Origin of the sequence: Azospirillum sp. (assembly GCF_035628975.1) — a bacterium.
GTDB lineage: Bacteria > Pseudomonadota > Alphaproteobacteria > Azospirillales > Azospirillaceae > Azospirillum.
Window position 1 is genome coordinate 1 of sequence record NZ_DASPIS010000122.1, and the last position, 111,538, is coordinate 111,538.

At 67.4% G+C, this 111,538-nt stretch carries 111 protein-coding genes and 1 pseudogene (1 of these 112 cut by a window edge); 68 read left to right on the plus strand and 44 right to left on the minus strand.

The genetic code is table 11. From position 1 onward, the window contains the following. Positions 1–191 precede the first annotated feature (191 nt). Both VD964_RS25660 and VD964_RS25665 read left to right on the plus strand, forming a co-directional pair. Positions 192–602, plus strand: coding sequence for an HIT family protein (locus tag VD964_RS25660; protein WP_324871313.1), 411 nt, complete (start codon positions 192–194; stop codon positions 600–602). 57 nt (positions 603–659) lie between these two features. Beyond that, positions 660–857: a hypothetical protein gene (locus VD964_RS25665; RefSeq protein WP_324871314.1), complete on the plus strand. Its 198-nt coding sequence runs from the start codon at positions 660–662 to the stop codon at positions 855–857. A gap of 152 nt (positions 858–1,009) precedes the next feature. Here VD964_RS25665 and VD964_RS25670 read toward each other — a convergent pair whose 3' ends face one another. The 3 genes from VD964_RS25670 to VD964_RS25680 are packed head-to-tail and all read right to left on the minus strand — an operon-like array spanning position 1,010 to position 5,970. After that, the gene (locus VD964_RS25670) at positions 1,010–1,963 is read right to left on the minus strand and encodes an ACT domain-containing protein (RefSeq protein ID WP_324871315.1); all 954 of its coding nucleotides are present in this window, start codon (positions 1,961–1,963) and stop codon (positions 1,010–1,012) included. 1 nt (position 1,964) lies between these two features. Further along, on the minus strand, positions 1,965–5,606 hold the full coding sequence (gene mfd, locus VD964_RS25675; RefSeq protein WP_324871316.1) for a transcription-repair coupling factor: 3,642 nt from the start codon (positions 5,604–5,606) through the stop codon (positions 1,965–1,967). A gap of 40 nt (positions 5,607–5,646) precedes the next feature. Further along, positions 5,647–5,970 carry a succinate dehydrogenase assembly factor 2 gene (locus VD964_RS25680; RefSeq protein ID WP_324871317.1) on the minus strand — a complete coding sequence of 108 codons (324 nt, stop codon included), beginning with the start codon at positions 5,968–5,970 and terminating at the stop codon, positions 5,647–5,649. A 253-nt stretch (positions 5,971–6,223) separates the two neighbouring features. Here VD964_RS25680 and sugE point away from each other — a divergent pair, with 253 nt between their 5' ends. Continuing rightward, positions 6,224–6,541, plus strand: a complete 318-nt coding sequence (gene sugE, locus VD964_RS25685) for a quaternary ammonium compound efflux SMR transporter SugE (protein WP_324871318.1) — start codon at positions 6,224–6,226, stop codon at positions 6,539–6,541. Between the two features lie 36 nt (positions 6,542–6,577). Here sugE and VD964_RS25690 read toward each other — a convergent pair whose 3' ends face one another. The 4 genes from VD964_RS25690 to tldD form a co-directional block, all read right to left on the minus strand. Next, on the minus strand, positions 6,578–7,117 hold the full coding sequence (locus VD964_RS25690) for a glycine cleavage system protein R (protein ID WP_324871319.1): 540 nt from the start codon (positions 7,115–7,117) through the stop codon (positions 6,578–6,580). Between the two features lie 106 nt (positions 7,118–7,223). After that, the gene (locus VD964_RS25695) at positions 7,224–7,511 is read right to left on the minus strand and encodes an immunity protein Tsi6 family protein (RefSeq protein WP_324871320.1); all 288 of its coding nucleotides are present in this window, start codon (positions 7,509–7,511) and stop codon (positions 7,224–7,226) included. A gap of 90 nt (positions 7,512–7,601) precedes the next feature. Next, a complete protein-coding gene (locus VD964_RS25700; protein ID WP_324871321.1) occupies positions 7,602–8,174 on the minus strand; it encodes a polymorphic toxin type 46 domain-containing protein in 573 nt (190 codons plus the stop codon). Between the two features lie 144 nt (positions 8,175–8,318). After that, positions 8,319–9,752 carry a metalloprotease TldD gene (tldD, locus tag VD964_RS25705; protein ID WP_324871322.1) on the minus strand — a complete coding sequence of 478 codons (1,434 nt, stop codon included), beginning with the start codon at positions 9,750–9,752 and terminating at the stop codon, positions 8,319–8,321. A gap of 227 nt (positions 9,753–9,979) precedes the next feature. Here tldD and VD964_RS25710 point away from each other — a divergent pair, with 227 nt between their 5' ends. From VD964_RS25710 to VD964_RS25755, 10 genes are all read left to right on the plus strand, one after another. Continuing rightward, the gene (locus tag VD964_RS25710) at positions 9,980–11,350 is read left to right on the plus strand and encodes a DUF3422 domain-containing protein (protein WP_324871323.1); all 1,371 of its coding nucleotides are present in this window, start codon (positions 9,980–9,982) and stop codon (positions 11,348–11,350) included. A gap of 630 nt (positions 11,351–11,980) precedes the next feature. Continuing rightward, positions 11,981–12,838 carry a cytochrome c oxidase subunit II gene (gene coxB, locus VD964_RS25715; RefSeq protein WP_324871324.1) on the plus strand — a complete coding sequence of 286 codons (858 nt, stop codon included), beginning with the start codon at positions 11,981–11,983 and terminating at the stop codon, positions 12,836–12,838. Positions 12,839–12,978: 140 nt separating this feature from the next. Beyond that, positions 12,979–14,607: a cytochrome c oxidase subunit I gene (gene ctaD, locus VD964_RS25720; RefSeq protein WP_324871325.1), complete on the plus strand. Its 1,629-nt coding sequence runs from the start codon at positions 12,979–12,981 to the stop codon at positions 14,605–14,607. 138 nt (positions 14,608–14,745) lie between these two features. Then, on the plus strand, positions 14,746–15,657 hold the full coding sequence (gene cyoE, locus VD964_RS25725; protein WP_324871326.1) for a heme o synthase: 912 nt from the start codon (positions 14,746–14,748) through the stop codon (positions 15,655–15,657). Continuing rightward, on the plus strand, positions 15,654–15,839 hold the full coding sequence (locus VD964_RS25730) for a hypothetical protein (protein WP_149223429.1): 186 nt from the start codon (positions 15,654–15,656) through the stop codon (positions 15,837–15,839). Before cyoE ends, VD964_RS25730 begins: the two co-directional genes overlap by 4 nt. After that, positions 15,839–16,501, plus strand: coding sequence for a cytochrome c oxidase assembly protein (locus VD964_RS25735; RefSeq protein WP_324871327.1), 663 nt, complete (start codon positions 15,839–15,841; stop codon positions 16,499–16,501). The genes VD964_RS25730 and VD964_RS25735 overlap by 1 nt, the downstream gene beginning before the upstream one ends. A gap of 21 nt (positions 16,502–16,522) precedes the next feature. Continuing rightward, a complete protein-coding gene (locus VD964_RS25740) occupies positions 16,523–17,398 on the plus strand; it encodes a cytochrome c oxidase subunit 3 (RefSeq protein WP_324871328.1) in 876 nt (291 codons plus the stop codon). A 100-nt stretch (positions 17,399–17,498) separates the two neighbouring features. After that, complete coding sequence (locus VD964_RS25745) at positions 17,499–17,840, plus strand: DUF983 domain-containing protein (protein ID WP_324871330.1); 342 nt, start codon at positions 17,499–17,501, stop codon at positions 17,838–17,840. After that, entirely contained in the window at positions 17,837–18,679 is an 843-nt protein-coding gene (locus VD964_RS25750) for an SURF1 family protein (RefSeq protein ID WP_324871331.1), read from the plus strand. Before VD964_RS25745 ends, VD964_RS25750 begins: the two co-directional genes overlap by 4 nt. Beyond that, positions 18,657–20,144: a carboxypeptidase M32 gene (locus VD964_RS25755; RefSeq protein WP_324871332.1), complete on the plus strand. Its 1,488-nt coding sequence runs from the start codon at positions 18,657–18,659 to the stop codon at positions 20,142–20,144. Before VD964_RS25750 ends, VD964_RS25755 begins: the two co-directional genes overlap by 23 nt. 54 nt (positions 20,145–20,198) lie before the next feature. Here VD964_RS25755 and VD964_RS25760 read toward each other — a convergent pair whose 3' ends face one another. Next, entirely contained in the window at positions 20,199–20,591 is a 393-nt protein-coding gene (locus tag VD964_RS25760) for a hypothetical protein (protein WP_324871333.1), read from the minus strand. 330 nt (positions 20,592–20,921) lie between these two features. On the opposite strand from VD964_RS25760, the gene VD964_RS25765 reads away from it, so the two are divergent. Together VD964_RS25765 and VD964_RS25770 are read left to right on the plus strand one after the other, a co-directional pair. Then, positions 20,922–22,892, plus strand: coding sequence for a PAS-domain containing protein (locus VD964_RS25765; RefSeq protein ID WP_324871334.1), 1,971 nt, complete (start codon positions 20,922–20,924; stop codon positions 22,890–22,892). 221 nt (positions 22,893–23,113) lie between these two features. Continuing rightward, positions 23,114–23,326 carry a hypothetical protein gene (locus VD964_RS25770; RefSeq protein ID WP_324871335.1) on the plus strand — a complete coding sequence of 71 codons (213 nt, stop codon included), beginning with the start codon at positions 23,114–23,116 and terminating at the stop codon, positions 23,324–23,326. 77 nt (positions 23,327–23,403) lie between these two features. On the opposite strand, the gene VD964_RS25775 is transcribed toward VD964_RS25770, so the two are convergent. Next, entirely contained in the window at positions 23,404–26,919 is a 3,516-nt protein-coding gene (locus VD964_RS25775; protein ID WP_324871336.1) for an indolepyruvate ferredoxin oxidoreductase family protein, read from the minus strand. Between the two features lie 258 nt (positions 26,920–27,177). Next, entirely contained in the window at positions 27,178–28,191 is a 1,014-nt protein-coding gene (locus VD964_RS25780; protein ID WP_324871337.1) for a response regulator, read from the minus strand. Between the two features lie 365 nt (positions 28,192–28,556). Between VD964_RS25780 and VD964_RS25785 the strand changes: the two genes are divergently transcribed. Next, positions 28,557–29,117 carry a hypothetical protein gene (locus VD964_RS25785; protein WP_324871338.1) on the plus strand — a complete coding sequence of 187 codons (561 nt, stop codon included), beginning with the start codon at positions 28,557–28,559 and terminating at the stop codon, positions 29,115–29,117. Between the two features lie 34 nt (positions 29,118–29,151). Here the strand turns inward: VD964_RS25785 and VD964_RS25790 are convergent, their stop codons facing one another. Then, a complete protein-coding gene (locus VD964_RS25790) occupies positions 29,152–30,435 on the minus strand; it encodes a lytic murein transglycosylase (RefSeq protein WP_324871339.1) in 1,284 nt (427 codons plus the stop codon). A 341-nt stretch (positions 30,436–30,776) separates the two neighbouring features. Here VD964_RS25790 and VD964_RS25795 point away from each other — a divergent pair, with 341 nt between their 5' ends. After that, on the plus strand, positions 30,777–31,844 hold the full coding sequence (locus VD964_RS25795) for a glycosyltransferase family protein (RefSeq protein ID WP_324871340.1): 1,068 nt from the start codon (positions 30,777–30,779) through the stop codon (positions 31,842–31,844). 61 nt (positions 31,845–31,905) lie between these two features. Continuing rightward, positions 31,906–32,445 carry a GNAT family N-acetyltransferase gene (locus VD964_RS25800; protein ID WP_324871341.1) on the plus strand — a complete coding sequence of 180 codons (540 nt, stop codon included), beginning with the start codon at positions 31,906–31,908 and terminating at the stop codon, positions 32,443–32,445. Between the two features lie 38 nt (positions 32,446–32,483). Here the strand turns inward: VD964_RS25800 and VD964_RS25805 are convergent, their stop codons facing one another. From VD964_RS25805 to VD964_RS25815, 3 genes are all read right to left on the minus strand, one after another. Beyond that, positions 32,484–32,699, minus strand: coding sequence for a hypothetical protein (locus VD964_RS25805; protein WP_149223443.1), 216 nt, complete (start codon positions 32,697–32,699; stop codon positions 32,484–32,486). A gap of 507 nt (positions 32,700–33,206) precedes the next feature. After that, on the minus strand, positions 33,207–33,455 hold the full coding sequence (locus VD964_RS25810) for a hypothetical protein (RefSeq protein WP_324871342.1): 249 nt from the start codon (positions 33,453–33,455) through the stop codon (positions 33,207–33,209). Between the two features lie 48 nt (positions 33,456–33,503). Continuing rightward, complete coding sequence (locus tag VD964_RS25815; RefSeq protein WP_324871343.1) at positions 33,504–33,716, minus strand: hypothetical protein; 213 nt, start codon at positions 33,714–33,716, stop codon at positions 33,504–33,506. Here VD964_RS25815 and fumC point away from each other — a divergent pair. From fumC to VD964_RS25835, 4 genes are all read left to right on the plus strand, one after another. Continuing rightward, entirely contained in the window at positions 33,715–35,106 is a 1,392-nt protein-coding gene (gene fumC, locus VD964_RS25820; protein ID WP_324871344.1) for a class II fumarate hydratase, read from the plus strand. The genes VD964_RS25815 and fumC overlap by 2 nt on opposite strands. Positions 35,107–35,193: 87 nt before the next feature. Continuing rightward, positions 35,194–35,409, plus strand: coding sequence for a ribbon-helix-helix domain-containing protein (locus tag VD964_RS25825; protein WP_149223447.1), 216 nt, complete (start codon positions 35,194–35,196; stop codon positions 35,407–35,409). Positions 35,410–35,506: 97 nt separating this feature from the next. Beyond that, entirely contained in the window at positions 35,507–36,223 is a 717-nt protein-coding gene (locus VD964_RS25830; protein ID WP_149223448.1) for a DUF599 domain-containing protein, read from the plus strand. A gap of 146 nt (positions 36,224–36,369) precedes the next feature. Continuing rightward, positions 36,370–36,591, plus strand: coding sequence for a hypothetical protein (locus tag VD964_RS25835; RefSeq protein ID WP_324871345.1), 222 nt, complete (start codon positions 36,370–36,372; stop codon positions 36,589–36,591). Between the two features lie 70 nt (positions 36,592–36,661). On the opposite strand, the gene VD964_RS25840 is transcribed toward VD964_RS25835, so the two are convergent. The 3 genes from VD964_RS25840 to purE form a co-directional block, all read right to left on the minus strand. After that, positions 36,662–38,410, minus strand: coding sequence for a sensor domain-containing phosphodiesterase (locus VD964_RS25840; protein ID WP_324871346.1), 1,749 nt, complete (start codon positions 38,408–38,410; stop codon positions 36,662–36,664). A 333-nt stretch (positions 38,411–38,743) separates the two neighbouring features. Further along, positions 38,744–39,868 carry a 5-(carboxyamino)imidazole ribonucleotide synthase gene (locus VD964_RS25845; protein ID WP_324871347.1) on the minus strand — a complete coding sequence of 375 codons (1,125 nt, stop codon included), beginning with the start codon at positions 39,866–39,868 and terminating at the stop codon, positions 38,744–38,746. Positions 39,869–39,889: 21 nt separating this feature from the next. Further along, positions 39,890–40,441, minus strand: coding sequence for a 5-(carboxyamino)imidazole ribonucleotide mutase (gene purE, locus VD964_RS25850; protein ID WP_324871348.1), 552 nt, complete (start codon positions 40,439–40,441; stop codon positions 39,890–39,892). A gap of 213 nt (positions 40,442–40,654) precedes the next feature. Between purE and VD964_RS25855 the strand changes: the two genes are divergently transcribed. Further along, positions 40,655–41,107 carry a group III truncated hemoglobin gene (locus VD964_RS25855; protein WP_324871349.1) on the plus strand — a complete coding sequence of 151 codons (453 nt, stop codon included), beginning with the start codon at positions 40,655–40,657 and terminating at the stop codon, positions 41,105–41,107. A gap of 42 nt (positions 41,108–41,149) precedes the next feature. Here the strand turns inward: VD964_RS25855 and VD964_RS25860 are convergent, their stop codons facing one another. Further along, entirely contained in the window at positions 41,150–41,350 is a 201-nt protein-coding gene (locus VD964_RS25860) for a YdcH family protein (RefSeq protein ID WP_012974357.1), read from the minus strand. A gap of 268 nt (positions 41,351–41,618) precedes the next feature. Here VD964_RS25860 and VD964_RS25865 point away from each other — a divergent pair, with 268 nt between their 5' ends. Next, positions 41,619–42,713 (plus strand): ATP-dependent 6-phosphofructokinase, encoded by a 1,095-nt coding sequence (locus VD964_RS25865; RefSeq protein WP_194915168.1) that lies wholly within the window; start codon positions 41,619–41,621, stop codon positions 42,711–42,713. Between the two features lie 8 nt (positions 42,714–42,721). Further along, entirely contained in the window at positions 42,722–43,165 is a 444-nt protein-coding gene (locus VD964_RS25870) for a TIGR02444 family protein (RefSeq protein WP_324871350.1), read from the plus strand. A gap of 17 nt (positions 43,166–43,182) precedes the next feature. Here the strand turns inward: VD964_RS25870 and VD964_RS25875 are convergent, their stop codons facing one another. Next, entirely contained in the window at positions 43,183–43,611 is a 429-nt protein-coding gene (locus VD964_RS25875; protein WP_324871351.1) for a hypothetical protein, read from the minus strand. A gap of 181 nt (positions 43,612–43,792) precedes the next feature. Between VD964_RS25875 and VD964_RS25880 the strand changes: the two genes are divergently transcribed. Continuing rightward, a complete protein-coding gene (locus VD964_RS25880) occupies positions 43,793–45,568 on the plus strand; it encodes a tetratricopeptide repeat protein (RefSeq protein ID WP_324871352.1) in 1,776 nt (591 codons plus the stop codon). On the opposite strand, the gene VD964_RS25885 is transcribed toward VD964_RS25880, so the two are convergent. The 5 genes from VD964_RS25885 to VD964_RS25905 form a co-directional block, all read right to left on the minus strand. Further along, complete coding sequence (locus VD964_RS25885) at positions 45,544–45,813, minus strand: hypothetical protein (RefSeq protein ID WP_324871353.1); 270 nt, start codon at positions 45,811–45,813, stop codon at positions 45,544–45,546. The genes VD964_RS25880 and VD964_RS25885 overlap by 25 nt on opposite strands. A gap of 114 nt (positions 45,814–45,927) precedes the next feature. Next, complete coding sequence (locus VD964_RS25890) at positions 45,928–46,608, minus strand: carbonic anhydrase (protein WP_324871354.1); 681 nt, start codon at positions 46,606–46,608, stop codon at positions 45,928–45,930. 124 nt (positions 46,609–46,732) lie between these two features. Then, the gene (locus VD964_RS25895; protein WP_324871355.1) at positions 46,733–47,326 is read right to left on the minus strand and encodes a UbiX family flavin prenyltransferase; all 594 of its coding nucleotides are present in this window, start codon (positions 47,324–47,326) and stop codon (positions 46,733–46,735) included. A 48-nt stretch (positions 47,327–47,374) separates the two neighbouring features. Next, complete coding sequence (locus tag VD964_RS25900) at positions 47,375–47,989, minus strand: DUF1013 domain-containing protein (RefSeq protein WP_310113951.1); 615 nt, start codon at positions 47,987–47,989, stop codon at positions 47,375–47,377. A 309-nt stretch (positions 47,990–48,298) separates the two neighbouring features. After that, the gene (locus tag VD964_RS25905; protein ID WP_324871356.1) at positions 48,299–49,315 is read right to left on the minus strand and encodes an NAD(P)H-quinone oxidoreductase; all 1,017 of its coding nucleotides are present in this window, start codon (positions 49,313–49,315) and stop codon (positions 48,299–48,301) included. 141 nt (positions 49,316–49,456) lie between these two features. Here VD964_RS25905 and VD964_RS25910 point away from each other — a divergent pair, with 141 nt between their 5' ends. Continuing rightward, positions 49,457–49,654, plus strand: a complete 198-nt coding sequence (locus tag VD964_RS25910) for a DUF1192 family protein (protein ID WP_014247741.1) — start codon at positions 49,457–49,459, stop codon at positions 49,652–49,654. A 56-nt stretch (positions 49,655–49,710) separates the two neighbouring features. On the opposite strand, the gene VD964_RS25915 is transcribed toward VD964_RS25910, so the two are convergent. Then, positions 49,711–50,535, minus strand: a complete 825-nt coding sequence (locus VD964_RS25915; protein ID WP_324871357.1) for a DUF2189 domain-containing protein — start codon at positions 50,533–50,535, stop codon at positions 49,711–49,713. Between the two features lie 177 nt (positions 50,536–50,712). Next, on the minus strand, positions 50,713–50,895 hold the full coding sequence (locus tag VD964_RS25920) for a DUF4169 family protein (RefSeq protein WP_324871358.1): 183 nt from the start codon (positions 50,893–50,895) through the stop codon (positions 50,713–50,715). Positions 50,896–51,248: 353 nt separating this feature from the next. On the opposite strand from VD964_RS25920, the gene VD964_RS25925 reads away from it, so the two are divergent. The 12 genes and pseudogenes from VD964_RS25925 to VD964_RS25980 all read left to right on the plus strand — a co-directional run bounded on the left by VD964_RS25925 (position 51,249) and on the right by VD964_RS25980 (position 63,054). Then, positions 51,249–54,488: an AsmA family protein gene (locus tag VD964_RS25925; RefSeq protein ID WP_324871359.1), complete on the plus strand. Its 3,240-nt coding sequence runs from the start codon at positions 51,249–51,251 to the stop codon at positions 54,486–54,488. 114 nt (positions 54,489–54,602) lie between these two features. Then, complete coding sequence (locus VD964_RS25930; RefSeq protein WP_324871360.1) at positions 54,603–54,998, plus strand: accessory factor UbiK family protein; 396 nt, start codon at positions 54,603–54,605, stop codon at positions 54,996–54,998. Between the two features lie 272 nt (positions 54,999–55,270). Continuing rightward, positions 55,271–55,774, plus strand: coding sequence for a YbjN domain-containing protein (locus VD964_RS25935; RefSeq protein WP_149223467.1), 504 nt, complete (start codon positions 55,271–55,273; stop codon positions 55,772–55,774). A gap of 38 nt (positions 55,775–55,812) precedes the next feature. Then, the gene (proC, locus tag VD964_RS25940; protein WP_324871361.1) at positions 55,813–56,634 is read left to right on the plus strand and encodes a pyrroline-5-carboxylate reductase; all 822 of its coding nucleotides are present in this window, start codon (positions 55,813–55,815) and stop codon (positions 56,632–56,634) included. Between the two features lie 171 nt (positions 56,635–56,805). Next, positions 56,806–57,666 (plus strand): hypothetical protein, encoded by an 861-nt coding sequence (locus VD964_RS25945; protein ID WP_324871362.1) that lies wholly within the window; start codon positions 56,806–56,808, stop codon positions 57,664–57,666. 186 nt (positions 57,667–57,852) lie between these two features. Continuing rightward, positions 57,853–58,077: pseudogene (locus VD964_RS25950) on the plus strand (calcium-binding protein); the annotation flags it as partial. A gap of 3 nt (positions 58,078–58,080) precedes the next feature. Beyond that, on the plus strand, positions 58,081–58,458 hold the full coding sequence (locus VD964_RS25955; protein ID WP_324871462.1) for a hypothetical protein: 378 nt from the start codon (positions 58,081–58,083) through the stop codon (positions 58,456–58,458). 33 nt (positions 58,459–58,491) lie between these two features. Continuing rightward, positions 58,492–58,974 (plus strand): YbaK/EbsC family protein, encoded by a 483-nt coding sequence (locus tag VD964_RS25960; protein ID WP_324871363.1) that lies wholly within the window; start codon positions 58,492–58,494, stop codon positions 58,972–58,974. Between the two features lie 78 nt (positions 58,975–59,052). Next, positions 59,053–59,739 carry a TetR family transcriptional regulator gene (locus VD964_RS25965; protein WP_324871364.1) on the plus strand — a complete coding sequence of 229 codons (687 nt, stop codon included), beginning with the start codon at positions 59,053–59,055 and terminating at the stop codon, positions 59,737–59,739. A gap of 181 nt (positions 59,740–59,920) precedes the next feature. After that, the gene (locus tag VD964_RS25970) at positions 59,921–60,355 is read left to right on the plus strand and encodes a phasin family protein (RefSeq protein WP_149223471.1); all 435 of its coding nucleotides are present in this window, start codon (positions 59,921–59,923) and stop codon (positions 60,353–60,355) included. Between the two features lie 172 nt (positions 60,356–60,527). Beyond that, positions 60,528–60,863 (plus strand): tRNA-binding protein, encoded by a 336-nt coding sequence (locus tag VD964_RS25975; protein ID WP_324871365.1) that lies wholly within the window; start codon positions 60,528–60,530, stop codon positions 60,861–60,863. A gap of 190 nt (positions 60,864–61,053) precedes the next feature. After that, positions 61,054–63,054 (plus strand): methyl-accepting chemotaxis protein, encoded by a 2,001-nt coding sequence (locus VD964_RS25980; protein ID WP_324871366.1) that lies wholly within the window; start codon positions 61,054–61,056, stop codon positions 63,052–63,054. Between the two features lie 79 nt (positions 63,055–63,133). Here VD964_RS25980 and VD964_RS25985 read toward each other — a convergent pair whose 3' ends face one another. Next, positions 63,134–63,874, minus strand: a complete 741-nt coding sequence (locus tag VD964_RS25985; RefSeq protein ID WP_324871367.1) for a response regulator transcription factor — start codon at positions 63,872–63,874, stop codon at positions 63,134–63,136. Positions 63,875–64,815: 941 nt separating this feature from the next. Here VD964_RS25985 and VD964_RS25990 point away from each other — a divergent pair. The 4 genes from VD964_RS25990 to der all read left to right on the plus strand — a co-directional run bounded on the left by VD964_RS25990 (position 64,816) and on the right by der (position 69,225). After that, entirely contained in the window at positions 64,816–65,457 is a 642-nt protein-coding gene (locus VD964_RS25990; RefSeq protein ID WP_324871368.1) for a response regulator transcription factor, read from the plus strand. 295 nt (positions 65,458–65,752) lie between these two features. Further along, the gene (locus tag VD964_RS25995) at positions 65,753–66,397 is read left to right on the plus strand and encodes a tetratricopeptide repeat protein (RefSeq protein WP_324871369.1); all 645 of its coding nucleotides are present in this window, start codon (positions 65,753–65,755) and stop codon (positions 66,395–66,397) included. Positions 66,398–66,406: 9 nt separating this feature from the next. Then, positions 66,407–67,789 (plus strand): PQQ-binding-like beta-propeller repeat protein, encoded by a 1,383-nt coding sequence (locus VD964_RS26000; protein ID WP_324871370.1) that lies wholly within the window; start codon positions 66,407–66,409, stop codon positions 67,787–67,789. A 41-nt stretch (positions 67,790–67,830) separates the two neighbouring features. Beyond that, entirely contained in the window at positions 67,831–69,225 is a 1,395-nt protein-coding gene (der, locus tag VD964_RS26005) for a ribosome biogenesis GTPase Der (RefSeq protein WP_324871371.1), read from the plus strand. Between the two features lie 153 nt (positions 69,226–69,378). Here der and VD964_RS26010 read toward each other — a convergent pair whose 3' ends face one another. From VD964_RS26010 to map, 4 genes are read right to left on the minus strand one after another with little or no spacing between them, the layout of a single operon-like run. Continuing rightward, on the minus strand, positions 69,379–69,828 hold the full coding sequence (locus VD964_RS26010) for a cupin domain-containing protein (RefSeq protein WP_324871372.1): 450 nt from the start codon (positions 69,826–69,828) through the stop codon (positions 69,379–69,381). Then, on the minus strand, positions 69,821–70,414 hold the full coding sequence (locus VD964_RS26015) for a Uma2 family endonuclease (protein ID WP_324871373.1): 594 nt from the start codon (positions 70,412–70,414) through the stop codon (positions 69,821–69,823). The genes VD964_RS26010 and VD964_RS26015 overlap by 8 nt, the downstream gene beginning before the upstream one ends. Positions 70,415–70,452: 38 nt before the next feature. Further along, a complete protein-coding gene (locus tag VD964_RS26020; protein WP_324871374.1) occupies positions 70,453–71,043 on the minus strand; it encodes an NUDIX hydrolase in 591 nt (196 codons plus the stop codon). Then, complete coding sequence (map, locus tag VD964_RS26025) at positions 71,040–71,849, minus strand: type I methionyl aminopeptidase (protein ID WP_324871375.1); 810 nt, start codon at positions 71,847–71,849, stop codon at positions 71,040–71,042. Before map ends, VD964_RS26020 begins: the two co-directional genes overlap by 4 nt. Before the next feature lie 188 nt (positions 71,850–72,037). Here map and radA point away from each other — a divergent pair, with 188 nt between their 5' ends. From radA to VD964_RS26045, 4 genes are all read left to right on the plus strand, one after another. After that, positions 72,038–73,486 carry a DNA repair protein RadA gene (gene radA, locus VD964_RS26030; protein ID WP_324871376.1) on the plus strand — a complete coding sequence of 483 codons (1,449 nt, stop codon included), beginning with the start codon at positions 72,038–72,040 and terminating at the stop codon, positions 73,484–73,486. Between the two features lie 41 nt (positions 73,487–73,527). After that, positions 73,528–74,217 carry a CvpA family protein gene (locus VD964_RS26035; RefSeq protein WP_324871377.1) on the plus strand — a complete coding sequence of 230 codons (690 nt, stop codon included), beginning with the start codon at positions 73,528–73,530 and terminating at the stop codon, positions 74,215–74,217. Between the two features lie 103 nt (positions 74,218–74,320). Further along, positions 74,321–75,769 carry an amidophosphoribosyltransferase gene (purF, locus tag VD964_RS26040; protein WP_324871378.1) on the plus strand — a complete coding sequence of 483 codons (1,449 nt, stop codon included), beginning with the start codon at positions 74,321–74,323 and terminating at the stop codon, positions 75,767–75,769. An 80-nt stretch (positions 75,770–75,849) separates the two neighbouring features. Next, on the plus strand, positions 75,850–76,557 hold the full coding sequence (locus tag VD964_RS26045; RefSeq protein WP_324871379.1) for an SDR family NAD(P)-dependent oxidoreductase: 708 nt from the start codon (positions 75,850–75,852) through the stop codon (positions 76,555–76,557). A 111-nt stretch (positions 76,558–76,668) separates the two neighbouring features. On the opposite strand, the gene VD964_RS26050 is transcribed toward VD964_RS26045, so the two are convergent. The 3 genes from VD964_RS26050 to purM form a co-directional block, all read right to left on the minus strand. Continuing rightward, entirely contained in the window at positions 76,669–76,812 is a 144-nt protein-coding gene (locus VD964_RS26050; protein WP_324871380.1) for a hypothetical protein, read from the minus strand. Between the two features lie 124 nt (positions 76,813–76,936). Next, on the minus strand, positions 76,937–77,590 hold the full coding sequence (gene purN / locus VD964_RS26055) for a phosphoribosylglycinamide formyltransferase (RefSeq protein ID WP_324871381.1): 654 nt from the start codon (positions 77,588–77,590) through the stop codon (positions 76,937–76,939). Positions 77,591–77,612: 22 nt separating this feature from the next. Next, on the minus strand, positions 77,613–78,674 hold the full coding sequence (purM, locus tag VD964_RS26060) for a phosphoribosylformylglycinamidine cyclo-ligase (RefSeq protein ID WP_324871382.1): 1,062 nt from the start codon (positions 78,672–78,674) through the stop codon (positions 77,613–77,615). A gap of 97 nt (positions 78,675–78,771) precedes the next feature. Here purM and VD964_RS26065 point away from each other — a divergent pair, with 97 nt between their 5' ends. The 7 genes from VD964_RS26065 to VD964_RS26095 all read left to right on the plus strand — a co-directional run bounded on the left by VD964_RS26065 (position 78,772) and on the right by VD964_RS26095 (position 86,179). Continuing rightward, complete coding sequence (locus VD964_RS26065) at positions 78,772–80,157, plus strand: DUF2066 domain-containing protein (protein ID WP_324871383.1); 1,386 nt, start codon at positions 78,772–78,774, stop codon at positions 80,155–80,157. Then, positions 80,154–80,714: a CDP-alcohol phosphatidyltransferase family protein gene (locus tag VD964_RS26070; protein WP_324871384.1), complete on the plus strand. Its 561-nt coding sequence runs from the start codon at positions 80,154–80,156 to the stop codon at positions 80,712–80,714. Before VD964_RS26065 ends, VD964_RS26070 begins: the two co-directional genes overlap by 4 nt. Further along, entirely contained in the window at positions 80,711–81,778 is a 1,068-nt protein-coding gene (locus tag VD964_RS26075) for an AI-2E family transporter (protein WP_324871385.1), read from the plus strand. The genes VD964_RS26070 and VD964_RS26075 overlap by 4 nt, the downstream gene beginning before the upstream one ends. Positions 81,779–81,792: 14 nt before the next feature. Continuing rightward, on the plus strand, positions 81,793–82,515 hold the full coding sequence (locus tag VD964_RS26080) for an HdaA/DnaA family protein (RefSeq protein ID WP_324871386.1): 723 nt from the start codon (positions 81,793–81,795) through the stop codon (positions 82,513–82,515). A 21-nt stretch (positions 82,516–82,536) separates the two neighbouring features. Continuing rightward, positions 82,537–83,325: an SDR family oxidoreductase gene (locus VD964_RS26085; protein ID WP_324871387.1), complete on the plus strand. Its 789-nt coding sequence runs from the start codon at positions 82,537–82,539 to the stop codon at positions 83,323–83,325. Between the two features lie 207 nt (positions 83,326–83,532). Continuing rightward, positions 83,533–84,015, plus strand: a complete 483-nt coding sequence (locus VD964_RS26090) for a MarR family winged helix-turn-helix transcriptional regulator (RefSeq protein ID WP_324871388.1) — start codon at positions 83,533–83,535, stop codon at positions 84,013–84,015. A 799-nt stretch (positions 84,016–84,814) separates the two neighbouring features. Beyond that, on the plus strand, positions 84,815–86,179 hold the full coding sequence (locus VD964_RS26095) for an ATP-binding protein (RefSeq protein ID WP_324871389.1): 1,365 nt from the start codon (positions 84,815–84,817) through the stop codon (positions 86,177–86,179). Positions 86,180–86,250: 71 nt separating this feature from the next. Here the strand turns inward: VD964_RS26095 and hutG are convergent, their stop codons facing one another. Further along, positions 86,251–87,075, minus strand: a complete 825-nt coding sequence (gene hutG, locus VD964_RS26100; RefSeq protein WP_324871390.1) for an N-formylglutamate deformylase — start codon at positions 87,073–87,075, stop codon at positions 86,251–86,253. A gap of 383 nt (positions 87,076–87,458) precedes the next feature. On the opposite strand from hutG, the gene VD964_RS26105 reads away from it, so the two are divergent. The 5 genes from VD964_RS26105 (at position 87,459) to VD964_RS26125 (ending at position 92,455) form a co-directional block, all read left to right on the plus strand. Beyond that, on the plus strand, positions 87,459–87,962 hold the full coding sequence (locus tag VD964_RS26105; protein WP_324871391.1) for a hypothetical protein: 504 nt from the start codon (positions 87,459–87,461) through the stop codon (positions 87,960–87,962). A gap of 31 nt (positions 87,963–87,993) precedes the next feature. Then, positions 87,994–89,217 carry a hypothetical protein gene (locus VD964_RS26110; protein ID WP_324871392.1) on the plus strand — a complete coding sequence of 408 codons (1,224 nt, stop codon included), beginning with the start codon at positions 87,994–87,996 and terminating at the stop codon, positions 89,215–89,217. Between the two features lie 73 nt (positions 89,218–89,290). After that, entirely contained in the window at positions 89,291–90,502 is a 1,212-nt protein-coding gene (locus VD964_RS26115; RefSeq protein ID WP_324871463.1) for a glycosyltransferase family 4 protein, read from the plus strand. Next, a complete protein-coding gene (locus VD964_RS26120; RefSeq protein ID WP_324871393.1) occupies positions 90,495–91,475 on the plus strand; it encodes a hypothetical protein in 981 nt (326 codons plus the stop codon). The genes VD964_RS26115 and VD964_RS26120 overlap by 8 nt, the downstream gene beginning before the upstream one ends. Continuing rightward, a complete protein-coding gene (locus VD964_RS26125) occupies positions 91,472–92,455 on the plus strand; it encodes a glycosyltransferase family 2 protein (protein ID WP_324871394.1) in 984 nt (327 codons plus the stop codon). Before VD964_RS26120 ends, VD964_RS26125 begins: the two co-directional genes overlap by 4 nt. On the opposite strand, the gene VD964_RS26130 is transcribed toward VD964_RS26125, so the two are convergent. From VD964_RS26130 to VD964_RS26140, 3 genes are all read right to left on the minus strand, one after another. Next, positions 92,365–92,832, minus strand: coding sequence for a helix-turn-helix transcriptional regulator (locus VD964_RS26130; protein WP_324871395.1), 468 nt, complete (start codon positions 92,830–92,832; stop codon positions 92,365–92,367). The two genes, VD964_RS26125 and VD964_RS26130, sit on opposite strands and share 91 nt — an antisense overlap. A gap of 134 nt (positions 92,833–92,966) precedes the next feature. Continuing rightward, positions 92,967–93,761, minus strand: coding sequence for a glycosyltransferase (locus VD964_RS26135; RefSeq protein ID WP_324871396.1), 795 nt, complete (start codon positions 93,759–93,761; stop codon positions 92,967–92,969). Continuing rightward, positions 93,758–96,589, minus strand: coding sequence for an SLBB domain-containing protein (locus VD964_RS26140; protein ID WP_324871397.1), 2,832 nt, complete (start codon positions 96,587–96,589; stop codon positions 93,758–93,760). The genes VD964_RS26135 and VD964_RS26140 overlap by 4 nt, the downstream gene beginning before the upstream one ends. A 344-nt stretch (positions 96,590–96,933) precedes the next feature. Here VD964_RS26140 and VD964_RS26145 point away from each other — a divergent pair, with 344 nt between their 5' ends. Then, positions 96,934–97,968, plus strand: a complete 1,035-nt coding sequence (locus tag VD964_RS26145; protein WP_324871398.1) for a histone deacetylase family protein — start codon at positions 96,934–96,936, stop codon at positions 97,966–97,968. 88 nt (positions 97,969–98,056) lie between these two features. Then, positions 98,057–98,641, plus strand: a complete 585-nt coding sequence (locus VD964_RS26150; RefSeq protein WP_324871464.1) for a putative metalloprotease CJM1_0395 family protein — start codon at positions 98,057–98,059, stop codon at positions 98,639–98,641. A gap of 44 nt (positions 98,642–98,685) precedes the next feature. Here the strand turns inward: VD964_RS26150 and aguB are convergent, their stop codons facing one another. Continuing rightward, entirely contained in the window at positions 98,686–99,594 is a 909-nt protein-coding gene (aguB, locus tag VD964_RS26155; protein WP_324871399.1) for an N-carbamoylputrescine amidase, read from the minus strand. A gap of 546 nt (positions 99,595–100,140) precedes the next feature. Between aguB and VD964_RS26160 the strand changes: the two genes are divergently transcribed. Beyond that, complete coding sequence (locus VD964_RS26160; protein ID WP_324871400.1) at positions 100,141–100,656, plus strand: MarR family winged helix-turn-helix transcriptional regulator; 516 nt, start codon at positions 100,141–100,143, stop codon at positions 100,654–100,656. 90 nt (positions 100,657–100,746) lie between these two features. On the opposite strand, the gene VD964_RS26165 is transcribed toward VD964_RS26160, so the two are convergent. Continuing rightward, a complete protein-coding gene (locus tag VD964_RS26165) occupies positions 100,747–102,063 on the minus strand; it encodes a pentapeptide repeat-containing protein (protein ID WP_324871401.1) in 1,317 nt (438 codons plus the stop codon). A gap of 188 nt (positions 102,064–102,251) precedes the next feature. On the opposite strand from VD964_RS26165, the gene phoU reads away from it, so the two are divergent. Together phoU and VD964_RS26175 are read left to right on the plus strand one after the other, a co-directional pair. Further along, a complete protein-coding gene (phoU, locus tag VD964_RS26170) occupies positions 102,252–102,971 on the plus strand; it encodes a phosphate signaling complex protein PhoU (RefSeq protein ID WP_149223506.1) in 720 nt (239 codons plus the stop codon). A 274-nt stretch (positions 102,972–103,245) separates the two neighbouring features. Next, positions 103,246–105,507, plus strand: a complete 2,262-nt coding sequence (locus VD964_RS26175; RefSeq protein WP_324871402.1) for an anthranilate synthase — start codon at positions 103,246–103,248, stop codon at positions 105,505–105,507. 55 nt (positions 105,508–105,562) lie between these two features. On the opposite strand, the gene VD964_RS26180 is transcribed toward VD964_RS26175, so the two are convergent. Together VD964_RS26180 and VD964_RS26185 are read right to left on the minus strand one after the other, a co-directional pair. Next, positions 105,563–106,939 carry an ATP-binding protein gene (locus VD964_RS26180; protein WP_324871403.1) on the minus strand — a complete coding sequence of 459 codons (1,377 nt, stop codon included), beginning with the start codon at positions 106,937–106,939 and terminating at the stop codon, positions 105,563–105,565. After that, positions 106,936–107,637, minus strand: a complete 702-nt coding sequence (locus tag VD964_RS26185; RefSeq protein ID WP_310113881.1) for a response regulator — start codon at positions 107,635–107,637, stop codon at positions 106,936–106,938. Before VD964_RS26185 ends, VD964_RS26180 begins: the two co-directional genes overlap by 4 nt. A gap of 168 nt (positions 107,638–107,805) precedes the next feature. On the opposite strand from VD964_RS26185, the gene VD964_RS26190 reads away from it, so the two are divergent. Beyond that, on the plus strand, positions 107,806–108,084 hold the full coding sequence (locus VD964_RS26190; protein ID WP_324871404.1) for a hypothetical protein: 279 nt from the start codon (positions 107,806–107,808) through the stop codon (positions 108,082–108,084). 21 nt (positions 108,085–108,105) lie between these two features. On the opposite strand, the gene VD964_RS26195 is transcribed toward VD964_RS26190, so the two are convergent. Continuing rightward, a complete protein-coding gene (locus VD964_RS26195) occupies positions 108,106–108,618 on the minus strand; it encodes a MarR family winged helix-turn-helix transcriptional regulator (protein WP_014247562.1) in 513 nt (170 codons plus the stop codon). 113 nt (positions 108,619–108,731) lie between these two features. Next, a complete protein-coding gene (gene mbfA, locus VD964_RS26200; RefSeq protein ID WP_324871405.1) occupies positions 108,732–109,688 on the minus strand; it encodes an iron exporter MbfA in 957 nt (318 codons plus the stop codon). Positions 109,689–109,962: 274 nt separating this feature from the next. On the opposite strand from mbfA, the gene tpiA reads away from it, so the two are divergent. From tpiA to VD964_RS26215, 3 genes are all read left to right on the plus strand, one after another. After that, positions 109,963–110,718 (plus strand): triose-phosphate isomerase, encoded by a 756-nt coding sequence (gene tpiA, locus VD964_RS26205; RefSeq protein WP_324871406.1) that lies wholly within the window; start codon positions 109,963–109,965, stop codon positions 110,716–110,718. A 187-nt stretch (positions 110,719–110,905) separates the two neighbouring features. Continuing rightward, positions 110,906–111,247, plus strand: coding sequence for a preprotein translocase subunit SecG (gene secG, locus VD964_RS26210; RefSeq protein ID WP_324871407.1), 342 nt, complete (start codon positions 110,906–110,908; stop codon positions 111,245–111,247). A 281-nt stretch (positions 111,248–111,528) separates the two neighbouring features. Then, on the plus strand, positions 111,529–111,538 hold the start of the coding sequence (locus VD964_RS26215; RefSeq protein ID WP_310113871.1) for a CTP synthase. It continues 1,622 nt past the right edge of the window; 10 of the gene's 1,632 nt are visible here — the first part of the coding sequence; the start codon lies at positions 111,529–111,531; its stop codon lies beyond the right edge, outside the window.

Sequence of the window (111,538 nt, forward strand, 5' to 3'; positions counted from 1 at the left end):
ACTGGTGCCGCCCCGACCATGACCCGGACCGAACTCGAACATCGTCCAACGAATGCCGCTGCGCCGTATGGCCGGCGCGCACGGCCTTCTATACAAGCTTCGCGGTTGCCCCGCCACTGCCGGCTATAACAGAGCAGCGTCCGGTTTATTCCCGGGTGCCGCCTCTGCCGAACGCCAGGAAGGAGTGAAGCATGTTTTCCCTTAACGAACGGCTACAGGCCGACACCCGTCACGTGACCGATCTTGGGCTTTGCCGGGTGTTGCTGATGAACAACGCCTTGTGGCCCTGGCTGATCCTGGTGCCGATGCGCGGGAACGCGGTCGAGATCCACCGGCTTGACGAGGCGGACCAGACGGCCCTGATGCGGGAAATCGTGCTCGCCTCCCGCGTGGTGGAGCGGCTGTTCGCGCCGGACAAGATGAATGTCGGGGCGCTGGGCAACATGGTGCCGCAACTGCACGTCCATGTGATCGGACGCAAGTGTGGCGATCCGGCGTGGCCCGGCCCGGTCTGGGGCTCCGGCCATGCCCGGCCCTACGAACCCGCGGAGGCCGCGGCGCTGGTCGACCGGCTGGCGGAGGCATTGCGGAAAGACGCGTGAACTTTGCCGTGTCGGAGGTGTTGGTGTGGTCAACCAACTTTACGGGAGACCGCCGCCATGGCCGACCAGGACCGCTCGAAATCCGTGACCTCCGACGCGCCGTCGGACGCCGCCCAGCGAATCGAGGACAAGTTGGTCGACAAGACCGGCAAGGCCTCCGGCGATCCCGACAAGCCCGTTCAGAAGAAATGGGAGGAGATGGGCGAGCGCGAGGAGATCATCGAACAGAGCCAGCGCGAGGGGGGCGGGGGCTGAGGAGCGAACTGTTGCCCCCTCCCTAACCCTCCCCCGCTTCGCGGGAGAGGGAACTCCGCTGCCCAGCGTTCAGGTGCACTGACAAGACTCCTGCCCCCTCTCCCACCGAAGGTGGGGGAGGGATGGGGAGGGGGCAAGCGGCGCCGGCAACCCTACCGCTTTACCGTGCAGCTCAGCGCCAGCACGTCTGCCGCCTTGTCCAGGTCGTCGGCGCGGACCAGCACATAGTCGGTGTTGTAGGTGGAGATCGCGAAAATCGGCACATGGGCCTGGGCCAGCGGGACGGCGATGCGGGCCAGGATGCCGAACAGCGAGAAATCGACCACTCCCTCCACCCGGAAGGCGCGCCAGCCGCGTTCGGCCTTCACGCCGTCGGGAACGCGGTCCTCGCGGCAGAGGATCGACAGTTCCTCGCCCGTACGGGTGGCGCCGACCAGCGGGTCGGTCCAGTCGAGCCAGTCGGGCAGGCCGCTGCCGGGCGGCAACTGCGCCACCGCCAAGCGGTCGGGCAGCACGGACAGGGTTAGGCCGGTCTGCTCCCGCACCAGGGCCGCGGTCAGCGTCGCCTCGTCCACCTCGAAGGGCTTCAGGATGCGGCGCGCGCGGGCGGCCAGCGACGGCACGCCGGAGCGCATGGCGCGACCCAGCATCTCCGCCGAGGTCGCGCGCAGGTCGGGATCCGATTCGGCCAGATCGACGACGGCCTGCAGCGCGCTGGTCTGAACGATGCGGCTCGGGCTGTTCTCGAACCAGTCGGCCAACAGGACGGCGGCGCGGTGGCGCTGCTCCTCAGTCATTGTCAGGCGCGGCACGATCTGGGCGATGTGCCAGCGCACCTCCGCCTGCTCGATGGCGACGGCGTCGGTCAGCAGATGGTCGACGTAAGCGTCGAGCCAGCCGGGATTGCCGCGCGACACCCGTTCCAGTGCGTCGGCGGCGCGCATGCGGACGCTCGCATCCTGGTCGAACAGGCAGCCGACCAGTTCCGCCAGCTTGCCGCGGTCGGCGGAGACCTCGTCGGCGACTGACGGGGCGTCGCCCACCGTCCGCCGGTCGCCGCGCGCCAGCCGGCGGGCGAGCGACGCGCCGCGGGTCACGTCGTCCATCTCAGCGCCGCCCGGTCGGACGGCCGAAGCGCGACGGCGTACCAAAGCGCGACGCCACCTTGGCGCCGGTCGGCTTGGGCGGCGGCGGGGGAGGGGGCGGCGGCGGAGTTTCGCCGCGCGGCACGCCGCCGCCGGACGCCATTTCCGCCAGATCCTTCACCAGCTTCTGCACGCTGCGCACGCGGGCCTGCGGATCGGACCATTCGCGGATATAGACCAGCTTGTGGTCGGGGCGCAGCTTCATCAATGTCAGGTGCTGGGCGATGTAGGTCAGCAGCTTGGCCGGTTCGGCATAGAAATTGTCGTGGAAGGCCAGGACCAGCCCCTTCGGGCCGGCATCGACCCGGTCGATGTTGGCCTGTTTGCACCAGCGCTTGATGGTGACGACGTCCAGCAGGTTCACCACCTCCTCCGGCAGCTTGCCGAAGCGGTCGATCAGTTCGGCGGCGAAGCCGTCCACCTCCGCCCGGTCAACCAGATCTGCGATGCGGCGGTAGAGCGACAGGCGCACGGTCAGGTCGGGGACGTAGCTTTCCGGGATCAGCACCGGCGTGCCCAGGTTGATCTGCGGCACCCAATCCTGCGCTGCTGCGGCGGCGACGGCACCCTCCTGCATGGATGCCCGGGCGTTCGCGACGGCCTCCTCCAGCATCTGCTGGTAAAGCTCGACGCCGACCTCGCGCACCTGACCCGACTGCTCCTCGCCCAGCAGATTGCCGGCGCCGCGGATGTCCATGTCGTGGCTGGCAAGCTGGAAGCCGGCACCCAGGCTGTCCAAGGTCTCGATGACGTGCAGGCGCTGCTGGGCGGTGCTGCTCAGCGGCTTGTTGGGGGCATAGGTCAGATAGGCGTAGCCGCGCTTCTTCGACCGGCCGACACGGCCGCGGATCTGGTAGAGCTGGGCCAGCCCGAACAGGTCGGCGCGGTGGACGATCAGCGTGTTGGCGTTGGGGATGTCCAGGCCGCTTTCGATGATGTTGGTGGCGAGCAGCACCTCGAACTTGCCCTCGTCGAAGGCGGTCATCACGTCTTCCAGCTCGCTGGCCGCCATCTGGCCATGGGCGGTGACGATCTTGACCTCCGGCACCAGTTCGCGCACCCGTTCGGCCACCTTTGCCAAATCCTCCACGCGCGGGCAGACGTAGAAGCTCTGGCCGCCGCGGTAATGCTCGCGCAGGATCGCTTCGCGGATCACCACCGGGTCGTAGGGCAGCACGAAGGTGCGCACCGCCAGACGGTCGACCGGCGGGGTGGCGATCAGCGACAGCTCCCGCACGCCGGACAGCGCCATCTGCAGGGTGCGCGGGATCGGCGTGGCGGTCAGCGTCAGGACGTGGATGTCGGCGCGCAGTTCCTTCAGCCGCTCCTTCTGCTTCACGCCGAAATGCTGCTCCTCATCGACGATGACCATGCCCAGGCGCTTGAAGTCGAGGCCTTTGGCGAGCAGCGCATGGGTACCGACGACGATATCGGCCGTGCCCTCCGCCAGTTCCTTCTTCACCAGAGTCTGTTCGCGGGCGGTGACCATGCGCGACAGCTGGACGACACGCACCGGCAGCCCATTGAACCGGGTGGAGAAGGTCTTGAAATGCTGACGGGCGAGCAGGGTGGTGGGCACGACGACGGCGACCTGCTTGCCGCTCATCGCCACCATGAAGGCGGCCCGCAGGGCCACTTCGGTCTTGCCGAAGCCGACGTCGCCGCAAACCAGGCGGTCCATCGGCCGGCCGCTGCCGAGGTCGGTGAAGATGTCCTCGATCGCCTTCAACTGGTCGTCGGTCTCGGGATAGGGGAAGCGGGCGGCGAATTCCTGATAGACGCCTTCCGGGGTCAGCACCGGATCGGCCTTCTTCAGCATCCGCTCCGCAGCGATCTTCAGCAGGGCTTCGGCCATGTCCTTCAGGCGCTTCTTGACCCGCGCCTTGCGGCCCTGCCAGCCGACGCCGCCCAGCTTGTCGAGTTGGACATTGGCGTCCTCCGAGCCGTAGCGCGACAGCACCTCGATGTTCTCGACGGGGACGTAGAGCTTGTCGCCGCCCTCGTAGATCAGGCGCAGGCAGTCGTGCGGGGCGCCCGTGACCTCCAGCGTCTCCAGCCCGTCATAGCGGCCGATGCCGTGGTCCATATGGACGACGATGTCGCCTTCATGCAGGGCAGAATGCTCGGCGATGAAGTTGGCGGCCTTGCGCTTCTTCTTGGCCGGGCGGACCAGACGGTCGCCCAGGATATCCTGTTCGGTGATGACGGCGAGGTCGGCGGAGATGAAGCCATGCTCCATCCCCAGCACGATGGTGCCGATGATGCCGCGGTCGAAACGGCGGACATCCTCGATGCTCTCCGCCGGCTCCAGCCCTGGGATGCCATGGTCGGCCAGCACGTTGGACAGGCGGTCGCGCGATCCGGCGGAATAACCGGCGATCAGAACGCGGCGCCCGTCGGCACGGAGCGCCCGGATATGGTCCTTCACCGCGTCGAAGACGTTCACGTCGGGGCGGTTGCGCTCCTCCGCGAAGTCGTGGCCGCGCTTGCCGCCGGCGTCCACCGTCCCCTTGATGCCGGGGGGCGTGGAGAAGATCTGCAACTGCGCCACCGCGCGCTCCGCCATCAGCGCGTCCCATCCGGTGGTGTCGATGAACATCGAGGCGACCGGCACCGGCTTGTAGACCGGCGATCCTGTCCGCTTCTCGATGGTCATCATCGAATCGCGCGAGGCATGGAAATCGACCACCTGCGCCATGCGGGCGTCACGCGCCTCCGCCGCCTGGTGGTCCAGGCTGACGATGCCGCGCGGCAGGTAATCCAGCACCGTGTCCATGCTCTCGTGGAACAGCGGCAGCCAATGCTCCATCCCGCCATAGCTGCGGCCGGCGGAGATCGCTTCGTAAAGCGGATCGTCGTCGGTCACCGCGCCGAACAGCTCGCGGTAGCCGGAGCGGAAGCGGGCGATCCCCGCCTCGTCCAGGAAAACCTCCGACATCGGCTTCAGTTCGACGCTGTCGCGCTTGTCGGTGGTGCGCTGGGTCATGGGATCGAAGGCGCGCACCCCCTCCAGCTCGTCGCCGAACAGGTCGAGGCGGAGAGGCTCCTCCGTACCGGGCGGGAACAGGTCGACGATGCCGCCGCGCACCGCGAACTCGCCGGGCTCCCGCACGGTCTGGGCGCGGGTGTAGCCGTTGCCGGCAAGGTAGCGCTGCAGCTTTTCCAGGTCGATGCGGTCGCGAAGCTTGGCCGAGAACACCGCGTTCTTGAAGGCGCTGCGCGGGGGCACCTTCTGCACCACGGCGTTGACGGTGGTCAGCACGATCAGCGGAGCCAGCCCGTCGCGGTTGGCCGCCGCCTCGCGCCGGGCGATCAGCCGGGTCAGCGTGTCGATGCGGCGGGCGACGATGCCGCCGTTCGGCGACACGCGGTCGTAGGGCAGGCAGTCCCAGGCCGGGAAGGTCAGCACTTCCAGCTTTGGTGCGAAGAAGGCCAGCGCCTCCGCCAGCAACGCGCAGCGTGTGTCGTCCAACGCCACATGCAGCAGGCCATAGGCCCCGGCCTTCTGCGCAAGCTCCGCCAGGATGCGGGCATCATGACCCTCGGGCGCGCCGCCGATCAGGAGACGGCCGGCGCGGCCGGGCTGGAGATCGTAACTGACCAAAGGAGGATGCCTCGGGAATACGGGGGACAGGCTGAGAACGTCAGGAGCCTTGACGTGGTGTGTAACGGAACGCCGTCAACAGGCGCATCACGTCGCTGTCATGTTCGGCGGGAACCGGCTCCCGACCCGACATCCAGTCGTAGAGGTCGGGATCTCCAAGCTCCAGCAGCGCTTCGAACCGGTCGAGCATGGCATGGTCGAACTCGCCGACATGGGCGTCGGCGAAGCTGCCCATCAGCAGGTCCATTTCGCGCGTGCCGCGATGCCAGGAGCGGAAGCGCAGCCGCTTGCGCCGGTTCTCAAGCGATTCGGCCTTCTCGGGAGCCGGCGTTTCGGAAGCCGGGGGGGTGCCGTTTTCGGTCATTGCTGTCCAACGTCGAAAACCCCCAGCGCCACCAGCGGCGAAGGGGGAACCATTCAGGAACCCCATCCTGCACGGGCGGGCGCCGCGATGCAACCTCGGCCGCCTGCCTTGATCCCGGTCATCTTGACTGCCGGCGTCTTGACCATAGCGGGTGTATGTCCTATCTGCCCACTGGCCCGCGGGGACGACCCCGCCAATGAGAGAGGGTTACCGGGTGGGGACGACCCCGCCATTCCAAGACGGAGGTACCGTCATGGCGTGGGTCACGCTGTTCTTCGCCGGTCTTTTCGAAATCGGTTGGGCTGTCGGCCTGAAATACACCGAAGGCTTCACCCGTCTGGTCCCAAGCGTGCTGACTGCTGCGGCGATGCTGGCGAGCATCCTGCTGCTGGGGGCCGCGTTGAAGACGCTGCCGCTGGGCACGGCTTATGCGGTGTGGACGGGGATCGGCACGGTCGGCACCGCGGTGCTGGGCATGTGGCTGTTCGGCGAACCCGCCGGGGCGCTGCGGCTGCTGTGCATCGCGGCGATCGTCGGGGGGATCGTGGGGCTGAAGGTTCTGCATGGGTGAGTGGGAAAGGAAAGTGATTGGCCCCCTCCCCATCCCTCACACCTCCTCCGTCCGGCAAATCAGCCCCAAGGTCTCCGCGGTGTTCGCCACCGCCGACAGGCAAATCTCCGCCCGCTCCGCCGGGATCGACACCGAGAAGCGCAGGACATAGCGCTCGCCGGCACGGTCTGGCAGGGTCTGCGCGTCCAGGCGCACGATGTTGGCGTCGAATTGGGTGAAGATCTCCGACAGGCGCGCCACGAGGCCCGGCTGGTCGCCGCCCGATACCTCGACGCGGTGGGTGACCATGGCTTGCGGCCCCGGCTGGGGATCGAAGGCGAAAGGTGTGACCTTCACCTCGGCGCCGGACAGCACGGGCAGGGACGACAGGCTGGCCTGAACCTCCGCAACCGTCAGACCGGCCGGCAGCTCGCAGACGGCGGAGAACTCGGCACCGGTGCCGAGCGAGGCGAAGGTGGCGTCGCGCAGGTTGATGCCCTGTTCGAACAGGTGGCTGGTGATGCCGGATACCAGCCCGACCCGGTCGGGGCAAAAGGTGGAAACCAGGGCAAGTCCGGTAGTCGATTCCGTCGCCATCGCACATCTCCCGTGTCGGTTTTCTTCGCGGGCACGGGTTCGGCCGTGCCGTCCGGATGGGCGATCATCGAAGCGGGGTGCCTGGAACGCCAGCACAAAATGGCGTTCAGCTGCCGAACAGGCGGCGGGTGGCGGCGCTGATGGCGTGAAGCTCCGCCGCCAGCGCCGGGTCGACGTCGTCGACATAGTGGGAGGCGAGCAGTCCGAAATTCAGATCCTCGGCACGGTCCAGCCGTTTGGCGCCATCCCGTGCCGCACCGTCCACATAGTCGAGCTGGCGCTGGATGCTGGTCAGCCAGCTGTTGTCCGGCTCCCGTCCAACCAGTGCCGCAACTCCGGCGGAGGCGTGTGCGATGCGCTCGCGCAACTCGTCGGTGGTGGTGATGTCGGACATGGCGGGCTTCTCCAGTGGACGGCGACGACGGCCAGTCTGACTGCCCGCCGCCAGCCGGAGAACAGGGAATAGGAGCGGAAGGTCGCGGAGTTATGGGGCGAGGCCGCCGCTGGTCACGCCGGCCTTGACGCTGTTCGGCACAACCACCTGGGCACAGCCGCCTTTGGTCTGCACGCTGGTGCCGGGCGTGGTCCAGTTGTCGACGATGGGAGCGGCGACCGACTGCAAGCCCTGACCGGACGGCAGCACCGCCTTGTACTCCGCCCGGCCGGTGCCGGAAATGCCCAGGCAATCGGGTGTCGCGGTGACGACGGGAGAGAAGAAGTTCCCGAATCGGACCGTGTCGTACCCGGTGCGGACATACTGGAACCAGGTGGTGCCGGCCGGGATGGCGATCACCTCCAGCGGCTTGGAGAAATCGATCCCCTTGGAGTCATCGCCATAGCGGGACGAGGTCAGGTCGGTCGATGCGTAGAAATAGCTCGCCACCACCACGCGGGCGTTCAACTGGTCGGCGCTGGAGCCGGCAGCCTTGGCGACAGCCACCTGCTCCGCCGTCGGGGCGGTCTGGGCCTGCCCCGGAACCGCGGCAGCCAGGGTCAAGCCCACGGTCAGGGAAAGTGCGAGTGCCGCCTGCCGAGCGATGTTGGAAAAAGAGCGCATCGGTTGTCGTCCAATCCGGAAAATTGAAAAACTCCGGAACAACGATACCCATGCAATCGACCGGTCCAAGCCCCGAATGCGAAAGGGGTCGGACCATGCCATGGTCCGGCCCCCTCATCGCATGCCGTGTAACGTGGTGCGCCGTCAGGCGGCGGTGCCGCCGACCGTCAGTCCTTCCAGCTTCAGAGTCGGCTGGCCGACGCCGACCGGCACGCCCTGGCCGTCCTTGCCGCAGGTGCCGACGCCGGGGTCGAGACGGCTGTCGTTGCCGATCATCGACACCTTGGTCAGGCTGTCCGGGCCGTTGCCGATCAGGGTGGCGCCCTTGACGGCGGGACCGAGCTTGCCGTCCTCGATCAGGTAGGCCTCGCTGGCGGAGAAGACGAACTTGCCGTTGGTGATGTCCACCTGGCCGCCGCCGAAGTTCTTGGCGTAGATGCCCTTCTTGACCGAAGCGATGATTTCGTCCGGCGTGTGGTTGCCGTTGCGCATCACCGTGTTGGTCATGCGCGGCATCGGGTTGTAGGCGAAGCTCTGGCGCCGGCCGTTGCCGGTCGGGCGCATGCCCATCAGGCGGGCGTTCATGCGGTCCTGCATGAAGCCGACCAGGATGCCGTCCTCGATCAGCGTGGTGCACTGGCCGGGCGTGCCCTCGTCGTCGACGCTGATGGAGCCGCGCGAGTTCTCGATGGTGCCGTCATCGACGATGGTGACGCCGGGAGCGGCGATGCGCTGGCCCAACAGCCCGGAGAAGGCGGAGGTCTTCTTGCGGTTGAAGTCACCCTCCAACCCGTGGCCGATGGCCTCGTGCAGCAGGATGCCGGGCCAGCCGCTGCCGAGCACCACCGTCATCTCGCCGGCCGGGGCGGGGACGGAGGAGAGGTTGACCAGCGCCTGCCGCAGCGCCTCGTCGACGAAGCCGCGCCAGGTTTCCGGCTGGATGTAATGTTCGTAGGTGACGCGGCCGCCGCCGCCGTAGCCGCCGGTCTCCATCCGGTCGCCCTCGGCCACCACGACGGAGACGTTCAGGCGCACCAGCGGGCGCAGGTCGGCGACGCGGACGCCGTCGGCGCGCATGATCTGCACCGCCTGCCATTCGCCGCTGATCGAGCAGCTGACCTGCCGCACCCGCTCGTCCTTGGCGCGGGCATAGGCGTCGATGTCGGCCAGCAGCTTCACCTTCTCCTCGAAGGGGACGAGGTGCAGGGGATTGTCGGGGATGTAGAGGGCGCGGTTGGTGCCGGCCGGCGGCTCCGCCAGGGTGCCGCTGTGGCCGGCCTGCACGGCGCGCACGGTGGATGCTGCGCGGCGGATGGCCTCTTCCGACAGGTTGCTGGCATGGGCGTAGCCGGTCGCCTCGCCGGCGATTGCGCGCAGGCCGAAGCCCTGGGTCGTGTCGAAGCTGGCGGACTTCAGCTTCCCATCGTCCCAGCCCAGCGACTCGCTCTGAGCGTATTCGAGGTAAAGCTCCCCATCGTCGGCACTGTGCAGGGCGTCCTGCACGACGCCTTCCACGCGGGCGCGGTCCATGCCGGCGCGGTTGAAGAAGAGATCGTCGGTGACGGCAAGCGCGCTCATGAAAACTCCGAACCTGTGATGGGGCGGAACCCGGTCTGCCCGGCCTGATGGCTTGTGCCGGCCTCGTTCCATGGTAGGACACAGTGTCATAGCGGGCGTTGTCGCGCCGCGCCGTACGATGTGTTCTAACGGACAGACTATAGTGTGGCGACGCGCGGGCCATCCGGCAAGGTTTGGCGATGCCGGGGGCATGCCGGGCCGGGTGCCGCGCAGGAGAGGGGGGCTTCATGACCGAGAACGCGGTGCGGGCGACCATGGACACGCTCAATCGCGACGGTGCGGCCGGCGCCATGGTCGGCCCGCGCCCCTTGCGCGACCACCCGCTGCGTCAGGTCCTGACCAACGAGGTCCATGCCCGTCCGCCGGAATCCGTGGCGGCGCCGGTGCGCGCGACGATGCTGGCGATGCTGTCGGGGGAGGGGGCTACCGAGGCCGACCGCCGCCATCTGGAGGCGCTGTGCGACTGGGCCGGCGTCGTCCGGCCGCCGCAGGGCGCCACACACCACAGCGCGTCCTTCGGCAGCTTTCATCTGAAGTGGGAGCGGCATACCGAATTCTCGACCTGGACCGTCTTCCGCCCGAGCGCCATGCCGGCGGGCGCCCTGGTCGATCCCTTCCTGGAGCCGGCGCTGCATGCCCTGCCGCGGGACTGGCTGGCCGGCCTGCCGGGCGAACTGCTGGTCGGCATCCATGTCGCCGTGCTCGACGCCGATACGCCGGAGCCGTCGCCCTCCATGATGGCGGCGATGTTCGGATCGGAGAGCTATGTCGGTTCACGCATCGCCGGCCGGTCGGCAACGGCCTGGACCGATTTCCGCATCCATGGCGACGGCTTCTCCCGCATGCTGGTCGCCGACCATTCGATGACGCCGCGCCAGACCGGGCGGGTGTTGCAGCGCCTGCTGGAGATCGAGACCTACCGGGTGCTGGCCTTGCTGGCGCTGCCGATGGCGCGCGGCGTGCTGCCCCGCATCGGTCCGATCGAAGCCGGAGTGGCCGAAGTCACCAACCGGATCGCCAGCCTGCGCGGCCTGCAGGATGAGCGCGACCTGCTCGACCGGCTGACACTGCTGGCGGCGCAGACCGAGCAGATCTCGGCCGAGACCGCCTACCGGTTCGGCGCCGCCCGCGCCTATTATGAACTGGTGGAGCGGCGAATCGAGGAACTGCGCGAGGTCCGGATCGAGGGGCTGCAGACCGTCCAGGAGTTCATGGACCGCCGCCTGACCCCCGCCATCCGCACCTGCGAGGCGGTGGAGCAGCGGCTCGAGTCGCTGTCGCAGCGGGTGGCGCGGGCCAGCACCTTGCTGCGCACCCGCGTGGAGATCGCGGTGGAGGGCCAGAACGCCGAACTCCTCCAGTCGATGGACCGCCGCGCCCAGCTGCAGCTGCGCCTGCAGGAGACGGTGGAAGGGCTGTCTGTGGTGGCGATCAGCTATTACCTCGTCGGCATCGTCGGCTATGCGGCGAAGGGGCTGAAGGGATTCGGGCTCAAGGTCGATCCCGACATGCTGGTGGGCGTGATGATCCCCATCGTCATCGCCTTCGTCTGGTCCGGTGTGCGGCGGATTCGCAAGGTGCTGGTCGGGGGGCATTGAGTCTTTTCTCTTTGGCGGTGCTTGCCCCCTCCCCATCCCTCCCCCGCTTCGCGGGAGAGGGGGTAGGATGCTTGGAGCATGATGTAACTACGAAGCGGCGGCAGTCCCCTCTCCCGCGAAGCGGGGGAGGGTTAGGGAGGGGGGCGACGCCTATCACCTTCGCGCATCTGGCCCGAAGCCCACACCTCACCCATCCTTAGTTCCTGAGTCGCACCCAGGCGCCGCAACAATCCTGCGCGCCTATCCGCGTGACTCCTCACATCCTTTCCTGCACCCATTCCCACAAAAATCCGCTCCGCCAACGGACTGCGACGGAATGTCGCATGGATTGACCCCTGCATGCGCTCAACCTTTGTACCCATGGCGCAGCTGAATGTGAGGAAAAGTCTATGCAATCGGTGGGAGAGAGGAAAGGCTTGTAACCCAGCGTGGCGGGGGGATAAGCTCCGGATGCGGGTATATGTCGCGCTAAGATGGCGTGATCCCTGCATAAACTGGCGTTCGCTGATAAGCCCAATTATGGACCGAACGAACGGATGGCGGTCCAACGGACAAGAGGGCGGAGGGGGCGTCGGCGGGAAGAGACGACCGCGTGCCATGACGAGCGTCGCGGCTAAGAAGGGGTTGGGGATGAGAAGGCAAAGCCTGTACACCGCCGGCCTGGCGGCGGTCCTGTCGATGGTCGGGCCGACGATGATGGGGTGGGGTGCCGCCCTGGCGAACGAGCCGAAGCCGTGGGAGATGGGCATGCAGCCCTCCGCCTCCCCGGTCAAGCACCTGATGACCTCGTTCAACGACCTGCTGACCATCATCATCACGCTGATCGTCATTTTCGTCGCGGCGCTGATGGCTTATTGCGTCGTCCGCTTCGATGCGAAGAAGAACCCGGTTCCCTCCAAGACCTCGCACCACACGGTGCTTGAGGTCGCATGGACCGTCGTGCCGGTGATCATCCTGATCGTGATCGCGGTGCCGTCCTTCAAGCTGCTATACGCCGCGGAACGCATTCCCGAGGCCGAGATGACCGTCAAGGTCACCGGCCGCCAGTGGTACTGGGACTATGAATATCCCGACCACGGCAACATCGCCTTCTCCAGCTACATGGTCCCGGAATCGGAGATCAAGCCCGGCCAGCGCCGCCTGCTGGAGGTCGACAACCGGGTCGTCGTTCCGGTCAACACCACCGTCCGGCTGATGGTGACCGCCGGCGACGTCATCCATTCCTGGGCGATGCCGGCTTTCGGCATCAAGCGCGACGGCGTTCCCGGCCGCATCAACGAGTCCTGGTTCAAGGCCGAACGCGAAGGCGTCTATTACGGCCAGTGCTCGGAAATCTGCGGCACCAACCACGCCTACATGCCGATCGCGGTCGAGGTGGTTTCCCGCGAGGCGTTCGACGCCTGGGTCGCCAAGGCCAAGACGGCCTTCGCGCCGAAGGACCCGGCGCGGGACGTGGCGGCACGTCCGACCGGAACGCTGGTCGAATGAGGATGCCGGCGCGCCCCGCGGACTTCGCACAGCCCGGCACAGGGGCGACGCGATAAGAAGAACAGAACATACCCAGCCGCCGCCGGCCCGCGGAAGAACGGGCGGTGCGGCGGCCAGGGACAGCGACGAAGGGTAGAGACATGGCAAACGCCACACCGGGACAGGATCACGCCCACGGACAGGATCACGGGCATGGTCACGGGCATGACGACCATCACATGCCCGGCTTCGTGCAGCGCTGGTTCTATTCGACCAACCACAAGGACATCGGCACGCTCTATCTGATCTTCTCGGTGATCGCCGGGCTGATCGGCGGCCTGTTCTCCGTCATCATGCGTGCGGAGCTTCAGTCGCCGGGCCTGCAGTTCGTCTCCGACGGCCAGATGTGGAACGTGCTGATCACGGCTCACGGCCTGATCATGGTGTTCTTCGTGGTGATGCCGGCGCTGATCGGCGGCTTCGGCAACTGGTTCGTGCCGCTCATGATCGGCGCGCCCGACATGGCCTTCCCGCGCATGAACAACATCAGCTTCTGGCTGATCGTGCCGGCCTTCCTGCTGCTGCTGGGCTCGGCCTTCGTCGGCACCGGCGCCGGCACCGGCTGGACCATCTATCCGCCGCTGTCGGCACAGCTGGGACACAGCGGGCCGTCGGTCGACATGGCGATCTTCGCCCTGCATCTGGCCGGCGCCAGTTCCATCCTCGGTGCGGTGAACTTCATCACCACCATCTTCAACATGCGCGCCCCCGGCATGACGCTGCACAAGATGCCGCTGTTCGTCTGGGCGATGCTGGTGACGGCCTTCCTGCTGCTGCTGGCGGTGCCGGTGCTGGGCGGCGCCATCACCATGCTGCTGACCGACCGCAACTTCGGCACCACCTTCTTCAACCCGGAAGGCGGCGGCGACCCGATCCTGTTCCAGCATCTGTTCTGGTTCTTCGGCCACCCCGAAGTCTACATCATGATCCTGCCGGCCTTCGGCATCATCAGCCACATCGTGTCGACCTTCTCCAAGAAGCCGGTGTTCGGCTATCTCGGCATGGCCTACGCCATGGTCGCCATCGGCGTGGTCGGCTTCGTCGTGTGGGCGCACCACATGTATACGGTCGGCCTCGACGTCGACACCAAGGCCTACTTCACCGCCGCGACCATGATCATCGCCGTGCCGACGGGCGTGAAGATCTTCTCCTGGATCGCCACCATGTGGGGCGGGTCGATCGAGTTCCGGGTGCCGATGCTGTGGGCGCTGGGCTTCATCTTCCTGTTCACCGTCGGCGGCGTGACCGGCGTGGTGCTGGCGAACGGCGGTCTCGACAACTATATGCACGACACCTACTACGTCGTGGCGCACTTCCACTATGTGCTGTCGCTGGGTGCGGTGTTCTCGATCTTCGCCGGCTGGTATTACTGGATCGGCAAGATGTCGGGACGCCAGTATCCGGAATTCTGGGGCAAGGTCCATTTCTACACCACCTTCGTCGGCGTCAACCTGGTGTTCTTCCCGCAGCACTTCCTGGGCCTGTCGGGCATGCCGCGCCGCATCCCCGACTATCCGGACGCCTTCTGGGGCTGGAACATGATCTCCTCGCTGGGCGCCTATCTGTCCTTCGCCTCCACGCTGCTGTTCGTGTGGATCGCCTGGAAGACGCTGCGCAGCGGCGAGCGGGTGCCGGGCGCCTATTGGGGTCCGCAGGCCGGCACGCTGGAATGGTCGGTCAGCTCGCCGCCTCCGTTCCACGCGTTCGAGACGTTGCCCCAGGTGAAGTAAGCATGCTAACGGGCGGGCGTTGCCGCACTGCAGCGCCCGCCACTGCGAAAGCTATCGCCGGTAAGCCCGAACAATGGGCATCGGCAGGACGGGCGCCGGGGCGACGGACCCGGGGTTAGAAGACGACAAGGACATGACATGACGGACGTGACGAACGAACTGACGCTCAATCAGACCGGAGGGGCGTCGGCCGGTGACTTCATCGAGTTGCTGAAACCGCGGGTCATGTCGCTTGTGGTCTTCACCGGACTGGCCGGCATCGTCCTGGCCCCCGGCCATATCCATCCCTTCCTGGCCGTGGTCGCCGTGCTGTGCATCGCCGTCGGAGCCGGTGCGTCGGGCGCCATCAACATGTGGTACGACCGCGACATCGACGCGGTGATGGCCCGCACGATCAAGCGGCCAATCCCGTCGGGCCGGGTGGAACCGTCGGAGGCGCTGGGCTTCGGCGTCACCCTGTCGGTGCTGTCCGTCGTGGTGATGGGGCTGGCGGTGAACTGGGCGGCGGCCTCGCTACTGGCGCTGACCATCGGCTTCTACGTCTTCGTCTACACCATGTGGCTGAAGCGCCGGACCCCGCAGAACATCGTGATCGGCGGGGCCGCTGGCGCGTTCCCGCCGATGATCGGCTGGGCCGCGGTGACCGGCAGCGTCGATCTGCTGTCGATCCTGCTGTTCCTGTTGATCTTCCTGTGGACGCCGCCGCACTTCTGGGCGCTGGCCCTGTTCCGCAACGGCGACTACACCCGCGCCGGTGTGCCGATGATGCCGGTGGTGGCGGGAGAGGGGCCGACCAAGCGCCAGATGCTGGCCTATACGCTGATCCTGCTGCCGGTGGCCGCGGCGCCGTCCTTCGTCGGGATCGCCGGGCCGGCCTATCTGGCGGTGTCGGCCATCCTCGGCCTGATGTTCGTCGGCCATGCAGTGCGCGTCCTGCGCGCGACGGACGACAAGCCGGCCAAGAAGATGTTCGGTTTCTCGATCCTGTACCTGTTCCTGCTGTTCGCCGTGTTGATGGCGGAGCGGCTGATCCTTGGAGGGTGGGCATGACGGTTATGGAACACGATACCCCGATCGATACCCGCGCCTCGGTGGAAGAGCAGAAGCGGCAGGAGGCCGCCCTGCGGGCCCGGAAGCTGCGCGGCCGCAATCTGGCCGTTCTGGCGGCGCTGCTGACGCTGGTCGTCCTGTTCTATGCCATCACCGTCGTGCGGATGGGCGGGGCGCACTGATGGCCAAGAGCGGCGAGATGACCAAGCGCGACGACAGGCTGCGCCGCCGAAACCGGCTCGTCCTGGGCTCCCTGTTCGGGCTGGTGGCGGGAATGATCGGGCTGACCTACGCGTCTGTCCCGCTCTACAACCTGTTCTGCGCCGTCACCGGCTTCGGCGGCACGACCCAGCGGGCCGAGCAGGCCGCGAACCGGGTCGTCGACCGCAAGGTCACCATCCGCTTCAACGCCGACACCAACAACGCGCTGCCCTGGTCCTTCAAACCGGAGCAGAAGGAACTGGCGCTGAAGCTGGGAGAGACCGGGTTCGCCGCCTACCGCGCGGAAAACCGCGGGGTCAAGCCCACCGTCGGCACCGCGGTCTACAACGTCACGCCGGACAAGGCGGGCGCCTATTTCAACAAGATGCAGTGCTTCTGCTTCACCGAGCAGATCCTGGAGCCCGGCCAGGCCGTGGACATGCCGGTGACCTTCTTCGTCGACCCGTCGATGGCCGACGACCCGAACATGGACGACGTGACGACCATCACGCTGTCCTACACCTTCTTCCGCGCCAAGGACAGCGAGGCCCGGCTTGCCCAGCATGCCGCGCCACCCGCCCCGTCCGGTGGAGCGGAGACAAGCAAACAAAAGGCGGAGCCGGGGGCGACCGCCACAAACTGAACAATATGGGGTAGTGAGACGATGGCCGACATCACCCACGGGCAAATGCCGCACGCCGAACCGTCAGCCCATGAACCGGGCGCCGGCATCCCGCATCCCTACCATCTGCTGAAGCCCAGCCCCTGGCCGCTGATCGGCGCCTTCTCCGGGGGGCTTCTGGCGACCGGTCTGGTCGTCTACATGCATGACGGCGGCTCCTTCCTGATGATCCTGGGGGTGCTGGCCATTCTGGTGACGATGTTCGGCTGGTGGCGCTCCGTGATCCGGGAATCGGTGGTGGAGCATGCCCACACTCCCGTGGTGAAGATCGGCCTGCGCTATGGCATGGCGCTGTTCATCGCGTCGGAGGTGATGTTCTTCTCCGCCTTCTTCTGGGCTTTCTTCCACGCCGCCCTGGACCCGAAGGCTTCGCCCATCAATCCCGACGCCATCTGGCCGCCGCCCAACGTGCATGTCATCGACCCGTTCGACATGCCGCTGATGATGACGATTACCCTGCTGCTGTCGGGCGTCACCGTCACCTGGGCCCACCATGCGATCCTGGAGGGGCGCAACCGCGAGGCGGCGAAGGCGCTGGGCCTGACCGTGCTGCTGGGCGTGCTGTTCAGCTTCTTCCAGGTCTATGAGTATGTCCACGCCGCGTTCAAGTTCACCGACGGCATCTTCCCGTCCACCTTCTACATGGCGACAGGCTTCCACGGCTTCCATGTGCTGGTCGGCACGATCTTCCTGGCGGTCTGCTGGGTCCGCACGGTGAAGGGCCATTTCACCCCCGACAGCCATTTCGGCTTCGAAGCGGCGGCCTGGTATTGGCACTTCGTCGACGTCGTCTGGTTGTTCCTGTTCGTATCGGTCTACTGGTGGGGTGGCTATGGCGGCGTGATCGCCAGCCACTGACGCCACCTGCGCCGAGCCGTTCCGGCATCCTTCACCCTTTGCCGGAGCGGCCCGAACGGGAGGTTTCAGCGTGAACGACCAATACCCCAGAGTTCCTCCGATGTCCGCGGGCATGCGCTGCGTCTGCCCGCGCTGCGGGCAGGGGCGGCTGTTCGCCGGCTTTCTGACGGTGGCGGAACGTTGCGACGTCTGCGGCCTCGACTTGTCCCAGGTGGACAGCGGCGACGGCCCTGCCGTCTTCCTGATCTTCATCCTGGGATTCCTGGTGGTCCCGGTGGCGCTGTGGGTGTCGATGACCGTCGAATGGCCGCTGTGGCTGCACGCCATCGTCTGGAGCATCGTGGTGCTGGCCTTGACGCTTGGCATGCTGCGGCCGGCCAAGGCCTATGTCATCGCCTTGCAGTACCGCTACCGCCGCAGCGAGGTCGAGAAGGGATCATGAAGGCCGCAACCACCGGAACAGGGGCGGCGGGAGACGGCGCCGGATCGCGGGAGCGCCGGCGATTCCGTCCGTCGCTCGGCGCCACACTGGTTACGGTCCTCGGGCTTGCGGTGGCCATCGGCCTCGGCACCTGGCAGTTGGAGCGGCTGCAGTGGAAGACCGATCTGGTCGCCCGGATCGCCAGCCGGATGGCCGAGCCGCCGGTGCCGTTGCCTTCCCGCATCGACGATCCCGCAGCCTGGGAGTTCCGGCCCGTCACCCTCTCCGGCAGTTTCCTCAACGACAGGGAAATTCTGCTGATCGCCCGTCCGCACCAGGGGCGGGTCGGTTACGAGCTTCTTGTTCCGTTCCAGCGCGCGGACGGGGCCGGCATCGTGCTGGTCAACCGCGGTTTCGTACCCATGGACCTGCGCGATCCCGCTTCCCGCCCCGCCGGTCAGGTGAAGGGGGAGGTCAGCGTCAAGGGCATCGTCCGCCTGCCGCCGCAGGCCGGCCTGTTCCAGCCCGGCAACGGCACGCCGCAGCCGGGGACCGCCTGGATGCGGCCCGATCCGCCCGCCATGGCGGCGGCGCTGTCGCTGGACCGCGTGGCGCCCGTGGTGGTGGAGATGGTGCCCGGCCAAACCTTTAGCCCCCCGAACGCCGGCTTGACCGGTGCGCCGTCTGGCACCCTGGCGGGAATCGAACCGCGCGTGGACCTGCCGAACAACCATCTGCAGTATGCCTTGACCTGGTATGGGCTTGCGGTAACGCTCGCCGGGATCTACGTGCTGTCGCAGCGCAAGCGCGCCGACACCGGAACCGACGGACGATCCGATGACCGCATATCAGGAGCTTGAACGCCGCCATGCCCGCATCGCCGCCATCGGCGACGCGCTGGGCATTCTCGGCTGGGACACCCAGACGATCATGCCGGAGGGCGCCAACGACGGCCGGGCGGAGCAGACCGCCACCCTGTCGGTGATCGCGCACGAATTGGCGACCGATCCCCGCATGGCCGACCTGCTGGCCGAGGCGGAGACCGACACCGGCCTCGATCCCTGGCAGCGCGCCAACCTGCGCGAGATGCGCCGCCACCACATCCAGTCCACCGCCATCCCCGCCGATCTGGTGGAGGCGACCAGCAAGGCCGTGTCGGTCTGCGAGATGACATGGCGCGCCGCGCGGGCCGAAAGCGACTTCGCCAAGCTGCTGCCCTCGCTGACCGAGGTGCTGGCCCGTGTGCGCGAAGGGGCCGAGGCGATGGGCTCCGTCATGGGCATCAGCGCCTATGACGCGCTGCTCGACAGCCACGACCCCGGTGCGCGGGCGGAGCGGATCGACGCGCTGTTCGCCGACCTCTCTACCTTTCTGCCCGACTTGATCGGCCGCGTGCTCGACCGTCAGGCCGCCGTGCCGGCAGCGGTCGATCCGCAGGGGCCGTTCCCGGTTGAGAAGCAGCGCGAACTGGGCGTGCGGATGATGGAGCGGCTCGGCTTCGATTTCAGCCGCGGCCGGCTCGACGTGTCGCTCCATCCCTTCTGCGGCGGGGCGACCGGCGACGTGCGCATCACCACCCGCTATGACGAGGCGAACTTCACCGATGCGCTGATGGGCATCCTGCACGAGACCGGCCATGCCCTGTACGAGCAGAACCGTCCGCGCGCGTGGCTGGGCCAGCCGGTGGGCCAATCGCGCGGCATGGCTGTGCATGAGAGCCAGTCTCTGCTGATGGAGATGCAGGCCTGCCGTTCGCCGGAGTTCATCACATGGCTGGCTCCGGTGGTGCGCGAGACCTTCGGCGGGGAGGGGCCGGCCTGGGAGGCCGACAATCTGCGCCGGCTCTACAGCCGGGTCGAGCGCGGCTTCATCCGCGTCAATGCCGACGAGGTCACCTATCCGGCCCACATCATCCTGCGCTATCGCCTGGAAAAGGCATTGATCGCCGGCGACCTGACCTTGCCGGACCTGCCGGGCGCCTGGAACGACGGCATGGCGGAACTGGTGGGCGTCGTCCCGCCGAACGACCGGCTGGGCTGTCTGCAGGACATCCACTGGCCGGGCGGCGGCTGGGGCTATTTCCCAAGCTACACGCTGGGTGCCATGACCGCGGCCCAGCTGTTCGACGCCGCGCGCACCGCCGATCCGGAGATCGTGCCCGCCCTGTCACGCGGCGAGTTCGCGCCGCTGGTCGCTTGGTTGCGGGTGAATGTGCACGAGACCGGCTGCTTCCATGCCTCGGGCGACGAATTGCTGACGGCGGCGACCGGGCGGCCGCTCGACTCGTCGGTGTTCAAGCGGCATCTGGAACAGCGTTATCTCTGAGTCCGTGACCGCGGCCGGCCTTTCGGCGGGAGGGGCCGGCCCGGATTCCTATCCCTATACCGCGATCTGCGTGATCAGCGGCGTGTTCACCCCGGCGTCGGCGCGGCGATAGGCTTCGATGGCATCGGACCAGGGTTCGATGGTCAGTCCGCTGCCCATCGCTTCCTGGTGGATGCTTTGGGCGACATAGCCGGCGTTGGGAAGGGCGGTCAGCGGAACGGGACCGCCGCTGACCGGGCTGGAGTCGTCGGCGGTGGAACCGATCGTGAAGCCGCCTGCCGATCCGCCGGCACCCCGCGTGCGGGTGGCCGTCGAGTCGCCATCGGCACGGCCGCTTCCCTGCAGCGCATCGCCGGTGGCCTCGGTCCCTTCCTTGTTCCGCTTCCGCTCCTCCTCGCCGGGAATCCGGCGGATCGGCTGAACGGCCGAGGCATCGCTTGCCAGCATCTGACGCAGCTTCGCAACGCCGGAAGTGGGCATCGCGCTGGTCGGTGCGGGGAGGGCGGCCAGTCCGGACAAGTGGTCGAAACCTCAGGGTGGTGGGAAGGCGGGCGGCGGCATGGTCACGGCGGCCATGCGGCCGTTTCGATCTTGCACAAACCACACGTGATTCGAAACAGGGTAGTGGGACAAATGTTCCGAAATGCTTAAAATGTCCATTAAATGTCTCGAGGTTGCGACACCCTGACATCGACGAATGCTCGGCAGGACGGGAGTCGGCTGTTACAGTGGCTCGTTCGATTTCGGACCCGCGTAACGACGGATGGCGCGCCGACCTTGCCAGCCCAGATCCCCGATCTTCCGACGAACCTCTCCGTCACCGCCCGGACCATCGGGACGGATCCGTCCATCGGCGACGATCTGTCGGCGCTTGCGCTGGAGCAGATGGATCAGGGCGTGATCCTGGTCGATGCCGACCTCACCGTGAAGGTGATCAACGGCCCGCTCTATGAACTGTTCGGCCTGCCGCGGGGATTTATGCCGGGGGCCGACTATGCGCAAATGGTCCAGTTCCTGGCGCGCAACGGCGAATATGGTCCGGGTGATCCCGAGGCCATCGCTGCCCGCCAGCTGGAACGGGCACTGTGCGCCGATCCTCCCTTATACGAACATCGCCGACCCGACGGCGGGGTGCTGGAGGTTCGGACGCGGCGGACCACCGGCGGAGGTTTCATCCGCACCTATACCGACGTCACCGAGCGGCGCCGGGCGGAGGACGATCTTGCGAAGCAACGCCACCTGCTTCGCCTGACCCTGGAGAATATGGGTCAGGGCATCGTCCTGCTGGACCGCGACCTGCGCTACATCGCCTGGAACGGCCTTGCGCTCGACATACTGGGTGTGTCGGAGGAGGACATGCGCGGCAGGCCGCGTCTGCAGGACGTGATGCGCCACCAGATCGCCGGGCGGCTGGTGCATATGCCGGCCGGCTCCCCCGATTTCGGCGACGATCTTGAGGCCAAGACGGCCTATCTCATGGAGCGGATCGGCCAACCGGCGCGCGAATTCGTTTATGCCCGGCCTCAGGGCGATGGCCGCTTCATCGAAGTGCGGGTGGTGCCGCTTCCCGACGGCGGGCAGGTTCGCACCTTCACCGACATCACCGGCCGGGTCATCGCCGACGAGGCCGTGCGCCAGAGCCGGGAGATCCTGACCGGCGTCATCGACGCTATTCCCGCGCTGATCGACGTGAAGGACCGCGACGGCACCGTCCGGCTGACCAACCGCTTCTACCGCGAGACCTATGGTCCGGCCGAAGTCCCGCCTCCCGGTCCGCCTGCCGACCGTGCCGCCGCGCTGGACCGGCTGGTGGTGGAGAGCGGCCAGGGCGTGCCCTTTCACGAGGACCGTGCGCCCGACGGCGACGGGAGCTTGCGCGACTGGCTGACCACCAAGATGCCGCTGACCGACGAGGGGGGCGAAGTGACCCACATCGTCACCGTGGCGCTGGACATCACCGCCCGCAAGCGCGCCGAGGCCGAGCTGCGCGACGCCCAGGCCAGCCTGATCCAGGCGGAAAAGCTGGCTTCCCTGGCCCAGCTGGTCGCCGGCGTGGCGCATGAGGTGAACACCCCGATCGGCGTCACCCTGACCGCCATCTCCCACCTTGGCGAAGAGGTCGGCCGCATCCGCACCCTGTTCGAGGAGAACCGCATCCGACGCAGCGATTTCCAGGAATTCCTGGACGTTGCATGGGAATCGACGCGGATGATCCTGTCGAACGTGGAGCGCGCCACCGGCCTGATCCAGAGCTTCAAGCAGGTCGCCTCCGACCAGGCGAGCGGCGAGCGCCGTCCCTTCGACCTCGCCACCTACGTCGACGAGGTGCTGCTGAGCCTGCGCCCCCGCCTGCGCCGGACCCGCGTGACGGTGGAATTGGATATCCCTACCGGCCTGATCGTCGACGGCTATCCCGGCGCCTTCGCGCAGGTGCTGTCGAACCTGATCATCAACGCCCTGGTCCATGCCTATGACGAGGGCGAGACGGGCCGCATCCTGCTGTCCGCCCGCGAGCAGCCCGCCGGTTGGATCGAGATGCATTATGCCGACGACGGCAAGGGCATTCCTGCCGACATCCGGTCGCGCATCTTCGAACCCTTCTTCACCACCAAGCGCGGGATGGGCGCCAGCGGCCTCGGCCTCAGCATCTGCGCCAACATCATGACCGGCACCATGCGCGGCAGCATCGCGCTGGAGGACGGCGAGGGGAAGGGGACGCGCTTCGTGCTGCGGTTTCCGGTGGCGTAGGGAAAGCAGTCGGTCGGAGACCGGTATGGCGCCCGCTCGGTCTCTCTCCCCCCGTCAAGGCCACCGGGGCAGGGAACTTCCGAAGAGACTTAAAAGCGAATTGTCAGGTCCCCACCAATTCCTTGCGAATTCGCAATGCCACCCGCCGGTCATCATATTAGCATGTGCTCATATTCGAGGCCCGCTGCCGCTCACGGCGGCACCGCAATGGAGCACACACCATGGCGACCCACACCGACCTGAACGCCCCGGTCTATGAGCAGTTCAACCTCGGCATCTTCCTGATCGGGCTGCTCGCGGCGGCGTTGATGCTGCTGATCCTGCCCATCGGCTTCATCTTCCACCCCACCGTCATCCTTTATGCCGCGTTGCTCGGCACCGCGGTGTATTTCGGCGCGATCTGGATGATGACCGCCGGGGCCAAGCGAGGCTGATATGAAAGACGCCCTCCCCGCGGTTAAACGGGGAGGGCGTCTTCGCCTCACGTCATCTCACCGATCAGTCCGAGCCTTCACTCCGCCGCCAGCGGCTGCGGGGCGGCGACCGGGGCGCGGTAGGCCTCCAGAAGCTGGGCTTCCTTCGCCTTCGCCACTGACACGTTGCGGGCCTTCACCGGGCCGTAGCCGCGCATCTCCATCGGCAGCTTGGCGATCTCCACCGCCAGATCCAGCTTCTCGCGGGTCAGGCTGTGCAGGACCTCGCCCATCACCGCTTCATACTCGGCGATCAGCTGGCGTTCCTGGCGGCGCTCGGCGGTGCGGCCGAACGGGTCGAACCGGGTGCCGCGCAGGCGCTTGCCCTTGGCCAGCAGGCGCAGGGCGTGCAGCATCCACGGGCCGAAGGTCTTCTTCTTCGGCTCGCCCCCATCCTCCCCGGTCTCGCCCATCACCGGCGGGGCCATGTGGAAGGTCAGCTTCCAGTCGCCTTCGAACATGCGCGCCACATTCTCGACGAAGCCGGTGTCGGTGTAGAGCCGCGCCACCTCATACTCGTCCTTGTAGGCCATCAGCTTGAAGTGGGACCGGGCGACCGCCTCGGTCAGCACGGTGGAGCCGGGGACCTTCTGCTGCTCGATCCGGCGGGTCCAATCGACCAGCGCGTGATAGCGGGCGGCGTAGGCCGCGTCCTGGTAATCGACCAGGAAGCGGTGGCGGCGGTCGATCACCTCCTCCAGGCTGCCGGACTGGCGGCGCTGGTCGAGCAGCAGCGATTGCGCGGCCTGCACCGGCTCCTGGGGCTTTGCGGCGGCCTCGACGGATGCCAGATCGACGGCGGCGCGGCGGCCCCACTGGAAGGCGTCGAGGTTCAGCTTCACCGACACGCCGTTCAGTTCGATGGCCTTCAGGATCGAGTCCTCGCTCAGCGGGATCAGGCCCTTCTGCCAGGCATAGCCCATCAGGAACGGGTTGGCGTAGATGCTGTCGCCCAAGAGAGCGGTGGCGAGCTTCGTCGCATCGAAGGCATCGACATTGGCTTCGCCGCAGGCCTTGCGGATGTCGCCGACGAGATCGCGCACCGGGATCACCATGTCCGGCTTCTTGATGAAGTCGGCGGTGATGCTGTCATGGGTGTTGATCACGGCGCGGGTGCGGCCGGCGGTCATCTTCGACAGGCCGTCGCCCGCCGCCGCGACGATCAGGTCGCAGCCCAGCACCGCGTCGGCCCCGCCGGCGGCGATGCGGACGGAGTGGATGTCCTCCGGCGTGTTGGCGATGCGGATATGGCTGGTGACGGCGCCGCCCTTCTGCGCCAGCCCGGTCATGTCGAGAACGCCGACGCCCTTGCCCTCGATATGGGCGGCCATGCCCAGCAACGCGCCGATGGTGACGACGCCGGTGCCGCCGACGCCGGTGACGTAGAGGCCCCACGTCTTATCAAAGGTGGGAAGAGCGGGGGCGGGCAGGGCGGTGGCATCGGCCGATTTCGCGGCGGCCGGCTTCGGCTTGCGCAAGCTTCCGCCTTCCACCGTCACGAAGCTGGGGCAGAAGCCCTTGGTGCAGGAATAGTCCTTGTTGCAGCTGGACTGGTCGATCTGGCGCTTGCGGCCGAACTCGGTCTCCTGCGGGATCACCGAGACGCAGGACGACTTGGCGGAGCAGTCGCCGCAGCCTTCGCAGACCAGTTCGTTGATGACGACGCGCTTTGCCGGGTCCACCATCTTGCCGCGCTTGCGGCGGCGGCGCTTCTCGGTGGCGCAGGTCTGGTCATAGATCAGGACGCTGACGCCGGGGACCTCGCGCATCTCCTTCTGCACGCGGTCGAGGTCGTCGCGGTGCTCGACGTTGCTGTATTGCGGCAGGCCGTTGTTGATGCCGTATTTCTCCGGCTCGTCGGAGACGACCGTGATGCGCTGCACGCCCTCCGCCCGCAGGACACTGGCGATGGACTGCACCGTCAGCGTGCCGTCGAAGGGCTGGCCGCCGGTCATGGCGACCGCGTCGTTGAACAGGATCTTGTAGGTGATGTTCACCTTGGCGGCGATGGCCTGACGGATCGCCAGGATGCCGGAATGGAAATAGGTGCCGTCGCCGAGGTTGGCGAAGATGTGCTTCTCCTCGGTGAAGGCGGCCTGACCGACCCACGGCACGCCTTCGCCGCCCATCTGGGTGAAGGTGTCGGTCGAACGGTCCAGCCACGTCGCCATATAGTGGCAGCCGATGCCGCCGAGCGCGCGGCTGCCCTCCGGCACGACGGTGGAGGTGTTGTGCGGGCAGCCGGAGCAGAAGGTCGGCTTGCGCACCACGCGCGCCACATGGGCCTTCTGCTTCTCCTGCGCGTCGAGGAAGGCGATGCGACGGACGAGGTTCTCGTTGTCGATGAAGCGCTGCAGTCGGCGGCCGATCACCACGGCGATCTGGGCGGGGGTCAGCTCGCCGGCGCTGGGCAGGATCCACTCGCCCTGCTCGTCGAACTTGCCGACAACCTTCGGCCGGACGTCGGGATTCCAGTTGTACAGCTGTTCCTTCAACTGGTTCTCGATGACCGCGCGCTTCTCCTCCACCACGATGATCTCTTCCAGACCCTCGGCGAAGTGGCGGACGCCGTCGCGCTCCAGCGGCCAGGGCATGCCGACCTTGTAGACGGTGATGCCCCAGTCGGCAGCCATCTCCTCGGTGATGCCAAGCTCGTCGAAGGCCTGTCGGACGTCGAGATAGCTCTTGCCGGTGGTGACGATGCCGAAGCGCGGACGCGGGCTTTCCATCACCACCCGGTCCAGCTTGTTGGCACGCGCGAACGCCAGGGCGGCGTACAGCTTGTGCTTCATCAGCCGATATTCCTGCTCCAGCGGCGGGTCGGGCCAGCGGATGTTCAGCCCGCCGGCCGGCATCTCGAATTCGGTGGGGATGACGGGGAAGACACGGTGCGGATCGATGTAAACCGACGCCGAGGTGTCCACCGTCTCCGCAATCGTCTTCATGGCGATCCAGCAACCGGAATAGCGGCTCATCTGCCAGCCGATCAGGCCGTAATCCAGGATCTCCTGCACCCCCGAGGGGTTCAGCACCGGGATCATGGAGTGCATGTAGGCGTGTTCGGACTGATGCGGGAAGGTGGAGGATTTGCAGTTGTGGTCGTCGCCGGTCAGCACCAGCACGCCGCCATGCTTCGACGTGCCGGCGGCATTGGCATGCTTGAACACGTCGCCGGACCGGTCGACGCCGGGGCCCTTGCCGTACCACATGGCGAAGACGCCGTCATATTTGGCGCCCTTGAACATGCCGACCTGCTGGCTGCCCCAGACGGCGGTGGCGCCCAGTTCCTCGTTCACGCCGGGCTGGAACTGGATGTGGTTCTTTTCCAGGAACTTGCGGGCATTCCACAGATTCTGGTCGAAGCCGCCCAACGGCGAACCGCGATAGCCGGAGATGAAGCAGCCGGTGTTCAGCCCGGCAGCAAGGTCGCGCTGGCGCTGCATCATCGGCAGGCGCACCAGCGCCTGGGTGCCGGTGAGATAAACGCGGCCCTGTTCGAGCGCGTACTTGTCTTCGAGCGAGACAGTTGCCAGCGGTACGGTTGAGGCCGCCATTCTTCATTCCCTCCCATCGGTCGGCAGCCTGGCAAAATCCGGTGCGGAGTGCTGGGTCGCCGATTTGTTCGCTGGGCAAAAAGGTAATGAAGGCTGTCTTATATCGCAACGCCTGCTGCCGGCCGTCCTGCAAAAAGCAAGGAACGGCGCGGCAACCGGCGGTATTCCGTAACGGAGCGTATGGAAAGCCCTGCCTTGTGGAATTTCCTGCTCCGCTCCCTCTCGCCCAGACCCTCTCCAGACGATATGGGGGCGGACTCAGCGTCCCGTCAGGGGGGATTTGCCCGGAGGCGTCGGGCTGCCGCCCTCCGGCCAATTGCCGAAGTCGGTCTGGCCGCGGGCGGCCAGGGTGCGGACGCTGGCGCGCAGCGTGCGGATCAGGCACAGCGCCACCGCCATCGACTGCGTGCTGCCGTCGGAGCCCACCAGCCAGCGCAATGCCGCGGCATGAGCCTGCAGGGCGTCGACATAGCCCTCCACGTCCGGTTCCACCCAGGTGACGCAGGTGGACAGCGACGCGACGATCGACGACGCGGCGGAATCGCCGGCCGCAGCCAGCTGCAGGTCGGACAGCGCGTGACGCAGCCGGCTGCCGATGGGGTCGGGGCGGTCGATCGCCGCCTCCAGCTTGTCGATCGCCAGCATCAGCCGGACCCGCTTGGGATCGCTGCTGCGCAATGTTGCGGCACCCACGTCCGGCGGCGTTGCCGCGGGGGGTAGGGGCGTCGGAAGCGGCGGCGGCAATTGCGCCGCTCCCCCCGACGCCGGTCGCAGGGCGGCGGGCTGGGGGGCGGGCGGGGCGGAGCCGTCGGTGCGGCCTTCGTTGCGCGTTTCCGCTCCGCCGGTGCTGCCGCTGTTGCTGCGCGGTGCCGTTTCGCGGCGGTTCAGCACCGCGTCGATGCGACGGGCCAGCGTGGCGGCCGGCACCGGTTTCGCCAGAACGGAATCCGCTCCGGCATCCCAGGCGCTGCGCACGGTGGCGAGGTCGGCATTCGCCGTCAGCACGATGATCGGCATGGCGGGGCGCATGCTGTTTGCGGACTGGCGCACCCACTGGATCAGTTGGGCGCCGCCCACCGGTTCCATGACCCAATCCGTCACCATCAGGTCGAAGACCTCGCGGCGCAGCGCGTCCTTGGCCTCCTGGCCGTTGGCGACCGCGGTGATCTGGCCCACTCCCCAAAGCCCCAGCATGTCCTTCAACGCCCGCTGAAGCAGCGGATTGTCGTCGACAATCAGGATTTTGATGGGAGAGGCGGGGCGCTTCGTCATGGAGCGGTTCCAATGATGCGGCTGTGTCTTCCCCATATCCGCCTCGCCGGACCCGATTTCATGGAGGGGGACGGGTAACCGACCAATGAGACGTCGCCTGCACCCTTCGGCAGCCGGGGTTATCCCTGCCGTCCTTCGAAAGGGTTGGGTCACTGTGCGGGCACCCCTTTCGATGCCGGTCTCTCCCGGTCGTCATTTATATGAGAATACTCTGATGGGAATGGACGGGCCGCCGAACCGCTCCTATGATCCGGGTTCCTGGTCGTTTGTGAAAGGGCGGTACGATGGACGGCGGATGCTGTGGCGGTTCCTGTGGCGGCGGATCTCCCCGGCCGACAGGCGGGGCGGGCGACCTGAAGCACACCATGCGGATGTCGATGGTGGTGCATGGGCTGCTCGGCGCCCTGCTGCTTGCCACCGCCGATGCGACGCAGGCGGTTTCCCTGTGGGCGGCGGGACTGCTGGTGCTGAACCATGCGGCGACCAATGGGGTGGCGCTGGCCGGCATGGGCCATGCGCCGGAATGGCGTGCACGGCTGTCGGCCGTGCAGGGAGCGGCGTTGGCGGCTGCCGCGGTGGCGCTGGTGGTCGTGGCCGGACGCAGCATCGCCGGCATGGCGTTGCCCGACGTACCGCTCGCCAGCCTTGCCCTGCTGTTTGCCATCGGCGTGACGGTGACGGCCGCGACCCTGCTGTTCGCCGGCCGGAGCGGCACGCTGACCCTGCGGGCGATCTGGCTGTGTGCGCGCAAGGATGTAATGCCGTTGGCCGCCGGGCTGGTGGGGCTGGCGGCGAGTTGGCTTCTGCTGGACGGTGCGCCCGACGCGCTGGTCGGCGCCGGCGTGGCGGCGATGCTGCTGCCGACGGCGTGGGGACTGGTGCGTGGCGGGATGGTGGGTGCGGGTGGTTCCGTCCGGATGCGTTAGACCCCCACCCACCGCCCCCACCCACCGCCCCCACTCAAGACCGCTGCCGCAACCGCTCCAGCAGGGCCTTGGTCGCGAAGCCGTCCGGGATCTCCCCGATCGACGCCTGGAAGCGGCGCACCGCGTTGCGCGTGTTCGCTCCCACGATGCCGTCCGCCGCGCCCGGTTCCATGCCCAGCGACGCCAGCCGCTGTTGCAGGTCGATGCGCTCGTCCCGGCTCAGCGCCTGTTCCTCGCGCGGCCAGCCGCCCTGGACGCCGGGCTTGCCGGTCATGCGGTCGGCCAACAGGGCGACGGCCAGCGAATAGCTGGTCGACGGGTTATAGCGCATGATCGCGCGGAAATTGTCGCGCACCAGGAAGGCCGGGCCGCGATGGCCGGCCAGCACCAGGATCGCCGCCGGAGCGTCGCCCGCCAACTCGGTGCCGTCCAGCGGCACCACGCCCAGCCGGCGCCATTCCGACAGCGGCTTGGTGATGCTCAACTCGGCCTGGTCGTAAGGGAAGCCGTCCGGAAGCCGCACCTCCTGGCCCCAGGACTCGCCCTGCTTCCAGCCATTGGCGAGAACGAATTTGGCGGTGGAGGCCAGCACGTCCGGCATGCTTCCCCAGATGTCGCGGTGACCGTCGCCGTCCTCGTCCACCGCGTTGCGCAGGAAGACGGTCGGCATGAACTGGGTCTGGCCCATGGCCCCGGCCCAGGAGCCGGTCATCCGCTCCGGCGCGATGTCGCCGGAATCGAGGATGCGCAACGCCGCAAGCAGTTCCGAACGGAAATAGGCGGCGCGGCGGCCTTCGAAGGCCAGCGTCGTCAGCGCGTCGATGACGGAGAAGTTGCCGGTCGACTTGCCGAAATCGGACTCCACGCCCCAGAAGGCGACCAGGATTTCCCCCGGAACGCCGGTGCGGCGGGTGATGCGGGAAAGCAACGCCGCATGCTCCTGCAACCTCCGTCGGCCGTCCTGGACGCGCTTTTCATTCACGGCGCTGTCCAGATACTGCCACACTTGCCGGGTGAATTCGGGCTGGGACGAATCGAGCTCCACGACGCGGTCGGACAGCTTCACACGCTGGAAGGCGCGGTCGAAGGTCTGCGGACGAATGCCTTGCGACAGCGCTTCGGCGCGCAACGCCGCCAGCCATTCGGCGAAGGAGACGGACTGCTGGACGGTGGCCTGCGCCTGGACGGCGGAGGGTGCCGAGGCTCCGGTGGCGGCCGGGCCGCCCGCAACCGGGGCGGTGGCGCCGGTGCTCTGGCATCCGGCCATCAGCAGGGTGGCGAGAAGGAGGCGGGCGGGATGACGGAACGGAAGTCGCATGCGCTCGACCGTGATCGGAAGGGAAAGGCGGAGCGTGACCCTAGGACGGCCGGCCCCGCCGCTCAACCGCCAATTCACCGTCACCAGGGACGATGCCGCGGTTTGCATCCCAGCCGGTCCGCGGGCGTGCTTGCACGGGGAGCGGCGCGGTCCATATCTCTTTTCGTACCCATAGCTTCGCGGCCCTCGCCCGGCGGGTCTTCGTCCTTAGGGACCGCTTTCGCGTTGGGAAGCGGTACCCGGAGCACATGCCGGAACCCGCCCCGATCAGTCGCGTTGATTAGCTGCCGCTTCAATGAAGGGGCCGCCTTCTGCCACGGAACGCCAAAGGTGCCGACGCCATGAAAATCGTGATCTTCGGCTTGACCAACGGGTATCGCCACGACGGCGGCCACATGGTGCGGTGGCGAGCGCTGATCCAGGCGCTGGCGATCCGCGGCCATCGCGTGGTCGCGGTCGAACGCGCCGGCCCCGACGCGGCGACGACCTGGACCATCCCCGGCGGCGACGTCCTGTCCTATGCCGATTGGGATGCCGTGGCGGTGGACGCGGCGGCGCAGGCCGACGATGCCGGCGTGGCGCTGGTGGTGGCGCACGGGCCGGATGCCCGCGCCGCGGCCAACCTCGTCCGCAACTCGAAGGCCGTGCGCCGTGCGCTCTACGATCCGGAGGCTCCGGTCAGCCTGACGGCGCTGGAGGCTGGGGAGACCGTGGACCATCTGCCGGCGGACGGGCTGGGCGGCTTCGACATGGTCCTCGCCTCCTGCGGCGGGCCGGCGCTGGAGCGTTATCGGGCCAAGGCGGGTGCGGAGGCGGTGGCGCCGCTCTATCCCTGGATCGTGCCGGAGGCGGACAAGCCCGGCGACTTCAAGCGGGAATATCTGGGCGACCTCTGCTGCATCGTCGCCGGTCCCGACGGCATTCGCGAGGGGCTGGGGAACTTCTTCATCGATCCGGCGCAACGGCTGACCCGGCGCCGCTTCGTGCTGGTGGGCACCGATCTGCCGGATGGGGTGCCGCGCGCCTCCAACGTCTTGACCTTTCCGGACCTCGACCCGGCCGAGCACGCCGATGTCCTGGCTTCCGCCAGCCTGGCGCTGACGCTGGCACGCGATGACGAGCGCAGGATCGGCTGGTGCCCGTCCGACCGGCTGTTCCTGGCCGCTGCCTGCGGTGCCGCGATCGTCGCCGACCAGTGGGAGGGGCTGGACAGCTTTTTCGAGCCCGGCCGGGAGATCCTGGTCGCCGCCCAGACCGACGACGTGACCACGGCGATGATGCTGCCGCGCAACCACCTGACCGACCTGGGCCGGCGGGCACGCAAGCGGGTGCTGGCCGAACACAGCGCCGAACGGCGGGTGCAGGAACTGCGCAGCATACTGGACCTGAAGGGCGGCGGCGACGACTGACCTGCCCGGCCGCGGCCACGGAGCAGCAGCTATGAGGATGCGGAAAGACGGGGAGCGGGCTATGGTCCGCTCCCTTTCTTTCTGCCAACCGGAGAACCTGCCGCCGATGCCGACCGTCACCATCCGCCCCGCCGTCGAGGCCGATTGCGCCACCATCCTGCGGTTCGTCCGTGAACTGGCCGAGTTCGAGCGCGAGGCCGACGCGGTCAAGGCCACGGAGGAGGATTTCCGCCGGGACGGCTGGGGAGAACAGCCGGTGTTCGAGGCGCTGATCGCCGAACTGGACGGTGCGCCGGTCGGGTTTGCCCTGACCTTCCGGAATTTCTCCACCTGGGAAGGGCGGCCCGGCCTGTATGTCGAGGACCTCTACGTCACGCCGGATGCCCGCCGCTATGGCGTCGGCCGCAAGCTGTTGGCCGCGGTGGCCCAACGCGCGGTGGAGCGCGGCTACCGTCGTGTGGATCTGAGTGTCCTGGACTGGAACCCGGCGCGTGGCTTCTACGACCGGGTGGGCTTCCGCCAGATGAAGGAATGGCTTCCCTACCGGCTGACCGGCGACGCGCTGTCGGCGCTGGCGGCAGAAGGGGACGCTGAGGCCTGACCGTCCAGACGGGACGGGCCGTCCGGAATGACCAGGGATCAGGCGGCGCGGTTCAGTGCGGACGCGCCGATGATCTCGGCATAGTCGGCGCGTTCATTGCGCAGGTTGGACAGAAGATCGACAAGACTGTCGCGGACGAACGCATCGTCCTGTTCCACGATGGTGTCTTGGGTCAACCGAATGAACTGGTCGAGAAGCGCGATGTGAGCCGCAGAGGATGCGTTGATCTTCTTCGAGTTGACGGCGCCGATCATGTAAATCTCCCTTGGCCTGAGCGTTCCCGATGGACTTATTAAGCCGTCGGGCCGGTTAAGGACTTCCTAACAGGGCTATGCTGCAGGTCGTATCTTCGGGGGTACTTCCGATCTTTGGTAATGGTACTATGACCACTCCAATGAGGTACCCCATAAGCCTAATGCGATGGCCCGAAACCTGCGGCTTTGTATCCCTATCGGATGTCCCGGCGCGTGCCGTGTTCCATGACAACACGCAACGCTATGTCCAGTTTCTCAGAGCGCCCGGGGAATTGGTGGGAGAGACTACCGAAGGGTGCATTCCTTGCAACCCATTGGGTTAGGTACAAACCCCTGAAAATGTTGACGCTTCTTCCGGCGGCGACATCATTGGACGGTCGTGACCCGGTCGTGCACAGGTTGGCCGAGCCATTTTCCGACTGCGGACGGTTCCAATATTCCGCAGTCGGATCAATGGGTAAGCAGGCTTTTTCTAGCGGCGGAACTGCTGTCGGGAAACGACCGGCCTCAGGCGGCGCGCCGTGCATCCATCCGGTCGCGGGCGTCGGCGCGCTCCAGCGCACGGGCGACAAGATCGTCGAACAATCCGCCGATCGGCGCGTCGAGCACCGCCGTCCGGCTGGCGAGCATCGGTCCTTCCATCAGGATCGATCCTTCCTCCCCCGGGCCGAGAACGCGCCAGCCGCGGCTCTTCATCTCCGCAACGCGCGTCCGGGCAATGAACGCGCGGACATGGTCCGGTGCAAGATCGTCCATTCCGTCCCCCATTCGCTTTGATGGCCGACGTCACGCCGGCCTCTCGGTTCACCAGGAAAGCGTACGGAAGAAACGCGAACGCAACAAGAACAAATTCGGGGAAATAGCGAGGATTTCTGCCGAGTCGCTCACGCTCATGCTTGCTATGCCCTCGGCGTCCCTTGCCGTCGGGGCCATCGCCTCAAAGATCAGGCGGGGCGGCGGCGATTGCAACCCGTCCCACCCGTGACCAAAAGCGGCGATCAGGAAAGGTCCAGCCATGAGCGGCGTCCGCACCGAAACCGACAGCTTCGGCCCCATCGAAGTTCCGGCCGACCGTTACTGGGGCGCGCAGACCCAGCGCTCCCTCCAGAATTTCCGCATCGGCGGGGAGCGCATGCCGGCCCCGCTGGTCCGCGCGCTGGGCATCCAGAAGCGTGCCGCGGCGGCGGCCAACATGAAGCTGGGCGTTCTCGACCCGAATCTGGGTGCGGCCATCATGGCCGCGGCCGACGAGGTGATCGACGGCCGGCTGGCCGATCACTTCCCGCTGGTGGTCTGGCAGACCGGCTCCGGCACCCAGACCAACATGAACGCCAACGAGGTGATCGCCAATCGCGCCATCGAGCAACTCGGCGGCACCATGGGGTCGAAGACGCCGATCCACCCCAACGATCACGTCAACATGGGGCAGTCGTCCAACGACAGCTTCCCCACCGCCATGCACATCGCAGCCGCCGACGAGATCGTCCGCAGCCTGATCCCGGCACTGGAGCATCTGCGCACCGCGCTGGACGCCAAGGCCGACGCCTTCCAGGATATCGTCAAGATCGGCCGCACCCATCTGCAGGATGCCACCCCGCTGACGCTGGGGCAGGAATTCTCCGGCTATGCGGCGCAGGTGTCCTACGGCATCGGCCGGGTGAAGGGATCGCTGCCGCAGCTCTACCGGCTGGCCCAGGGCGGTACGGCGGTCGGCACCGGGCTGAACGCCAAGCCGGGCTTCGCCGAGGCCTTCGCGGAGGAGGTCGCGGCCTTCACCGGCCTTCCCTTCGTCACGGCGGAAAACAAGTTCGAGGCACTGGCGACGCATGACTCGCTGGTCGACGTTCACGGACACCTGAACACGCTGGCCGTGTCGCTGATGAAGATCGCCAACGACATCCGGTTGCTTGGCTCCGGCCCGCGGTCGGGCATCGGCGAGCTTTCCCTGCCGGAGAACGAGCCTGGCTCCTCCATCATGCCCGGCAAGGTCAACCCGACCCAGTCGGAAGCGATGACCATGGTCTGCGCCCAGGTGATGGGCAACCACACCACGGTCACCGTGGCCGGCGCCACCGGCCATTTCGAGCTGAACGTGTTCAAGCCGGTGATCGCCTACAACGTCCTGCAATCGATCCGCCTGCTGACCGACGCGGCGATGAGCTTCACCGACAACTGCGTCATCGGGATCGAAGCAAACCGCGACCGGATCGCCAAGCTGGTGTCCGACAGCCTGATGCTGGTGACTGCGCTGAACCCGCATATCGGCTATGACGCCGCGGCGAAGATCGCCAAGAAGGCCCACAAGGAAGGGACAAGCCTAAAGGAGGCCGGACGGGAACTCGGACTCCTGACGGATGAGCAATTCGATCAATGGGTTCGCCCCGAACGGATGGTTGGTCCCGGCTAAGCTTGGGGTTAGGGTGGGGGTGTCCATCCCGGCCGTTCCGGCCTTCCTCTGACCACCCCCATCCTGCAAACCGATGCGTGCGTGACCATGAAGAAGCGTTCGGTACTGATTGCCGGCCATCCCACAAGCGTTTCCCTCGAAGAAGAATTTTGGGACGCCCTGAAGTCGGTGGCGCAGGCGCGCGGCCTGTCGGTGAATGCCCTGATCGAGGAAATCGACCAGACGCGCACCGGCAACCTGTCCAGCGCCATCCGCGTCCATGTGTTGAAAGCGGTGCAGGGGCGTGGGCCGGGGGAGGGATGACGCAGGCGCCAAGATGCCCTGCATCCTCCAATGGACACCCGCCCGCGGCGGGCGTACACGGTGCGGGCTTTCCGCCACCTGACGCGATGCCGCCACCATGCCGCCCGATGCCTCCACGCTCGACATCATCGCCTTCGTCTGGTTCGTCGGCTCCTGGGTCGGCTTCACCGTCATCCAGGATCATCTGCTGTCCGGCCGAAACGTGGTCAACCAGCATCTGAAGATCGTGCGCCGTCACTGGATCGAGCGGATGCTGGAACGCGAGAATCGCATCATGGATTCGCAGCTGGTCGGCCACACCATGCACAGCTGCACCTTCTTCGCCTCCACCAACATGCTGGTGCTGGCCGGCCTGATCGGGTCCTTCGGTGCGGCGGAGCGGGCGCAGCAGCTGGTGTCCAACCTGTCCTTCACCGTCCAGACCTCGCATCAGCTGTTCGAGATCAAGATGCTGCTGATGGTGGTGATCTTCACCTTCGGCTTCTTCAAGTTCACCTGGGCGCTGCGCCAGTACAATTACTGCTGTGCCCTGATCGGTTCGGCCCCGATGCCGCCGGTTCGCCCCGAGGACCGCAAGGCCATTGCCGAGACCATCGGCGAGGCGCTGACCCTGGCCATCACCGCGCTGAACGGCGGCATGCGCGCCTATTACTTCGCGCTGGCGGCGCTCGCCTGGATCATCGGTCCGATTCCCCTGATCGCGGCCAGCAGCGGCGTCATTCTGGTTCTTACCCGCCGTCAGGCATTTTCCGCCACGGAGAAGGTGATCCGCATCCAAACCGACTGGTTGAAGAGAAATGATTCAATCAATTAAGAATAACAAATAAAATGCTATTCTGTTTTATCGTCGTGCGACCAAATATCCTCTACCTGATGGCGAGTTGCGGTGGTTAGTGTTACCGCCATGTGACGGATCGCGCCGCGAATGCCGGGGCGGTAAAGAGGAAGATGAGGGCGACGATGGACGCCAACACCGCGATGAGCATCATGGAATCGCTGGACCAGGCGGAGGATCTGCTGCGCCGCATGCGGCTGCGCGATGGCTATGCCGGCAACGATATGCTCGCCCGCAACCGTGAACTTCTGGACGCCGCCCGCCGCCGTCTCGAACAGGTCCACAGCATCGCGGGAATGGACGCCCTGGACAATTGCCCCAACTGTCGGGTTCCGCTGCCTGCCTGAGAGGCCGCTTGGCCAGCCGGCGCAGCCAGCGGAGGACACCACCGGCGGTCATCGTCAGCGACTGCTGGTGTCACCCTTTCAGCAGAATCTTTCCGCCGCTGCGCACCCGGGACCAATCCTTGGCAAAATAAGCGAAGTCGCGGGATGGCCGGCTGAACAGAAAACCCTGGGCCAGCGACACGCCGAGGTCGGTCAGCAAGCCTGCATGCACCGGTTCCTCCACCTGCTCGCCGATCAGTTCCAATCCCAGTTGGCGGCAGACGTCCACCATGGAGCGCAGCATCGCCATGTCGCGCGGGCTGTTGACCGCGCCGCGGACGAACTTGCCGTCGATCTTGGCATAGTCGGCCTGGATGCCGTAGAGCGACTGGAAGCTGGTCGATCCCGCCCCGACATCGTCCAGGCAGATGCGGAACCCAACCTGGCGCAACTTCTGCAAAACGTCGTTGAGCTTGGCGATGTCGGTGACGACCACGGTTTCCGTAACCTCGATCAGCAGTTTGGCGGCCAGATCGCCATAAGGGGCGACGACCGACTGGAACTGCTTGAGGAAGATCGGGCTCATCAGCGTCTTGGCCGACAGGTTGATCGCCACGTCCGGCAGCTTCGGTTCCTTGCGGAACTCCTTCAGCGTGTCGAGCACCGTCTGGGTCAGCAGCAGGTCGAAATCATAGATCAGCCCGACATCCTCGGCGAAGGTGATGAAGTCGGCCGGAGAACTCGTTCCCTCCACGCGGGTCAGCGCCTCCAGGTGGTGAACGGCGCCGGTGGCGATATCGACGATGGGCTGATAGACGACGATGAAATCGCGGTTGTCGATGGTGGCGCGCAGTTGTCCGATCCGTTCCACCGCACCCGCCATCAGGCGGTTGGCCCCGTCCTCCAAGCTGGAGATGGTGAACTCCCCGCCCTGGGCGGAGGCGAAGGCCTGGACGGTATAGACCAGGGCGCGGGCGGCATCGGCGGGGTCCAGCCGGTCGTCGGCCATGTCCAGGGTCCAGGACCGGATGCCGCCGGGCAGGGCACCCCCCGCCGCCTCGATGAGCTGGGCGATGTGTCCCTGCACCTCGTGCCCGTCGATGTCCGCGGCATGGACGATGCCATAGCGGTCGCTGCCCAATTGGCCTGCGCTGTCCCCATCGGCGGAAATGCCGCGCAGATAGGCGTCGATGCCGTCGCGCACCTCGGCCGCCGCCCCTTCCGGCATGGCGTCGACCATCGCCTGCAGCCCTTCGACCAGCAGCAGCGTCAGTCCCTGGTCCACCCCCTTCTCGCGGGCTGCGAGGAGCCGCTCCTCGAGGATGCCGGCGAAGCCGGTCTGGTCGAGCAGTTCACCCTGCACCGGAGGTCCTGCGGAGCCGGTTCGCGGCGGTACGGTCAGCAGTATGGTCAGGAACAGCGACCCCGGACAGGAATCGAGCCGGCAGCCGCCCAGGAGGGCCGGAAACTGCTGCCCGTCGAAGGCCTGGAACAGAACGCGCGACGGCTTGATCCGCGCCTTGTCCCGGATGCGCTCGAACAGGACATGGACGTATTTGCGGTCGCCAGGGGCCACAACCTCCATCAGGTTGGAGCCCACCAGCCCACCAACCTCACCCTTGGTCAGGCGGCAGCGGGCGCCGGCGGAAAACAGGATGTTGCCTTGAGCATCCGTCTCGATCAGCAGATCGGCGGCGGCGAAGGCAAAGCCGACGAAACGGTCCCGGTCGCGGCTGGACTGAGTCCGGCGCGGTCCAAGCGGACCGGCCACCGGGGTCACGACCGGGCCGATCACCGGAGTGGAGCGTCGTGCATTGTCCTGCGCCAGGGGCATCGTCATGCGGCTACAAACTATATCAAAGTTTAGAGAGTTTCGGCGGGAATGTGACGTAGAGTAACCAATGTTGACATAGGTTAAAAGCCCGCCGGTGGCGGATGACCTTCGGCACATGGATACGCGACAATTTGTGACAGCTCTGCCGCGATCATGAGTAAACCGGTATGGCCACTCACCCTTCATTTAAAAGGGGGAGTTGTCTCCTGCGCAGATGCGGGCATTCATTCCGGCCATGCAACAAACGGGCGGGGGAGGCGGAGGAACGCCGCAGGGCAAAAGAAAAAGCCCCGCACGCCATGGAGTTGCGGGGCTTTGCTCAATCCGGTGAAAGGAACGTCAGCGGCGCGGGAACAGCCGGTTGACATGGCCCATCTTGCGGCCGGGCCGCGCTTCCGCCTTGCCGTACAGGTGCAGGCGGGCGCCGGGTTCGGCCAGCAGTTCCGGCCAGCGCAGCACGTCGTCGCCGATCAGGTTGGTCATCTCGGCATCGGCGACGCGCTCCACCGACCCCAGCGGCAGGCCACAGACCGCGCGCACCAACTGCTCGAACTGGCAGGCGGCGCAGGCATCCATGGTCCAGTGGCCGGAATTGTGCGGGCGCGGCGCCATTTCGTTGACCAGGACGCCACCGTCCGCGGTGACGAACATCTCCACCGCCAGGACGCCGACGAGATCCAGTGCTTCGGCGATGCGCCGGGCTATGCGGTCCGTTTCCGCCGCCGTCGCCGCAGAAACCTTGTCGGATGAGGCGGGGGCGATGGTGACGTCGAGAATGCCGTCCTTGTGCCGGTTCTCCACTGCCGGATAAGCGACCATCGCGCCGTCGGCACCGCGGGCGACGATCACCGACACCTCGCAGGCGAAGGTGACGAAGCCCTCGACGATGCCCTCGACGCCGGGCTTTCCGCCGCCGATGGCGTTCCAGGCTGCTGCCGGGTCGCTGCCGGCTTCGAGCCGCGCCTGCCCCTTCCCGTCATAACCGAGGCGGGTGGATTTCAGGACGCAACGCGGGCCGATCTCCGCCACCGCACGGGCGACCTCGTCGGCGCCGTTCGCGGCGCGCCAGGGCGCCGTCGCGATGCCCAGCCGGTTGACGAAGCTCTTCTCCGCGATGCGGTCCTGCGCCACCGACAGCACGTTGGGGCCGGGATGCAGGTTGGTGAAGCGGCGCAGATGCTCCGCCGTCGCCACCGGGACGTTCTCCCACTCCAGCGTCACCACGTCGACGGAGCGGGCAAAGCGTTCCAGCGCGTCCAGGTCGTCCCAATCGGCGACGGTCGCCGCGGCGCTGACCTGCGCCGCCGGGCTTTCCGCCGCATCGGGGGCATAGACATGGGTCTTGTAGCCCAGCCGGGCCGCGGCCAACGCCGTCATCCGGCCGAGCTGCCCGGCACCCAGCATGCCGATGGTGGAACCGGGGGCGAGACGGGGCAGGGCGGTGCCCTTCGGATTGCCGGTCATGGCGGTAGGGCCTTCTCGCTGTCAGGTCGGGTCGTCGACGGGCGCGTCGGCCACCGCCGCGGTCTGGCGCGCGCGCCAGCCGTCAAGCGCCTCGGCCACCGCCGGATCCATCAGGGCGATGACCGAGCCGGCCAGCAGGGCGGCGTTGATGGCGCCGGCCTTGCCGATGGCCAGCGTGCCGACCGGGACGCCGCCCGGCATCTGGACGATGGACAGCAGGCTGTCCATGCCCTTCAGCGCGTGGCTTTCCACCGGAACGCCGAAGACCGGCAGCGGCGTCATCGACGCGGCCATGCCCGGCAGGTGGGCGGCGCCGCCGGCCCCGGCGATCACCACCTTCAGCCCGCGCATCTTGGCGGTGGTGGCGTACTCGACCAGCCGATGGGGCGTGCGGTGGGCGGAAACGATGCGGACCTCGTGCGGGATCCCCAGCGCGGCGAGGGTGTCGGCGGCGTGTTTCATGGTGGTCCAGTCCGACTGGCTGCCCATGATGATGCCGACCAGCGGCTGAACGCCTTCGGCCGCGATGTCGTTGGCCGGAACGGCGCTGTTCGGGGAGTGTTCGGCGGACACGGCGTTGCGCTTTCCTCAAGGTCCGGAAAGCGGCGCATTATAGGTGGAGTCGGGCCGCTGTCCAGAGCCGGCGCCGGCCCGCGGCCGGTCGCGTGGCGAATCCATCCCCTCCGCTGCGACATCCCGGCCCTTCCGGTGGAACATGGTTCCACTTATGGTGCCGTCCTATATGAACTGGATAGACCCTAGGCAATTCCGGACCGGACCCATCGCATGACCGACACCGTTCCCAGCGAAGACCAGCGCAACGAGCACCGCGACATCCGCACCGCCATGGCGGAGGAACGGATGGCCACCGTCGGCATCAATGAGGCGTCGATCGAAACGCTGGTGCGGACCTTCTACGGCAAGATCATGAAGGATGACGTGCTGGGGCCCATCTTCGGCCGGGCCATCACCGATTGGGAACCGCACCTGCGCAAGATGATGGATTTCTGGTCGTCCATTGCCCTGCTGACCCAGCGCTACGACGGGCGGCCGATGCCGGTCCACATCTCGCTGGGGCTGGAGCCGCAGCATTTCGAACGCTGGTTGGGCCTGTTCCGCGAGACCGCCCACGAACTCTTCCCGCCCGACGGCGCCGCCTTCCTGATCGGCAAGGCGGAGAACATCGCCCGCAGCTTCCAGATGGGCATCCAGTTCTTCACGGTGCCGAAGAAGGGATGAGGGCGAATTTGATGCCCTCTTCCACAGTGGGGGAGGGCATGCCTACGCGATGATATCCGGCAGGAGCCGGCTTTCCAGGACCATGATCTGGTCCTTCAGCATCAGCTTGCGCTTCTTCAGCCGCTGCATCTGCAGCTGGTCGTAGGGCGCGCGTTCGGCGAGCCGGGCGATGACGTCGTCCAGGTCGCGGTGCTCGCTGCGCAAGCTCGCCAGCTTTTCCTTCAAAATCTCTTGCTCGTTCATCGCGCCCGTAGGAAGTGGCCGTTGCCCCGGATGGGTCGGGGGTGCTCTTGCGGGTGGCCCTTTGGCTGGGCGGGCCGCACTATACCAGATTTCCGGCGGGACGGCACCGTCAAACCACCGGTTTCGTCCTTTGGCCATGAGGAGCGCGGCGATCGTCCGGCGGGGGCATTCCACCTTTGCGGATGCGGGCAACGATTGCGGGAAATGCCTGTTCCGGTAACATGGTGGTTGATTTCAACAAACAGGCGAACGGGACGGGAACCCCTCAATGACTGCCCCAAAGAAAGCCGGCAAGCGCATCGGCATCCTGACCAGCGGCGGCGACTGCGCCGGGCTGAACGCCGTCATCCGTGCGGTGGTCCACCGGGCCACCGGCTATGGCTGGCAGGTGCTGGGCATCAAGGAAGGCACCCAGGGCCTGCTGCAGCGCCCGGTGCAGTACCAGACGCTCGACCTCGGTTCCGTCGACGGCCACATGATGCGTCAGGGCGGCACCATCCTGGGCACGACCAACCGCGGTGATCCCTTCGCCTATCCGATGCCCGACGGCACGCTGAAGGACCGGTCGGACGAGATCATCGGCGGCTACCGCGAACTCGGCCTGGACGCCCTGATCGGCATCGGCGGCGACGGCAGCTTCGCCATCCTGCACAAGCTGGCGCAGAAGGGCGGCTTCCCGATGGTGGGCGTGCCCAAGACCATCGACAACGACCTGGGCAAGACCGAGGTGTCGGTCGGCTACGACACCGCCGTCGCCGTGGCGGTGGAGGCGCTCGACCGCCTGCAGCCGACCGCGGCCAGCCACCACCGCGTCATGGTGCTGGAGGTGATGGGCCGCGACGCCGGCCACATCGCGCTGGCGGCCGGAATCGCCGGCGGAGCCGACGTGATCCTGATTCCGGAAATCGCCTATTCCATCGAGAGCATCGCGGCGAAGATCCAGGATGTCCGCAATACCGGCCGCAACTTCGCCCTGGTCGTGGTGTCGGAGGCGGTGAAGACGCTGGAGGGCACCGGAGTCAAGAAGGTGCTGCAGGGCGGCGAGAAGCGCTATGGCGGCATCGGCGACTACATCGGCGAGAAGATCGCCGACGCCACCGGTGCCGAGACTCGCGTCACCGTTCTGGGCCATGTCCAGCGCGGCAGCATGCCCAGCCCGCGCGACCGGCTGATCGCGTCCGCCTTCGGCGTCCACGCCGTCGACCTGATCGCGGAGGGCAAGTTCAACCGCATGGTCGCCTGGTCGAATCGCGGCGTCATCGACGTGCCGATCACCGAGGCGATCGAACATTACTCCTGCGTCGAACTCGACGGGGCGCTGGTCAAGACCGCCCGCGGCCTGAACATCAGCTTCGGCGATTGAGCGGGACGGTGAACCCGTTCTGGGACTTCTCCCTGGCCGTCTACGGGCGGCCGGGGGTTCCAGCCCTTTGCCTGTCGTTGCAGGACCGGCGCGGGGTGGACGTCAATGTGCTGCTGTTCGCCGCCTGGGCTGGGCTGGAGTGCGGCGTCCGCCTGTCCGAGGCCGAGCTTGCCCGCATCGATTCGGCAGTTTCCGGCTGGCGGGAGGAGGTCGTTCGCCCCTTGCGCGCCCTGCGCCGCCGCGCCAAGGATGAGGACGACGCATTCTACCGCCGCATGAAGGCCGCGGAACTGGAGGCCGAGCGTGTCCAGCAGGACCGGCTGTTCGTCGCCGCCGGGTTCATGCCGCGGCCGGGCGGCAGCGCGGAGTTGGCCGCCCGGAACATGGCGCTGCTGGTGTCGGGCGGCGATCCGGCACTGGACGAACTGGCGGGGGTGCTGGCCGGCCGCTGAGCGACTGCCCCGTCATCCTACCGGTTCAGGATCAGTTCGTTCGGATCGCGCACCGTGTCCGACACCAGAGCGGGTTTGCCGGCATAGAAGGCGCTGCAGCGCTTGCCGCTGACCAGTCGGGTCAGCGCTGCCTCCCACTCGCGGCCCTTGGGACCGATGATTCGCAGCTTCAACTGGTCGACCAGCGGGAAGACCTTGAACTGATCGATCTCGATCGGCTCGGAGGTCACGGTGGTGAAGGCCTCCTGCTTCAGGGTCAGGGTCTTGCCGTTGATTTCCAGCGTGATGTCCTGCGCCCACGGGCAGCCGTTCGGCTTCGCGCCTTCGCTGGCAATCGCTGGTGCCGTTCCGCCGACGCACAGCGAGAGTATGAGGGCCGCGGCGGCAAGAACGCGCGTCCGGCAGGCGCCGTGTCTGGAAAAGGCCCGGGCTTGGCGCGAGGTCATGATCCGCTCCTTGGAAAACGGCGCGGACAATAGCGATGCATCAGTCTCATGACAATCCAGGGAAAATCCCGATTCTGTGACCGTTTGCGACGATTGGCGACGGTGCCCGACTGGACTGGTGCCGCCGCCGCGGCGCATGATCCGAAACACCGCCGACCCCCGCCAACCCGCAAGAGTCCCGATGGTCACTTTGTCGCAGGCCCTGCAGATCGCACTCGACCACCATCAGGCGGGCCGGGTGGCGGAGGCGGAAGATATCTACCGCCGGATCCTTGGCGCCGACCCGGAATATGCCGATGCCATGCAGCTTCTGGGCGTCCTGGCCGCACAGACAGGACAAATGGAGGCGGCGGTGCGGCGGCTTCGCCTCGCGGTGGCATTGTGCCCTGATTCCGCAGGCGGCTGGTCCAACCTCGCCGGGGCCGAGCAGTCGGCGGGCGCCGTGGAGCGGGCGGTGCGGCTCTATGGCCGGGCGCTGTGCCTGATGCCGGAGTTGGCCGATGCCCATGCCAGCCGGTCCGCGGCCCTGCGCAGGCTTGGGCGGCATGATGCGGCGCTGGCGGCCGCCGCTGTGGCGTCGAGTCTGGCGCCGGATCATGCCGACGCGCTGGCCAACCGGGCGGCGGCGCTTCTGTCGCACGGCGAGGCCCAGGCGTCGGAAACCTGCGCACGCCGGTCGCTGCGCCTGAATGGACGGTCAGCCGTGGCTCACGCAACCTTGGCCGCCGCTCTCGCCGCGCAACGCCGCTGGACCGATGCCGAAGCGGCGGCCCGCGACTCGCTGACGGCCGACCGCAACCTCGGCGAGGCATGGGAGGTGTTGGGCGCGGTGCTGGCGAAGCTCGGGCGCTTTCCCGAATCGCTGGACGCCTTCGCCAATGCCGCGCGCCTGCGGCCCGGTCCTTCGCTGTGGGCGGCCCGCGGCACCGCGCTGATCGCCATGGCCCGGCCGGATGACGCCGCCGCCGAGTTCGAGCGCGCGCTGGCCGACCGGCCGCAGGATGCCGGGCTGCACTGGAACCTCGGATTTGCCCGGCTGATGGCCGGTGACTATGCCGGAGGCTGGCCGGAGTTCGAGTGGCGCCGCCACGACGAGCGTGCCGAGCCGCCCTGGCGTCGCTTCTCCCAACCGACATGGCGGGGGGAGGCATTGGAGGGCCGGACCATCCTGCTCTATGCCGAACAGGGACTGGGCGACACGCTGCAGTTCCTGCGCTATGTCCCGCTGGTGGCCGCCCGCAGCGGCCGGGTGGTTCTGGAGGTTCAGCCGTCCCTGCTGCCGCTGACGGCGGGGGTGGACGGACCGGCCCAGGTGATCGCGCGCGGCGACCCGCTGCCGCCCTTCGATCTGGAATGCCCGCTGATGAGCCTGCCGCGCGCCTTCGGCACGGTGTCGGACGACGTGCCGGCGACCGTTCCCTATCTGCGGGCCGATCCGGCGCGTGTCGCAGTGTGGCGCGAGCGCCTTGCGGCGGGAGAGGGGCTGCGGGTCGGCCTTGTCTGGGCGGGCAACCCGCGTTTTCCCGGCGATGACCAGCGCTCTCCCCGGCTGGCCAGTTTGCGCGGGCTGTTGGATGTGCCGGGCTGCCGCTTCTTCGGGTTGCAGATGGGACCGGGGCGGGCCGATCTCACGCAAGCGGCTTTGCCGGACGGCTTCACCGATCTGGCCCCGGAGATCGCCGATTTCGCCGATACGGCGGCGATCATGAGAAATCTGGATTTGGTGGTGTCGTCCTGCACCGGACCGGCGCATCTGGCCGGGGCGCTCGGCGTTCCGCTTTGGGTGGCGCTGCCCTTCTCCGCCGACTGGCGCTGGATGGCCGGCCGCGACGACAGCCCATGGTATCCGACCGCCCGCCTGTTCCGGCAGCCGGCGCCCGGCGACTGGAGGTCAGTCGCCGGGCGCATGGCCGCCGAACTGTCGGTTCTGGCTCAACGCTTGATGCCGTCGCCGTAGCGCGAGCAGTCGTAATCGTCGGTTCCGACCTCTGCCCGGCCGCCGTTGGATGTGTTGTAGCGCGGATCGTCGCAGCGGCCGTTGCGCGCATAGGGCGAGTCTGAGCTGCCCGACCCGAACAGGCCGCCGCCACCGCTGCCGCCGAACAGCCCACCGCCGCTGCTGCCGCTGTTGCCCGTCTGGTTGCAGGCGGCCAGCGCAAGGGGGGCGGCGATCAGGATCACAAGTGGAAGTACAGTCTTCATGGCGTTCCCTACCTCTTGTCGGAGTGAAGAAAACCTCTTTCCTTCGCTCTCAACAGGGTAGGGCGCCCTGAAATTCCCGTGCTCGCGCTTGGGTACGGCGTTTGCGCGGCTTTCTTACTCGACCGGCTGGAACAGGCGGGTGGAGGGGTTGATCGCCCACATCTCGCCCGACTGGATGTCAAACCACCAGCCATGGATGTTCAGCGTCCCCGCTTCCACGCGTTCACGCACGAAGGGGAAGGTCATCAGGTTTTCGACCGACGCGCGAACCGCCGCCCGTTCGATCACTGCCGGGGTATTCTGCAGCTTTTCCGCATCGGCCCGCGCCTGTTCCGAACCTTCCGGCCCGACATAGGGATCGAGCGCCGAGCCGGCGATCGACACCCAGGGGGACACGAAATCATCCTCCGACTTCTGGCCGGCGCGCAGCCGGATCAGACCCTGGATGCCGCCGCACTGGGCGTGACCCAGCACGATGATCTCCGACACCTTCAGCGACTTGACCGCATATTCGATGGCGGCCGAAGTGCCGTGATAGGCGCCGTCGGGCTGATAGGGCGGGACGAGGTTGGCGACGTTGCGCACGACGAACAGCTCGCCGGGCTCGGCCATGGTCAGCAGGGCGGGGTCGACGCGGCTGTCGGAACAGCCGATCAGCAGAACTTCCGGATGCTGCCCTTCGGTCGCCAGCTGGCGCATGCTGTCGGGTCGGCGTTCGTAATAGCGGGCGCGGAACGCTCTGATGCCGGCCAGAAGCTGGCGGATGGGCTCGCTCGGTTGACTGCTGAAGGGCATGGTCGGCTTGTCCCCGTTACTGTCGGCCGGCGGCAGCGCCGGCTCCGCATCATTTCGCATTGACAGCGGTATAACGGCATTGCGCCCGCGGTCCAAGCCGCCTGTTGCGGCATCGCAGCGCGGGTCAGCCCTCCGCCGAACGCTCACCCCACCGGCGCAGATTGCCGGCGTCCAGCCCGAACAGGTCCAGCACCCGTCCCACCGAATGGTCCACCAGATCGTCGATGCTGTCGGGCCGCGCATAGAAGGCGGGCACCGGCGGCGCGATCACCGCACCCATCTCCGCCAGCGCGGTCATCGTGCGCAGATGGCCCAGATGCAGCGGCGTCTCCCGCACCATCAGGACCAGCCGCCGCCGCTCCTTCAGCGCCACGTCCGCCGCGCGGGTCAGCAGGGTGGAGGTGACGCCGCTGGCGATCTCGCTCATCGTGCGGACCGAACAGGGGGCGACCACCATGCCCAGCGTGCGGAAGCTGCCGCTGGAGATCGCAGCCCCGATATCGGCAGTGGAATAGCTGACGTCGGCCAGCGCCCGCAGTTCCGCCACCTTCATGGCGGTTTCATGCGCCAGCGTCACTTCGGCTGACCGGCTGACGACCAGATGCGATTCGACGCCGATCCGCCGCAGCGTCTGCAGCATGCGGATACCGTAGATCACCCCCGACGCGCCGCTGATGCCGACGACGAGCCGGGGCGGAGGTGTGTTGCGGTCGGTCATCGCAGGCCTTCATGCCCTCTCCCACACGGGTGGGGGAGAGGGATGGCATCAGTGGGCGTCTTCCTGTTCGGAATAGCGGTCGTCGTCGCGGTTCTCGCCGTAGAAGTCCTCTCCGGCATCCTCCGGCGCGCGCGGCACGCCGCCGCGGCGGATGGCCAGCGCCAGTGCCTCTTCCAACTCACGGCCGGAGCAGAGGCCCAGCATGACCGGGCTGCGCGGCTTGATGTTTGCGACGTTCCAGTGGGTGCGGTCGCGCACCGCGGCGATGGTCGGCTTGGTGGTGCCGATCAGGCGGCAGACCTGGGCGTCCGACAGTTCCGGATGATGCTTCAGCAGCCAGGCGATGGCGTCGGGCTTGTCGCCGCGCTTGGTGATCGGGGTGTAGCGCGGACCCTTGGACCGGGAGGCGACCTGCGGCAGGTCGGCGACCAGCAGCTTCAGGCGCAGATCCTGGTTCTTCTCGCAGCGCTCGATCTCCTGCTTGGTCAGCTGGCCGTTGGCGATGGGGTCGAGCCCCACCATCCCGACCGCGACCTCGCCGTCGGCGATGGCCTGGACTTCCAGCGAATGCATGCCGCAGAAGGCGGCGATCTGCTCGAAGGACAAGGACGTGTTCTCGACCAGCCAAACGGCCGTCGCTTTCGGCATCAAGGGCAGTGCCATCATCCCTCCTGACAACTCTTCACCGGCCGCACCCGCTGGCGGGTGGTGCGGCCGGCCGTTCGAACTGGTTATGCGGCGCGAGAGCGGTTCCGCGACCCCGGGGCGGTTGCCCCATTCTCGTCACCACGATATAGGGCGAATACCGGTCCGCGTAAGCATGCTTGCGCAGGCGCACCGGGAAATCCCGGCCGCCCGCTCGCCTCTGCTAACCCGTCTTGGCAGCCTAAGGCAAGCCCGACGGCGCCGTGTCGACGAAGAAAGCGCAGAATGCGGTCCGGCTTTGCGTTCCGGACCGCCCCGGCAGGCCGTTCAGGCTGCGTCGGGTCCGATCGTCAGCACGATCTTTCCGATATGGGTGCTGCTTTCCATCAGGCGATGGGCCTCGGCCGCCTCCTCCAGCGGGAAGGTGCAGTGGATCTGCGGCTTGATGCTGCCGGACTCCAGCAGCGGCCAGACATGCTCGCGGAGCGCGGCGGCGATGCGGCCCTTCTCGGGCACCGGGCGGGCGCGCAGGGTCGATCCGGTCAGCGTCAGCCGCTTGGTCATCACCGGCGCCATGTTCAGCGACACCTTGGCCCCTTGCAGGAAGGCGATGGAGACGTGGCGGCCGTCGACCGCCATGATGTCGATGTCGCGGGCGATGTAGTCGCCGCCGACCATGTCCAGCACCACGTCGACGCCGCGCCCGCCGGTCGCCTCGCGGATCACGGCGACGAAGTCCTCGGTCTTGTAGTTGATGGCCCGGTCGGCGCCGAGCTGCTCGCAGGCGCGGCACTTGTCGTCGCTGCCGGCTGTGGTGAAGACCGTGGCGCCGAAAGCCTTCGCCAACTGGATCGCCGTGGTGCCGATGCCGCTCGACCCGCCATGGATCAACAGCGTCTCGCCGCGCTTCAGGGCGCCGCGTTCGAACACATTGGTCCAGACGGTGAAGAAGGTCTCGGGCACCGCCGCCGCTTCGACCATCGACAGCGATCCGGGCACCGGCAGGGCCTGCACCGCCGGCACCACGCAATATTCGGCATAGCCGCCGCCGGCCACCAGTGCGCAGACGCGGTCGCCGCTGGCCCAGGTCTCGACGCCCTCGCCGACGGCGATCACCGTGCCGGACAGCTCCAGCCCGGGCAGGTCGGAGGCGCCCGGCGGCGGGTCGTAGCGGCCCTGGCGCTGCAGGGTGTCGGGACGGTTCACGCCCGCGGCGGCGACCTCCACCAGGATCTCGCCGGGACCCGGCACGGGGGCCGGGCGGCGGGTGGGGCGCAGCACCTCCGGCCCTCCGGGCTGGGTGATCTCGACGCAGCGCATGCTGTCGGGCAAGGCGAGGCCCATGGCGTTCTTCCCTTCTTTTCCGTGGTCGGGCAGGCGTTTGCCGGCACCGGTGCATTGGAATTGTCCGGCTCGAAAGGTAGATTTGACCGACCGGCCTGACAAGGCGAAGGCGGAACACGCGGCAGGGAAGGGAACCAAGCCATGGCCATCGACGACCGTTTCGAGGATCTGGAGCCGCGAAAGGCCAAGCCGGCGCCGAAGGACCTGACCGTGATGGGCGTGGCCGAGCTTGAGGCCTACATCGCCACGCTGCAGGCGGAGGTCGAACGTGCCCGCGCCGCCATCGCGGCGAAGCAGGCGCAGAAATCGGCGGCCGAGGCATTCTTCAAGAAGGGCTGACGAAAAAAGCCCTCCCCCGCGGGCGGGAGAGGGCTTTTTTTAGAAATGTCGGCGCTTCACCGTCCCGGGCCGACCAGATCGCGGTAGCAGTGCCAGGAGGCATGGCCGATCACCGGCAGCGCGATCGCCAGACCGATGAAGGCGGTGACCATTCCGGCGCTCATGAACAGGGCGATCAGGAAGCCCCAGGCGATCATCGGCCGAATGTTCGCCCGCACCACGGCGATGCTGGTCGCCATGGCGGTGAAGACGTCGGTGTCGCGGTCCAGCAGCATCGGGATCGACACCACGGCGACGGAGAAGACCGCGGTCGCGATGACCCCGCCGAACAACGTGCCGGTCAACAGGAACGGAATGGTGTCGGCCGAGAAGAAGATGCGGTCGACCAGCTGGTCCAGCGCCGGCGGCTCGCCCGAGAAGAACAGGGCGAAGATCAGGAAGGCGATACGGATCCAGGCCAGCATTGCCAGCATCAGGACCAGTCCGATCCCGGCGATCTGCACCCCGTTGCGGCGATAAACGGCGGCAACCTTGCCGAAGGTCGGCCGTTCGCCAAGCTCCAGCAGCCGGCTGGTCTCGTACAGCCCGACCGCCAGGAGCGGGCCGACCAGCATGAAGCCGGCCCCCATCGGCAGCAGCAGGTATTCCATGTCCAGCAGGGCCAGCCCGACCACAAGGACGAAGCTGGAGATCACCGCCAGCGCGCCATAGGCGAAGCTGATGGCGGGGGCCGCCATCATGTCCTGCCAGGCCGACGCCAGCCAGACCCAGGGGCGGTCGATTTCCACCGTCCGGATCGGCGGCAGCCAAGCCGGACTGTGGGCCGAGTTGTGGGATTGAGGCGTTTGAACGGATCCGCGAAACGACGTCATGTCGACCATGATGACGGCCCTCCCCAACAGCCAAGGAGCGCACCGGTCGGCGCCCTTGGCAGGCACTGTCACATGATCGGTCCGATAGTCGCAATAGGGAACTATCGGTACATCCAATAGTAACAAAAGCGCTGAGGTTATTCCCAGTGCAAAGCTTGGTCTTTACCGTGCTTTGGCACGAGCAGGTCAGGTTTCGTCGTCAAGCTTATGTCCATCCAAAGTCTGAGTACGCCGCTCGGCCTCCTTGCGGTCGCGCTCCTTCTCGGCCTTGGTGCGTCCGAATCGGGCCCGATTCGCTTCGGCTTCCTTCGCCCGTTCGGCCCGCTCGCGGGTCTTGCGGAAGCGGTTGAGGTTGACCACGTCGCCCATGGCACGGTCTCCGGCTGCTGAATCTGGGTTTTCGGGTCCGGCGCGGCCGGATGGGCGGCGGCGCGCGGAGAATTCCTGGGGAAAAAATCGGACAGGCCCCAACTTGGCCGTGGGATTGCCCAAATTGCTTGTTTCTTCTGCGGGCGCTAGCTTACCGAAGGACTGTCCTCATCGGAAGCCGCCATCGGGTCCCGACCGGCGCGGAGGGTGAGGGGCAGCGAAGGCAAGCGCGTGTCGGTTCGTATCCCATGCGGGGACGGGCCGGTGCCGGTCGATGGCGGCGACGTGGTAACAATGACGTGGCAAAGGGGCACGGCCGAGGATAAGGCCGGCGCAGGGAAGGCGGACACCCGGTGAAGAAGATCCTGATCGCTGCACTGGCCGGACTGGTGGTTCTGGCCGGCATCCTGTTGGCAGCGCCGAGCCTGATCGATTGGAACGCCTACAAGGGCACCATCGCCGAGCGTGTATCGCAAGCGACCGGGCGCCGGGTGGAATTGCGGGGCGACGTCGGCTTCACCCTGCTGCCGTCGCCGGCGCTGACGGTGCGCGACGCCCGGCTCGCCAACGCTTCCGGTGCAGCCGAGCCCGACATGGTGCGGCTGAAGAAGCTGGATGCCCGCGTCGCGCTCGGCCCCCTGCTGAGCGGCCGCATCCAGGTGGAGAGCATCACGCTGGTCGAGCCGACCTTCGTGGTGCAAGTCCTGATGGACGGCCGGATCAACTGGGACCTGTCCACCACCGGCAGCAGGCCCGGCGACGGGCTGGGCGCCGCCGAGGGGCTGGTGTCCGCCGTCAGCTTCGATCAGGTGCTGATCGACAACGGCACCGTGATCTATCGCGACGACCGCAATGGCCGGACCGAGACGGTGGAGGGGCTGAGCGCCCGCATCGCCGCCGGCAGCCTGAACGGTCCCTTCCAGATCCAGGGCGATTTCCGTTTCCGCGGCCTGCCTCTTCATGGCGAGGCGACCGCCGGCCGCTTCACCGAAGGTGCGGCGGTTCCGGTGCGGGCGACCCTGTCGATGCCCCATACCGACGCGACCCTCCGCTTCGCCGGCATCCTGACCGGCGGCGGCGGATCGAAGGTGCAGGGCGACCTCCGCGCCGAGGGCAGCGACTTCGCCAAGCTGGTGGACGCGCGCCGGCCTGCGGCGCTGGCCCAGCCCTTCAACCTGCGCGCGACGGTGGAGGCGGGGACCAGCCTCGCGACCTTCTCCAGCCTGGAAGCCCAATTGGGCGACACCCGCGCCACCGGAAATGCCACCCTGCGGGCCGGCGACCCCGCCAAGCGCGAGGCGCCGCGCACCGAACTCACGCTCGCCGTCAATCGGCTTGACCTGGATTCCTGGCTGGCGCGGGGCGGGCAGGGGGGCACGGCCGGCGGTTCCGCCACCACGGCTCCGGCAAACCCCGCAGGCACCGGCGCCAAGCAGTCGGGCCTGTCCTTCGCCCTGCCGATCGGGGTGGAGGCCAAGCTGGACGTGGCCGTCGATGCCATGAGCTACAATGGCGGGGTGGTGCGTCAGGGCCGGGTCGAGGCGAGCCTGACCGACGGCCGGCTGAACATCGACCGTATCAGCGCCCTGCTGCCCGGCGGGTCGGACTTCGTCGCGGCGGGAGAGGTGACCACGCCGGGTGGCCTGCCGACGCTCGACATGCGGATGGAGGCGAATGCCGACAACCTGCGCGCCCTGCTGGAGTGGGCGAAGCTGGATGTCCGTTCCGTTCCCGCCGACCGGCTGCGCCGCGCTTCCCTGGCCGCCCGGCTGCAGGGCCATGCCGACCGCTTCGAGATGTCGGGAATCGATTTCCGCTTCGACAGCAGCCGGCTGAGCGGTGCGGTCGCCTATGTCGACCGCGGCCGTCCCGCCTTCGGCGCCCGCCTCGAACTCGACCGCCTTTACCTGGACGGCTATCTGCCGGCCGAACCCCAGCCGGCCCAGCCGGCCACACCAAACTCGGCCCAGCCGGCAGCGCCACGCGCCCTCGGACCGCGGGCCGGCTCCACCGGCTCGGCGCCGATGCCGCAGCGGCTTCTCGGCCTTGCCGACGCCAACCTCGACCTGCGGATCGGGCAGTTGACCGTGGGCGGCTTGCCGGTCCAGGGGCTTCATCTGGATGCGACGGTCGCCTCCGGCGCGCTGACGGTGCGCGAAGCCAAGGTGGACAACATCGCCGGCCTGACGGCGCGGGTGGACGGGCAGGTCGCCAGCCTGATGCCGTTGCGCGGCGTGAACCTTTCCCTGGCCGCGGAGGCCAAATCGCTCGGCGGGCTGCCCAGCGCCGTCGCCTGGCCGTCCGGTTTGCCGGCGCCGGAACGGCTGGGCTCGGTCAGTGCCAAGGCCCGGCTGGCCGGCGACGGGGAGCGGCTGGCGGTCGAGGCATCCGCCAGCATGCTGGGCGGCGCGCTGGAAGCCGGCGGTGCCGTCCTGGGGCTCGACCGCACGCCCAGCGCCGACCTGAAGCTGCGCGTGACCCATCCGGAGATGGGGCGCGTCGCGGCGCTGTTCGCCGACCGCGGGCTGGCCCGCGCCCTCGGTCCGCTGGACCTTTATGGCGAACTGACGGGGAATGCGACATCGCCGGTGCTGAACAACCTCCAGGGGTTGGTCGCCGGTGTGCCGGTGCGCGGCAAGCTGGTCCTCGACCGCAAGCCGGCGCGGCCCGCCTTCCAGGCCGACCTGCAGACCGGCGATCTCGACCTAGACCGGCTGCGCAACGCGCCGCTGGTGGGCGATGGTGCCGGCCGCAACGCGGGGGCATCCGTCGGCGATCCGGCTGCCGTCGCCCCCGCCGATCCGCTGGCGGATCTCGACTGGATGCAATCGACGGACGGCCGCCTCGCCCTGACCTCCACATCGCTGACGCTGGGCGGGCAGCGCGTCGTGCAGCCGGCGCTGCGGGCGACGCTCTCCGGCGGAACCGCGACCCTGGAGCAGCTGGACGGCGAATGGCAGGGCGGCCAGATCGGCGTCAGCGGCCGTGTCGCCGCCGTTTCAGGGCAGGAGCCGAAGCTCGACGCCGACATCACCGTCATCAAGGCCGATCTCGGGACCGCGCTGTCCGGCTTCGGCGGGCTGGGCCTCGGCGGCGGCGCCGTGGATCTGGACATGACCGTCTCCGGCAGCGGCCATGGCGACGCGCTCGTGCGCAGCCTGGCCGGCCGCGGCCGGGCGGTGGCATCGGGTGGCGTGCTGCGCGGGGTCGATCTCGCCGCTCTGCGCAGCCGGCTGGCTGGGGTTGAGCGCACGCAGGAAGTGCTCGGTGCCGTCGCCGGTGCCCTGCAGGGCGGGGAGACCAGGCTGGAGCGGCTGGACATCCGCTTCGCCATCGAGCAGGGGGTGATTCGCGCCGACGATGCCCGCCTGACCACCGCTCCCGCCGACGGCACGCTGGCCGGTACGGTCTCGCTGCCCGACGAGCGGGTGGATTTGGGGTTGACCCTTAAGGTGAAGGCCGACGGAGACCTGCCGCCGCTGACCCTGCGCATCGCCGGCCCCTGGGACGCACCGACCCAGACTCTGGACCTGAAGGCCCTGCGTGACCGCTTCAATGCGGCGTCCCCGGCCGACCCCGCGGTCCGGCCGTGAGGTCCGCCGCATGCCACGGCTGCGCGCCGTGGCATGCGTGCGATGGGCCAAGGGCGTTGAAGTCGCGGCGCGCGGCGTCCATAATGAACGAACGGTAACCGGAAGTCAGAGCCGATGCAGGTGGACAATAGGATTTTGGACGATCTCGCCCGTGTGGCGGGTGGCGCTCTCGGCGCCTTCTCGTCCTTGCGCGAAGAGGCCGAAGGTCAGCTGCGCGCTCAGCTCGAACGTGTTCTGTCGCGGATGGACGTGGTCAGCCGCGAGGAATACGAGGCCGTCCGCGCCATGGCCGCCAAGGCCCGCGAGGAGCAGGAGGCGATGGCCGAGCGGCTTGCCGCGCTGGAGGCCACCGTCGCGACGCTGACCGCCGGGCATGCCCCGCTGCCGGTCGTGGTCGAGCCAGCCGGCGTTCCGGCGGTGATCGACACCGATCCGGTGACCCCAGCGGCGGCCCCAGCGGCGGCGAAACCCGCCGCGGATATCACCGGCACAGGGCCCACGGCGTCCTGAGCATCTGCGCAGCCGCAACACCCGGCGCCCCTCACGTCATCGTTCCGGCTTGTGTCGCCATCGGCGGCTTGGCCGGTTCTCGGCCGGTTGACGACCCGAACGTCGGCCGGTCCGAACGCTGACCGGGTGCCGATGTGGGCGGACGCCGCGTGCCGATGCTCATCTTTTCATCACCTTCGGGGTATTGGCCCGGACCCGCGCGGTTTGACAGGCGCGTCTTCTGGTCCGGGTGAACGGTACCGCCCATTGCGCCTTCACAGGAGGACGCTGACATGTCGGCAGTAGCCGTCGAAACCACCACTCCCGCCCACAACCCGCTCGACGTGGTCGAGGAGATCGTAACCGCCAACGAGTGGCCCTTCGATCGCGCCACCGAGGACGAACTCGTCGTCGAGATCGGCGGCCGCTGGTGCGACTACCGGCTCTATTTCGTCTGGCAGCCCGATGTCAGTGCGATGCAGTTCTCCTGCCAGTTCGACATGAAGGTCCAGGCTGCCCGCCGCACCGCCGTCGCCGAACTGCTGGCGGAGGTGAACGGCCGCATGTGGCTGGGCCATTTCGACGTCTGCTCGGAGGAGCATACGCCGATGTTCCGCCAGACCATGCTGCTGCGCGGGTCGCGCGGTGCCGCGGTGGAACAGCTCGAGGATCTGGTGGAAATTGCCCTGTCGGAGTGCGAGCGCTTCTACCCGGCCTTCCAGTTCGTGATCTGGGGCGGAAAGTCGGCGCCGGAGGCGGTGTCCGCCGCCATTCTCGACACCATGGGCGAAGCGTAAGCCCGAGCATTGGCTCAAACAGGGGGAATGACGGGGTCATGACGGCGGAAACGGGTGCGTCGCTGCTGCTGGTCGGCTGCGGGAAGATGGGCGGGGCGATGCTGGACGGCTGGCTCGCCGCCGGAACCGCGTCGCGCGTCGTGGTGGTCGACCGGGTGGGTCTGCCGGACCGGCTTGCCGGCGACGCGCGCGTCTCGCCGGCGTCCGGTGCCGACGCCCTACCGGACGGATTTGTTCCCGACGTCGTGGTGCTGGCGGTCAAGCCGCAGGTGATGGAAGAGGCGCTGCCGGCCTACCGGGCGCTGGTCCGCCCCGGCACCGTTTTCCTGTCGATCGCCGCCGGCAAGACCATCGCCTATTTCGAACGCCTGCTGGGAGAGGGGGCGGTCGTTGTCCGCTCCATGCCCAACACCCCGGCCGCGATCGGCCGCGGCATGACCGTGGCGGTGCCGAACGCCCATGTCAGCGCCGCCCAGCGCGACCTGTCCGACCGGCTGCTCCGCGCTGTCGGTGATGTCGCCTGGGTCGAGGATGAAGGGCTGCTGGATCCGGTCACCGCGGTGTCCGGCAGCGGCCCGGCCTATGTCTTCTTCATGGTCGAGGCGATGGCCAAGGCCGGCGAGGCTGCCGGGCTGCCGCCCGATCTGGCGATGCGGCTAGCGCGCGCCACCGTGTCGGGTGCCGGCGCCCTGCTCGACGCGTCGCCGCAGGAGGCCGCTGACCTGCGCAAGGCGGTGACCAGCCCGAACGGCACCACCCAGGCGGCACTGGAGGTTCTGATGGCGCCGGAGGGGCTGCAGCCGGTGATGGGTGCCGCCATCGCCGCCGCCACCCGGCGGTCGCGCGAACTGGCGGGTTGAATTATTAAAACGAAGCCGCGAAAGAAATTGCACCCAAAAGAGTATTTTTGTTTACCAAGGTTGAGAAAGTGATGCAAACTGAGCACGCTATAAGGGCATTGAGGGCTGGGGGATGAGGCGCTAGGTTGCGGGGGAGCCGGCCAAGCTGCTCGCCCTGCGAAGGAGCGCATCATGAAGGTGACTTCAGATCCGACAATGGCCGGAAACATCCGACCGCCAAGCGCCGTACAGGAAAATCCCCAAAAATCCGCTGCCGTACCCGGGAATGCCGGGCCTGCTGTTGGGGCGTCCGGGGTGGTTGTCGACCTCAGATCGGCCATCCAGAATCTCAAACCGGGGATGTCCTATTCCATCGGCGAGGGATATGTGCCTTCCGACATCTCGGCGCCCGGCAATGCTAAGATAAGAAATGTCGGTGTCGCGAACTTCATGAACGCTTTCTCCGAGTGGTCCAATAAGTTGTCGGACTATTGGGGAAAGGTCTCGGATTTCACCAAGAAGACCCTCCATACGTCGAACGATGAGGTGGCCGTTCTCGGTGGAGCTGCCAATGACATCATTCGTAAATCGTTGGCGGCGGGTGGGGTGGTGCGCCCCAATATGCCGGCGATTTTGAAAGAAGGTGGCGCCGAAGATCCCTACGACCCATCGGCATTGGCCAATGCGAGAATTGGCGAGGTTTCCTTAAGCAGGCAGGACGATGGCAGCGGTTCTTCCACCCTGTTGTCATCGGTCAGCTTCGATCGCACGGTCGATATTCCGGATGGGCAGATGAGCGTCGTCGATCTCGATTCTGGCGATGCGACGGCCAACAGCCTGCTTGCCTCCATTTTGTCGGGATCGTTGAGTTCGGCGCTGTCTTCACCCGACCAGTCCGGAAAGTCGGGGATGCACCGGTATGCTGTTACCAATGGCAAATCCGGTGCCGATGCGGTTGTCGGTGCGGTTCTTTTCACGCGCAGCAACGATGATGCCGAGGTTCAAAAGGCTGCCGACCTCTATACGAAGCTCAAATCTCTCCAGCACGCCTAGATCCAAGCTCCGTTGGGAGATGTGAATCACGTCGCTTGCAATACGCGAATCGATGGGCGCTGGCCTATGGCCGGTTTACAATAAAATCCAGAAGATGAGTATATTATGCCTACTTATAACGGAAACTAGGACTCGCAAACGTTTGGGCCGTTCGATGTTGCTGTTACGGTCAACGCCGGTGGTGGTGACGATATTGTTTTCGGATCTCCGTACAATGACGTTCTCAATGGTGATGACGGCAACGACAGCATGAAAGGGGGGCAGGGGAACGATACGCTTACGGGAGGGGCTGGCAATCACCTTCTGTTCGGTGAAGACCAGGACGATCTTATTGTTGGACATGAAGGAAGCGATACGCTCGTCGGTGGAAACAACAACGATACGCTTTATGGCGGAACAGGAAATGATTTTCTTATTGGTGATCAGCCCACGGAATCAGGCATAGATTGGCTGATCGGGAATCAGGGCGACGATACTCTGATTGGTGGCAGTTACAGCGACAATTATGTGTATGATTTTAATCAGAACGATGGATTTGATACTATATTCGATTTCGCTGGATCTGATGATACTCTTTACCTCAATAGCATAAATATCTCAGACGTCAGGTTTTCACATGGATCCGGTGCCTACTCGAACGACCTGATCATTTATTCCTTGAGCGACTATCAGGCAGACGGCATCCTGGGCGGAGCAATTACCATTGCCAACTTCTACGGAGCGGCAAATGGGGATCCCCAGGGAGTCGTCGAGTATCTTGGTGTCGGCGGCAGTTTGTACCGAATTGGTTGATGGTTCGCAGTGCGGCGGCAAGGGGTGTCAGCAGTGACGACGCTCAGCCCCTCCGCTGCCCGTGTCCAGGCCTTGCTGGACAGCATCGGCCTCGGCCATCGCGTGATCGAGCATGAAGGCAGCACCCGCACCTCGGAGGACGCCGCGAACTCCGTCGGCTGCGAGGTGGCGCAGATCGCCAAGTCTCTGATCTTCCGCACCAAGGAGACCAGGCGCCCGGTCCTGGTCGTCGCCAGCGGCACCAACCGGGTGGACGAGAAGGCGGTCGGCCGGCTGATCGGCGAGAAGATCGAGCGGGCCGATGCGGAATTTGTCCGCGAATCGACCGGCTTCGCCATCGGCGGCGTTCCGCCCATCGGCCATGCCGTGCCGCCGCTGGTGCTGATCGACGACGACCTGCTGCGGCTGGAAACCATCTGGGCCGCCGCAGGCACGCCGAACGCCGTGTTCCGCCTGACGCCTGCCGATCTGGTCAGCATGACCGGCGGACGGGTGGAGACCGTGCGCAAGGCGTGACGATTTCGGGGGACGGGTGACGTTTGCCCGTCCGCGCACCACCTTATGACGCGATCCCTGTCGCCTGGAGGTGGTGCCATGTCCGACATGTCGTCCGACAAGCCTGAAGACAACAGCTTCCGCTCCGATCCTACCGACCCGGACTCTCTCGATCGCACCGTGGCCGCGGCGGCGATGAGGCTGGCCGCTGAGAAGGGGTGGCGCCGCGTCGGGCTGCTGGAGGTTGCGCATGCCGCCGGCATACCGCTGTCCCGGTTCCACCACCGCTATCGCGGGCGCGCCGACGTGCTGGCGGCGGTGTCGCGGGTCGCCGACGCCACGGTGCTGGCGGGGGACGTGGCCGCCGATCCGACCGAACCGGCGCGCGACCGGCTGTTCGACGTGATGATGCGCCGCTTCGACGCACTGCGTCCCTTCCGGGAAGGCCTGCGTGCCGTGGTGCGCGACCTGCCGGCCGATCCGGCGACCGCTCTTGCATTTTCCTGCGCCTTTGGCCGCTCCATGGCCTGGATGCTGCGCGCCGCGGGGATCGATCCCGACCAGCGTGGCGGGGCAGCCCTCGTCGCCGGTCTCGGCACCGTGCATGCGCGGGTGATGCGGGTCTTCCTGAACGACGACACCGCCGACCTGTCGCGCACCATGGCGGCACTCGACAATGCGTTGCGCGGGGCGGAACGATGGGGCGCGACGTTCTGCCGCTGGACCGGCCGCCGGGGGCCGCTTGGCCGGAGAACCGGGCCGGATTCCATGGCATCAACGGTTTAGACTATGTTGGTCGTGCGGAGGGTAGGGCAATGCGGCATTTTTACCCGCCAAGGTTATGCTGCGGCGCAAAAACCGCATTGACTAACTTTTCGGCACTCTGCATAGTCGGCCAATCAATGTTGCGTCGCAACATGCCCGTATTCCGATGCGGGCAGCAAACACTGATGCTGGGATGAGAAACATGGCCAAGATGAGCGGTAACCCCTTCCTCGAATTCGATCCGTCCAAGCTGATCGGCGACCTCAAGGTTCCGGGCGTCGATATCGAGACCATCATCGCCAGCCAGCGTAAGAACATCGAGGCGGTGACCGCCGCCAACCAGCTGGCCTATGAAGGCTTCCAGGCCATCGTCCGCCGTCAGGCCGAAGTGCTGCGCACCGTGACCGAGGACGTGAACCGCGCCGTCGGTGAGCTGACCGCCGCCGGCACGCCGGAAGAGAAGGCCGCCAAGCAGGCCGATCTGGTCAAGGTCGCTTTCGAGAAGTCGCTGGCCAACATCCGCGAACTGAGCGAGATGATCGCCAAGTCGAACACCGAGGCCGCCGAGATCCTGACCAAGCGCGTGTCGGACAGCCTGGACGAGGTCAAGGCCGCCATCGCCAAGACGAAGGGCTGATCCAGCCTCCGGTCCGCCAGGATCTGCGAAGAGCCGGGTTCTGCGAAGAGGGGTCGCTATCGGCGGCCCCTTTTCCATTACCGGCCGCAAGCTTGCTGGTTTCCGCTTCCGGGTTCCGAGATCGGGGCGGGCGCGCTACCTTGGCGCCCTACTCAACCGGATCGGGACAGCCATGACCATCACCTACGACGATTTCGCCAAGGTCGACATCCGCGTCGGCACCATCCTTGCGGTCGATCCCTTCCCTGAGGCGCGCAAGCCCGCCTACAAGCTGACCATCGATTTCGGCGGCGACATCGGGCCCAAGCGCAGTTCCGCGCAAATCACCAGCCATTACGCTGCCGATGCGCTGGTCGGCCGCCAAGTGCTGGCCGTGGTGAATTTCCCGCCCAAACGTATCGGTCCCTTCACCAGCGAGGTGCTGTGCCTGGGGCTGCCCGATGCCGAGGGTGCGGTGGTGCTGGTGGGTCCTGACCACGCGGTGCCGGATGGCGCGCGTCTGTTCTGACGAGGACAGATTCGAAAACCCTGCGCGTCCAAAAGAAACTCTTCCGGGTTGCAAGAGTTCGTGGTGATTATCGCGACAAGTGGTCGCAGGGCTCGTATGTATTTTAAATGAATGCAGTCTAAACCAGGATGGCATAGTGCGCGCGACTGTGAACTCGCACTTGCAAACTGTTTCCTGGTGGATGGCACTCATGGACGCCCTGCGCGCCTTTGTCGGCCGGCTTTCGATTTCCACGAAAGTCACGGTGTTGAACCTCTTCGGCATGTTGATCCTCAGCACGGCGATCCTGTTCGCGATCGGGCAGGTGATCGTCCGCGACCTGGAACGGCAGGCGATCGAGATGCAACGCCTCAGCATGGACATCGCCTGGTCGTCGCTGAACGAGCGCGGCGGTGCCTTCACCGTCGCCGACGGAAAGCTGCTGCTCGACGGTGTCGTCATGAACGACAACAACGTCGTGGTCGACAAGATCAAGCGCATCACCGGGGGGACGGCGACCCTGTTCCTGGGCGACCGTCGAATCGCCACCAACGTGATGAATGCCGACGGCACCCGCGCTGTCGGCACCACGCTGGCCCAGGGTCCCGCTTACGAGTCGGTGTTGCGCCAGGGCGCCCCCTTCCGCGGCATGGTCGATATCCTGGGCGAGCCCTATTACGCCGCCTACGACCCGATCAAGGACAAGACCGGCAAGCCGGTCGGCATCCTCTATGTCGGCATCAAGAAGGCGGAGGTGTTCAAGACCTTCGACGACAGCATGCGCTTCGCGACGATGCTGGTCGTGCTGTGCGCCGTCGTGCTGGCGGTGCCGGGCTATCTGGTGTCGCGCGGGCTGCTGCGTCCGCTGGGCCAGCTCAGCCAGGTGATGACGGCGCTGTCCTCCGGGGATCTGACCGCCGAAGTGGCGGGTGCGAAGCGGCTGGACGAGATCGGCGCGATGTCGCGCTCCGTCCTGGTCTTCCGCGAAGGCATGGCCGAGGCGGAGCGGCTGCGCGCCGAGCAGGAGCATCAGCGGATCCAGGGTGAGGCGCAGAAGCGCAAGGCCCTCCAGTCGATGGCCGATACGGTGGAGCAGGAAAGCCGCGGTGCAGTCGAGCGGGTCGCCGCCCGCACCCAGGAGATGGACCGCAACGCCGGCGCCATGGCGAATTCGGCCGGATTGGTCGGCTCCAACGCACAGAATGTCGCCGCCGCCGCAGCGCAGGCGCTCAGCAACGCCCAGGCGGTCGCATCGGCCGCGGCGCAGCTGACGGTCTCGATCGAGGAGATCGGCACCCAGGTCGGCCATGCCGCTAGCGTCACCCGTGCCGCCGTCGCCGCCAGCAATCAGACCGAGAGCACCATCGAATCGCTGTCCTCCGCCGTCGGCCGCATCGGTGACGTGGCGGAACTGATCCAGGGAATCGCCGCCCAGACCAACCTGCTGGCGCTGAACGCGACCATCGAGGCGGCGCGGGCAGGGGAAGCGGGCAAGGGCTTCGCCGTCGTCGCCAACGAGGTGAAGAATCTGGCCAACCAGACTTCGCGCTCCACCGAGGAGATCTCGCGCCTGATCACGGAGATTCAGTCCGTCACCGCCCGCAGTGTGGAGGAGGTGCGCAGCATCAGCCGCACCATCGGCGAGATCGACTCCATCTCCGGCACCGTTGCCGCGGCGGTCGAACAGCAGGCGGCCGCGACCCAGGAAATCTCGCGCAATGTCGGGCAGACGGCCAGCGCCGCCACCGACGTGTCGACCCGCATCGACGAGGTGTCGCGCGAGGCCAAGGTGACGGAGGAGCGCGCCGACCTGCTGCGGGCCGGCGCATCGGAGGTCACCCACAGCATCGACGAGTTGATGCATGTGCTGGTTCGGGCGGTGCGTACGGCGACGGAGGATGTCGACCGCCGCAGCCTGCCGCGTTACCGGGTCGATGCCCCATGCACGGTCGAGGCGCCGGAAGGCCGGCTGACCGTGCGGCTGCTCGACATCTCCCGCCACGGCGCCGCGCTGGGCGAGGCCGACGCCGTCGGCAGCCGCGGCACGCTGCTGTTCGACAGCCTGGGCGTGGCGCTGCCCTTCGAGGCCTTCACCCGCGAGGAGGGGGTTGTGCGTGTCCGCTTCCGGCTCGCCGAGATCGACCGCCAGTCCTTCGACGCCCGCTTCGACCGCTTCGAGGAAGCGATGGCGGGCCGGCGCTTGGCTGCCTGAACTCCGGCTGGCTGAGCGGTAGGGCATGGGCCGCCGGACCGGTCACCCGGGGGGCGGTCCCGAACGGTGAGGCCGGGGCTCAGACCCCGGCGCGCCGGGTTGCCGCGGCGTGCATGTGCGGCGGGGTCATGCCGGACCGTGCCTGCTCCAGGGCGCCCTGCTGCCGTGCGGCGAAGACGCCGGCTTCCGTGCGGTTGCGGAAGTGCAGCTTCGACAGCACGCTGCGCACCATCGACTTGATCACCGCCTCCGACAGGTCCAGCGCGTTGGCGATGGTCCGGTTGTTCATGCCTTCGCCCAGCAGGCGTAGGGTCTCGAACTCCGGGTCGGACAGTCGCGGCAGCAGCGTCAGGCGGATTTCGTCCACGCCCAGCCGCGACAGGAACTGCTTGGGCATCAGGCAATGCCCTTCCAGACCGAGATCCAGAAGTTCGTTGATGCGGTCGACGTTCAGATCCTCGAACACCCAGGCATCGGCGAAGGCCAGGATATGGGCGGCGTCCAGCAACTCGCGCGAGGACAGCACCACGACGATCCGGGACCGGCGGGACAGCCGGAGATAGACCATCGGCTCGTTCTCGCGAAGCGCGGTGAACTGCTGCAGGCCGATCAGGATCGCATCCGGCGTCAGCGCGCTCTGGGTCAACTCCCCGATGTCGTGCAGAACCGTCACGCGGTGGCGTCCGCCGCGGTCGAGCTGCTGCACCACGTTCTCGGTCAGCGCGTTGTTGTCGAGGATCAGGCAGACATGCATGGGAGTCACCGCGTTGCGGGTCTGGTGAGATGCTTTCTCATGGGCGTACTCATGGTGTGTGTGCATGGGTCAGCTCTGTCTGGAGGAGGCATCCACGGCCGGCCCGGCTCGGGGCGTCGCCGCCTGCGTCTAAGGGTTGAAACGGAGTCCGGCCGGTTGGCCCAGGCACGTCTTCGGTCAAGATCAAAGCGGTTATGGGAAATTTCCCTGCCAAGTATTTCTGCGTTGTCCGCAGTCCGACGGTCATTCCCGGGAGGGAAATCCTGATCGCACCGCGTGATTTAGAAATGAACTGAGCTCCGCGTAAATCAGGCGATGGATGATCAGCCAAGATCGCTTTTCGTCTCCTTGTTGGTCGCCTCAGGTTTCGAAACGGTAACACCTATGGAATGATGTGTGCTGGCCGGGTCACACGGGAATGCGCGTTGGTACAGGCATCCTTCAGGACTATCCGTTCGGTTTGGTTACGGTTTTCCCTCCTCTCTTGCGCAGCCGAATCGGTGTTAACTGATCGCCTGACACACGAACGCCACAAAGATGGCAAGGTTCCAGAAAAATTCCCGTCGCTAATGGAGACAACAGGTCTCATTTCGAATAATCCCAATAGGGGCAAGTGAATCCAATGAGCCTGCGCGATAACGACATTCGCATCCGCAGCAGAATCTATGACGTTCGTCGGAAGCGTTGCTTTGGCCGGCCATGACCTATGGCCCCTCGAACGGGGGTAGCAGCCTCCAATGACCTATGGCCCTTGTCCGGATACAGAGGCTCTTCCGATCGTGGTATCAGATACCCAACACAGCGAAAACAAGCCAACAACGGCAGACGGCCTTCCGGCCGACACCGGTAAGAGGCCGCATGAACGATCGACCACCAAGTCGTCGACGTGGAGTGAATGGGGTGATCCGGGTGCCGCGGGGGCGCATCGGACAAAAACGACAACAGCCCAGGCGTGAGCCGGCCATCATCGGTCGGGCCGGGGCCGGCGAGCGAGGATGACGGGGACCATGAAGATTCTGATCGGGGATGACCATCTGCTGTTCCGTGAAGGCCTGCGGCGGTTGCTCGAGCAGTTGCAGGGCGATGCCAGCTTCGTCGAGGCCGGGACCTTCGACGAGGTGCTGGACCAGTGCCGCGCGGGCGGCACCTTCGACATCATCCTGATGGACCTGCATATGCCGAACTGGCCGGGTTTCGACGGACTGCGTGAAATCCAGGCGCTGCAGCCGGGCGTGCCGGTGGTGGTGATCTCCGCATCGGAAGCGCTGGGCGATATCCGCGGCGCGCTCGACCATGGCGCGACCGGCTATATCCCGAAGTCGAGCAGCGTGAAGGTCATGATGGGCGCCCTGAACCTCGTGTTCTCGGGCGGCATCTACCTGCCGCCGGGCGCGCTCACCGCCAGCATGGAAGCCGCGCCGCGCCGCCGCACGGTGGAGGTCGCCGACCGCAGCGCCGGTTACGGCCTGACCCAGCGCCAGCGCGAAGTTCTGGAATGCCTGCGCCTCGGCAAGTCGAACAAGCAGATCGCCTATGAACTGGGTCTGTCGGAAGGCACCGTGAAGATCCACGTCACTGCGATCTTCAAGTCGCTGGGCGTCAAGAACCGGACCCAGGCGGTCATCGCCGCTGCCGCCATGTCGGCGTAGGAATAGGGTCGGCTTAAGGAATCGGACGGCTTCGGCCGATCCGGGCAACGATACGGGCTGCGGAACCGGGCCGCGGGGGATCGCCTCCGCGGCCCGTATTTCTTTCGGCGTTCAAGTCTTCTCACCCTTGCGGGAGAGGGAGGCTCTTGACCCGACGGGTTGCCCGATGCTATCCGCCCCTCTTGATCTTGCGGAGCCATCCGTCCGGGTAACCGGTCGGCAAGGCTCCGCTCGACCCGCGCCGCCATCCGGGCCGTGCGCGAAGCCGCCACCGCAAGGACGCCACCGCAGCGCCATGAGCGATATTTTCCGCGAAGTCGACGAGGATCTGCGCCGGGACCGCGCGGAGCACCTTTTCAAGAAGTATGGCGGCGCCATGATTGCCGCCGTCGTCCTGATCGTCGCTGGCACCGGCGGCTACAGCTTTTGGCGCCACTGGCAGGCGCAGAAGAAGGAAGAGCAGACCGCCGCGCTGGTCACCGCCATCGCGCAGAGCGCCCAGGGGCCGGAGAAGGGAGTGGAGGCGCTGGCCGCATTCGCCGGTTCCGCCAACCCCAGCCTTGCCGCCATCGCCCAATTCAATGCCGCGGCCCTGATGATCCGCCAGGGCAAGCCGGCGGAGGCCGCGACCGTCTATGACGGCATCGCCGGCAACGGCTCCGTCTCCGCCGAATACCGCGACCTCGCCACTCTGATGGCGGTGATGCAGCGCACGGACGGCGGCGACCCGGCGCAGCTGACCGCGAAGCTGCAGCCGCTGACCGCCGACGGCAGCCCGTGGCGCTTCACGGCGCGCGAACTGACGGCGGTGCTGGCGGTGCGCGCCGGCGACACGGAAAAGGCCCGCACGCTCTTCAAGCAGCTGGCGGACGACCAACAGGCGCCGTCGGGCGTGCGCAGCCGCGCCGCCGATCTCGCCACCCTCTACGGCAAGGGCTGACCCAACGCCATGACGACCCAACAGGCGATTCTCCGCAAGACGGCGGGCACCAGGTCCCGCAGCATCCGCCGGGCAGCGCTGCTGTCCGCGTCGCTCCTCGCAGTGTTCCTCGGCGGGTGCGACACGCTGGACAGCTGGATGGGCAAGACCCCCGATCCGCCGCTGCCCGGCAAGCGCGTCGCCGTCCTGCAGCGCGAGCGCAAGGTGGAGCCGGACGCGCAGCTTGCCGCCATGGCCGTCACCGTGCCGCCGGCGGTCGCCAACGCCGCCTGGTCGCAGCCGGGCGGCACGCCGGACCATGTGCTGGGCAATCTCGCTCTGTCGGCCAACCCGTCCGACGCATGGCGCGCCGACATCGGTTCCGGTTCCAGCAGCTCGCGCGCACTGCTCGGCACGCCGGTGATCGGTGACGGGCGCATCTTCGCCATGGACGCCGATTCGCACGTCTCCGCCCTGAACGAGCGCAGTGGCCAGTCGCTGTGGCGCGTCGACACCCGGCCGGAGAACGAGCGCGGCGGCGCCACCGGCGGCGGCGTCGCTTATGCCGATGGCCGCGTCTATGCTGCCACCGGCTTTGCGGAAGTGCTGTCGCTCGATGCCGGCAGCGGCAAGGTTCTGTGGCGCAAGCGCATTGCCGGTCCGGTTCGCGGCGCCCCGACCGTCGCCGGCGGCCGGGTGATGGTCATCACGCTCGATAACCAGACCATCGCGCTGTCGACGGACGACGGTTCGGTCCAATGGTCGCACCAGGGCATCCTGGAGACCGCCGGACTGCTCGGCGCCGCCAGCCCGGCCATCACCGGCACGCTGGTCGTCGCCCCCTATTCCTCGGGCGAGCTGTTCGGGCTGCGCCCGGAAAACGGCCGCGTCGCCTGGCAGGACAGCCTGGCCGCCATCCGCCGCACCGGCGCGCTCAGCAATCTGGCCGATATCCGCGGCCTGCCGGTGGTCGACCGCGGCGCCGTCTATGCCATCGGCCATTCCGGCCGCATGGTCGCCATCGACGAGCGCATCGGCGCCCGCATCTGGGAAACGGAGATCGGCGGCGTCAACACCCCCTGGCTGGCCGGCGACTATCTGTTCACCGTCACCAACGACCAGGAGGTCGTCGCGGTGGCGCGCCAGAACGGCAAGGTCCGCTGGGTGGCGCCGCTCGCCCGCTTCAAGGATCCCGAGGACAAGACCGGCCCGATCGTCTGGTCCGGCCCGGTGATGGCGGGCAACCGCCTGTGGGTCGCCGGGTCCAACGGCCAGCTGCTGGGCCTGTCGCCTTCGGACGGCAAGGTGGAGGTGACGCGGTCGCTGCCCACCGGTTCCTACTTGTCTCCGATCGTTGCCAACAACACTCTTTATGTGCTGTGCGACAACGGAACGCTCGTCGCGTTCCGCTGATCGCGGATTTCCTCCGTCTGTTGTGAAAGGCCTTTGGCCCCATGTCGTTCACCGTGGTCCTCGTCGGTCGGCCGAATGTCGGCAAATCGACCCTCTTCAACCGTCTGGCCGGCAAGAAGCTGGCCCTGGTGGACGATACGCCGGGCGTCACCCGTGACTGGCGCTCGGCCCCGGCCCATGTCGGCGGCCTGTCCTTCACGGTGGTCGATACCGCCGGCCTGGAGGATGTGACCGACGACAGCCTGGAGGCGCGCATGCGCCGCCAGACCGAGCAGGCGCTCGCCCGCGCCGACGTCGCGCTGTTCATCATCGACGCCCGCGCCGGCATCACGCCGCTGGACCGCCATTTCGCCAACCTGCTGCGCCGGGGCAAGACCCCGGTGCTGCTGGTCGCCAACAAGACCGAGGGCAAGGCCAGCCAGCCCGGCATGTTCGAATCCTACGAACTTGGCCTGGGCAATCCGATTCCGCTGTCCGCCGAGCATGGCGAGGGCATGGCCGACCTTGTCGAGGCGCTGCTGCCCTACGCCCCGCCCGACGACGGGGGAGAGGCGGAGGAGGCCGATGACGGCTTCGATCCCAGCATCCCGATCGGCGACCAGCCGGAGCCGGAGGAGGATCGCAGCAAGCCGATCCAGATCGCCATCGTCGGCCGCCCCAATGTCGGCAAATCGACCCTGCTGAACAGCCTGCTCGGCGAAGAGCGCGTGCTGACCGGCCCGGAGGCCGGCATGACCCGCGATGCCATCGCCGTCGACTGGGAATGGCGTGACCGCCGGTTCAAGCTGGTCGACACCGCCGGCATGCGCCGCCGCGCCCGCGTCGACGAGAAGGTCGAGAAATTGGCGGTCGCGGACAGCCTGCGCGTCATCCGCATGGCGAATGTCGTCATCCTGGTCGTCGATGCCGGCGCCATCCTGGACAAGCAGGACCTGACCATTGCGCGCCTGGTGATCTCCGAGGGCCGCGCCCTGGTGATCGCCATCAACAAGTGGGACGCGGTGGATGACCGCGCCATGGCGCTGCGTCAGGTCGAGGACAAACTGGAGGCGACGCTCGGCTACATCAAGGGCGTGAAGGTCGTCACCATCTCGGCGCTGAAGGGCCACAAGCTCGACACGCTGCTGGACGGGGTGCTGGAGACCTACACCGTCTGGAACCGCCGCATTCCCACCGCGCAGTTGAACCGCTGGATCGAAGGCGTCCTGGAACACCATCCGCCGCCCCTGGTGGAAGGCCGCCGGGTCAAGATCCGCTACGTCACCCAGGTGAAGACCCGCCCGCCGACCTTCGCCCTGTTCGTGAACAAGCCGCTCGACCTCCCGGAAAGCTATCAGCGCTACCTGACCACCCACCTGCGCGACAGCTTCGACATGCCCGGCGTGCCGGTGCGGTTGCTGCTGCGCAAGGGCAAGAACCCGTACGCGGAAGACTGAGCGGGGGAGGGGCGTCGTGCCCCCTCCCTCCCACGCTCGCGCGTGGGTCCCTCCCTCCCCCGCCTTTGGCGGGAGAGGGTAGATTAGCAATGCGGCGGCAGTCCCCTCTCCCGCGATCGGATCGGCCTATGGCCGACCGAGTGCGGGGAAGGGTTAGGGAGGGGGCAAAACGCCCCCCGGCTCCCACCCCTCCGGCGCCATCCTGAACCCGGCGAACTCGAAGGCCGGTGCCACGGTGCAGCTCACCAGCGACCAGCCGCCAAGGCTCCGCGCCGCCTGCCAGGCACCGACCGGTACCACCGCCTGCGGCCGCTCGCCGCCTTCGATGTCCATCCCCAGCCGGCAGCGCTCGACCGCACCGCCTCCCTCATAGACCGACAGCTCCAGCGGCGCTCCGCCATGCCAGAGCCAGATCTCCACGGCATCCACCGCGTGCCAGTGCGACTGCTCGCCCGCCCGCAGCAGGAAGTAGATCGCGGTGACGGCCCCGCGTCCGCCATCGGCAGCCGCCCGGTGGGTCTCGACGTAACAGCCCCCCTCCGGATGCGGCTGCAGACCCAGCAATTCGATCAGCCGCTCGGCGGACAAGGCGCGTTCAGGCATCGTCGTTCTCGCCCACATGGATGATCAGGTCGAAGGACACTCGTGTGTCCTCATAGATCGCCGCCAGCGGCAGCCTCACCTCAAGCGCCGGGATCGACAGCACTCCCTCTCGCCCGGAAATCAGTTCATGTGTCCAGCCGTCCCCCGCGCGCCGGAAGCTTTCCACCACCGCCACCCGCTGATGGACCAGAACATATTGGGTCAGGGAGGGCAGGGTGCGGTAAGCGGCGCTCTTGGTGGTATGGTCGTAGCTGGAGGTGCTGTCCGACAGCACTTCGACGATCACCGTCGGCTCGGTCGCCAGCCTATCGCGGTCGTCCAGCGCGGCGCAGGTGACGAAGACATCCGGATAGAACACCGACTCGTCGGCCCGGATGCGCATCGTCTCCTGGAATACGCGGCAGGGCGAGCCGCGCAGATCCGCCCGGAGAGCGGAATAGACGTTACCGGCGATCTGGTTGTGCGCGACCGTCCCGCCGACCATTGCCACGATCTCGCCCTGAAGGAATTCATGGCGGCTGTCCTGCCGATCCTCCCAAACCAGAAACTCGTCCAGCGTCATCCGGCGGTGTTTGCGCAGGGCCATGACCGCCCTCCCGGTCGGTGAAAGATTACTTGGTCATTTTACACCGACCGCGTCCGCGCCGCCATGCCCAGCCCCTCGCGCAACTCCGGCATCAGCATCGCTCCCAGCATGGCGATCACCGGCAGCACCGCGTAGTCGCCGCGCGCCGCCGCGTCGATCAGGTCGCGGGTGCTGTGCAGCTCGATCCGCATGTCCTCGAGGTCGCCATTGTCGGGCTCCGCCACCTTCCGGGCACCCTTGGCGTGGAACATGTGGCAGGTGCTGCCTTTCGAGTTGGCTCCGACCACGAAACCGCCCAGCGCCGTCCAATCGTCGGCGGCATAGCCGGTCTCCTCCAGCAGCTCGCGCTTGGCGGCGGTCAGCGGATCCTCGCCGGGTTCGATGGCGCCGGCCGGGAAGGTCAGGCTGACGCGCCGGGCACCATGCTTATAGGTGCGCAGCATCACCACCCGGCCATCCGCGGTCTCGACATACATCAGCGCGAAGTCGGGCTGGTCGAGCTGGTAGAAATTCTCGACCGTCCGCCCATCCGGCAACTGGACGGTCTCCGCCCGCACCTTCAGATAGGGGCTGGCGTCCAGCAGGTCGCGGCTGCCCAGCACCTCCCAAGGCTTCTGTTCGTCACTCATGCGGCGTTCCCATAGGGAGGCTGGGTGTAGCCGGCGGGCGAGAGGGTAAAGATCTCGCAGCCGTCCTCGGTGATGCCGATCTGGTGCTCGAACTGCGCCGACAGCGAACGGTCGCGGGTGACCGTGGTCCAGCCGTCGGACAGGATCTTCACCTCATGCCGGCCGGCGTTGATCATCGGTTCAACCGTGAAGACCATGCCGGGGCGCAGCTCCACGCCGGTGCCGGGCTTGCCGAAATGGTCCACATGCGGCGCGTCGTGGAAGACCTGCCCGATGCCGTGCCCGCCGAAGTCGCGGACGACGGAACAGCGCGCGGCTTCCGCCATGGTCTGGATGGCATGGCCGATGTCGCCCAGATGGTTGCCCGGCTTGGCCTGGGCGATGCCGGCCATCATGCAGCGCCAGGTCAGGTCGACCAGTTTGCGCGCCTTCACGCCGATCTTCTCGCCGACGAAATACATGCGGCTGCTGTCGCCGTACCAGCCGTCCAGGATCACGGTGACGTCGATGTTGACGATGTCGCCTTCGACCAGCTTCTTGTCGTCGCTGGGGATGCCATGGTTGACGATGTGGTTGGGGGAGATGCAACTGCTGGCCGGATAGCCGTGATAGCCCAACGTCGCCGGAATGCCGCCGCGGTCGCGCTGGAACTCCTCGATCAGCTTGTCGAGCCTGCCCGTGCTGACGCCCGGCACCACGAAGGGCGTGATGTAGTCCAGCGTCTCGGCCGCCAGCCGGCAGGCCTTCCGCAGCGCCGCGAATCCCTCCGGACCGTGCAGCACGATCCGCTTGCCTTCCTTGTCCATCAAACCGTCATCCGTCACGTAAATCCTCTGACCGTATTTCAGCCGCTGCGCCCATCCGCAAACCGCGCAACAAGCTATCACGCCACAGGTCTGAAAAAAGCCCCTGCATTCCACCCCTGCAAGCATAGGATTCGGCGGATCGGCTTGCTATATGTGGCGGGCCTTATCCCCATCGGACTACCAGACCTTTGGCGAAGCCCACCACCCGATATGTCTGCCAGGCCTGCGGCGCCTCCTTCCCCAAATGGGCGGGCAAGTGCGACGCCTGCGGCGAATGGAACAGCCTCGTCGAAGAGGCCGCACCCGACAGTGCGCCCAAGGGGCTCGGGTCAGCCCGTGGCCGCCGCATCGACTTCGTTGGCCTTCATGGCAACAGCGAGGCGCCGCCGCGGCGCATGACCGGCATCGCCGAATTCGACCGCGTGTGCGGCGGCGGGCTGGTCCCCGGATCGGCCATCCTGATCGGCGGCGATCCCGGTATCGGCAAATCGACCCTTCTGCTCCAGGCCATGGCACGGCTGTCGCAGGACCACCGCTGCGCCTATGTCTCGGGCGAGGAGGCGGTGGATCAGGTGCGGCTGCGCGCCCAGCGCCTGGGCTGCGCGTCGGCTCCGGTGGATCTGGCCTCGGCCACCAGCGTGCGCGACATCGTCGCCTCGCTGGACGACGCCAAGGGGCCGGAGGTGATCGTCATCGATTCGATCCAGACCATGTATATGGACAATCTGGACAGCGCCCCCGGCACCGTCGCTCAGGTCCGCGCCAGCGCGCAGGAGCTGATCCGCGTCGCCAAGCGGCGCGGAGTCGTCCTGCTTTTGGTCGGCCATGTCACCAAGGAAGGCATGATCGCCGGTCCCCGGGTGCTGGAGCACATGGTGGACACCGTCCTCTATTTCGAAGGTGAGCGCGGCCACCAGTTCCGCATCCTGCGCGCGGTGAAGAACCGCTTCGGCCCGACCGACGAGATCGGCGTGTTCGAGATGGGCGACGCCGGGCTGGGTGAGGTCGCCAACCCGTCCGCCCTGTTTCTGGCCGAGCGGCGCGGCGACGTGTCGGGCGCAGCCGTCTTCGCCGGGATGGAGGGCACCCGCCCCGTGCTGGTCGAAGTGCAGGCGCTGGTTGCCCCGTCGCCGCTCGGCACGCCGCGCCGGGCGGTGGTCGGCTGGGACTCGGCCCGCCTTGCCATGGTCCTGGCGGTGCTGGAGGCGCGTTGCGGCGTGCAGATCGGCGCCAACGACGTCTATCTGAACGTGGCCGGCGGCCTGCGCATCACCGAACCGGCCGCCGACCTCGCGGTCGCCGCGGCACTTGTCTCGTCGCTGACCGGGGAGCCGGTTCCGGCCGACGCGGTGGTATTCGGCGAGATCGGCCTGTCGGGCGAGGTCCGCGCCGTCGGCCAGAGCGACACGAGGCTGAAGGAGGCGGCGAAGCTCGGCTTCTCCTCCGCCATCTTCCCGGCGAGACGGACCGGCAAGAAGGGCAGCCGCGGCGACAACGGCCTGAAGACGGTGGAACTCCAGCAATTGGGCGAGCTGATGCCGCTGTTCCAGGCGCAGGGCTCCTCCGGCCGGCCGCCCTCGCGACGCGGCCATGACGACAACGACACGCGCCGCTGGCGCGACGACGAATTCATCTGACGCCACCCCTCAATCGGCATCTCAATTATCGGCACAGGGCAATGGACAACCTTCCCGTCAATCCGGTGGACATCGTCGTCATCGCCGTCCTGCTTCTGTCGGCGCTTCTCGCCTTCAGCCGCGGCATGGTGGCCGAAGTGGTGTCGGTCGCCGCCTGGGCCGGCGCTGCGGTGATCACGCTCTACGCGCTGCCCCATGTCCTTCCCTATGCGCAGATCTATATCCGGTTCGAGATGCTGGCCTACGCCGCTTCCGCGGTCGGGGTGTTCATCATCGCGTTGATCGTGCTTTCCCTGTTGGGCCGCAGCCTGTCGCGCGGGGTGCAGGCCTCGGCCCTGTCGGCGCTGGACCGCACGCTAGGCTTCGTTTTCGGCTTGGTGAAGGGCGGGGTGCTGGTGTCGATCGCCTACCTGTTCTTCCTGTGGCTGGTGCCCAACCCGGCGGAACAGCCGGTCTGGCTACAGGAGGCGAAGACACGTCCATTCCTCGCAAAGGGGGCGGAGACTCTCTACGCCTTCGTTCCGGAGAACCTGCGCAGGGAAGGGCTCGGCCAGATGGACATGGCGCGCGACCGCGCACGTCAGGCGATGGAGGCCAAGCAGGCGCTCGACCGCCTGTCGACGCCGGTACCCAGCCCCGCGAAGACCGGGGGTGCACCGGCACCCGATACCGGTTATAAGGACCGCGACCGCGCCGACCTTGAAAGGCTGATGCAGAACAACGCCCGCTGAGCTTGACCGCTCGGTTTCGGCGCTATCGACGTTTGTGGACCGTTTCTTTCCGTTGCATGTGCTGACGCGCCCCCGGCGCCTCTTGGACGAAGGACTTCTGGTGATGCTGACGACGCATCCGTTCGACGACGACAAGCTGCGCGAAGAGTGCGGCGTGTTCGGCATCTACGGCAACCCGCAGGCGGGCGCCATCACGGCGCTGGGCCTGCATGCCCTGCAGCACCGCGGGCAGGAGGCGGCGGGCATCGTCAGCTTCGACGGCGGCCGCTTCCACCTGCAGCACACGCTGGGCCTGGTCGGCGACCATTTCAGCTCCGAGGCGATCATCGCCAAGCTGAAGGGCGCCAGCGCCATCGGCCACGTGCGTTACGCCACCACCGGCGATACCTCCATCCGCAACGTCCAGCCGCTCTACGCCGATTTCGAGTTCGGTGGCTTCGCGTTGGCCCACAACGGCAACCTGACCAACGCGCAGACCCTGCGCCGCCAGCTGGTCCGTCGCGGCTGCCTGTTCCAGTCCTCCACCGACACCGAGGTGATCGTCCACCTGATGGCGACGGCCCGCGGCGGCTCGCCGGTGGATCGCCTGATCGAGGCGGTCCGGCAGGTCGAGGGTGCCTTCTCCCTGGTGGCGCTGACCTCCAAGGAAGTGATCGGCGTGCGTGACGCTCTCGGCGTCCGTCCGCTGGTGCTGGGCCGGCTGGGCGACACCCACATCCTGGCGAGCGAGACCTGCGCCTTCGACATCGTCGGTGCCGAATATGTCCGCGACGTCGAGCCGGGCGAGATGATCGTCATCGACGCCGGCGGCGTGCACAGCCTGCGCCCGTTCCAGCCGCAGCAGCGCCGCCTGTGCATTTTCGAATACATCTACTTCGCCCGTCCCGACAGCGTGATGGAGGGCACCTCCGTCTACGAGGCGCGCCAGCGCATCGGCCGTGAGCTGGCCCGCGAGGCCGGTGTCCCCGCCGACGTGATCGTGCCGGTCCCCGACAGCGGCGTGCCCGCGGCGCTGGGCTATGCCCAGGAAGCCGGCGTGCCCTTCGACCTCGGCATCATCCGCAATCATTATGTCGGCCGCACCTTCATCGAGCCGACCGACCAGATCCGCCATCTGGGCGTGAAGCTGAAGCACAACGCCAACCGCGCGATGATCGAAGGCAAGCGCGTCGTGCTGGTGGACGACTCGATCGTCCGCGGCACCACGTCGAAGAAGATCGTCGAGATGGTGCGTGCCGCCGGTGCCGCCGAGGTGCACATGCGCATCTCCAGCCCGCCGACCTCGCACCCCTGCTTCTATGGCATCGACACGCCCGAGCAGGGCAAGCTGCTGGCCCACCGCATGACGGTGGAGCAGATGCGCGAGTTCATCCAGGCCGACAGCCTCGCCTTCATCTCGCTCGACGGCCTTTATCGGGCGATGGGCGATGAGAAGCGCGATCCGGCAAAGCTCGGATACTGCGACGCCTGCTTCACCGGCGATTACCCGATCCCGCTGACCGACGCGCTGGAAAATCCGCCGGTCGAGGCGAACGTCGCCGTCCGCGCCTGACCCCAAAAACCCTCCCCCCGCAACGGGGGAGGATTTTTAATATGTGAACGAACAATAATCCCAGGAAACGAGTCGTCCCCATGTCCCGTCTCTCCGGCCGCATCGCCCTCGTCACCGGCGCATCGCGCGGCATCGGCGCCGCCGTCGCCAAGCGCTTTGCCGCCGAAGGCGCCCATCTGGTCCTGGTCGCCCGCACCGTCGGCGGGCTGGAGGAGACCGACGACGCCATCCAGAAGATCTCCGGCCAGTCGGCGACCCTGGTGCCGATGGACCTGCGCGACTACGACAAGATCGACCAGCTCGGCCACGCGCTGTACGAGCGGTTCGGCAAGCTGGACGTGGTCATCGGCAATGCCGGCGCGCTGGAGGCGCTGGGTCCCGTCGCTCAGTATGACCCGAAGCTGTGGTCGCGGGTGATGGACCTGAATGTGACGGCGAACTATCGCCTGATCCGCTCGATGGATCCGCTGCTGCGCGCGTCCGGCACCGGCCGTGCCGTCTTCGTCACCTCGGCCGCTGCCAAGGCCCCGCACCATTACTGGATGCCCTACGGAGCCAGCAAGGCGGCGCTGGAGATGATCGTCAAGACCTATGCGATGGAAGTCGCCAGTTCCAGCGTGCGTGTCAACCTGATCGATCCGGGCGTGGTCGCGACCAAGCTGCGCACCCAGGCCTTCCCGGGTGAGGATCCGACGAAGATCACCCAGCCGGATCAGGTGACCGAGCGATTCGTGGAACTGGCCGAGGCCGACTGCACCAAGCACGGCGAACTGGTTCTGGCGCAGTAACCGGCCCCGACCCGTTGTCGTAGGACCTTCCTCCCGATCCTTCCCCGGAACCGGCAGACGCCGGGCGGGGAAGGACGGATGGAAACGAATGCGCGTTCCGGCCTTCGGCCTTTACAGGGTGAAGATCGCCAGCAGGACCAGCACCGCGATGACGCCCGCGATGCTGAGCTTCATGAATTTGGTGAAGGCGATCCAGGTCGCCTGATGGGTACGTACGGTCTCTTCACTGACCGGGTTGGGACTCACGGCCGCCATATCGATCAATCCTCCAACAGTTTCTTTTGCCCGCAATTCTGACGCAGGCGTACGGAAACGCAACAGATTCCGAGCGGAACCGTCAACTATGCCGGAAGGATAGGGGCCGGAAGGAAGAACCCGCCTAAAGGGGCGGGTTGAGAACGGTCGCCAGTTCAGGCAGAGGCCCGTCGATCCGCACCAGATCGCCGTCGACGCGGGCGCGACCCTCCGCGATCAGGCGGACGGCATGGGGATAGAGCTTGTGCTCCGCCTCCAGCACCCGGTCGGCCAGACGATGGGCATCATCGCCGGGCAGGACCGGAACGGCGGCCTGCGCGATGATCGGACCATCGTCCATCGCCGGGCGGACATGATGGACGGTGCAGCCATGGAAACGGACGCCGGTGGCCAGCGCCCGCTCATGGGTGTCCAGGCCCTTGAAGGAGGGCAGCAGGGACGGGTGGATGTTGATGAGCGCATCCTGCCAGCGCCCGACGAACCAGGGCGACAGCAGCCGCATGAAGCCGGCGAGGCAGACCAGCTCGACGCCGGCCTGCCGCAGCCGGGCGTCCATCGCCGCCTCGAAGGCCGGCTTGTCGCCGGGATAGTCGCGGTGGCTGACCACCGCGGTGGCGATCCCGGCCGCGGAGGCACGTTCCAGGCCGAAGGCATCGGCCTTGTTGGACAGCACCAGTGCGATCTCGGCCGGGAAATCGGGCGCGGCGCAAGCGTCTATCAACGCCTGCAGATTGCTGCCGCGCCCCGAGATCAGGACGCCGAGCTTCAACTTGCTCATCGAACCTATCCTTGGGCGTCCCTTACGCGGTCCAGGCCGCGTCCATGCCGTTGACGGTCACGCGGGCGTCGCCGTCCTTCAGCGCGGTGACGGTGCCGACGGTGTAGACCGTCTCGCCGCCCTCGCGCAGGATGTCGATGGCCTCGTTCGCCTTGTCGGCGGGAACCACCACGACCATGCCGAGGCCGACGTTGAAGGTGCGCGCCATCTCGTAGGGAGCGATGCCGCCGGTCTTCATCAGCCAGGAGAAGACGGGGGGCAGCGCCCAGGTCGAGGCGTCGAGCACCACACCCAGCCCGTCGGGAAGAACGCGCGGAATGTTCTCGATCAGGCCGCCGCCGGTGATGTGGGCCATGGCACGGACCGTGCCGGCGCGCACCGCCTTCAGCGTGCTCTTCACATAGATGCGGGTCGGCGTCAGCAGGGCCTCGCCCAGCGACTTCGACTCGTCCCACGGGCAGGCGGCGTCATAGCCGAGCCCCGACTTTTCCACCAGCTTGCGCACCAGCGAATAGCCGTTGGAATGCACGCCGGTGGACGCGAGGCCGAGAACCACGTCGCCCGCCTGGACGGTGGAACCGGTCAGGGCGTGCTGGCGTTCCACGGCACCGACTGAGAAACCGGCGAGGTCGTAATCACCTTCGGAATACATGCCCGGCATCTCGGCGGTCTCGCCGCCGACCAGCGCGCAGCCGGCCTGACGGCAGCCTTCGGCGATGCCGGCGACGATGTCGCGTCCGGCGGCCACGTCGAGCTTGCCGGTGGCGTAGTAATCCAGGAACAGCAGCGGCTCCGCGCCCTGGACCACCAGATCGTTGACGCACATGGCGACGAGGTCGATACCGACGGTGTCGTGACGGTTGGCGAGAATCGCCACCTTCAGCTTGGTGCCGACGCCGTCGGTCGTCGCGACCAGGAGCGGATCCTGGTAGCCGGCGGCGCGCAGGTCGAACAGGGCGCCGAAGCCGCCCAGGCCCGCGTCGGAGCCGGAACGCGCGGTGGAGCGGGCAAGGGGCTTGATCGCTTCGACAAGCGCGTTGCCCGCATCGATGTCCACACCGGCCTGCTTGTAGGCGTCGGACATGTTATAGGACTGGGTGCTGATGGTATCCTCGCTTGGGCTGAGCTATATACCGGGCCTTGGGCTCGGGCCGAACATACTCGAATCGGAAGGCTTTGCAATGCTCCACCGCCGCCGCGCGCCGCTCCTCGCCGGTCTTGCTGCCATGTCCACCGCTCTGGTCCTGACCATGACCGGGCCGGCGGGTGCGCAGACCGGTTCCCCGCCGCCGGCCGCCGCCTCTGCCGCCGCCTCTGCCGCCATGCCGTCCGCCTCCGACCCGTTCGCGGTGTCGGGCGTCCGGGTCGACATCAACGGCAGCAATCCGACCACGGTCCGCGACCAGGCGATCCGCGAGGCGCAGGCCAAGGCCTGGGCGGAGCTCTACCGCCGCCTCGTCCCCGGCGGCACCCCGCCGCGCCTGTCGGACAACGAGATCGCCAGGCTGGTCCAGGGCTTCGAGATCGACGAGGAAAAGGTGTCGGCCAGCCGCTATGTCGGCGCCATCACCGTGCGGTTCCGCCCCAATGCGGTGCGCGATGCGCTCGGCCAGAGCGGCGGCGCCACCCAGTATGTCGAGCCGCCGTCGCGTCCCTTCGTCATCCTGCCGGTGACCCAGACCGATGGGCGCACCATCCTGTGGCAGGACCGCACCCCCTGGCGCGCGGCATGGGAAGCGCGGCAGCCCGCCGCGTCCCTGGTGCCGCTGGTCGTGCCGGACGGCGAACTGACAGACGCGCAGGCGATCAGCGGCGAGGACGCCATCGCCGGCAATGCCGAGGCGCTGGGCCGCATCGCCCAGGCCTACAAGGCCGGCGGGGTCGTGGTCGCCCGCACCGATCTGCCGGCCAACGGCCCGGATCCGGCGCGCGGCATGACGGTGGACGTCACCCGCTATGGGCTGGACGGCACGCGCGACAATCAGGTCGTGCAGGTGAAGGGCGGCAGCAGCGCCGACGACGTGCTGACCCGCGCGGTCGCCGCGGTCGGCACCCAGCTGGACGACTCCTGGCGGCGCGAGCACACCACGGCGACTGGCCCGGAGCACAACACCCTGGTCCGCATTCCGCTGTCGGCGGTGAACGACTGGGTGGAAACGCGCAAGCGCCTTTCCTCCGTCAATGCGGTGACCCGGACCAACCTCATGTCGATCAGCCGCAGCGAGGCGCTGATCACCCTGACCCATCGCGGCGATCCCGACCAGCTGGCCCAGGCGCTTGCCCGGCAGGATCTGGGCTTTGCGCGTACGGCCGCGGCGGCTCCGGCCGCCTATCCCGCTGCGCCGCTGCCGGTTCCCTCCGCCGATTGGCAGCTGACGCTGCTGCCGCGCGGGTCGGGAGCCGCGTCGGCCGGGGCCGTTCCGTCCGCGGCGTCTCCGGTCGCGTCTCCGACCACGCTGGCGCCGTCGGCGCCGCTGGATGCCGGCGTTTCCGGCGGATCGGTGGGCGGCACGCTGGGCGCTCCGCCGCGCAATCTGGGAACGCTGCCGGCCAAGAGCGCGCCGTGAGCGTTCCGAACATCATCACCTTCCTGCGCATCGTGGCGGTTCCGGCCGCGATGTACATGATCCTGACCGGCAAGATGGAGTGGGCCTTCGCCCTCTTCGTCGCCGCCGGCCTGTCCGATGCGCTGGACGGCGCCATCGCCCGCATGTTCCGGGCGCGTACGGTGCTGGGCGGCTACCTCGACCCGCTGGCCGACAAGGCGCTGATCGTCGGCGTGTACGTCGCGCTGGCCTGGGTCGGATCGATCCCGCTGTGGCTGGCGATGATGGTGATCTTCCGCGACATCATGATCATCGGCGGCGTCATCCTGCTGTTCACGCTGAAGGAGACCTTGGCGATGCAGCCGCTCTACGTCAGCAAGGTGAACACGGTGGTGCAGATCGCGCTTGCCGCCGCGGTGCTGGCGCCGCCGGCGCTGGGCCTGCCGGAAATCCATCTGTACGGGTGGGAGCTGGTCGATGTGCTGGTCTACGCCTGCACGGTGACCACGGTGCTGTCCGGACTGCTGTACGCACGGCGCGGTGCCCTGCTGTTCAACCGGCTCGGCGGCGTTCCGTGACGTCGGCCAAGCAGCTCCGTTTCTGGCTGATCGGGCTCGGACTGTTCGTCCTTGCGCTGTGGCTGCTGGCCGACATGCTGCTGCCCTTCGTGGTGGGGCTGGCCATCGCCTATCTGCTCGACCCGCTGGTCGACCGGCTGGAGCGGGCGCGGCTGCCGCGCTGGCTCGGCACCACGCTGGTGCTGCTGGGATTCCTGCTGGTCCTGGTGCTGATGGCGCTTCTTCTGGTGCCACTGGTGCAGGGGCAGATCTCCCACCTGCTGGAGGTGCTGCCGACCTACGCCACGCTGGTGAAGGAGCGGCTGATCCCGGCGCTCGACCGCTTCATCCATCGGCTTCCGGCCGACGATGTGGAGCGGCTGCGCGCCGCCGCCGGCAATTATGCCGGCGAGGTGGCGGGGATGGTAGGTCGCATCGTCAGCCGCATCCTGTCCGGCGGCGTTGCCGTGTTCGACATCGTGACCCTGATGTTCATCACCCCCATCGTCGCCTTCTATCTGATGCGCGACTGGGACGTGATGGTGGGGAAGGTCGATTCGTGGCTGCCTCGCCAGCACGCCGAGACCGTGCGCGAGCAGGCGCGCGAGGTGAACGTGACCCTGTCCGGCTTCGTGCGCGGGCAGGCGATGGTCTGCCTCGTGCTGGGTGTCTTCTATGCGCTGGCGCTGTCGGCGGCGGGGCTGGATTTCGGGCTGGTGATCGGCCTGATGGCCGGGATCCTGTCCTTCATTCCCTATGTCGGCAGCCTGTTCGGCTTCGTCGCGAGCACCGGGCTTGCCCTGCTGCAGTTCGACGAGCTTTGGCGGGTCGCCGTCGTGGTGGGCATCTTCCTGTTCGGGCAGGCGGTGGAGGGCAATGTCCTGACGCCGAAGCTGGTCGGCGACAAGGTCGGGCTGCATGCGGTCTGGGTGATGTTCGCCCTGCTGGCTGGCGGTAGCCTGTTCGGATTCGTCGGCGTGCTGCTGGCGGTTCCGGTGGCTGCGGTGATCGGCGTGTTGACCCGCTTCGCGTTGCGACAGTATCTCTCAAGCCCGTACTACCGCGGCATCGACGCGGAACGCTGATTGGGTGTGTCCGCATGAGCTTGCCGGCGCAGATACCGCTCGACCTCGGGCATCGGACGGCGATGGGCTGCGAGGACTTCCTCGTGGCGTCCAGCAATGCCGACGCGGTGGCCTGGCTCGACCGCTGGCCGTCCTGGCCCGCTCCGGCGCTGACCGTGTTCGGGCCGGCCGGCTGCGGCAAGACCCATCTGTCCCAGGTCTGGCGCGCCCGCAGCCATGCCGTCATCACCAGGGGCGATATGCTCGACTCGGGCGTGGTGCCGGGGCTGCTGGCGCCCGCCAACGCCGTGGTGGTCGAGGATGCCGATGCGGTGTCCGGCAGGCCCGAGCGGGAAGAGGCGCTGTTCCACCTCTACAATCTCGCCCGCGAGCAACAGGGCCACCTTCTGCTGCTGTCGCGCAAGGCCCCGTCGCGCTGGCGCACGCGGCTGGCCGATCTGCGGTCCCGCATCAAGGGGGCGCCGGCGGTCGAGGTTCGTCCGCCCGACGACGCGTTGCTGGCCGCCGTGTTGGTGAAGCTGTTCGCCGACCGGCAGTTGCGGCCGGGGCTGGAGGTCATCACCTACCTGCTGGCGCGGATGGAGCGGTCGCTGGACTTCGCCCGCCGGCTGGTGGCTGCACTGGACCACGCATCGCTCGCCGCCCATCGCGGCGTGACCGTGCCGTTGGCGCGCGAGGTCCTTTCGGAACTGCAACGGACGGAACCGCAACGATCCGGTTCCAAAACGACACGCTAAGAACATAAGGAAGGGACGAGCATGGACCTGGGTATCGCCGGCCGCCGCGCCATCGTCTGCGCCGCCAGCAAGGGGCTGGGCCGTGCCTGCGCCTTCGCGCTGGCCCGCGAAGGCGTGCATGTCACCCTGACCGCCCGCAACGCCGATGCGCTGGAGGCGACGGCGGAGGAGATCCGCAAGGCGACCGGCGGGGCCGGCGCCACCGTCACCACCGCTGCCGGCGACATCACGACGGAAGAGGGACGGGCCGCGGCACTCGCCGCCTGTCCGGAGCCGGACATCCTGGTCAACAATGCCGGCGGGCCGCCGCCCGGCGATTTCCACGACTGGGACCGCGAGGACTGGATCCGCGCGCTGGACGCCAACATGCTGGCGCCGATCTTCCTCATCAAGGCGACGGTGGACGGGATGATCGCCCGCCGGTTCGGCCGGATCGTCAACATCACCTCGGCCGCGGTGCGGGCACCGATACCGATTCTCGGTCTGTCGAACGGTGCGCGCAGCGGCTTGACCGGATTCGTCGCCGGACTGTCGCGCCAGACGGTGAAGCACAACGTCACCATCAACAATCTGCTGCCCGGCCCGTTCGAGACCGACCGCCTGCGCAAGACCATGGAAGGCGGAGCCAAGGCCGCCGGTCGCAGCATCGACGAAGAGATGGACCTGCGCCGCAAGGGAAACCCCGCCGGTCGATTCGGTGATCCGGAGGAATTCGGGGCCGCCTGCGCCTTCCTCTGCGCTGCGAGTTCCGGTTTCATGACAGGCCAGAACATCCTTTTGGACGGCGGAGCCTACCCGGGCACCATGTAAAGGGGCGGTCGAGGGGCAGGAAAGCCCCCACGTCTCAAGTTTGTCCCTCCAATTCGCATCAAAATCCGCCCATCGTCACAGGCCATTAAGAAACGACCGCGGGAAAAGGGCTTCGGCACCGCTTCCCCGGTCCGCCGGTTCGCAAGTGCGGCGGTGCCGCGGCGACCGGACAACGGCTGACAAGCCACTGGCACAGGAACGATGAGCATGCAGCAGAGCGTGGCGGCCCCCGCGGTCTACACCGACCTTGGCCGCGTCATGGAAAGCATCACCCGGCGCTTCCTCGACGTGCTTCGGATGGAACTGGCCCGGATCGGTGTGACCGACCTCAGCCCGACCCAGGCCTTGATGCTGCTGCACATCGGCACCGAGGAACTGTCGGTCCGCGATCTTCTGGAGCGCGGCTATTACCTGGGCTCCAACGCCTCCTACAATCTGAAGCACCTTGTGGAAGCCGGCTATGTCGACCGCAGCCCGTCCCTGCGCGACCGGCGGGCCGCGCGGCTCAAGCTGTCCGAACAGGGGCTGGCCACCTGCGAGGCGTTGAAGAAGCTGGAAACGGCGCGGGCCGACAGCCTGTTGCGCAGCGACAGCGACGGCGCCGATTTCGAGACCACCTACCGCACCCTGCGGCGGCTGGAGCGCGCCTGGACCGACCTGATCCGCTACGACGACGCCGATCCAGCCTGAGTTTCGGCCCGAAATTTTCGAACGTCCGACACGTAATCTTATACCCACCTACCCGTTCGATCTGTGTCCGGAAGGGAACACCCGCGCTCATAACGGGAACATAGGCAGAACTGCGCAGTTGCCGTTCCGCGTCTGTTCTGGTAGCTATACCGGAACAAGACACGAACAATGGAGGTTGGCATGTCGGTTCTGGCTTTCCTGCGTGAATGCATGACCCTCGCCCTGTTCCTCGCCGTGCTCTATGGCTGGGCAACGGTCGGGCCGATTCTGATCGGCTGAGCAGGCCTATGGCGTCGGGGCGCCTGCCCCTTCGGAAGAGGTCCTCGAACGAGGGATGCCGCGTCGGTATTATATCCGAAATCCCAGCCCACCCCGGCCGGCGCAGCGCTTACATCGGGAACACGCGGAACCGTTCCTGGCCCGACAGAGAAGCCGAAAGGGGAACGGTTCCGCGAACGCCGACAACGCGTGGGGATTGGGACGGATGCGGAATTTCTTTCGGAAGCGTCGTTCGGCCGCTGTGGCGGACGAACGGATGCCGGCGGCTGGCGGAGCGGGTCTCGGCGGTAGCGGACTTGGTGGCGGCCTTACCGGCAACGGGCTCACCGGCAATGGCCTCACAGGCAATGGAATGGGCATGGCTGGACCGGGTGTGTCGGGGCCGGGTATGTCGGGGCCGGGGATCTCAGGCCCTGGACCTGCCGCCGGCAACTTCCCCAATGCACCCGGATTCTCCCGGCCCGGCGGGACGCTCCTGCGTCCGGTCGATGGGGGACAAGGTCGGAGCGGGTTCGAGGCGATGCGCGGTCCCGCCGCGCCGCGTCTTCCCGACGTGATCGACAACGACGCCACCAGCGACCGTCGCGGCCACATGTTCCCACAGCCCGGAGGGCGCGAGGCGGAGAGCGAGCACGATCTGCCGCGCTTCACCATGTCGGTTAACGGCGGCTATCGAGGCGGCATGGGCGCCAACGCGCCAGCGATGCTGAAGGGGCTGACGCCCGAGCTGAACGGCCTATTGCGCGAAGCCTTCACCCCGACGCGGCCGAAGCAGCAGCTGAACGGCTTGTTCATCGGCCGCAACGACACGCTTCGCCGCATCATTTCAGCGATCGAGGAGGAGCGGGCGCACGTCATCCTGTATGGCGACCGAGGCCGCGGCAAGACCTCCGTCGCCAACGCGATCGAGAAGATCGCCGGGCAGGCCGGCTATCTGTCGCTGAAGCTGACCTGCAGCGGCGAACTGAGCTTCGAGGACATCTTCAGGCACTTCCTGAAGAAGATCCCCTCCACCTACTACCGGTCCGCGCTTGACAACCCGTTCGCGGCCCGGCGCAACTTCGCCAGCCTGAACGAGCTGCTGCCGGACGGCACCTTCAGCGTTACCGAGCTGAACGAGGTGCTGTCGGGTATCCATGCGACCCATGTGCTGTTGATCCTGGACGAATACGACCGCGTCCTCGACGAGGATTTCCGCAACAAGCTGGCGGAGCTGTTCAAGAATCTCACCGACAGCTCGATCCCCGTCACGCTGCTGGTGGTCGGCGTCGCCGAGAACCTGGACCAGCTGCTGGGCAAGCATCCGTCGATCCAGCGGTCGCTGGTGCCGGTGCATCTGCCGCTGATGACCGATCAGGAGATCGGCCGGCTGATCCAGGCCGGTGCCCAGAATGCCGCGATCGAGTTCGCGCCGGATGTGGTGCGGCGGATCGCCGAATTCGTGCGCGGGCTGCCTTACTACGCACAGCTGCTCGGCCTGCACGCGGCGCGTAGCGCCGTCAGCCGCGGCAGCAAGCTGGTGGAGCGGCCGGATCTCGCCTATGCCGTCGCCCGCTGCCTGCAGGAGGCCGAACGCGGCATCGTCGAGAGCTATGCCCGCGCACTGGCCGCCGACCGCCGCGCGGAGCTGGAGGACGCGCTGCTGGCCGCCGCCCTGTGCCCGGCCGATGCCTATGGCGTGTTCGACCCCAACGATCTGGCGGGCGACAGCGGCGAGTTGCCGAGTGCCGCGACGCTGGACCTGCTGAAACGCCTGACGCGCGAGGACCATGGCGGTGTCCTGGCCCCGGTGGTGGAACCGGGCCTGGAACGCTACCGCTTCCGCAATCAGATGATGCGCCAGTACGTCCTGATGCGTCAGGCGAGCGAGCGCGGCCAGATCTGATCCATCCCCGATCAGGCCGTCCTTCGGCCCTTCCCCGGCGACGGGGGAGGGCCACTCTTTATCAGGGCGCGTTACAGGTAGGCCGCGCGGCGTTGGCCCGTGGCCTTCTGCCACGACCATTCGACGACTGCGCTCATCAACCGCTCCAGCCCGGGCTTCACCTCGGCCGCCAGATCGGGGCGGAAGCGGTAGGGAGCATCCTCGTCCATGTAGGTGGACTGGGTCAGCTCCAGCTGGATGGCGTGGATGTTCTCCTCCGGCTTGCCGTAGCTGCGGATGATGAAGCCGCCGCGCATACGGCCGTTCAACGCGGCGGAGTAACGTTCCGATGCCGAAAGGACGTTCATCAGACGTGCGACCAGCGGTTGGGCGGCACTGCTGCCGTCGCCGGTCCCCAGGTTGAAGTCGGGCAGGGTGCCGTCGAAGAATCGCGGAACCCGGCTGCGCACGGAGTGGGCGTCGAACAGGACCGCGACCCCGAATCGGTCGCGCAGGGCGCGCAGCTCGTTGTGCAGCTGGTCGTGATAGGGGCGCCAGTAGGCGCCGACCCGCCGTTCGATCTCCACTTGTTCCGGTTCCTGACCGGCTTGGTAGATGGGCGCACGGTCGAAGGTGGTGAGCGGACAGATCTCCGTCGGGTCCAGGCCGGGCTGGGCAACGAGACCGTCGGGATCGCGGTTCAGGTCCACCACATAGCGCGAACACAGCGCGGTCAGGAATCCGATTCCGAGCGCCGGGGCGAAATGATACAACCGGTCCAGGTGTCGATCGACGTCGGGCTGTGCCTGCCCGTGTTCCGTCATCGTCGCGGCGATGTCCGGCGGAATCATCGTCCCGACATGCGGAATGCTGAGCAGGACCGGCGTTTCGCCTGGCTGGAAGCGGAAGGTTTCCATGGCTCGTCTCGTTACGGGAACGGCTGGCTCAGGGCTGTGTGCAGTGCGGCAGGGACAGCCGGTGGACTATGAGGCGCACTGCCGTATTCCGTCAAACACATTGCGTTTTTTTGAAACCTGCAGTGATGCCGCATGCATTGATTCCGCACATGGAGATCCTGTCCTTCTGGACCGAATTCCCTACAACAGCACACCGAATTGGCCGTTGACCGGAAGCTCGACTTGCCGGACACTCCCGCGCATTCGGCGACCGCCCGGCAGAAGGCGGCGCCCAGCACCGGATCAAGCTGTCCCCCGGCGACCGGCCCAAAGACTTCCAAAGCACACGGCGCCCCGATTTCGCAGCCCCGGTGACGAAGCAACGCAGCAGGGGAGAAGCGACCATGAACTCCGCCACCCGTCTTGGCGCGGCCATGCCCGGCCGGCGCCAGATCTTGTTGCCGCTTGCGCTGGCACCCGTCGCCGGCTGGGCCGTGTGGGCCGCCGGCACGCCCGATGCGCCCAACCACCCCGCCGGCCCCTTCCACCTGCCGCTGGACGAAACCACGGCGCTGTGGCGCGACCTTGGCGCGGTCCGGCTGGGGGGCTTGGCCGGCGATCCGCAGTTTCCGGTCAAGGTGTCTGCCCTGGACGGCCGTACCGTCACCGTCCGCGGCTTCATGGTTCCGTTGACCGGCGGCACCACCCACAACCGCTTCATCCTGTCCGCCAACCCCATGGGCTGTCCCGCCTGCGAAAGCCCCGGTCCGGCCGCCATGATGCATGTGCACTCCTCCATCGCGCTGCCTGCCACGCGGGAGCCGGTGACCCTCACCGGAACCCTGCGCCTGCGTCCGCAGGAAGGGCTGTTCTACCGATTGGACCGCGCCGAACAGCGCTGGGCCTGAGCGGCGCCGACGCATCACCGCCGGTGCGGCGGTGACCGCCGCGACCGAACATCGCTTGGTTCCGGCGTGGGCCATGGCGGCGGCGCTGCTGATCTATGGCGGCATCAGCGTTCCGGCGCCGCCGTCCCTGCGCTGGGGCGAGGCCGCCATCGGCCTGCTGATCCTGCTGGCCATCGGCTGGAGACGGCCTCTGATGGTCGCGACCGGCCACGCCCTGCACGACTCGGGTGATGCGGCGTGGATGGCCGTTGCGGTCGCGGCGCTGGGCTGGCTGCTGTGGGTGCCGCTGCTGCGCGGCGCGGCACTGGGTTGGGAGGCGGCGGACATCCTGCGCGATGTGGTGCCGCTGTTCTATCTGTTCCTGCCCGTGCTGCTGGTTCCCGCCTTGCGGCGCGCCGGAACCTGGGGTGTGCGCCTTCTGGCCGGCGGGCTGACGCTTGCCGGGCTTCTGCTGGCATTGCGCTGGTGGAAGCAGGCGGAGTGGGGATTCGGTGCCGTCGGCACGCGGGCGATGGCGGACGGGGGCGCCTATCTGCTGAATGCCCCATCGGTGCTGTTCGCCGCGGTGGCATTGCCGGCGTTGGCACTGTCGCTGGTGGCGGTCGGGGGATCGTTCAGGCGCTGGATCGCGGCGTTCGCCTGCGCCGCCGGAGGATCGCTCTGCCTCGGCGCCCTGGCTGGAGCGGTCCACCGCACCGCCCTGGGGCTGGCGGCGCTGTCTCTGACGATGGTGGCCCTGTGGTGGGTGCGGCGACGCCCCTGGCTGGCGGTGCCGTTGCTGCTGGCAGCCGGTTTCGTCGCCTTTCCCGCCGGGGATGCGCTGGTCGGCGCCTGGCAACAGGTGGCGGAGAAGACCAGGCTGACCGGGGCGAACACGCGCTGGGAGGAAGCGGCGGCGGTGATCGACCATGCCGTCTCGTCACCCTGGACCCTGCTGTTCGGTGATGGATGGGGAGCGCGCATCACCAATCCGGCCGTCGGCGGATGGCGGGTCAGCTACACCCACACGCTGGTCAGCTACAGCCTGTTGAAGACCGGGCTTTTAGGCATGCTGGCGCTTGGAGCCTATCTGTGCGCCCTGGTTCGTCCCTGGCGCCGCCTGCTGGCGGAGGATCCGCCGCTGGCCATGGCGGTGGTGCCGCCGCTGCTCATGGCGCTCTGCCTCCACACCAGCTTCAAGTATCTCGACACCGGCGTCATCCTGTCGCTGATGCTTTTGGGGTCCGAACCCAGGAAAGGGTTGTCCAAGCTCTAGAGCGCAAGCATACTTTCGCGTGCAATTCAGGCTTTGGTGCGCTGTGAAGCTCGTCATACCTTCCATTCTGTTCGTGAATCGGGTGTTCCCGCCGGACCGCGGGGCGACCGGGCGTTGCCTCCATGATCTGGCAACCCGCATGGCGGATGCGGGCTGGCGGGTCACGGTGGTCGCGGACGGCCCGGAGTCGCGGGCCGATGCGCGGGATGGCATTGCGCTCCACCGGACCGGCGGCGGCGTGCCGGAGGGGGAGAGGCCGGACGCTCGTGCGTATATCGAGTCGCTGTGCCGTCTGACCGGACGCGCCCTGCGCCTGCCGCGCCACGACGTGGTGGTGACGATGACCGACCCGCCGATGCTGGCGCTGGCCGGGCCGATGCTGGCGGCACGCCATGGTGCGGCATCGCTGCACTGGTGCCAGGATCTCTATCCCGATCTGCTGCCGGTGCTGGGGGTGCGGATGCCGTCGATGCTGCACCGACTCGCCGGGAGGGGAATGGCCCGGTCCCTCCGCCGTCACGACGGCGTGATCGCGATCGGACGCTGCATGCGCGACCGGATCGCGGCCATGGGCGTGATGGGGGAGCGGCTGAGCCTTCTGCCCAATTGGCCCGACCCCGCCATCCACCCTCTGCCCAAGGAGGGGGGCGGGTTCCGCAGTTCGCTGGGGGTGGTGGACGGGGACAGGCGCTTTCTGGTCGCCTATTCCGGCACGCTCGGTCTCGCCCACCCGATGGACGGCGTGCTGGAGGCGGCGGCGCGGCTGCAGGACAGCGACCCTGGTGTTCTGTTCCTGCTGACCGGGGAAGGGCGGGGATTCGCGGCGGTGGAGGGGGAGGCGCAACGCCGGGGACTGCGCAACCTGCGGCGCCTGCCCTGGCAACCAGCGGATCGGCTGGCGGAGAGCCTGTCGGCCGCCGACCTGCATCTCGTGACGATGCACCCGGCGGCGGAAGGCATGCTGGTGCCGAGCAAGCTGGCCGGCGTCCAGGCGGCGGGCCGCCCCTGCCTGTTCCTCGGTCCGCGGGGCAGCGAGGCCGCCGCGCGGGTTGCCGGCTGCGGACTGGTCGTCGACCCGTTCGACGGTGCCGCCATCGCCGATGCAGTCCGGTCCTATGCCGCCGATCCGATGCGTTGCGCGGCGGAAGGTGCACGCGCCGCCGGCCAATCCGCGGTCTGGACTGCCGATCGGGCCGCCACCGCTTTCGCCGCAATCGCCGAAGGCCTTCTGCCGGCGCAGCGAATCCCCCGGACAATGATGACAAGGCCGTTGCCCCATGCCTGACGGCGCGCTGGGCCAACCCAATGCCATGACGCTGCGGCTCCCCGTGACGGGTGGGGAGGGCGATCTCCGCCGCCTTGTTCGCAAGCTGCGGCAGGGCTGGCGCTGGCTCCTGGCCGGCGGCTTCGGCGGCATTGTGCTTGCGGTTTGCGCCCTGTGGCTGGTTACGCCGGCCTATACGGCGGCGATGGTGATCGGTCCTACGGCCCGGGTCGGTTCCGCCGCCATGGGCGCGCGTGTGCCAATGCTGAGCGGACGCGATTCCGCCGCGATGGCCGAACCTGGAGCCGGCGACGAATCGCTGTCGGATTTCGCCCGCTATTTGGAGCTTTTCGGTTCCGGCCCGGTGGCGGAGCAGCTGGCGCGTGATTCCAGGCTGCTGCAGGCCCTGTTCCCCGACCGCTGGGATGCGGAGACGCAACGCTGGCGCCCGCCCTCCGGAGTGGTTCCGGCTGTGAAGCGCACGCTGCTCTCGCTGGTCGGCCGGCAGGATTGGGTGGAACCGGATGGAGAGCGGGTGGCGCGGGCCCTGCGCGACCGGCTGGTGATCGACATGCTGCGGTCGGGTCCGATGCGGCGGATCACGTTGCGCCATTCCGACCGCGCCACGGCGCTCGACCTGCTGGGCCGCGTCGCTGCGGCCACCGACGCCCATTTGCGGGCGGAGGCGGCACGGCGCAGCGCGGCCCAGATCGCCCATATCAAGGACCGGCTGGGTGCCGTCACCGTGGCCGAGCACCGGCAGGCCCTGAGCGACCTGCTGCTGGATCAGGAGCGCGTGGCGATGATGATCGGGGTCGATCTGCCCTTTGCCGCCGACATGATCCAGCCGCCCGGCGCGGCTTCCCTGCCGGACTGGCCGAATCCGGCGGTGGTGGTGCCGCTGGCGGGAATGGCCGGATTGATCGCCGCCTGCTTCTGCCTATCCGCCCGCCATGCCCTTCGGGACGGGCGCACGGGGGAGGAGGCACGATGACTCCGATCCCTGTTTCCGTCGTGGTGATGACCCGCAACGAGGCCGCGAACCTCGTCCTTTGCCTAGCGGCGCTGACCCGCTTTGCCGAGTGCTTCGTCGTCGACAGCGGCAGCGAGGACGGAACGCCGCACATCGCGCGGTCCCTTGGCGCAAAACTGGTGCCCTTCCACTGGAACGGCCGCTATCCCAAGAAGAAGCAATGGTGTCTGGACAGTCTGCCGCTGGCCCATGACTGGGTGCTGTTCGTCGATGCGGACGAACGGCCGACCACGGCGCTGGTGGATGAGATCGCGGGTTTGATGGCCGGCGGTCCGCGCCATTCCGCCTATTGGGTCGATGGCCGCCCGGTCCTGCGCGGCCGCGCGCTGCGCTTCGGCTGCTGGAACCGCAAGCTGGCCCTGCTCGACCGCCGCCATGTCCGCTTTCCCGATCTGCCGGACCTGGATGTCGCTGCCATGTGGGAGGTGGAAGGCCATTACCAGCCGCTGGTCGCCGGCACGACAGGGCGGCTGCGGCACCCGATGGACCATGGCGACGCCAAGCCGCCGTCCGCCTGGTTCGACCGGCACAACCGCTATTCCGACTGGGAGGCGGCCTTGCGTGCCGACGGCCGGATGGACCGGTTGATCGACGGCGAGCCGGGCGATGGCGGAGTCCTGCGTCGGCGGACGCTGAAGCGATTGTTTCAGCGCCTGCCGGGTCGTCCGCTCTGGGCCTTCCTGCATGCCTATGTGCTGCGCCTGGGCGTCCTCGACGGCACAGCGGGGCTCGACCACGCGTTGGGACGCGCGTTCTACTACTGGCAGGTCGGGCTCAAGATGCGAGCTGCCGTGCAGGCGCAGGCTTCCGCCGCGCGCCTTCCGTCGGGCTGCTCCCCTTCGCCCGGCCCTTATTCCTCGACCAGCGCGATGCGGTCGCCGCCCAACGCCTTCAGCAGGTCGAAAGTGCGCTTGCGCACGCCCGGATCCTCGATCCGGTAATAGGCACGGACCAGTTCCAGCGTTTCACGGCGGGCCATCGATTCGAACTCGTCGGTCTCGCTCGCGCATTCGGCCGGTGCCTCGGCGGCGATCTGGTCGGGAGACGGCATGTCGTCGAAGAAGTAGCTGACCGGAACGCCCAGAACCTGGGAGAGGTTGTAGAGGCGGCTGGCGCTGATGCGGTTCGACCCGCGCTCGTACTTCTGCAGCTGCTGGAAGGTGATCCCGACCGCCTCGCCCAGCTTCTCCTGGCTCAGGCCAAGCAGGGTGCGGCGAAGCCGCAGGCGGGCACCGACATGGATGTCGATGGGGTTGGGACCTTCGCCGCGGCGCGAGAGGGTGTGGGCGGGGGCGAGTTTGGTCTTGGTCGCGCTCATAAGTCGTACCTCGAAGGGAAAGCCGGAGGGAAGGCGCCGCGAGAATGCTTAGTTCAGAAAGTAAATTCTATGCAACCATTTGTGCGCATCAACGGTCCGTTTGGGTGGAAGTGGGAAGCCATGCACGAAAGACATTAAGTTTCCGGGCATCGGAAACGTAATTTCGCGTAAGCCGTGGGAAAATGATGACGCACTGCCAGCGCGACTCGTTGCAGTGCGGAAACCGCCGTCGCGCACACCGGGCTCTGCCCCAGATGCATGCGTCGAATCGCCTCCTGCTCACACCGGCCCGTGGCGGCATCGCGCTGCGACAGCCCGCCGGGGGCGAACAGGCATACGGGCAACCGCAGCCGGACCGCCGGTCCGCGACCCAGGGCGGCAAGCGTGAAGGCATAGTCGGCCGCGATCCTGAAAGCGGGATCGAAACGAAGACCCGAGAGCGCCTGTACGCTGTAGATCATGGCCTGATGGTGCGTGAACATGCCGAAGGGCGCCCAGCGGTGGGACCGCGCGCGCTTCAACAGGATACGTCCGTCGCTCTGCCGCTCCAGCGCATCGCCGTAAAAAAGGGCGGCACCGGGATGGCGGCCGGTGGCCTGCAGCAACCGGATGGCGGTGTCCGCAGCGGCCAGCCGGTCGCCGGCATTCAGGAACAGCACATGGCTGAAGCCGAGCCGCCGGGCGGCATCGAGCCCATCGTTCATCGCCGCATAGAGCCCCCGGTCCAGGGCGGACCGCCACCAGACCGGCAGATCGGCGTGGTCCGCCAGCCATTCCGCGGTGCCGTCGGTGGACCCGCCGTCGGCAACCAGCCAGGCGACCTGCGGCCCCAATTGCCCCCGCAAGCTCTCATGGGTGTCGATCAAGCCGGTGCGGTCGTTACGGACCACGGTCAGGATGGCGAGGCGGAGAGGGGGAGTCGTGGTCATCGCGCGATCACCGAAACGGAAGCGGCGGTGATGGCGAGTTGGCTCAGGATATTGCCGAAGGTCTTGGCGACGTCGAGTCCATCGAAAGGCCGCGGGTCGCGCGGCACCACCAGGATGGAACCGGGCGGAATTGCCTCCACCCGATGGTTCCAGGAGGACAAGGCCAGCGGACGCGCCCGGCCGTCGGGCAGAACCAGGAAGCTGCGGCCGGTATCGGCATCACGGGTCGGTCCTCCTGCCTCGCTCAGGTAATCCTCCGCGCTCTTGCCGCTGACGAACTGTGCGGCGGTGGGGTGCAGGACCTCGCCGGCGACCGCGACGGTCAGCGGCCGCTTGGGGATCACGATGCGGTCATCGGGCTCCAGCAGCGGATCCAACCCGGGCCGCGTGCGCAGGACCGCCGGATCCGCCTCCACCACCACGCGTCCGATTGGTTCCGCACCGCGAAGCTGGGCGGCGAGCTGCCGGGCCAGCGCGACATTCTCCGCCTTTACCGGCTCTCCCTTTTCCACCTCCAGCGCCAGCGTGCGTTCCAGTTCCCGCGCCTGACGCTGGAACTGATCCTTTTCGCGGCGGCGCTCGCTCTCGCGGGTCAGGACTGCTCCGGCCGGATAGGCATCCTCCAGCAGGCCGCCGGCCCGTGCGATCAGGGAGGACAGCGTCTCGTTGCGGCCGATATCGTACCGGCCGGGACGGCGCACCGCCCCATCGATGGCAACGGCGCGCGACTCCAGTGCCTGCGGCCGCGGATTGATCCGCAACGCATCGCCGATTCCGGCCGTGTGCGCTCCGTCGCGTCCAAGATCGACGATGCTTCGGCTGCCGGCCGCAGCAGTCAGTTCCGCCGCAGCCGGATCGGCGTCGGCCGACAGCCCGCCCGCGGCGGCGACCAGCGCGGACAGCGGCGTGCGGTCGGCGATTGGATAGCCGCCGGGATCGCGGACGGCGCCGCGCACCTGCACCGACCGCTCGCCAATCAACGCGACGATAGCGGGATCGAGCAATGCGGCCAGCATCGGCGGTTCGTCCGCCGCCTCTCCCTCGGCTGATGCGGCGGATTTGGCTTTGGTGCCGGCGTCGGTGGGCTTCACCAGACCGCGGATGTCGTCGGTGGCGAACAGGTGGATGCGGTCGCCGTCGACAAGTCCACGGTCGGCACGCCCGGCAGCCACCTCCTGCGGGGAGAAGGGCAGGTAGGCGCGTGTCAGGCTGCGCCGGTCATAGCGCTCCACGATCCCCAGCAACGGATAGACGTCGCGCTTCAGGGCTTTCCCCTCCGCCAACGCACTCCGCAGCGTGATCCCGGCGGTCAGGCGGCGAGTGCCTGGGCGGCGGACATGGCCGATCAGCTCAAATTGCGGTGCATCCGTTTCGACGATGGTCTCGCGGGCACCGGTGCTTGCCTCGTTGGCGGCGCCCACGACCGGATAGAAGCCGGGGCGCGGGACGCCGGACAGCCGAAGCACGGCATGGCGGAGCGCCAGGGGAAGCAGATCGGGCACCGCGGCGAACAGCGGCGGGCAAGGCGCGCGTGAGCCGGTCAGCCCGGCGGCGGCGCGCGCCTGCGGACCGGTGGCGAGCGGCCCATCGGGTTCTGCGGCAAGGTTGCGGGCGAGCGCGACCAGACCGGGGCAGGCGCCCTCCGGCGGCTGCCGCTCCCCGCGAAGCAGGGTCAGCACCGGCTCCGCCGTCAGGAAATCGATGTCGCCCGACCCCAGCACATAAAGGATGTCGCCCTCCGCCACCCGGCGGCGGTCTCGCCCGTTCAGCACGGCGGAGAGATCGACCGGGTGGAGGATTCGCGCCCCCGTGGCGGAGTCGCTGGTCTCCAGTGTCGCGAAAGGCAGATAGGGGGCGGGCCGCAGATCGCTGCGGAAGAGCAGCCCGCCGATGGTCCCGCCCTGAGGAAGGGCGCGCGGACCGGGGCGCAGGACATGTCCCTCCAGCCGCACGTCATCCCGGCGGTCCTCGCGCATTGGGGCAAGCAGCAGCAGGTCGCCGTCGCCGAACCGGCGGGCATTGGCGTCTGCGACCTCTTCGGTCGTCTCCTCGCCGGACGGGCCGATGCCGAATCGCAGCAGCCGGGCGCGGCCGGGCCGCAACGCGCCGCCGGCCAGTTCGCGCAATTCGGCTGCCGACAGCGGACCGCTGCCGGGCGGCAGCTCATAGATGCCCGGCCGCTTGACCGGGCCGGCGACACCGATCGTGGCGCCCAGCGGTGGAACGAACAGGCGGTCGCCGTCGCGCAGCGGCTGATCGGCATTGCCCGCGTCCCCGGCCAGCTGCAGGGCATACAGATCCACGGCGATGCTGCCGCCTGCACGCATCAGGCGGATGGCACGCAAGCTGCCGCTGCGCTCCACCCCGCCGGCCGCCGACAGGGCGTCGAGAGCGGTGGCGAATGCGCTGACCTCCTGCCGTCCGGGACGCTGCACGGCGCCGGTGACCACCACGCCGATCCGCCGCACCTCCGCCAGGGTGGCGAAGGCCTCCGTGTTGGGCCAGGTCGCGGCGACCGCGGCGGCAAGCTCCCGCCGGAGAGCGTCCAGCGACAGGCCTGCGGCGGTGACCGGGCGCAGATCGTCCACCACCAGCTGGCCGTTTCGGTCGATGGCGAATCGCTTGCTGAATGACTTCTGGCCGCGCAGGGTCACCGTCACGGCGTCGCCGGTGTTCAGCACATAATCGCCCTGAACGGCACCGGGTGCGCTCTCGTCGGTCGCCACCGATTCTCGTGCGGGGGCGAACAGGTCGTAGCCGAACTGACGCAGCGGTTCGCCGGCGCGGGCGGAAAAGGCGGCTTCGAGAGGTGAGGCGGAAGGCGGCAAAAGAGTATCGCTTCGCGTCGGCCCGGCGGCCAACACGGCGCACGCCCACAGCAAAGGCACCGCCCCCGGTGCCAAACGGGCGAATATCCTGCACGCAGCAGCCAGCATCGATGTCAAACATCCCGTCATTCACCCGCCCTAAGCGAGCAAAAAGCCGATGAACACTATCGAATGTATTCAACCGGAAGGCAATGCTCTGCATCCAGGGCGCCATGCAAAAGGGTGGCATCCGTGCACTGGCGGGTGGGGATATGATGAGCCGTCCGCCCGTCGCGCTGTCGCGGCGAAACCGTGGAGCGGCAAAGCACCGGCAGATGGCCGGAAAACACAAGGATGCCAGTGGCGTGATCGTCATCCACAGCGAAGAGCACCGGCTGCAGGCCGGCCGGTCCGAACTCAACGACGGCCAGCTCGTCCCCTGCTACGAGAAGCCGGCGCGTGCCGACATCGTGCGGGCGCGGACCGAGGTGGTGGGGCTCGGGCCCATCGTCGAACCCACCCGCCACGGCCTCGCCCGGTTGGAGCGGGTGCATGACGCCGGCTACCTCGGCTTTCTCCAGACCGCCTGGGACGAGTGGGTGAAGGAGCATGGCGCGGACATCGATGCGCTGCCGCTGAACTGGGTGGCGCCCGGCATGTCGCGGCGGCGGGTGCCGCGGTCCATCGACGGGCGACTCGGCTTCTATTCCTTCGATGCCGGGACGCCGATCACCGCCGGTACCTGGAAGGCGGCGACCGCCGCGGCGGACTGCGCGCTGACCGGAGCCGACCGGCTGCGGGCCGGCGATCGCAGCGCCTTCGCCCTCTGCCGCCCGCCGGGCCACCATGCCGGACATGCCTTCTACGGCGGCTACTGCTTCCTGAACAATGCGGCCATCGCGGCGCAGTGCTTGCGCGACGGCGGGGCCGCGCGGGTGGCGGTGCTGGACGTCGATTACCATCACGGCAACGGCACGCAGGAGATCTTCTGGGAGCGCGGCGATGTGCTGTTCGTGTCGATCCATGCCGACCCGGTCGACGAATTCCCTTATTTCTGTGGTCATGCCGACGAGACCGGCGCCGGGGCGGGCGAGGGAGCGAACCTGAACCTCACGCTGCCCTGGGGCACCGACTGGACCGGCTACGCCCAGGCGCTGGCCGCCGCCGCCGCGCGAATCCGGGAGTTCGGGGCGGACGCCCTGGTCCTGTCGCTGGGGGCGGACACCTATGGCGGCGATCCGATCTCCCGCTTCCGGCTGCTGTCCGAGGATTTCCTGCGCATGGGGGCCGCCATCGCCGGAATCGGCCTGCCGACGCTGTTCGTGATGGAGGGCGGCTATGCCGTCGACGATCTGGGCGTGAACGTCGCCAATGTGCTGACCGGCTTCGAGCAGGGTTGAGCAGGACCCGCGGGGACGGAACGGCCTTGCCGTTGCCCGTGAGGCCGATTCATCCTAAATTGAACGGAGAACCGGACCCTTCTTGAGGATGTGGACGGTGGCCGCCGACCTTTCCATCTCCAGCCTGTCCATCGGGACCTACGGCACTCCGCGCAACCAGCCACCTCGGGGCCAGGGGCGCGGCCAAGGCACGGGCACGTCCGGTGCGAAGGACGGCGGTACCGTCGGGGCCACCGATACGGTCACCCTGTCGGACGCCGCCCAGCAGCAGGTGCAGAAGCTCAAGCAGGTCGATGCCAACGTCCGCCAGCACGAGGCGGCGCATCAGGCGGCCGGCGGCAGTCATGCCGACGGTGCATCCTTCACCTACACGCGCGGGCCGGACGGCAAGAATTACGCCACCGCGGGCGAGGTGCCGATCGACGTAAGTTCCGAATCGGAGCCGGCCGACACCGTTGCCAAGATGGAACAGGTGAAGGCCGCCGCCCTTGCTCCCGCCGACCCCTCGCCGCAGGACATGCGCGTCGCCGCCCAAGCCGATGCGGCGAAACTGCAGGCGCAGGCGGAGCAGCGCCGGCAGGGTGGGGACGCTGCGGCCGGACGCGCCGCCGCGGCCTATGGGGCGGCGCAGTCCCTGGGTTATGGCCAGGCAGGAAGGGGGCTGACGGTCTGAACCGGTGCGGCAATGAGGCCGCCGCTCCGCTCCGCCCGTGATGCTCAGCGCCGCGGCGTGGTCTCTCCATCCAGCGTCAGCAAGGCGCCGTACAGTTCCGGACGGCGGTCGCGGAAGACGCCCCAGGAGGCGCGCTGGGCGGCGATGCGGTCGAGATCGAAGGTCGCAGTCAGCACGGTGCGGCTTTCGCGGTCGGCCTGCGCCACGATCTCGCCCTGCGGCCCGGCGATGAAGGACGAACCGTAGAAGGTCAGCGCGCAGCTTTCCCCCGGCTCCACCCCGACTCGGTTGGAAGCAACGAGCGGTATCAGGTTGGCGCCGGCATGACCCTGCATCACCCGGGTCCAATGGCCCTGGCTGTCGATGGAGGAGTCCTGCGGCTCCGACCCGATGGCGGTCGGGTAGAGAAGTATTTCCGCCCCCTTCAACGCCATGACGCGGGCGGTCTCCGGGAACCATTGGTCCCAGCAGATGGCGCAGCCGACGGTGGCGTAACGGGTCTTGAACACCGGGATGCCGGTGTCGCCGGGGCTGAAATAGAACTTCTCCTGATAGCCCGGTCCGTCAGGAATGTGGGACTTGCGGTAGATGCCCAGCAGGCTGCCGTCCGCATCGACCATGGCCATGGAGTTGTAATAGGCGTTGCGCGCCTTTTCGAAGAAGCTGACGGGGATCACCACCGACAGCTCGCGCGCCAGCGACCGCATCCGCTCGATCACCGGATGGCCTTCGGCCGGAGCGGCGAGTTCGAACAGCGACTGCTTCTGGTCCTTGCAGAAATAGGGGGTCTCGAACAGTTCCTGCGGCAGGATGATCTGCGCACCCTTTGCGGCCGCTTCGCGAATCAGCGATTCGACGCCGTCGACGTTGGCGGCACGGTCCCAGCTGCAGGCCATCTGGGTAGCGGCGACGGTGACGGTACGGGACGAGGGGACGGTCGGCGAAGCGGTCATTGCGGTCGCTGGCTCCTGTTGCGGCAAGTGACTGTGGCGATTGACGTCTGTGTGACCAAAGGTCGCGGCGGATACAAGCAGCAGGGCGGGGCTTCGATGGATTTTAGCGAAATGTTCACATTTCGGCGATTCGTGGATGCGATCTGCCAAATAAAACCGATCCAAACGGTAATCTTCGCGCCCGTCATCATATGCGGATATGGCAACCCAGGCCTGGTCTGAAAAGATCGACTGCACTCAAGGCGGCCATGCACCGTAACCGAGCCGCTGTTCTGCTTAAGTTGGACGAAATTTGCCGATCCTTTGACCGACATATCATTGCATGCCTGCGACCGACGGCTGCGCAATTGATTTGCGCTTTGCACACAGCACGTTATGATTGGATGACGCAGCCAGGACCATTCGTGTCAAGGTGGTATCACCAGGAAGGCATGGATCCGACCGACGCTATGCCGCCGGGTACCCTCACGGGCAACCGCCCGGCGCTTGCACCCGGTGGGCGGGAATGGTTGTTGGATCGGTAACGACGGCAGAGAGATTGTCGGTATGGAGGCGTCTGTCAAGGGGTGGGAGCCGGAGCGCCCCGACGGTTCGGAGGATGCGGCCGGTTCGGCCGACGGTGCGTTATCGTTCGTCGTCCGTGACGTGAACCGCGCATTCGCCCGTGCTCTGCAGACGCGCATTGCGCGGTCGGGCGTCAGCATGGGGCAATGGTTCTTCCTGCGCGCCCTGTGGGAGGAAGACGGCCTGACCCAACGCGAACTCAGCCACCGCGTCGGCATGATGGAGCCGACCACCGTCACCGCCGTCAACGTGATGGAGGGGCAGGGGTTGGTCCAGCGGGTGCGCAACAGCCACGACCGCCGCAAGATGAACATCTTCCTGACCGACAAGGGCCGGGCGCTTCGCGACTCGATGATGCCCAGCGCGTCGGAAATCGCTCAGCTTGCCATTCAAGGCATCACGCCGGACGAGTTGGATCTGACTCTGGACGTGCTGCGCCGCGTCGGTTCAAACCTCAATGCCGCAGCAGCGTCCGCCCGCGACGGCGAGGACGAGTGAACCGGGCGGCCTGCCGCCGCCCATCTTCCCGCACGTCAAGAGACCAGACTTAAAGCGGCCAGACTTCAAGCAACCAGACCTCAAGCGACCTCAATCGTCGTCCGGGTCGGGCGGCGGCGGCAGGCTGGCGCCGGTCAGGTTTGCTCCGGTGAATTTGGCGTCGCGGATGTTCGCGTCGCTCAGGATCGCGCCGGTCAGGTTGGCGTTGGCGAAATCGCAGCCCGACAGGTTGGCTCCGCGCAGGTTGGTGCGGATGCAGGACGCGTTGGTCAGCCGCGCGCCGGTCAAGTTCGCCGCCCACAGCCGGCCGGTCGGCTGGCCGTCCGGCCCCTTGATGTCGACCCAGCCGATGCCTGCGCCGTCCAGCCGCACCCCGTCCATGCTGGCGCCGCGCAACGTGGCGCCGTCCAGGATCGCCCCACCCAAATCGGCGCCGGCCAGCACCGCCTCGGAGATGTCGCACATGATCAGCAACGCCTCGCGCAGCTTGGCGCCGCTGAGGTTGGCACGCTTCAGATTGGCACCGGACAGGTTGACGCCCGACAGGTCGATATGGCTGAGATCGGCGCCGGTCAGGTCGGCCCGCGCGCCCATCGTGCCGTTGGTGTTGATCCAGGTGTAGTGGCTGTGCAGGGCCTGCTGGATCTGGACGGAGAAATTGTCGGCCGACCGCGCCAGATTGGCGCCGGTGGTGTCGGCGCCGGCCAGATCGGCTCCCTCCAGCTTGGCACCCTGCAGGTCGGCATTGCGCAGGTTGGCGCCGGCCAGCATCGCGCCGGTCAGGTTGGCGTCGCGCAGAACGGCGCCCTGCAGGTTCACGCCGGACAAATTGCTGCCGCGCAGGTCGGCGCGGGCAAGATTGCAGCTTTTCATGCTGGCGCGCATCAGCGTGGCGCCGGTCAGCAGCGCACCCTCGCAATCGGCGCCGTTCATCGACACGTCGGTCAGATCGGCACCCGACAGGTTGGCGTTGGTCAGCGACGCATCATCGAAATCGCTGCCGGCCAGATCGGAGCGGACGAAATCCAGCCCCTTGCCACCCTTGCCGCCGCCCTGTCCGCCATAAAGCAGGGCGCCGCCGCGCAGGTCGGCCTCCTTCAGGATGGCGCGCTTCATCTTGGCGCCGCGCATGTGGGCGCCGCGCAGATCGGCGCGGTACAGATTGCAGCCGGACAGGTCGGCCTTGGTCAGGTGGGCGGCGAACAGGTCCGCGGTGCTGAGGTTGGCGTTGGACAGGTCGCAATGGGACAGGTTGGCGCCGGACAGCTTGCCCTGTGCCAGGTTCACCCCGGACAGGTTCGAGCCTTCCATGTTCGCCATGGTCAGGTTGGCGCGCGAACCGCCCGACTTGTTCTTCAGCCAGCGCTCGTGCTTTTCCAGCACGGCAACCAACTCGTGCGGTGTCATCGGTCCTGTCCGGTCTGTCTGGTTGCGTCGTCCATCGATAGACCAGTGTCCAGAAATAATCTATGCCAAAGGTTAAGGCCGCCTCCAGTGCGCTTCCAGTGCATCGGCGGCTTGGCGCGGCGGCGCCCGCCCCCCATCTCCGGGGCGTCGGGCACCGGACCGCCTGTCACAGCAAGGAGTTGGGGATCATGTCGGGTGGACACACGCTTGCGGCGTTCGACACCGAACTGGCGGCGCTGCGCACCGCCATCGACCGCATGGGCGAGCTGGTGGAACGGCAGGTCGGGCTCGCGCTCGATTCGCTGGCCGGTCCGGACGCCGATATCGCGGGCGAGGTGCTGAAGGGCGACGCCGAGATCGACCGGCTGGAGATGGAGGTGGAGGCGATGACCGTCCGCCTGCTGGCTCTGCGCCAGCCGATGGCGAAGGACCTGCGCGAGATCGTCGCGGCGCTGAAGATCGCCTCCAATCTGGAGCGGATGGGCGATTTCGCCGGCTCGGTCGCCAAGCGGGCGGTCACGCTGGCCACCCTGCCGGTTGCGCCGCCGGTCGCCTCGCTGGTCCGGATGGGCCGCATGGTGCAGGCGATGATCGGCGACATGCGCCGCGCCTACACCGAACAGGACGCCGATCTGGCCGCCTCCGTCCGCGATTGCGACGGCGAGGTCGATGCAGCCTATACCGCGCTGTTCCGTGAGTTCCTGACCTACATGATGGAAACGCCGGCCCAGATCACCGGTTGCACCCACCTGCTGTTCGCCGCCAAGTCGATCGAGCGCATCGGCGACCATGCCACCAACGTGGCGGAGAACATCAGCTTCCTGGTCAAGGGCCGTCTGCCGTCGGACGAGCGCCGCAAGGAGGATCTCAGCAGCTACGCCGTCGCTCCACCGCGCGAGGGGGCGTGAACGCAGGGGCTTGACAGCCGGCGGTGGCATGTGGTGCCGTTGTCGGCATGAACATGTCCTCGCCCCTCCTGTCGCAGCATTGGTGGTGGCCCGTCTCCAACGGGCCGGCCTCGCGACGCGTGTGAACGTGGATTGACGACAAAAGGCCGCCCGGTGCATCCGGAGCGGCCTTTTTCCTGACCCGGCAGCGGGTCACCGAAGGGAAAGACGGACAAGCAGGCGGAAGCACCGTGCGGCGTCACCGACAAGACGCCCGAACAGGAGCCCCGCCGCCATGACGCCCTCCCACCTGTTTCCCTCCCATATCTTCCTGGCCGATCCGGCTTTCCTCGACCCGTTCTCCGCCATCACCGGCGGCGGGATTGGGCTGCGCCGCACCGCCGAACCGGTGGGGATCGCCGCCGCGCTCGACACGCTTACAACTGCGCTCGACGAGCGGCGCGGCCTGCTGCTGTCGGGTGGGGTGGAGGCACCCGGCCGCTATCGCCGCCAAGCCATGGGCTTCGTCGATCCGCCCCTGTGTGTGACGGCACGCGGCCGGACAGTGCGCATCGACGCGCTGAATCCCCGCGGTCGCCTTCTGCTGCCCGCCATCGCCGACGCACTGGAGGGGCATGAGGCGCTGGTCGGGCTGGAGGTGACGGCCGGCCGCATCACCGCGCTGGTCCGCCGGCCGACGGGCGTCTTCGCGGAGGAGGACCGCAGCCGCCAGCCGTCGGTCTTCAGCGTGCTGCGGGCGCTGATGGCGCTGTTCGCCTGCCCGGACGAGCCGTTCCTCGGCCTTTACGGCGCCTTCGGCTACGATCTTGCCTTCCAGTTCGAGCCGATCCGGCGCCGGCTGGAGCGGCCGGACGACCAGCGCGATCTCGTGCTGTATCTGCCCGACCAACTGCTGGTCGTCGACCACGCCGCCGGGGTGGCGCGCCGCTTCGCTTACGAGTTCGTGGTGAACGGCATTTCCACCGAAGGAGCCGCCGGCGGCGGGCGTGTCGATGCCTACCGACCCGACACCAACGCCGCCGCGGAGTGCGACCATGCGCCCGGCGAGTACCAGCAGGTGGTGCGGGCGGCGAAGGAGGCCTTCCGTCGCGGCGACCTGTTCGAGGTGGTGCCCGGCCAGACCTTTGCCGAGCCTTGCGCCGACAGCCCCTCCACCATCTTCCGCCGTCTGCGCGCCGCCAATCCGGCGCCCTACGAGGCGCTGATCAATCTGGGTGACGGCGAGTTCCTGGTCGCCGCCAGCCCGGAGATGTATGTCCGCGTCGGAACCGGTCCTTCGGCGGGTCGGGTCGAGACCTGTCCGATTTCCGGCACGGTGGCGCGCGGCGCAGACGCGCTGGGCGATGCCGCGCAGATCCTGACCTTGCTGAACTCCGCCAAGGATGCGGCGGAACTGACCATGTGCACCGACGTCGACCGCAACGACAAGGCGCGGGTGTGCGAGCCCGGCTCGGTCCGCGTGGTCGGTCGGCGGATGATCGAGCTGTACTCCCGCCTGATCCACACGGTTGACCATGTGGAGGGCCGGCTGCGCGAGGGCTTCGACGCGCTGGACGCCTTCCTCACCCACAGCTGGGCGGTCACGGTGACCGGCGCGCCGAAGCGCTGGGCCATGCAGTTTCTGGAGGACACCGAACGGTCGCCGCGCCGCTGGTACGGCGGAGCCTTCGGACGCATCGGCTTCGACGGCGGCATGGACACCGGCCTGACCCTGCGCACCATCCGCATGAAAGACGGGGTCGCCTTCGTCCGCGCCGGCGCGACCCTGCTGTCCGACAGCGACCCGGAGGCGGAGGATGCGGAATGCCGCCTGAAGGCCTCCGCCTTCCTCGACGCGGTACGGGGGGACGGGGCGTCGCCGCGGCTGGCGCTGGTTGCCACCGAACCGTCGGCGGCGGCCCGGCGGAGCGGGGAGGGGCGGCGGGTGCTGCTGGTCGACCATGACGACAGCTTCGTCCACACGCTGGCCGACTATTTCCGCCGGACCGGGGCAACGGTGACGACTCTGCGCCACACCCATGCGCGGACGGCGCTGCGCGACGATCCGCCCGACCTGTTGGTGCTGTCGCCGGGGCCGGGACGTCCTGCGGATTTCGATGTCGGCGGCAGCGTGCAGGCGGCGCTGGACCTGGGCGTGCCGGTGTTCGGCGTCTGTCTGGGGCTGCAGGGGATGGCCGAGAGCTTCGGCGCGACGCTCGACCGCTTGCCGGAGCCGATGCATGGCAAGGCCTCTCCCCTGATTCATCAGGGCTGCGGGCTGTTCGAGGGGCTTCCGCAGGGGATGCGGGTGGGCCGCTACCATTCGCTGGTAGCAAAGCGCGACAGCCTGCCGCCGGAGCTGCGGGTGACGGCGGAGACGGAGGACGGAACGGTGATGGCGATCGAGCACCGGACGCTGCCGCTGGCCGCTGTGCAGTTCCACCCCGAATCGATCCTGACGCTCGACGGCGGGCATGGTCTGGCGCTGGTCGACACGGTGATGGCGACGCTCGCCACGCGTGGCGGCAGGCTGCCGGAAAGGGAGGAGGCGGCCTGAGACATGAGGGCCGCCGAAGAGCGTGGCGCCGTCCGCTCCCCCGGGCCTCCCGCCGTCACACCGGCAGCCGGATCACCGCGCGCAGGCCGCCATAGGGGCTGTCGTCCAGCGTGATGTCGCCGCCATGGCTGCGCGCCACGTCACGGGCGATGGTCAACCCCAGGCCCGAGCCGCCGGTGTCCAGGTTGCGGCTGCTGTCGACGCGGAAGAAGGGCTTGAACACGTCTTCGCGCAAATAAGCGGGGATGCCGGGGCCGTCGTCGTCGACGGTGATCTCGATGACGCCTTCCTTCGGTTCGGCCTTGACCCAGGCGGTGCCGGCATGGCGGCCGGCATTGACCAGCAGGTTGGCGATACAGCGGCGGACCGCGTTGGGACGCAGCGGCAGGACCAGCCCCTCCGGCGCCGTCAGCGTCACCTCGGTCCCGTCGCGCCGCGCACCGGCGGCGACCTCGTTCAGGAGGCGGGTCAGGTCGGTCGGCTGCACCGCCTCCGTCCCTTCGCCGCGGGCGAAGGCGAGATAGCCTTCGATCATCTGCTCCATCTCGGCGACGTCGGCCTTCAGCTCCTCCACCTCGGGGTCGAGGTCGGGATGCTCGATCATGTCCAGTGCCAGCTTCATCCGGGTCAGCGGGGTGCGCAGGTCGTGGCTGACGCCGGCCAGCATCTCCGTCCGCTGGTTCATCTGGCGCTGGATGCGTTCGCGCATCAGCAGGAAGGCGGAGGCGGCCTGCCGCACCTCCGTCGCCCCTTCCATCTTGAAGTTGGAGACGTCGCGGCCCTTGCCCAGCGCGTCGGCGGCGATGGCCAGCCGCTTGATCGGGCGGATCTGGTTGCGCATGAACAGGATCGCCACGGCGAACAGCACGACGGCCGAACCGACCATCCACAGGATGAAGATGTAGCTGGTCGGCGTGAACAGGCGCCGCTCCGGCGACATCACCGACAGCACGCCGTCGGCCATCTGCACCCGGATCTCGTACCACTCCCGCGCGACGCGGGTGTTGATGGCGAAGGGCCGGCCGATCCGTTCGTCCAGCGCCTTGCCCAGCGTGCGTTCCAGCAGGCCGCTCAGCCGCCGGCGCTGATCCGGCAGGACTTGGTCCGGCTCAAGCGTGACGATCAGATCGGTGGTGCGGGCTATGGTGGCCAGCGTCCAGTCACGCCCCTCCTGCGACGGGTCGTGTTCGATCATGGCGATCACGGTGGCGATGTCGCCGGCCACGGCATAGGCCAGCCGGTTGGTCACCGTGTCCCAGTGGCGGTCGTAGAAGATCCAGGTGGCCACCGCCTGGGCCAGGATCACCGGCGTGACGATGATCAGCAGCGTCCGGCCGAACAGGGTGCGCGGCAGGAACCGCTTCAGGAACGGCGTGCGCCGCCGCCGTTCGGCGCGCCGCGCCGCGACCGTCCGTTCCGATGCCGCCGTCAAGGATCGGGCCTCAGCACATACCCCTCGCCGCGAACGGTGTGGAGGTAGCGCGGCTCGCGCGGGTCGGCCTCGATCTTGCGGCGCAGGCGGGTGACCTGGACATCGACGGTGCGGGCGTTGCCGGCGACCTTGCTGCGCTCCGTCAGCTCCTCGCGCGTGAAGGTGACGCCGGGCGAGGCGGCGAGGATGCGCAGCAGGCTCGCCTCCGCCGTGGTCAGGCGGATCACCTCGTCGCCCTGGCGCAACTCGTCCCGGTCCGGCAGATACGTCAGCGGGCCGAGCCGCACGGGCACCGCAGGCGGTGCCGCCGGTTCCGGCGGACGCGCGGCCTGCCGGCGAAGGATGGAATTGATGCGCAGCAGAAGCTCGCGCGGGTTGAAGGGCTTGGCGAGATAGTCGTCGGCCCCGGCCTCCAGCCCGGCGATGCGGTCGTCCGGCTCGTCGCGGGCGGTCAGCAGCAGGATCGGCAGGTCGCGCTCGCGCCGCAGCGACTCGGTCAGCGACAGCCCGGATTCGCCCGGCATCATGATGTCGAGCACCAGCAGGTCGAAGGCCAGCCCGCCCAGCTGCGCGCGGGCATCCGCGGCGTCACGCGCGGTGCTGACCAGAAAGCCGTTGCTGGCGAGGTACTTGCGCAGAAGCTCGCGCAGGCGGGTGTCGTCGTCGACGACCAGGATGTGAGGCTGATCTTCGGTCATGGCGCGACTATAACGCGTGTCCCCGCAATCGACATAGTGGCACCATGCGTGACGCATCATGGGTGTGCATGGCGGGCAGTCGTGTAAGCGGTTGGCCGTTTCGCCCTCGTTCCGTGTTACCCTCCATATGTCCTCCTCAGAGGGCCGAGAGACACAGGAGCGATCACGATGGCCTACGACCACAGGTCCAACGACCCCCGGGACCTGGACGCCCAAGACCTCGCCGAAATGACCCGCAACTTCCTGGCGAAGGGCGGCAACATCGTTCAATGTCCGCCGGGTGCTTCGGAAAACGTGGTGTACCGCAAGGGCGGCTTCCGCCGCCGCACCCCCAACGACACGAAGGCCGCGGCCGACAAGCCGGCGGACACCAACACGGCAGAGGCCGGCTCCAAGGATGCCGGGACGGCGGCGCCGGAGACGAAGACGGAGCCGAGCGCCGGCTGAGGCGGTTGCAGCGTTTCGTCTTCAGCGTTTCGCGGCAAGACGGGCAGGGGGAACGGGCGGTGCGAATTTCGCGCGGTCCCCCTCGTCCAGCATGCCCATCATCACCTTGCGGAATCCCTCCACCGCCTCCGCTCCGGCCATGCGGTAGGCGCGGGCGATGCGCTGGCGCTGGGTCTCGGACAGCTGGCGCTCCAGCTCCACGCCCTTTTCCGTCAACTCAAGCAGACGCTGCCGCCGGTCGCGGGCGCCGGTCTGCTGGTCGATGAATCCCTGGCGCACCAGTTCGCCCAGCACGCGCGACAGGCTCTGCTTGGTGATCTTCAGGATCGCCAGCAGTTCCGAAACGGTGATCCTGGGATAGCGGCCGACGAAATAGATCACGCGGTGGTGCGCGCGGCCGAAGCCGATCTCCGCCAGAATTTCGTCCGGTTCGGCGGTGAATTCGCGATAGGCGTAGAAAAGCAGCTCCATTCCGGTACGGAGTTCCTCCTCACGGAGGAAGAGCTGGTTCACGCCCGCTTTCAGGTCAGCCATGGCGACGCGGTTGGTTCGATTTATTCTAATTAGGACAGCGGCTCAGACATAAACAATCGTACGTCCGGTTACAAGAACAAGCTCGTTCCCGGACGCGGCTTTTCCTCCGGCGCTCAGGCGCTGCCGATCAGGATTCCGGTGGCGAAAACCAGCAGTCCGCCTACCACCACCTGGAAGGCGGCCGACAGCAGCGGCGTGTCCATGTAGCGGTTGCGGATCCAGGCGATGATGGCCAGTTCGATCACCACCACGCCGATGGCGATGGCGGTCGCCGTCCAGAAATGCGGGATCAGATAGGGCAGGGCGTGGCCCAACCCGCCCAGCGTGGTCATCGCGCCGCAGACCACCCCGCGCAGCCACGGGCTGCCGCGCCCGGTCAGCGACCCGTTGTCGGACAGCGCCTCGGCGAAGCCCATGGAGATGCCGGCGCCGATGGAGGCGGCCAGACCGACCAGGAAGGTCTCGTGGCTGTCCTGCGTCGCGAAGGCGGCGGCGAACAGCGGGGCCAGCGTCGACACCGATCCGTCCATCAGCCCGGCCAGCCCCGGCTGGATGATCTGCAGCACGAACAGCCGGCGTTCCGATTCGTGTTCCTGCTCCCGCACCTTGGGAGAGACGTATTTCGCTTCCAGGCGTTCGGCCTTGGCCTCGTGCCGCCGCTCCTCCTCGGCCAGATCGCCCAGCAGCTGGCGAATGGCGGCGTCCTGGGATCGCTGTGCGGCACGGGTATAGAAGCGCTTGGTCTCGGCCTCCATCAGTTCCGCCTGCCGGCGGACGGTGTCGAGTCCCAGCGGGCGCGTCAGCCAGACCGGCTTGCGCTCCACGAAGCCTTTCACGTCCTGGCGGCGGATCAGCGGGATGTGGTCACCGAATCGCGTGCGGAAGAGTTCCAGCAGCCGGTGCCGGTGACCGTTCTCCTCCGACGCCATGGCGCTGAACATGCGGGCCGTGTCGGGGTAGTTTTCGGCCAAACCGTGGGCGAACTCGTCATAGATGCGGCTGTCTTCCTCTTCCAACGAGATGGCGAGCGCCAGCAGCTCCTTTTCCGTCAGGTCCGAGAAGTTCTTCATCTGGTAGTGCCTTCACCGCAAGGGGATGGTGTGTTGCGAATGAACCTATTCCGGATAGGGGCATCTTCAACTTGGCGGTTCGGCCGATATGGCTGCCCCGGGCCGGCGACGGCATAGGCAGGGTGCTACACGATGTCCCTTAAGGCCAGCGCGGGCGGATGCGCCGGTCGGGTGAGTGGAAATTCGTCGGCGGGCTTGGTATGGGCTTTGGTCACGAGAGGCAAAGAACGTTCCACAAGTTCCCATATAAAGCCGAGACAAGAAGGAAACGACCATGACCGCACGCCGGAAGCTGATCGCCGGAAACTGGAAGATGAACGGGTTGAAGGCTGATGGGCTGGATCTCGCCTCCGACCTCGCCGGGCGGCTGAAGGGCGCCGGCCCGGTGGCCTTCGACATGCTGGTCTGCCCGCCCTTCCCGCTGCTGTTCCCGGTGGGGGAGGCGATCGCCGACAGCCCGCTGGCGCTGGGCGGCCAGGATTGCGCGCCGAAGACCTCCGGCGCCCACACCGGCGATGTGGCCCCGACCATGCTGAAGGACGCCGGCTGCCGCTTCGTCATCCTCGGCCATTCGGAGCGCCGCGCCGACCATGGCGAGAGCGACGCCGTGGTCAACGCCAAGGCCGTCGCCGCCCATAAGGAGGGTCTGGTCGCCATCGTCTGCGTCGGCGAGACCGAGGTGCAGCGCGATGGCGGTCAGGCCAACGCCGTGGTGTCGGGCCAGCTTGCCGGCTCCATCCCCGCCGGTGCGAATGCCGAGAACACCGTCATCGCCTATGAGCCGGTCTGGGCGATCGGCACCGGCAAGACCGCGACTCCGGACGACGTGAAGGCCATGCATGCCCATATCCGGGCCGAGCTGGCCGGCAAGATCGCCGATCCGGACAAGGTGCGCATCCTCTACGGCGGTTCGGTCAAGCCGGGCAACGCGGCGGAGCTGATGGCGGTGGACAACGTCGACGGTGCGCTGGTCGGCGGTGCCTCGCTGAAGGCCGACGATTTCTGGGGTATCGCCACCGCCTGCCGCTGATACCCCTGCCGTTTGCGACATGGCACCATCCGGCGTCAGCCATGCCGCCAACGGATACGGCCTAGGTATTTTGGCGCTGGCATATCGCGCGGCGCCGCGGTACAAACAGTGGGCGCGCGCCACGGGCCCTTAAGACGGCCTGTGGCGCGCTATTCGATTTTTGGGATGGGTGTGGGGTGAGCATCGCATGGAATCGGTGATTCTGGTTATTCACCTGCTGATCGCCATTGGGCTGGTCGGCGTGATCCTGATCCAGCGGTCGGAAGGCGGCGGGCTCGGCATCGGCGGCGGCACCATGGGCGGCATGATGAGCACCCGCGGAACGGCCAATCTGCTGACGCGGACCACCGGCATCCTGGCGGCCTGCTTCTTCGCCACCAGCATCGTGCTGGCGATCCTGGCCGGCGGGCATTCCCGCCCGGCGTCGATCATCGACAGCCTGCCGGCGGCGCCTTCGCAGTCGACCGCTCCGGCGGCCCCGGCGCAGCCTGCCGCTCCGGCCCAGCCCGCGCCGCCGGTGGCCCAGTAAAGGGTCCATCCCAGCAGCGCACGGGTACGAGCGAACAGCGAGGCGGCCTCCCCGAAGCCGCCTCTTTCTTTTGAGGGCCGACGTTCGCGACGCCATGTCTCGGCGGCGACCCTTCGGGGGACGTTGAACATCTCTCCCCTCCGGGGAAACGGACAATCCGTCCCCTATGGGGAAGGACAATACCGTCCCCTATGGGGATCGATTACTCTGTCCCCTATGGGGACATCGGCCATCCGTCCCCCACGGGGACATGGAACAGCTCTCAAGCTCTTCGGACGGACATGACTCGCT

What these genes read in the sequence shown, in the direction of transcription:
- VD964_RS26035 (WP_324871377.1), top strand. Translation starts at nt 73,528, where the DNA reads ATGGACAACCTTCCCGTCAATCCGGTGGACATCGTCGTCATCGCCGTC.
- VD964_RS26050 (WP_324871380.1), bottom strand. Translation starts at nt 76,812, where the DNA reads ATGGCGGCCGTGAGTCCCAACCCGGTCAGTGAAGAGACCGTACGTACC.
- VD964_RS25930 (WP_324871360.1), top strand. Translation starts at nt 54,603, where the DNA reads ATGCAGGTGGACAATAGGATTTTGGACGATCTCGCCCGTGTGGCGGGT.
- VD964_RS25690 (WP_324871319.1), bottom strand. Translation starts at nt 7,117, where the DNA reads ATGGCGACGGAATCGACTACCGGACTTGCCCTGGTTTCCACCTTTTGC.
- VD964_RS25735 (WP_324871327.1), top strand. Translation starts at nt 15,839, where the DNA reads ATGGCCAAGAGCGGCGAGATGACCAAGCGCGACGACAGGCTGCGCCGC.
- VD964_RS26080 (WP_324871386.1), top strand. Translation starts at nt 81,793, where the DNA reads ATGAGCTTGCCGGCGCAGATACCGCTCGACCTCGGGCATCGGACGGCG.
- VD964_RS25990 (WP_324871368.1), top strand. Translation starts at nt 64,816, where the DNA reads ATGAAGATTCTGATCGGGGATGACCATCTGCTGTTCCGTGAAGGCCTG.
- sugE (WP_324871318.1), top strand. Translation starts at nt 6,224, where the DNA reads ATGGCGTGGGTCACGCTGTTCTTCGCCGGTCTTTTCGAAATCGGTTGG.
- VD964_RS25855 (WP_324871349.1), top strand. Translation starts at nt 40,655, where the DNA reads ATGACCGACACCGTTCCCAGCGAAGACCAGCGCAACGAGCACCGCGAC.
- VD964_RS25945 (WP_324871362.1), top strand. Translation starts at nt 56,806, where the DNA reads ATGAAGGTGACTTCAGATCCGACAATGGCCGGAAACATCCGACCGCCA.
- VD964_RS25745 (WP_324871330.1), top strand. Translation starts at nt 17,499, where the DNA reads ATGTCCGCGGGCATGCGCTGCGTCTGCCCGCGCTGCGGGCAGGGGCGG.
- cyoE (WP_324871326.1), top strand. Translation starts at nt 14,746, where the DNA reads ATGACGGACGTGACGAACGAACTGACGCTCAATCAGACCGGAGGGGCG.
- VD964_RS25830 (WP_149223448.1), top strand. Translation starts at nt 35,507, where the DNA reads ATGCCGCCCGATGCCTCCACGCTCGACATCATCGCCTTCGTCTGGTTC.
- VD964_RS25895 (WP_324871355.1), bottom strand. Translation starts at nt 47,326, where the DNA reads ATGACCGACCGCAACACACCTCCGCCCCGGCTCGTCGTCGGCATCAGC.
- VD964_RS25920 (WP_324871358.1), bottom strand. Translation starts at nt 50,895, where the DNA reads ATGGGCGACGTGGTCAACCTCAACCGCTTCCGCAAGACCCGCGAGCGG.
- VD964_RS26105 (WP_324871391.1), top strand. Translation starts at nt 87,459, where the DNA reads ATGAACTCCGCCACCCGTCTTGGCGCGGCCATGCCCGGCCGGCGCCAG.
- fumC (WP_324871344.1), top strand. Translation starts at nt 33,715, where the DNA reads ATGAGCGGCGTCCGCACCGAAACCGACAGCTTCGGCCCCATCGAAGTT.
- VD964_RS25750 (WP_324871331.1), top strand. Translation starts at nt 17,837, where the DNA reads ATGAAGGCCGCAACCACCGGAACAGGGGCGGCGGGAGACGGCGCCGGA.
- VD964_RS25970 (WP_149223471.1), top strand. Translation starts at nt 59,921, where the DNA reads ATGGCCAAGATGAGCGGTAACCCCTTCCTCGAATTCGATCCGTCCAAG.
- VD964_RS26090 (WP_324871388.1), top strand. Translation starts at nt 83,533, where the DNA reads ATGCAGCAGAGCGTGGCGGCCCCCGCGGTCTACACCGACCTTGGCCGC.
- VD964_RS25790 (WP_324871339.1), bottom strand. Translation starts at nt 30,435, where the DNA reads ATGCGACTTCCGTTCCGTCATCCCGCCCGCCTCCTTCTCGCCACCCTG.
- VD964_RS26165 (WP_324871401.1), bottom strand. Translation starts at nt 102,063, where the DNA reads ATGACACCGCACGAGTTGGTTGCCGTGCTGGAAAAGCACGAGCGCTGG.
- VD964_RS25695 (WP_324871320.1), bottom strand. Translation starts at nt 7,511, where the DNA reads ATGTCCGACATCACCACCACCGACGAGTTGCGCGAGCGCATCGCACAC.
- VD964_RS25910 (WP_014247741.1), top strand. Translation starts at nt 49,457, where the DNA reads ATGGCCATCGACGACCGTTTCGAGGATCTGGAGCCGCGAAAGGCCAAG.
- VD964_RS26175 (WP_324871402.1), top strand. Translation starts at nt 103,246, where the DNA reads ATGACGCCCTCCCACCTGTTTCCCTCCCATATCTTCCTGGCCGATCCG.
- proC (WP_324871361.1), top strand. Translation starts at nt 55,813, where the DNA reads ATGACGGCGGAAACGGGTGCGTCGCTGCTGCTGGTCGGCTGCGGGAAG.
- map (WP_324871375.1), bottom strand. Translation starts at nt 71,849, where the DNA reads ATGGACAAGGAAGGCAAGCGGATCGTGCTGCACGGTCCGGAGGGATTC.
- VD964_RS26125 (WP_324871394.1), top strand. Translation starts at nt 91,472, where the DNA reads ATGACTCCGATCCCTGTTTCCGTCGTGGTGATGACCCGCAACGAGGCC.
- VD964_RS26010 (WP_324871372.1), bottom strand. Translation starts at nt 69,828, where the DNA reads ATGCCTGAACGCGCCTTGTCCGCCGAGCGGCTGATCGAATTGCTGGGT.
- VD964_RS25760 (WP_324871333.1), bottom strand. Translation starts at nt 20,591, where the DNA reads ATGCTGGCAAGCGATGCCTCGGCCGTTCAGCCGATCCGCCGGATTCCC.
- VD964_RS25740 (WP_324871328.1), top strand. Translation starts at nt 16,523, where the DNA reads ATGGCCGACATCACCCACGGGCAAATGCCGCACGCCGAACCGTCAGCC.
- VD964_RS25985 (WP_324871367.1), bottom strand. Translation starts at nt 63,874, where the DNA reads ATGCACACACACCATGAGTACGCCCATGAGAAAGCATCTCACCAGACC.
- VD964_RS25900 (WP_310113951.1), bottom strand. Translation starts at nt 47,989, where the DNA reads ATGGCACTGCCCTTGATGCCGAAAGCGACGGCCGTTTGGCTGGTCGAG.
- VD964_RS26120 (WP_324871393.1), top strand. Translation starts at nt 90,495, where the DNA reads ATGCCTGACGGCGCGCTGGGCCAACCCAATGCCATGACGCTGCGGCTC.
- VD964_RS25905 (WP_324871356.1), bottom strand. Translation starts at nt 49,315, where the DNA reads ATGGGCCTCGCCTTGCCCGACAGCATGCGCTGCGTCGAGATCACCCAG.
- VD964_RS25865 (WP_194915168.1), top strand. Translation starts at nt 41,619, where the DNA reads ATGACTGCCCCAAAGAAAGCCGGCAAGCGCATCGGCATCCTGACCAGC.
- VD964_RS25815 (WP_324871343.1), bottom strand. Translation starts at nt 33,716, where the DNA reads ATGGCTGGACCTTTCCTGATCGCCGCTTTTGGTCACGGGTGGGACGGG.
- VD964_RS25775 (WP_324871336.1), bottom strand. Translation starts at nt 26,919, where the DNA reads ATGGCGGCCTCAACCGTACCGCTGGCAACTGTCTCGCTCGAAGACAAG.
- VD964_RS25880 (WP_324871352.1), top strand. Translation starts at nt 43,793, where the DNA reads ATGGTCACTTTGTCGCAGGCCCTGCAGATCGCACTCGACCACCATCAG.
- purF (WP_324871378.1), top strand. Translation starts at nt 74,321, where the DNA reads ATGCTGACGACGCATCCGTTCGACGACGACAAGCTGCGCGAAGAGTGC.
- VD964_RS25755 (WP_324871332.1), top strand. Translation starts at nt 18,657, where the DNA reads ATGACCGCATATCAGGAGCTTGAACGCCGCCATGCCCGCATCGCCGCC.
- ctaD (WP_324871325.1), top strand. Translation starts at nt 12,979, where the DNA reads ATGGCAAACGCCACACCGGGACAGGATCACGCCCACGGACAGGATCAC.
- VD964_RS26195 (WP_014247562.1), bottom strand. Translation starts at nt 108,618, where the DNA reads ATGGCTGACCTGAAAGCGGGCGTGAACCAGCTCTTCCTCCGTGAGGAG.
- VD964_RS25670 (WP_324871315.1), bottom strand. Translation starts at nt 1,963, where the DNA reads ATGGACGACGTGACCCGCGGCGCGTCGCTCGCCCGCCGGCTGGCGCGC.
- VD964_RS25825 (WP_149223447.1), top strand. Translation starts at nt 35,194, where the DNA reads ATGAAGAAGCGTTCGGTACTGATTGCCGGCCATCCCACAAGCGTTTCC.
- VD964_RS25890 (WP_324871354.1), bottom strand. Translation starts at nt 46,608, where the DNA reads ATGCCCTTCAGCAGTCAACCGAGCGAGCCCATCCGCCAGCTTCTGGCC.
- secG (WP_324871407.1), top strand. Translation starts at nt 110,906, where the DNA reads ATGGAATCGGTGATTCTGGTTATTCACCTGCTGATCGCCATTGGGCTG.
- VD964_RS25710 (WP_324871323.1), top strand. Translation starts at nt 9,980, where the DNA reads ATGACCGAGAACGCGGTGCGGGCGACCATGGACACGCTCAATCGCGAC.
- VD964_RS25795 (WP_324871340.1), top strand. Translation starts at nt 30,777, where the DNA reads ATGAAAATCGTGATCTTCGGCTTGACCAACGGGTATCGCCACGACGGC.
- VD964_RS25975 (WP_324871365.1), top strand. Translation starts at nt 60,528, where the DNA reads ATGACCATCACCTACGACGATTTCGCCAAGGTCGACATCCGCGTCGGC.
- VD964_RS25730 (WP_149223429.1), top strand. Translation starts at nt 15,654, where the DNA reads ATGACGGTTATGGAACACGATACCCCGATCGATACCCGCGCCTCGGTG.
- VD964_RS26015 (WP_324871373.1), bottom strand. Translation starts at nt 70,414, where the DNA reads ATGGCCCTGCGCAAACACCGCCGGATGACGCTGGACGAGTTTCTGGTT.
- VD964_RS25965 (WP_324871364.1), top strand. Translation starts at nt 59,053, where the DNA reads ATGTCCGACATGTCGTCCGACAAGCCTGAAGACAACAGCTTCCGCTCC.
- VD964_RS26085 (WP_324871387.1), top strand. Translation starts at nt 82,537, where the DNA reads ATGGACCTGGGTATCGCCGGCCGCCGCGCCATCGTCTGCGCCGCCAGC.
- VD964_RS25680 (WP_324871317.1), bottom strand. Translation starts at nt 5,970, where the DNA reads ATGACCGAAAACGGCACCCCCCCGGCTTCCGAAACGCCGGCTCCCGAG.
- VD964_RS25665 (WP_324871314.1), top strand. Translation starts at nt 660, where the DNA reads ATGGCCGACCAGGACCGCTCGAAATCCGTGACCTCCGACGCGCCGTCG.
- tldD (WP_324871322.1), bottom strand. Translation starts at nt 9,752, where the DNA reads ATGAGCGCGCTTGCCGTCACCGACGATCTCTTCTTCAACCGCGCCGGC.
- VD964_RS26000 (WP_324871370.1), top strand. Translation starts at nt 66,407, where the DNA reads ATGACGACCCAACAGGCGATTCTCCGCAAGACGGCGGGCACCAGGTCC.
- VD964_RS25835 (WP_324871345.1), top strand. Translation starts at nt 36,370, where the DNA reads ATGGACGCCAACACCGCGATGAGCATCATGGAATCGCTGGACCAGGCG.
- VD964_RS25995 (WP_324871369.1), top strand. Translation starts at nt 65,753, where the DNA reads ATGAGCGATATTTTCCGCGAAGTCGACGAGGATCTGCGCCGGGACCGC.
- mbfA (WP_324871405.1), bottom strand. Translation starts at nt 109,688, where the DNA reads ATGAAGAACTTCTCGGACCTGACGGAAAAGGAGCTGCTGGCGCTCGCC.
- VD964_RS25845 (WP_324871347.1), bottom strand. Translation starts at nt 39,868, where the DNA reads ATGACCGGCAATCCGAAGGGCACCGCCCTGCCCCGTCTCGCCCCCGGT.
- VD964_RS25915 (WP_324871357.1), bottom strand. Translation starts at nt 50,535, where the DNA reads ATGGTCGACATGACGTCGTTTCGCGGATCCGTTCAAACGCCTCAATCC.
- VD964_RS26185 (WP_310113881.1), bottom strand. Translation starts at nt 107,637, where the DNA reads ATGACCGAAGATCAGCCTCACATCCTGGTCGTCGACGACGACACCCGC.
- VD964_RS25860 (WP_012974357.1), bottom strand. Translation starts at nt 41,350, where the DNA reads ATGAACGAGCAAGAGATTTTGAAGGAAAAGCTGGCGAGCTTGCGCAGC.
- VD964_RS25810 (WP_324871342.1), bottom strand. Translation starts at nt 33,455, where the DNA reads ATGGACGATCTTGCACCGGACCATGTCCGCGCGTTCATTGCCCGGACG.
- VD964_RS25805 (WP_149223443.1), bottom strand. Translation starts at nt 32,699, where the DNA reads ATGATCGGCGCCGTCAACTCGAAGAAGATCAACGCATCCTCTGCGGCT.
- VD964_RS26020 (WP_324871374.1), bottom strand. Translation starts at nt 71,043, where the DNA reads ATGAGTGACGAACAGAAGCCTTGGGAGGTGCTGGGCAGCCGCGACCTG.
- VD964_RS26130 (WP_324871395.1), bottom strand. Translation starts at nt 92,832, where the DNA reads ATGAGCGCGACCAAGACCAAACTCGCCCCCGCCCACACCCTCTCGCGC.
- coxB (WP_324871324.1), top strand. Translation starts at nt 11,981, where the DNA reads ATGAGAAGGCAAAGCCTGTACACCGCCGGCCTGGCGGCGGTCCTGTCG.
- aguB (WP_324871399.1), bottom strand. Translation starts at nt 99,594, where the DNA reads ATGACCGCTTCGCCGACCGTCCCCTCGTCCCGTACCGTCACCGTCGCC.
- VD964_RS25785 (WP_324871338.1), top strand. Translation starts at nt 28,557, where the DNA reads ATGCGGATGTCGATGGTGGTGCATGGGCTGCTCGGCGCCCTGCTGCTT.
- VD964_RS25800 (WP_324871341.1), top strand. Translation starts at nt 31,906, where the DNA reads ATGGTCCGCTCCCTTTCTTTCTGCCAACCGGAGAACCTGCCGCCGATG.
- phoU (WP_149223506.1), top strand. Translation starts at nt 102,252, where the DNA reads ATGTCGGGTGGACACACGCTTGCGGCGTTCGACACCGAACTGGCGGCG.
- VD964_RS26160 (WP_324871400.1), top strand. Translation starts at nt 100,141, where the DNA reads ATGGAGGCGTCTGTCAAGGGGTGGGAGCCGGAGCGCCCCGACGGTTCG.
- VD964_RS26045 (WP_324871379.1), top strand. Translation starts at nt 75,850, where the DNA reads ATGTCCCGTCTCTCCGGCCGCATCGCCCTCGTCACCGGCGCATCGCGC.
- VD964_RS25770 (WP_324871335.1), top strand. Translation starts at nt 23,114, where the DNA reads ATGGCGACCCACACCGACCTGAACGCCCCGGTCTATGAGCAGTTCAAC.
- VD964_RS25875 (WP_324871351.1), bottom strand. Translation starts at nt 43,611, where the DNA reads ATGACCTCGCGCCAAGCCCGGGCCTTTTCCAGACACGGCGCCTGCCGG.
- VD964_RS25780 (WP_324871337.1), bottom strand. Translation starts at nt 28,191, where the DNA reads ATGACGAAGCGCCCCGCCTCTCCCATCAAAATCCTGATTGTCGACGAC.
- VD964_RS25885 (WP_324871353.1), bottom strand. Translation starts at nt 45,813, where the DNA reads ATGAAGACTGTACTTCCACTTGTGATCCTGATCGCCGCCCCCCTTGCG.
- hutG (WP_324871390.1), bottom strand. Translation starts at nt 87,075, where the DNA reads ATGGAAACCTTCCGCTTCCAGCCAGGCGAAACGCCGGTCCTGCTCAGC.
- VD964_RS26135 (WP_324871396.1), bottom strand. Translation starts at nt 93,761, where the DNA reads ATGACCACGACTCCCCCTCTCCGCCTCGCCATCCTGACCGTGGTCCGT.
- VD964_RS26190 (WP_324871404.1), top strand. Translation starts at nt 107,806, where the DNA reads ATGGCCTACGACCACAGGTCCAACGACCCCCGGGACCTGGACGCCCAA.
- purN (WP_324871381.1), bottom strand. Translation starts at nt 77,590, where the DNA reads ATGAGCAAGTTGAAGCTCGGCGTCCTGATCTCGGGGCGCGGCAGCAAT.
- VD964_RS26150 (WP_324871464.1), top strand. Translation starts at nt 98,057, where the DNA reads ATGTGGACGGTGGCCGCCGACCTTTCCATCTCCAGCCTGTCCATCGGG.
- VD964_RS25700 (WP_324871321.1), bottom strand. Translation starts at nt 8,174, where the DNA reads ATGCGCTCTTTTTCCAACATCGCTCGGCAGGCGGCACTCGCACTTTCC.
- VD964_RS26065 (WP_324871383.1), top strand. Translation starts at nt 78,772, where the DNA reads ATGCTCCACCGCCGCCGCGCGCCGCTCCTCGCCGGTCTTGCTGCCATG.
- purM (WP_324871382.1), bottom strand. Translation starts at nt 78,674, where the DNA reads ATGTCCGACGCCTACAAGCAGGCCGGTGTGGACATCGATGCGGGCAAC.
- VD964_RS25980 (WP_324871366.1), top strand. Translation starts at nt 61,054, where the DNA reads ATGGACGCCCTGCGCGCCTTTGTCGGCCGGCTTTCGATTTCCACGAAA.
- VD964_RS25935 (WP_149223467.1), top strand. Translation starts at nt 55,271, where the DNA reads ATGTCGGCAGTAGCCGTCGAAACCACCACTCCCGCCCACAACCCGCTC.
- der (WP_324871371.1), top strand. Translation starts at nt 67,831, where the DNA reads ATGTCGTTCACCGTGGTCCTCGTCGGTCGGCCGAATGTCGGCAAATCG.
- tpiA (WP_324871406.1), top strand. Translation starts at nt 109,963, where the DNA reads ATGACCGCACGCCGGAAGCTGATCGCCGGAAACTGGAAGATGAACGGG.
- VD964_RS26095 (WP_324871389.1), top strand. Translation starts at nt 84,815, where the DNA reads ATGCGCGGTCCCGCCGCGCCGCGTCTTCCCGACGTGATCGACAACGAC.
- VD964_RS25660 (WP_324871313.1), top strand. Translation starts at nt 192, where the DNA reads ATGTTTTCCCTTAACGAACGGCTACAGGCCGACACCCGTCACGTGACC.
- VD964_RS25840 (WP_324871346.1), bottom strand. Translation starts at nt 38,410, where the DNA reads ATGACGATGCCCCTGGCGCAGGACAATGCACGACGCTCCACTCCGGTG.